The sequence below is a fragment of the Rhodococcus sp. USK13 genome, assembly GCF_018343855.1.
GTDB classification, from domain to species: Bacteria; Actinomycetota; Actinomycetes; order Mycobacteriales; family Mycobacteriaceae; genus Rhodococcus_F; species Rhodococcus_F oxybenzonivorans.
Genome location: NZ_CP069242.1, coordinates 3,104,426 through 3,219,768, shown reverse-complemented (window position 1 = coordinate 3,219,768; position 115,343 = coordinate 3,104,426). Strand labels below are relative to the sequence as shown.

The 115,343-nt window shown below is 66.5% G+C and carries 101 protein-coding genes (2 of these 101 running past the window's edge); 44 read left to right on the top strand and 57 right to left on the bottom strand.

Annotated elements, in window-relative coordinates; genetic code table 11:
• The 5 genes from JQT59_RS17290 to mdo form a co-directional block, all read right to left on the bottom strand.
• Positions 1-483, bottom strand: the start of a protein-coding gene (locus tag JQT59_RS17290) for an iron-containing alcohol dehydrogenase (RefSeq protein ID WP_213577119.1). 705 nt of this gene lie to the left of the window's left edge; 483 of the gene's 1,188 nt are visible here — the first part of the coding sequence; it begins with the start codon at positions 481-483; the stop codon falls past the left edge of the window.
• A 142-nt stretch (positions 484-625) separates the two neighbouring features.
• Positions 626-3,889 carry a protein kinase domain-containing protein gene (locus JQT59_RS17285; protein ID WP_213577118.1) on the bottom strand — a complete coding sequence of 1,088 codons (3,264 nt, stop codon included), beginning with the start codon at positions 3,887-3,889 and terminating at the stop codon, positions 626-628.
• A 74-nt stretch (positions 3,890-3,963) separates the two neighbouring features.
• On the bottom strand, positions 3,964-5,493 hold the full coding sequence (gene madC / locus JQT59_RS17280; RefSeq protein ID WP_213577117.1) for a MadC family VWA domain-containing protein: 1,530 nt from the start codon (positions 5,491-5,493) through the stop codon (positions 3,964-3,966).
• Positions 5,494-5,495: 2 nt separating this feature from the next.
• Complete coding sequence (locus JQT59_RS17275) at positions 5,496-6,608, bottom strand: MadB family AAA-type ATPase (protein WP_213577116.1); 1,113 nt, start codon at positions 6,606-6,608, stop codon at positions 5,496-5,498.
• A 119-nt stretch (positions 6,609-6,727) separates the two neighbouring features.
• Positions 6,728-7,999 (bottom strand): NDMA-dependent methanol dehydrogenase, encoded by a 1,272-nt coding sequence (gene mdo, locus JQT59_RS17270; RefSeq protein ID WP_213577115.1) that lies wholly within the window; start codon positions 7,997-7,999, stop codon positions 6,728-6,730.
• Between the two features lie 314 nt (positions 8,000-8,313).
• On the opposite strand from mdo, the gene JQT59_RS17265 reads away from it, so the two are divergent.
• Positions 8,314-9,369: a ferredoxin--NADP reductase gene (locus JQT59_RS17265; RefSeq protein WP_213577114.1), complete on the top strand. Its 1,056-nt coding sequence runs from the start codon at positions 8,314-8,316 to the stop codon at positions 9,367-9,369.
• 19 nt (positions 9,370-9,388) lie between these two features.
• Here JQT59_RS17265 and JQT59_RS17260 read toward each other — a convergent pair whose 3' ends face one another.
• Positions 9,389-9,985, bottom strand: a complete 597-nt coding sequence (locus JQT59_RS17260; RefSeq protein WP_213577113.1) for a CHAP domain-containing protein — start codon at positions 9,983-9,985, stop codon at positions 9,389-9,391.
• Between the two features lie 34 nt (positions 9,986-10,019).
• Positions 10,020-10,751: a DNA alkylation repair protein gene (locus JQT59_RS17255; protein ID WP_213577814.1), complete on the bottom strand. Its 732-nt coding sequence runs from the start codon at positions 10,749-10,751 to the stop codon at positions 10,020-10,022.
• 157 nt (positions 10,752-10,908) lie between these two features.
• Between JQT59_RS17255 and JQT59_RS17250 the strand changes: the two genes are divergently transcribed.
• Together JQT59_RS17250 and JQT59_RS17245 are read left to right on the top strand one after the other, a co-directional pair.
• Positions 10,909-11,274 (top strand): SPW repeat domain-containing protein, encoded by a 366-nt coding sequence (locus tag JQT59_RS17250; protein ID WP_213577112.1) that lies wholly within the window; start codon positions 10,909-10,911, stop codon positions 11,272-11,274.
• A 111-nt stretch (positions 11,275-11,385) separates the two neighbouring features.
• A complete protein-coding gene (locus JQT59_RS17245; RefSeq protein ID WP_208961152.1) occupies positions 11,386-12,039 on the top strand; it encodes a TetR/AcrR family transcriptional regulator in 654 nt (217 codons plus the stop codon).
• Here JQT59_RS17245 and JQT59_RS17240 read toward each other — a convergent pair.
• The 4 genes from JQT59_RS17240 to JQT59_RS17225 form a co-directional block, all read right to left on the bottom strand.
• The gene (locus JQT59_RS17240) at positions 12,027-12,821 is read right to left on the bottom strand and encodes a glutamate racemase (protein WP_213577111.1); all 795 of its coding nucleotides are present in this window, start codon (positions 12,819-12,821) and stop codon (positions 12,027-12,029) included. The two genes, JQT59_RS17245 and JQT59_RS17240, sit on opposite strands and share 13 nt — an antisense overlap.
• Positions 12,822-12,853: 32 nt before the next feature.
• On the bottom strand, positions 12,854-14,035 hold the full coding sequence (locus JQT59_RS17235) for an NAD(P)/FAD-dependent oxidoreductase (protein WP_213577110.1): 1,182 nt from the start codon (positions 14,033-14,035) through the stop codon (positions 12,854-12,856).
• 83 nt (positions 14,036-14,118) lie between these two features.
• Positions 14,119-16,650 carry an ABC transporter permease gene (locus JQT59_RS17230; protein WP_213577109.1) on the bottom strand — a complete coding sequence of 844 codons (2,532 nt, stop codon included), beginning with the start codon at positions 16,648-16,650 and terminating at the stop codon, positions 14,119-14,121.
• Positions 16,651-16,654: 4 nt separating this feature from the next.
• The gene (locus JQT59_RS17225; RefSeq protein WP_109331726.1) at positions 16,655-17,446 is read right to left on the bottom strand and encodes an ABC transporter ATP-binding protein; all 792 of its coding nucleotides are present in this window, start codon (positions 17,444-17,446) and stop codon (positions 16,655-16,657) included.
• Positions 17,447-17,667: 221 nt separating this feature from the next.
• Between JQT59_RS17225 and JQT59_RS17220 the strand changes: the two genes are divergently transcribed.
• The 5 genes from JQT59_RS17220 to JQT59_RS17200 all read left to right on the top strand — a co-directional run bounded on the left by JQT59_RS17220 (position 17,668) and on the right by JQT59_RS17200 (position 23,187).
• On the top strand, positions 17,668-18,492 hold the full coding sequence (locus JQT59_RS17220) for a DUF3159 domain-containing protein (RefSeq protein ID WP_213577108.1): 825 nt from the start codon (positions 17,668-17,670) through the stop codon (positions 18,490-18,492).
• Between the two features lie 71 nt (positions 18,493-18,563).
• Positions 18,564-20,126, top strand: a complete 1,563-nt coding sequence (locus JQT59_RS17215; protein ID WP_213577107.1) for a long-chain-fatty-acid--CoA ligase — start codon at positions 18,564-18,566, stop codon at positions 20,124-20,126.
• Positions 20,123-20,551 (top strand): YchJ family protein, encoded by a 429-nt coding sequence (locus JQT59_RS17210; protein WP_213577106.1) that lies wholly within the window; start codon positions 20,123-20,125, stop codon positions 20,549-20,551. The genes JQT59_RS17215 and JQT59_RS17210 overlap by 4 nt, the downstream gene beginning before the upstream one ends.
• A gap of 24 nt (positions 20,552-20,575) precedes the next feature.
• On the top strand, positions 20,576-21,178 hold the full coding sequence (locus tag JQT59_RS17205) for an AMIN-like domain-containing (lipo)protein (protein ID WP_213577105.1): 603 nt from the start codon (positions 20,576-20,578) through the stop codon (positions 21,176-21,178).
• Between the two features lie 104 nt (positions 21,179-21,282).
• Positions 21,283-23,187 (top strand): ABC transporter ATP-binding protein, encoded by a 1,905-nt coding sequence (locus tag JQT59_RS17200; RefSeq protein WP_213577104.1) that lies wholly within the window; start codon positions 21,283-21,285, stop codon positions 23,185-23,187.
• Here the strand turns inward: JQT59_RS17200 and JQT59_RS17195 are convergent.
• Positions 23,171-24,565, bottom strand: coding sequence for a maltokinase N-terminal cap-like domain-containing protein (locus tag JQT59_RS17195; RefSeq protein ID WP_213577103.1), 1,395 nt, complete (start codon positions 24,563-24,565; stop codon positions 23,171-23,173). The genes JQT59_RS17200 and JQT59_RS17195 overlap by 17 nt on opposite strands.
• Complete coding sequence (gene treS, locus JQT59_RS17190; RefSeq protein WP_213577102.1) at positions 24,562-26,397, bottom strand: maltose alpha-D-glucosyltransferase; 1,836 nt, start codon at positions 26,395-26,397, stop codon at positions 24,562-24,564. Before treS ends, JQT59_RS17195 begins: the two co-directional genes overlap by 4 nt.
• Before the next feature lie 191 nt (positions 26,398-26,588).
• Here treS and JQT59_RS17185 point away from each other — a divergent pair, with 191 nt between their 5' ends.
• Together JQT59_RS17185 and JQT59_RS17180 are read left to right on the top strand one after the other, a co-directional pair.
• Positions 26,589-27,134, top strand: coding sequence for a mycothiol transferase (locus tag JQT59_RS17185; RefSeq protein ID WP_213577101.1), 546 nt, complete (start codon positions 26,589-26,591; stop codon positions 27,132-27,134).
• Positions 27,135-27,213: 79 nt separating this feature from the next.
• Positions 27,214-27,840 (top strand): hypothetical protein, encoded by a 627-nt coding sequence (locus JQT59_RS17180; RefSeq protein WP_213577100.1) that lies wholly within the window; start codon positions 27,214-27,216, stop codon positions 27,838-27,840.
• 46 nt (positions 27,841-27,886) lie between these two features.
• Here JQT59_RS17180 and JQT59_RS17175 read toward each other — a convergent pair whose 3' ends face one another.
• Entirely contained in the window at positions 27,887-29,623 is a 1,737-nt protein-coding gene (locus tag JQT59_RS17175; protein WP_213577099.1) for a DEAD/DEAH box helicase, read from the bottom strand.
• Positions 29,624-29,731: 108 nt separating this feature from the next.
• On the opposite strand from JQT59_RS17175, the gene JQT59_RS17170 reads away from it, so the two are divergent.
• From JQT59_RS17170 to JQT59_RS17155, 4 genes are all read left to right on the top strand, one after another.
• The gene (locus JQT59_RS17170) at positions 29,732-30,529 is read left to right on the top strand and encodes a carbon-nitrogen hydrolase family protein (RefSeq protein WP_213577098.1); all 798 of its coding nucleotides are present in this window, start codon (positions 29,732-29,734) and stop codon (positions 30,527-30,529) included.
• A 69-nt stretch (positions 30,530-30,598) separates the two neighbouring features.
• Positions 30,599-31,228 carry a phosphoribosyltransferase gene (locus JQT59_RS17165; protein WP_208961142.1) on the top strand — a complete coding sequence of 210 codons (630 nt, stop codon included), beginning with the start codon at positions 30,599-30,601 and terminating at the stop codon, positions 31,226-31,228.
• Positions 31,229-31,327: 99 nt separating this feature from the next.
• A complete protein-coding gene (locus tag JQT59_RS17160) occupies positions 31,328-32,032 on the top strand; it encodes a DUF8548 family protein (protein ID WP_213577097.1) in 705 nt (234 codons plus the stop codon).
• Positions 32,033-32,170: 138 nt separating this feature from the next.
• On the top strand, positions 32,171-33,988 hold the full coding sequence (locus JQT59_RS17155) for an AMP-dependent synthetase/ligase (protein WP_213577096.1): 1,818 nt from the start codon (positions 32,171-32,173) through the stop codon (positions 33,986-33,988).
• A 50-nt stretch (positions 33,989-34,038) separates the two neighbouring features.
• Here the strand turns inward: JQT59_RS17155 and JQT59_RS17150 are convergent, their stop codons facing one another.
• Positions 34,039-34,662 (bottom strand): alpha/beta hydrolase, encoded by a 624-nt coding sequence (locus tag JQT59_RS17150; RefSeq protein WP_213577095.1) that lies wholly within the window; start codon positions 34,660-34,662, stop codon positions 34,039-34,041.
• Positions 34,663-34,740: 78 nt separating this feature from the next.
• On the opposite strand from JQT59_RS17150, the gene JQT59_RS17145 reads away from it, so the two are divergent.
• Positions 34,741-38,223: a TM0106 family RecB-like putative nuclease gene (locus JQT59_RS17145; protein WP_213577094.1), complete on the top strand. Its 3,483-nt coding sequence runs from the start codon at positions 34,741-34,743 to the stop codon at positions 38,221-38,223.
• Here the strand turns inward: JQT59_RS17145 and JQT59_RS17140 are convergent.
• Both JQT59_RS17140 and JQT59_RS17135 read right to left on the bottom strand, forming a co-directional pair.
• Positions 38,208-39,386: an amino acid deaminase/aldolase gene (locus tag JQT59_RS17140; protein WP_213577093.1), complete on the bottom strand. Its 1,179-nt coding sequence runs from the start codon at positions 39,384-39,386 to the stop codon at positions 38,208-38,210. The two genes, JQT59_RS17145 and JQT59_RS17140, sit on opposite strands and share 16 nt — an antisense overlap.
• A 100-nt stretch (positions 39,387-39,486) precedes the next feature.
• Positions 39,487-40,131, bottom strand: a complete 645-nt coding sequence (locus tag JQT59_RS17135; RefSeq protein ID WP_213577092.1) for a TetR/AcrR family transcriptional regulator — start codon at positions 40,129-40,131, stop codon at positions 39,487-39,489.
• Positions 40,132-40,231: 100 nt separating this feature from the next.
• Here JQT59_RS17135 and JQT59_RS17130 point away from each other — a divergent pair, with 100 nt between their 5' ends.
• Positions 40,232-41,548: a D-arabinono-1,4-lactone oxidase gene (locus JQT59_RS17130; protein WP_213577091.1), complete on the top strand. Its 1,317-nt coding sequence runs from the start codon at positions 40,232-40,234 to the stop codon at positions 41,546-41,548.
• A gap of 10 nt (positions 41,549-41,558) precedes the next feature.
• A complete protein-coding gene (locus tag JQT59_RS17125; RefSeq protein WP_213577090.1) occupies positions 41,559-42,923 on the top strand; it encodes an amidase family protein in 1,365 nt (454 codons plus the stop codon).
• A gap of 3 nt (positions 42,924-42,926) precedes the next feature.
• On the opposite strand, the gene JQT59_RS17120 is transcribed toward JQT59_RS17125, so the two are convergent.
• From JQT59_RS17120 to JQT59_RS17100, 5 genes are all read right to left on the bottom strand, one after another.
• Complete coding sequence (locus JQT59_RS17120) at positions 42,927-43,892, bottom strand: adenosine deaminase (protein ID WP_213577089.1); 966 nt, start codon at positions 43,890-43,892, stop codon at positions 42,927-42,929.
• Positions 43,893-43,918: 26 nt separating this feature from the next.
• Complete coding sequence (locus JQT59_RS17115) at positions 43,919-45,109, bottom strand: class I adenylate-forming enzyme family protein (protein WP_213577088.1); 1,191 nt, start codon at positions 45,107-45,109, stop codon at positions 43,919-43,921.
• A 79-nt stretch (positions 45,110-45,188) separates the two neighbouring features.
• Positions 45,189-45,995 (bottom strand): enoyl-CoA hydratase/isomerase family protein, encoded by an 807-nt coding sequence (locus JQT59_RS17110; protein ID WP_213577087.1) that lies wholly within the window; start codon positions 45,993-45,995, stop codon positions 45,189-45,191.
• 26 nt (positions 45,996-46,021) lie between these two features.
• The gene (locus JQT59_RS17105) at positions 46,022-47,536 is read right to left on the bottom strand and encodes an MFS transporter (protein WP_213577086.1); all 1,515 of its coding nucleotides are present in this window, start codon (positions 47,534-47,536) and stop codon (positions 46,022-46,024) included.
• A gap of 2 nt (positions 47,537-47,538) precedes the next feature.
• Positions 47,539-48,141, bottom strand: a complete 603-nt coding sequence (locus JQT59_RS17100; protein WP_213577085.1) for a PadR family transcriptional regulator — start codon at positions 48,139-48,141, stop codon at positions 47,539-47,541.
• Positions 48,142-48,221: 80 nt separating this feature from the next.
• Between JQT59_RS17100 and JQT59_RS17095 the strand changes: the two genes are divergently transcribed.
• Both JQT59_RS17095 and JQT59_RS17090 read left to right on the top strand, forming a co-directional pair.
• On the top strand, positions 48,222-48,926 hold the full coding sequence (locus tag JQT59_RS17095; RefSeq protein ID WP_213577084.1) for a GNAT family N-acetyltransferase: 705 nt from the start codon (positions 48,222-48,224) through the stop codon (positions 48,924-48,926).
• A 31-nt stretch (positions 48,927-48,957) separates the two neighbouring features.
• On the top strand, positions 48,958-49,992 hold the full coding sequence (locus JQT59_RS17090; protein ID WP_213577083.1) for a glutathione S-transferase family protein: 1,035 nt from the start codon (positions 48,958-48,960) through the stop codon (positions 49,990-49,992).
• Positions 49,993-50,006: 14 nt separating this feature from the next.
• On the opposite strand, the gene JQT59_RS17085 is transcribed toward JQT59_RS17090, so the two are convergent.
• Positions 50,007-50,402: a VOC family protein gene (locus JQT59_RS17085; RefSeq protein ID WP_213577082.1), complete on the bottom strand. Its 396-nt coding sequence runs from the start codon at positions 50,400-50,402 to the stop codon at positions 50,007-50,009.
• A gap of 4 nt (positions 50,403-50,406) precedes the next feature.
• Positions 50,407-51,270, bottom strand: coding sequence for an AraC family transcriptional regulator (locus JQT59_RS17080; RefSeq protein ID WP_213577081.1), 864 nt, complete (start codon positions 51,268-51,270; stop codon positions 50,407-50,409).
• A 100-nt stretch (positions 51,271-51,370) separates the two neighbouring features.
• On the opposite strand from JQT59_RS17080, the gene JQT59_RS17075 reads away from it, so the two are divergent.
• Positions 51,371-52,057 (top strand): hypothetical protein, encoded by a 687-nt coding sequence (locus JQT59_RS17075; RefSeq protein WP_213577080.1) that lies wholly within the window; start codon positions 51,371-51,373, stop codon positions 52,055-52,057.
• Between the two features lie 16 nt (positions 52,058-52,073).
• Here JQT59_RS17075 and gad read toward each other — a convergent pair whose 3' ends face one another.
• Positions 52,074-53,456, bottom strand: a complete 1,383-nt coding sequence (gene gad / locus JQT59_RS17070) for a glutamate decarboxylase (RefSeq protein ID WP_213577079.1) — start codon at positions 53,454-53,456, stop codon at positions 52,074-52,076.
• A gap of 130 nt (positions 53,457-53,586) precedes the next feature.
• On the opposite strand from gad, the gene JQT59_RS17065 reads away from it, so the two are divergent.
• The 4 genes from JQT59_RS17065 to JQT59_RS17050 all read left to right on the top strand — a co-directional run bounded on the left by JQT59_RS17065 (position 53,587) and on the right by JQT59_RS17050 (position 63,298).
• Positions 53,587-54,684: an ABC transporter ATP-binding protein gene (locus JQT59_RS17065; RefSeq protein WP_213577078.1), complete on the top strand. Its 1,098-nt coding sequence runs from the start codon at positions 53,587-53,589 to the stop codon at positions 54,682-54,684.
• Entirely contained in the window at positions 54,681-55,460 is a 780-nt protein-coding gene (locus JQT59_RS17060; protein WP_213577077.1) for an ABC transporter permease, read from the top strand. The genes JQT59_RS17065 and JQT59_RS17060 overlap by 4 nt, the downstream gene beginning before the upstream one ends.
• 92 nt (positions 55,461-55,552) lie before the next feature.
• Positions 55,553-59,407 (top strand): ABC transporter ATP-binding protein, encoded by a 3,855-nt coding sequence (locus JQT59_RS17055; protein ID WP_249354629.1) that lies wholly within the window; start codon positions 55,553-55,555, stop codon positions 59,405-59,407.
• A 111-nt stretch (positions 59,408-59,518) separates the two neighbouring features.
• Positions 59,519-63,298: a multifunctional oxoglutarate decarboxylase/oxoglutarate dehydrogenase thiamine pyrophosphate-binding subunit/dihydrolipoyllysine-residue succinyltransferase subunit gene (locus JQT59_RS17050; RefSeq protein WP_213577075.1), complete on the top strand. Its 3,780-nt coding sequence runs from the start codon at positions 59,519-59,521 to the stop codon at positions 63,296-63,298.
• A gap of 85 nt (positions 63,299-63,383) precedes the next feature.
• On the opposite strand, the gene JQT59_RS17045 is transcribed toward JQT59_RS17050, so the two are convergent.
• Complete coding sequence (locus JQT59_RS17045; RefSeq protein ID WP_213577074.1) at positions 63,384-64,028, bottom strand: TetR/AcrR family transcriptional regulator; 645 nt, start codon at positions 64,026-64,028, stop codon at positions 63,384-63,386.
• 69 nt (positions 64,029-64,097) lie between these two features.
• On the opposite strand from JQT59_RS17045, the gene JQT59_RS17040 reads away from it, so the two are divergent.
• The 3 genes from JQT59_RS17040 to JQT59_RS17030 are packed head-to-tail and all read left to right on the top strand — an operon-like array spanning position 64,098 to position 67,454.
• Positions 64,098-65,699: a flavin-containing monooxygenase gene (locus JQT59_RS17040; RefSeq protein WP_213577073.1), complete on the top strand. Its 1,602-nt coding sequence runs from the start codon at positions 64,098-64,100 to the stop codon at positions 65,697-65,699.
• Positions 65,696-66,526, top strand: a complete 831-nt coding sequence (locus JQT59_RS17035; RefSeq protein WP_213577072.1) for an SDR family NAD(P)-dependent oxidoreductase — start codon at positions 65,696-65,698, stop codon at positions 66,524-66,526. Before JQT59_RS17040 ends, JQT59_RS17035 begins: the two co-directional genes overlap by 4 nt.
• A 7-nt stretch (positions 66,527-66,533) precedes the next feature.
• Positions 66,534-67,454, top strand: coding sequence for an alpha/beta hydrolase fold domain-containing protein (locus JQT59_RS17030; RefSeq protein ID WP_213577071.1), 921 nt, complete (start codon positions 66,534-66,536; stop codon positions 67,452-67,454).
• Here the strand turns inward: JQT59_RS17030 and JQT59_RS17025 are convergent.
• On the bottom strand, positions 67,413-68,360 hold the full coding sequence (locus tag JQT59_RS17025; RefSeq protein ID WP_249354504.1) for an ABC transporter substrate-binding protein: 948 nt from the start codon (positions 68,358-68,360) through the stop codon (positions 67,413-67,415). The genes JQT59_RS17030 and JQT59_RS17025 overlap by 42 nt on opposite strands.
• 144 nt (positions 68,361-68,504) lie before the next feature.
• Here JQT59_RS17025 and JQT59_RS17020 point away from each other — a divergent pair, with 144 nt between their 5' ends.
• The 4 genes from JQT59_RS17020 to JQT59_RS17005 are packed head-to-tail and all read left to right on the top strand — an operon-like array spanning position 68,505 to position 72,024.
• Positions 68,505-69,482 (top strand): ABC transporter substrate-binding protein, encoded by a 978-nt coding sequence (locus JQT59_RS17020; RefSeq protein ID WP_213577069.1) that lies wholly within the window; start codon positions 68,505-68,507, stop codon positions 69,480-69,482.
• Positions 69,483-69,492: 10 nt separating this feature from the next.
• Complete coding sequence (locus JQT59_RS17015; protein ID WP_213577068.1) at positions 69,493-70,650, top strand: ABC transporter ATP-binding protein; 1,158 nt, start codon at positions 69,493-69,495, stop codon at positions 70,648-70,650.
• A 4-nt stretch (positions 70,651-70,654) separates the two neighbouring features.
• A complete protein-coding gene (locus JQT59_RS17010) occupies positions 70,655-71,308 on the top strand; it encodes an ABC transporter permease (protein WP_213577067.1) in 654 nt (217 codons plus the stop codon).
• Positions 71,305-72,024 carry an ABC transporter permease gene (locus tag JQT59_RS17005; RefSeq protein WP_213577066.1) on the top strand — a complete coding sequence of 240 codons (720 nt, stop codon included), beginning with the start codon at positions 71,305-71,307 and terminating at the stop codon, positions 72,022-72,024. The genes JQT59_RS17010 and JQT59_RS17005 overlap by 4 nt, the downstream gene beginning before the upstream one ends.
• Before the next feature lie 66 nt (positions 72,025-72,090).
• Here JQT59_RS17005 and JQT59_RS17000 read toward each other — a convergent pair whose 3' ends face one another.
• The 3 genes from JQT59_RS17000 to JQT59_RS16990 form a co-directional block, all read right to left on the bottom strand.
• On the bottom strand, positions 72,091-73,284 hold the full coding sequence (locus JQT59_RS17000; protein ID WP_109331810.1) for an NAD(P)-dependent malic enzyme: 1,194 nt from the start codon (positions 73,282-73,284) through the stop codon (positions 72,091-72,093).
• 376 nt (positions 73,285-73,660) lie between these two features.
• Complete coding sequence (locus tag JQT59_RS16995; protein WP_213577065.1) at positions 73,661-74,068, bottom strand: hypothetical protein; 408 nt, start codon at positions 74,066-74,068, stop codon at positions 73,661-73,663.
• The gene (locus tag JQT59_RS16990; RefSeq protein ID WP_213577064.1) at positions 74,065-74,919 is read right to left on the bottom strand and encodes a PHP domain-containing protein; all 855 of its coding nucleotides are present in this window, start codon (positions 74,917-74,919) and stop codon (positions 74,065-74,067) included. Before JQT59_RS16990 ends, JQT59_RS16995 begins: the two co-directional genes overlap by 4 nt.
• Positions 74,920-75,077: 158 nt before the next feature.
• On the opposite strand from JQT59_RS16990, the gene corA reads away from it, so the two are divergent.
• Positions 75,078-76,139, top strand: coding sequence for a magnesium/cobalt transporter CorA (corA, locus tag JQT59_RS16985; RefSeq protein WP_109335247.1), 1,062 nt, complete (start codon positions 75,078-75,080; stop codon positions 76,137-76,139).
• Here the strand turns inward: corA and JQT59_RS16980 are convergent.
• Positions 76,136-76,723, bottom strand: a complete 588-nt coding sequence (locus JQT59_RS16980; protein ID WP_201453445.1) for a suppressor of fused domain protein — start codon at positions 76,721-76,723, stop codon at positions 76,136-76,138. The genes corA and JQT59_RS16980 overlap by 4 nt on opposite strands.
• Positions 76,724-76,788: 65 nt before the next feature.
• Here JQT59_RS16980 and JQT59_RS16975 point away from each other — a divergent pair, with 65 nt between their 5' ends.
• Positions 76,789-77,484 (top strand): metallophosphoesterase family protein, encoded by a 696-nt coding sequence (locus JQT59_RS16975; protein ID WP_109331819.1) that lies wholly within the window; start codon positions 76,789-76,791, stop codon positions 77,482-77,484.
• Entirely contained in the window at positions 77,474-78,340 is an 867-nt protein-coding gene (locus JQT59_RS16970; protein WP_213577063.1) for a chromosome partitioning protein ParB, read from the top strand. Before JQT59_RS16975 ends, JQT59_RS16970 begins: the two co-directional genes overlap by 11 nt.
• Here the strand turns inward: JQT59_RS16970 and JQT59_RS16965 are convergent.
• On the bottom strand, positions 78,327-79,436 hold the full coding sequence (locus JQT59_RS16965) for a winged helix DNA-binding domain-containing protein (RefSeq protein ID WP_249354502.1): 1,110 nt from the start codon (positions 79,434-79,436) through the stop codon (positions 78,327-78,329). The genes JQT59_RS16970 and JQT59_RS16965 overlap by 14 nt on opposite strands.
• A 79-nt stretch (positions 79,437-79,515) precedes the next feature.
• On the opposite strand from JQT59_RS16965, the gene JQT59_RS16960 reads away from it, so the two are divergent.
• Positions 79,516-81,027: an MFS transporter gene (locus JQT59_RS16960; protein WP_249354500.1), complete on the top strand. Its 1,512-nt coding sequence runs from the start codon at positions 79,516-79,518 to the stop codon at positions 81,025-81,027.
• A gap of 16 nt (positions 81,028-81,043) precedes the next feature.
• Here JQT59_RS16960 and JQT59_RS16955 read toward each other — a convergent pair whose 3' ends face one another.
• From JQT59_RS16955 to JQT59_RS16930, 6 genes are all read right to left on the bottom strand, one after another.
• Positions 81,044-82,213 carry an ABC transporter ATP-binding protein gene (locus JQT59_RS16955; RefSeq protein WP_213577062.1) on the bottom strand — a complete coding sequence of 390 codons (1,170 nt, stop codon included), beginning with the start codon at positions 82,211-82,213 and terminating at the stop codon, positions 81,044-81,046.
• 4 nt (positions 82,214-82,217) lie between these two features.
• Positions 82,218-83,048, bottom strand: a complete 831-nt coding sequence (locus JQT59_RS16950) for a carbohydrate ABC transporter permease (protein WP_159925433.1) — start codon at positions 83,046-83,048, stop codon at positions 82,218-82,220.
• A gap of 2 nt (positions 83,049-83,050) precedes the next feature.
• A complete protein-coding gene (locus JQT59_RS16945; RefSeq protein ID WP_109331838.1) occupies positions 83,051-83,998 on the bottom strand; it encodes a carbohydrate ABC transporter permease in 948 nt (315 codons plus the stop codon).
• Positions 83,995-85,314, bottom strand: coding sequence for an ABC transporter substrate-binding protein (locus tag JQT59_RS16940; RefSeq protein WP_213577809.1), 1,320 nt, complete (start codon positions 85,312-85,314; stop codon positions 83,995-83,997). The genes JQT59_RS16945 and JQT59_RS16940 overlap by 4 nt, the downstream gene beginning before the upstream one ends.
• A gap of 297 nt (positions 85,315-85,611) precedes the next feature.
• Positions 85,612-86,103: a general stress protein gene (locus JQT59_RS16935; RefSeq protein ID WP_109331840.1), complete on the bottom strand. Its 492-nt coding sequence runs from the start codon at positions 86,101-86,103 to the stop codon at positions 85,612-85,614.
• Positions 86,104-86,170: 67 nt separating this feature from the next.
• Positions 86,171-87,133 carry an HpcH/HpaI aldolase/citrate lyase family protein gene (locus JQT59_RS16930; RefSeq protein WP_213577061.1) on the bottom strand — a complete coding sequence of 321 codons (963 nt, stop codon included), beginning with the start codon at positions 87,131-87,133 and terminating at the stop codon, positions 86,171-86,173.
• Positions 87,134-87,205: 72 nt separating this feature from the next.
• Here JQT59_RS16930 and JQT59_RS16925 point away from each other — a divergent pair, with 72 nt between their 5' ends.
• The 5 genes from JQT59_RS16925 (at position 87,206) to JQT59_RS16905 (ending at position 92,586) form a co-directional block, all read left to right on the top strand.
• Entirely contained in the window at positions 87,206-88,477 is a 1,272-nt protein-coding gene (locus JQT59_RS16925; protein ID WP_213577060.1) for a magnesium transporter MgtE N-terminal domain-containing protein, read from the top strand.
• Positions 88,474-88,995 carry a DUF1003 domain-containing protein gene (locus tag JQT59_RS16920; protein ID WP_109331843.1) on the top strand — a complete coding sequence of 174 codons (522 nt, stop codon included), beginning with the start codon at positions 88,474-88,476 and terminating at the stop codon, positions 88,993-88,995. Before JQT59_RS16925 ends, JQT59_RS16920 begins: the two co-directional genes overlap by 4 nt.
• 133 nt (positions 88,996-89,128) lie before the next feature.
• Positions 89,129-90,268, top strand: coding sequence for a lytic transglycosylase domain-containing protein (locus JQT59_RS16915; RefSeq protein ID WP_502939831.1), 1,140 nt, complete (start codon positions 89,129-89,131; stop codon positions 90,266-90,268).
• A 285-nt stretch (positions 90,269-90,553) separates the two neighbouring features.
• A complete protein-coding gene (locus tag JQT59_RS16910) occupies positions 90,554-91,426 on the top strand; it encodes a lytic murein transglycosylase (RefSeq protein ID WP_213577058.1) in 873 nt (290 codons plus the stop codon).
• Between the two features lie 23 nt (positions 91,427-91,449).
• The gene (locus tag JQT59_RS16905; RefSeq protein WP_208961115.1) at positions 91,450-92,586 is read left to right on the top strand and encodes an Mrp/NBP35 family ATP-binding protein; all 1,137 of its coding nucleotides are present in this window, start codon (positions 91,450-91,452) and stop codon (positions 92,584-92,586) included.
• Between the two features lie 59 nt (positions 92,587-92,645).
• On the opposite strand, the gene tatB is transcribed toward JQT59_RS16905, so the two are convergent.
• The 4 genes from tatB to sigE form a co-directional block, all read right to left on the bottom strand.
• A complete protein-coding gene (gene tatB / locus JQT59_RS16900) occupies positions 92,646-93,071 on the bottom strand; it encodes a Sec-independent protein translocase protein TatB (protein ID WP_213577057.1) in 426 nt (141 codons plus the stop codon).
• Positions 93,072-93,139: 68 nt separating this feature from the next.
• Positions 93,140-94,660, bottom strand: a complete 1,521-nt coding sequence (locus JQT59_RS16895; RefSeq protein WP_213577056.1) for a S1C family serine protease — start codon at positions 94,658-94,660, stop codon at positions 93,140-93,142.
• A gap of 112 nt (positions 94,661-94,772) precedes the next feature.
• Entirely contained in the window at positions 94,773-95,117 is a 345-nt protein-coding gene (locus JQT59_RS16890) for an RNA polymerase subunit sigma-70 (protein ID WP_213577055.1), read from the bottom strand.
• 16 nt (positions 95,118-95,133) lie between these two features.
• Positions 95,134-95,799, bottom strand: a complete 666-nt coding sequence (sigE, locus tag JQT59_RS16885) for an RNA polymerase sigma factor SigE (RefSeq protein WP_374433207.1) — start codon at positions 95,797-95,799, stop codon at positions 95,134-95,136.
• A gap of 299 nt (positions 95,800-96,098) precedes the next feature.
• Here sigE and JQT59_RS16880 point away from each other — a divergent pair, with 299 nt between their 5' ends.
• A complete protein-coding gene (locus JQT59_RS16880) occupies positions 96,099-96,737 on the top strand; it encodes an O-methyltransferase (protein WP_213577054.1) in 639 nt (212 codons plus the stop codon).
• A 1-nt stretch (position 96,738) separates the two neighbouring features.
• On the opposite strand, the gene glgC is transcribed toward JQT59_RS16880, so the two are convergent.
• Positions 96,739-97,953 (bottom strand): glucose-1-phosphate adenylyltransferase, encoded by a 1,215-nt coding sequence (glgC, locus tag JQT59_RS16875; RefSeq protein ID WP_213577053.1) that lies wholly within the window; start codon positions 97,951-97,953, stop codon positions 96,739-96,741.
• A 122-nt stretch (positions 97,954-98,075) separates the two neighbouring features.
• Between glgC and glgA the strand changes: the two genes are divergently transcribed.
• Positions 98,076-99,245: a glycogen synthase gene (glgA, locus tag JQT59_RS16870; protein WP_213577052.1), complete on the top strand. Its 1,170-nt coding sequence runs from the start codon at positions 98,076-98,078 to the stop codon at positions 99,243-99,245.
• Positions 99,246-99,268: 23 nt separating this feature from the next.
• Here glgA and JQT59_RS16865 read toward each other — a convergent pair whose 3' ends face one another.
• From JQT59_RS16865 to dapE, 10 genes are all read right to left on the bottom strand, one after another.
• Positions 99,269-100,147: a putative RNA methyltransferase gene (locus JQT59_RS16865; protein WP_213577805.1), complete on the bottom strand. Its 879-nt coding sequence runs from the start codon at positions 100,145-100,147 to the stop codon at positions 99,269-99,271.
• Between the two features lie 92 nt (positions 100,148-100,239).
• Positions 100,240-100,407, bottom strand: coding sequence for a DUF3117 domain-containing protein (locus JQT59_RS16860; protein WP_003936084.1), 168 nt, complete (start codon positions 100,405-100,407; stop codon positions 100,240-100,242).
• Positions 100,408-100,559: 152 nt separating this feature from the next.
• Positions 100,560-101,135, bottom strand: coding sequence for a DNA-3-methyladenine glycosylase I (locus tag JQT59_RS16855; protein ID WP_213577051.1), 576 nt, complete (start codon positions 101,133-101,135; stop codon positions 100,560-100,562).
• Positions 101,132-101,443, bottom strand: a complete 312-nt coding sequence (locus JQT59_RS16850) for a DivIVA domain-containing protein (RefSeq protein WP_213577050.1) — start codon at positions 101,441-101,443, stop codon at positions 101,132-101,134. The genes JQT59_RS16855 and JQT59_RS16850 overlap by 4 nt, the downstream gene beginning before the upstream one ends.
• A gap of 50 nt (positions 101,444-101,493) precedes the next feature.
• Entirely contained in the window at positions 101,494-102,450 is a 957-nt protein-coding gene (locus JQT59_RS16845) for a glucosyl-3-phosphoglycerate synthase (RefSeq protein WP_109331878.1), read from the bottom strand.
• Positions 102,447-103,346: a dihydropteroate synthase gene (gene folP / locus JQT59_RS16840; RefSeq protein WP_109335250.1), complete on the bottom strand. Its 900-nt coding sequence runs from the start codon at positions 103,344-103,346 to the stop codon at positions 102,447-102,449. The genes JQT59_RS16845 and folP overlap by 4 nt, the downstream gene beginning before the upstream one ends.
• 96 nt (positions 103,347-103,442) lie before the next feature.
• Positions 103,443-105,218, bottom strand: coding sequence for a long-chain-acyl-CoA synthetase (locus JQT59_RS16835; protein ID WP_213577049.1), 1,776 nt, complete (start codon positions 105,216-105,218; stop codon positions 103,443-103,445).
• An 84-nt stretch (positions 105,219-105,302) separates the two neighbouring features.
• Complete coding sequence (log, locus tag JQT59_RS16830) at positions 105,303-105,860, bottom strand: cytokinin riboside 5'-monophosphate phosphoribohydrolase (protein ID WP_213577048.1); 558 nt, start codon at positions 105,858-105,860, stop codon at positions 105,303-105,305.
• Positions 105,860-106,660, bottom strand: coding sequence for an LOG family protein (locus JQT59_RS16825; RefSeq protein WP_159925414.1), 801 nt, complete (start codon positions 106,658-106,660; stop codon positions 105,860-105,862). The genes log and JQT59_RS16825 overlap by 1 nt, the downstream gene beginning before the upstream one ends.
• A gap of 42 nt (positions 106,661-106,702) precedes the next feature.
• Positions 106,703-107,776 (bottom strand): succinyl-diaminopimelate desuccinylase, encoded by a 1,074-nt coding sequence (gene dapE, locus JQT59_RS16820; RefSeq protein WP_109331881.1) that lies wholly within the window; start codon positions 107,774-107,776, stop codon positions 106,703-106,705.
• Positions 107,777-107,943: 167 nt separating this feature from the next.
• On the opposite strand from dapE, the gene dapD reads away from it, so the two are divergent.
• Together dapD and JQT59_RS16810 are read left to right on the top strand one after the other, a co-directional pair.
• Positions 107,944-108,897, top strand: a complete 954-nt coding sequence (gene dapD / locus JQT59_RS16815; RefSeq protein WP_213577047.1) for a 2,3,4,5-tetrahydropyridine-2,6-dicarboxylate N-succinyltransferase — start codon at positions 107,944-107,946, stop codon at positions 108,895-108,897.
• A 31-nt stretch (positions 108,898-108,928) separates the two neighbouring features.
• Positions 108,929-110,314, top strand: coding sequence for an amino acid permease (locus tag JQT59_RS16810; protein WP_213577046.1), 1,386 nt, complete (start codon positions 108,929-108,931; stop codon positions 110,312-110,314).
• Here JQT59_RS16810 and JQT59_RS16805 read toward each other — a convergent pair.
• From JQT59_RS16805 to JQT59_RS16790, 4 genes are all read right to left on the bottom strand, one after another.
• Positions 110,286-111,926 (bottom strand): substrate-binding and VWA domain-containing protein, encoded by a 1,641-nt coding sequence (locus tag JQT59_RS16805; RefSeq protein ID WP_213577045.1) that lies wholly within the window; start codon positions 111,924-111,926, stop codon positions 110,286-110,288. The two genes, JQT59_RS16810 and JQT59_RS16805, sit on opposite strands and share 29 nt — an antisense overlap.
• 113 nt (positions 111,927-112,039) lie before the next feature.
• Positions 112,040-113,278: a PucR family transcriptional regulator gene (locus JQT59_RS16800; protein WP_213577044.1), complete on the bottom strand. Its 1,239-nt coding sequence runs from the start codon at positions 113,276-113,278 to the stop codon at positions 112,040-112,042.
• Positions 113,279-113,460: 182 nt separating this feature from the next.
• Complete coding sequence (gene curA / locus JQT59_RS16795) at positions 113,461-114,501, bottom strand: NADPH-dependent curcumin/dihydrocurcumin reductase (RefSeq protein ID WP_283254077.1); 1,041 nt, start codon at positions 114,499-114,501, stop codon at positions 113,461-113,463.
• Between the two features lie 52 nt (positions 114,502-114,553).
• Positions 114,554-115,343: the 3' portion of an acyl-CoA synthetase gene (locus JQT59_RS16790; protein WP_213577043.1), read on the bottom strand. It continues 611 nt past the right edge of the window; the window shows 790 of its 1,401 coding nt (coding positions 612-1,401); the start codon falls outside the window, past its right edge; its stop codon occupies positions 114,554-114,556.

Genomic DNA, 115,343 nt, shown 5'->3' with positions numbered 1-115,343 from the left:
GAATTGCGACACGTCAGCACCGGTGCCGGACGTGGACGGGACCATGACCAGAGGAGGGATGGGACTGGTCGCCTGATCCACCCCTTCGTAGTCGAGAATGTTGCCCCCGTTCGCGGCGAGAACCGCGATGCCTTTGGTGGCATCGATCACCGAACCGCCTCCCAGCGCGATCAAGACATCGCATCCACCTTCCTGGTAGGCCTCGTGACCGGCCGCGACCTCGTGATCCTTCGGATTGGGCGTCAACGCACTCCACACAACGGGCGTCAGTCCCTGTTCCCGGAGCTGGTCCTGCAGTTCAGCGGCCCAGCCGGCGTCGATCAACCCGGGGTCGGTGACGAGCATCGGCCGCGAGCCGCCCAGGCGGAGGACGGCGTGCGCGGCCTCGACCATCGACCCGACACCGAAGACGATTTCCGGTGCATGGAATTTGACCAGCCGGTCCGTAGCGGTGGTTCGGGTGACTGGATACGACACAGACAAGACGACACTCCTCCCACGCCCGCATGATGTGATCCAGGTTACAAGCGCTGAACCTCGACTCTACGGGCAGGGACGGACGCGCACACTGACCGAAGGGCAGGTCCGGCACCTACCCGATCGGGTAGGTAGGCAGCAGCAGTGATCAGGTCCGACCATGCTCCACGACCCAGGCGGCGATCTGAGTCCGAGAGGCGAAGCCGAGCTTGGCGAGGAGATGTTCGACGTGCCCCTGCGCGGTGCGAGGTGAAATAACGAGCCGGGCAGCGATCTGCTTGTTGGTCAAGCCCTCGGCCACCAGGTCGGCAACCTCTCGCTCTCGTTTCGTCAGGTCGGCCGTCCCGCGTGAGGAGGAAGGACGCTTCGGCGACTGCTCGCCGAGCGCGAACGCCACAGCGTCGTCGACGACCAGCGTCCTGCCCTCGTCCCACGCCGACTCGTATTCCTTCCTTCCGAGGGCACTGCGCGCGCGCTGTTCGCACTCCTCGTGATAGACGAGCAAATCGGGGAACAGCACCGTGGAGCTTCTCCTGGATTTCGCCAGCGACTCCGCCGCTCCCATGAGGACCGCGGCGCGTCGTGGATCGCCGTCACCCGCGATCCACGCCAACGTTTCCAGGCAGGTTGCCACGGTGACCGCGCTGTCGACCCGCCTGGCCAATGCGAGCCCGTCCTCGATATACCGGGACGCCCGCCGAACATCGCCCTGACGCCACAGGGCTACGCCCATCGCCCACATCGTGTGCGACCGGTACATCGACTCGCCGGTCGATTCCGTGATCTCGAGGACACTCTCGTAGTGTTCGATCGCCCCAGCTGAGTCTCCGAGCAGTGCCCTCACGGTTCCGAGGGAGTCCAGGTTTTCGATGTGCACGGCGGGCTCGCCACAGTCCCCGCACACTTCGAGGGCCGATTCCAAACACTCGAGCGCGCCGGGCAGATCACCCCTGAACAACTTCAGCACACCCTCGGAATGAGAGATGTGCGCGCGGATCGCGACGTTGTCCGTCTGCGCCGCGAGCGTCTTCCCTTCCGCTACCAGCGACGCTCCGGCAGCCACGTCGCCCTGGGCCTCGGCCAGCACACTGTTTCCGTACAGCGCTGCGACCCGTTCCTCGCTGACCTCGACCGGCGACATCTCCAGGAAGCGGTCGAGCCAGTGCCGGCCCTCGCTGAACATGCCTCGGGCGAGCCAGAACCGAAACAATGCGGTCGCGATTCGCAACCCCGACGCCGAATGCGCCTCGGCCAGACAGAACTTCATCGCCTCCCGCAGGTTCGGCTGCTCGCGGGCGAGGCGGCGCATCCATGCCACCTGCTCGCGGCTGATCCACTCCGCCCTCGCATCCTCGGCCAACTGCAGGTACCAATCCCGGTGCCGCCTCCTCAGCCGGTCGGCTTCGCCGGCTTCCGTCAACTTCTCGCTGCCGTAGTCACGAAGCGTCTCGAGCATGCGGAACCGGACCACCGAGGCCGACTCCTCACGGATGAGGATCGACTTGTCCACCAGCGAGGTGACCGTATCGAGCAGGTCTTCGGCAGAAGGAGCTTCTGCGCACACGCCTTCGGCCGCGTCGAGTTCGAAGCTCCCGGCGAACACCGACAGCCACGCCCACAACTGCTGTTCCTGCTGCGTGCAGAGCTCGTAACTCCAATCGATCGACAGACGCAGAGTCTGCTGCCGTGTGGGTGCGCCCCTGCTGCCGAGGGTCAGCAGAGCGTAACGGTCCGTCAGGCGACGCAGAATCTGCTCGGTCGACATGGCACGCAGCCGCGCCGCCGCCAGTTCGATCGGGAGTGGCAAGCCGTCCAGTCGCTGACAGATCCGCGCCACCGTGTCCGTGTTCTCCTCGGTGAGCTCGAAGCCCGGCACCGCGGCGGCGGCGCGGTCGGCGAACAACGTGACTGCGTCGTACCGGGGCATTGTCTGAAGGGACGAGGGACGGGCCGGGTCGGGGACGGTCAGCGGGGGAACCCGAAGCACGACTTCTCCGCCGATCCCGAGAGGTTCCCTGCTCGTGGCCAGGATCCGCACATCCGGACAGCTACGAAGCAAGCTCTCGGACAGTTTTGCGACCGCGCCGACCACCTGTTCACAGTTGTCGAATACGAGCAGGATCCGGCGCGCGGCCAGGAAATCGACGAGGGTGTCTTTCAACAAACTCGCCGGCCCGTCCCGCAGGCCCAGTGCCGCCGCGACGACGTCGACCAGAAGAGATTCGTCGTGCAATTCACCGAGTTCCACCAACCACGCACCGTCGGCGAATCCACGTCGAACGTCGGCGGCGACACGGAGCGCGAGACGCGTCTTCCCGACACCGCCGATGCCCGTCAGTGTCACCAGGCGCGCATCGGACAGTTTCGCCTTCGCCTCCGTCAGCTCATGTCGCCGACCGATGAAGCTGGTCAGTTCCAGTGGCAGGTTACCGTCGGCGCCGATCAGCGAATGCGCCATGGGCTGCGCTGGGAGACGGGACTTCGCCTGCGATCGGCCGGGCGCACCGTGCCGGGCGGCCATATCGTCGACCGGGAGCCCGTTGTCTGCTTGCATCTGCCGCAGCGCGTCACCGAGTTCCGCGGCAGTCGCGGGTCGATCACCGGGGTTCGCTGCCATCGCGCGCGCGACCACCGCGCTCACGTCCGCGGGAATGCCCTTCTCCCGCAGATCCGGTACGGGTTGCGAGGTGATCCGGAGGAACTGTGCGATGACCTGCTCCCCGCTTCGGCGTTCGAACGCCGCGTGACCGGTGACCGCACAGAACAGCGTGGCGCCGAGGCCATAGATGTCCGAGGCCGGGCTCGGCGGATCGCCCCGCAGAACTTCGGGTGCCGTGAACGCCGGCGATCCCGTCACCGTTCCGGTCGCCGTTTCGAATCCCCCGGAGATGTGCGCGATCCCGAAGTCGGTCAACGCGGGTTCGCCGTAGTCGGTGAGGAGGATGTTGGCGGGTTTGACGTCGCGATGGAGGATGCCGAGGCGGTGCCCCGTCTCCAGAGCCCCCGCGATCTTCACACCGAGCCGAAGGACCTCGCCCAGTGGAAGCGGACCGCTCTTCCGGATCCGGGCGTCGAGTGAATCCTGCGGGTGGTAGGGCATCACGATGTAAGGACGACCGCTTCCGGTGACACCGACCTGGAGGACATTGACGATGTTGGGGTGTCCGGTCAGCCTGCCCATGGCCCGCTGCTCACGGAAGAACCGCGCCGTGTTCTCCTCGTCGAGTTCGGCGGTCAGGACCTTGACCGCCACCGTGCGGTCGAGCTCCGGCTGAACACACCGGTAGACGACCCCGAAGCCGCCGTGCCCGATCTCGTGCGCCTCCTCGAATCCAGCCGCTGTCAACTCCGAGGCGACGTTCGACGCCACATCGCGCTGGGTCTCGAGGGGATCTTCAGCCGTCGGCACCATGCACTCACTTCTCGATGACGTGCCCTCAGGATATCCCCAGCCACGGTATCGGAAGCACACTCGGCGGGGGCCGTTCATCGCAACGCGTGACCCAGTTCGGCGGCGCGGGCCAACAGCTGGACCGCGTCCCGCGCGACTACCACTCGGTCGCAGACTTCGGCGTACTCAGGCATCGCGCACGACGCCTGATCCCAGTACCGCTCGGGCTCCGGCGTAATCCACGCGAGGCGGTGCACCTTCCTCCGCAGAGCGGCGAACTCGTCCAGGCCCGGTGGCAATCCGTTGCCCCTTCCGTCACCCACTACGAGCACCGAGGTGCGCGAGTGAACCTCGTTGCCGAACGCGGTGAGGACCTCGGAGAACACCCGGCCGTAGTCGCTGCTCGCCTCGAGATCGATGCGGGGATCGGCGAGCACGGCAGCGAGTGCGTCGTCGTCTCCGCCCGCGAGGAGTGTGTCCGTGACATCGACGGGCCTGTCCACGAATGCCAGGACTCGGCATCGGCTCGCGCGGCGGTGCATCGCCTGCGCCAACCTCAGGGTGAAGGCCGTGACCGGTCGGACGGACAGCGAGACGTCGGCGAGAACGAGCACACGTACCCGGTCAGGACGCGGCGCCTTCACCATCAAGCGGAAGGGCACGCCCTCGGTCCGCAGGCTCGCACGGACCGTGCGCCGCATGTCCAGCCGTCCCGCGGTCAGCTCCCTCGGACGGAGACGCGCGGGGCCACGCATCCGCCGAAGGATCTCGTGGCATGCCTGATTGACCTCGGCGCGTGAGACGGCCGATCCTTGGCCGTCCGCCATCGGAACATCCGGAGCGGTCTGCCCGGCGGCGTCCCGGGCGTCGGCCAGCGCTCCGACGAACGCCTCGACTGCTTCTGCCAGACGATTCAACTGGGCAGCGGTCAGCGGCTCGTCGACACCGGAGTCCGAGTACACCGCGCTGGGGTCGTAGGCGTCGAGCCACGCGAGAATCGACGCCGGATCGTCCCAGGACAGCGATCCCACGACGGCGCCGCTCGTCGACGTCGCCAGGTCACCGACGGCAGTACTCGCCGCCCGCGAGACATCGACGGTGTAGGTGACGCCGCGTCGGCCCGAATCGGCCTCGGAGTCGACGGACAGTTCGGCATCGCTCGACGTCATGCTGACATCGTCGTCATCCTTGTGAGGATTGAAACCCTTCTCGGCCTCCGGCGTATCGAAGTGGTCGCCGACTTCCGCGGCGCGCTCGTTGTATTCGGCATAGCGGGCCGTATCGACGTTGTCGGCAACCTCGAGGGCAGTGGGAAGCCCCTCCGCGAACTCGGTTCGGGACGGTGCGCGGAGATCGGGGGCGGCCGCGGCGACAGCACCGAAGAACACGTCGAAGGCCCGGTCGAATCCTGACTGCTCGTAACGGTACTTGGCGCACACCGCGCGCAGCGCGGCCCGCGTGGTGTCCGGCTGCCGTGCGCCGACGAGCCCCAGCACGCGACGGACGTCGATCACCTCCGCCGCAGACGCTGCCACTCCGTACCGGCGCAGCAGTGCGCCGAACGACGCCGCCAGCACATCGAGGAGCTGCGACTCGGGCGTCGGCGCGCCTCGGACCGCGGACATCGTCATCGCCTCGCAGGACGGCCGTTGCCGACACCGATGCCACCGCGGTCGCGGCCGCCGTGTCCGCGGAACACCGCTGTGGTCGTGTTGGCCGGACGGGATGCGACGGTGACCCGCTCTCTACTGTCTGCCCCCGCCTCCGGCGCCGGCGCGGGGGGCGGGCTCGCCACGCCGTCGAGTCGGCCGCGAGCAAGATCGACATCGCTGGTGTACTTGAGCAGCGCGGCGAGGAGGATGTCGCGGATCGCCGACTGCGAAGTGACCGCAACGCCGGTCGCCTTCAGCACCACCGCGGCGCGGGCGGCGTCGATGACCTCGGCGATGGACGGGCTCTTGCGTAACGGTAGTGCGCGCAGAGTCCGCGCCAGTTCGACGACATCCGCCGCGACTGCCGATTCCACCTCGGGCGCACGGGCGGTCACGATGTCCCGCTCACGTTCGGGGGTCGGGTAGTCGAGGTGGTAGTGGAGGCAGCGCCGTTTCAGGGCGGGCGAGAGCTCGCGAGTGTCGTTGGAGGTCAGGATGACCCACGGCGCCGAGCGGGCGGTGAACGTGCCGATCTCGGGAATGGTGACCTGTCCCTCGGCGAGAACTTCGAGCAGCAGCGCTTCCATCGATTCCTCGGTGCGGTCCACCTCGTCGACGAGCAGCACCACAGGTTCCGGCGACAGGATCGCCTCGAGTAGGGGCCGTACCGACAGGAATGCTTCCGAGTACAGACCGAAATCCTGCGCCGCCAGAAACCTCGACGCGTCGGCGACATCGTCGAACGCGGCCACCTGCTCACTGAGCCGGTCGCGCAGCATCTGCACGTGCAGTAGTTGTTTGGCGTAATCCCACTCGTACAGTGCACGGTTGTCGTCGAGACCTTCGTAGCACTGCAACCGGACGAGCCTGCGGCCCGCGGCCTCCGCCAGGGACTTCGCCAGCTCCGTCTTCCCGACACCGGCGGGGCCCTCGAGGAGGAGAGGCCGGTCGAGCGCGGTCGCCAGGTGTACGACGACCGAGAACTCGTCGTCGGCGATGTAGTCGACTTCACGCAGGGCTGCTTTCAGTTCGATTCCATCGGCGAAGCGGACATCCGCCAGGGATGGAGCGGTGTGCGGTGCGGTCATGGTGCGGCTTCCGTCCTTCGTCAGCAGTGTCGGTCGTGGGAACGCGTCCGGGGCGGGGCCAGGCTGAGACACGGGGCAAAGGCTGGGACACGCCCGCCCCGGACGCGAGTTCGGTGGAGCTAGTACGCGCTGTTGATCGCGTGGTCGACGACGGGAAGCATCGACTCGACCGTCACCTCACGGGGATTTCCGGGCGTGCACCAGTCACCCTGGATGTGCTCGGAGATGGCGCGGATGGTCTTCTCGTCGCCCCGGATGGTGTCGCCGCGGCCCTCGTACTTCTTGGTGTTCATCTGGTTCTTCTCGTACGAGTCGGTGCGGACCTGCCCGAAGTTGTCGGGGATACCGACGTCCTTGGCCAGCCGGATCGCGGCCTCGACGGCGGCGTCCGCGGCCTGCACCGTGGTGAGGTTCCGGGTGTCGACACCCAACGCCCCTGCCAACTGCGCGTAGCGCTCGTACCGCGAGGGAAGGTTGTACTCCCACACACGGGGAAGCGCGATCGCGTTGTTCAAACCGTGGTGGCTGTCGAAGAACGCACTGACCGCGTGCGAGATGGAGTGCACGATGCCGAGACCACCGGAGTTGAATGCCTGCCCGGCGATGTACTGCGCGTTCATCATTCCCTCACGGGCCTTCAGATTGCGCGGCTCGAACACCGCCTCCCGCAGGTTCTTCGCCACCAGCTCGACGGAGTAGAGCGCGTTGCCCAGAGACGGTGCGAAATCGAGACGGGACACGTAAGGCTCACTGCCGTGGGCGAGTACGTCGAATCCGCAGTAGGCCGTGAAGTGCTGGGGGCAGGTGTAGTACAGCAGCGGGTCGTCGATCGCCAGCGTCACGATGGTCGCCTCGTCGAAGCCGACCCACTTGTGCGGGTTGTTCATGTCGGACGTGTCGGTGATGACGTACGCCCACGAGGTTTCCGAACCGGTACCGGCAGTGGTGGAGACGGCGATGTGCGGCGGGTTCTCCTTGTTGGTGGACTTCGCGAATCCCTCGAACTCGTTGATGTTGCGCCCGTCGTGCGCGACCACCACTCGAGCACCCTTGGCCGCGTCGTGGCTGGAGCCACCTCCGACCGAGATGATCGAGTCGCACTTCTCCTTCTGATAGAGGGCCGCGGCCTCCATCACGTTGTAGTCCTTGGGATTCGACTCCACCTTGTCGTACAGCACCACCTCGACGCCCTGGTACTCGATCTTGCCGACCAGTTCCTCGATGATTCCCGAACCGCGCAGACCGGTGGTCATGAGCAGCGTCCTCTTGAACCCGAGGTTCTTCGCCTCCACTCCGATGATGTCGTGCGCGCCCACTCCCATCAGTGCCCGCGGGAAGGGGTGGAACTCCTTGATGGGGAAGTCCCAGATCTGGTTGAGCTCGATGGCCATGGCCGTCTCCTCGAAGTTGTCGGTGTCGAAACTGAGCTGCCGGTGGAAGGAAAACCGTCTGCCGGTGTGATCGGCGTCTCAGCTGAGATTCACTGTGACTCACTTCGGGCACTCGTCACAGACCTGCGGGCCCGAACCGTCCGACTGCGGCGCACGAACTCTCCGATCGGCCAGGTGGGCACGGGCCGAACCGGCCAGGACGGCGCTCGTTACGCTGGAGCGACCCGCTAGGCAAAAACTAGAACCTGTTCTATATTTGAGGCAGATGCAGGGGCGTTTCGACGCTGCGAATCATGGAGAGGACTACACACGCGATGACGACTGTCGAGGTGCCGCACAGCTCACGATCAGCGGTGCTCACGGTGTCCGAAGTGGTCGAGGAAACGTCCGACTCCCGGTCGCTGGTCTTCGACGTCCCCGCCGACCTCGCGGCCAAGTTCGCCTACAAACCCGGTCAATTCCTCACCCTGCGCATACCCAGTGACCGCACCGGCTCGGTCGCGCGGTGCTACTCGCTGGCCAGCTCACCGTTCAGCGACGACGCACCCAAGGTGACGGTCAAGCGCACCTCCGACGGGTACGGGTCCAACTGGCTCTGCGACCACGTCGCCGTCGGTGACACCCTCGAGGTGCTGCCGCCGTCGGGTGTGTTCACCCCGAAGTCACTCGACCACGACTTCCTGCTGTTTGCCGCAGGCAGCGGCATCACGCCGGTGATCTCGATACTCAAGGCCGCCCTCACGGAAGGGTCCGGCAAGGTCGTACTCTTCTACGCCAACCGGGACGAGAAGTCCGTCATCTTCGCCGAAGAGTTGCGGGAACTCGCCGGCCGGTACCCGAGCCGCCTCGTGTCGATCCACTGGCTCGAGACCGTCCAGGGCCTCCCCTGCGTCGATCAGCTCGCCTCCGCTGTCGCACCCTACGTCGGGCACGAGGCGTTCATGTGCGGACCGACTCCGTTCATGGACACCATCCACAAGGCACTTGCCGACGCCGGGATGCCGCGCACCCAGGTGCACGCCGAGGTGTTCAACTCACTCGCCGGTGACCCCTTCCGCGATGCCGATGTCGTCGAGGTCACCGACGACGAAGCAGCCGACGCCGCCACCGTGGAGGTCGAACTCGACGGGGAGGTGCACAATCTCAGCTGGCCCCGCAAGCAGACGCTGGTGGAAATCATGCTCGCCAAAGGTATCGACGTGCCCTATTCCTGCCAGGAGGGCGAGTGCGGATCGTGTGCCTGCACGGTACTCGAAGGTGAGGTCGAGATGGAGAACAGCGAGATCCTCGACCCGGAAGACATCGAGAGCGGCTACATCCTCGGCTGCCAGGCCCGGCCCGTCACGGACCATCTGAAGATCGAATTCTGAGACCCGTCGGCCGCGACCCTCACTCCAGCCGGCCGAATCCGACCACTGCGGAGTCGCTCGACCAGTCGACGGTGTGCACGCGCACCCGACCGAACTCGTTGCCTCCCACCGTCGTTGCGGTGTCACCGTCCACCGCGACGACGAAGTTGGTGTGCTGACCGACCCAACTGGTGTTGTCGTAGAGCACCACGTCGCCGACCGAGGGCCGGTATCCGCTACCGACCTCCTCGAACCGGGACTGCGATTCGTAGTACTCCTGCAGCGTGTACACCCCAGGAATGCGCCAATGTCCCGAATTGGGGTTCGACAGGGGCCGACCGGACTCTCGCATGATCCAGCTGACGAAGTCGGCACACCAGGGTTCCTCCACTCCCTCGGAGTAGAAGGTGCCCGGTCGCTGCCCGCTGTGTTCGGTTTCGAGCAGGTCGATGATCGTCGCCTGCTGCGGCGACAACGCGGACCTGTCCACGGCAGGGAAGTCTGCGGTGTCCCAGGGCAGGTAGCGCGTCGGCGCCCACCACCACACCCCGACTGCCAGCACGGCGGCGAGGGCAAGGACGCCGACGAGGATCGGCCCCGTACGTCGGCGGCGACGAGGGGGATCGGCGAGGGTCATGCCACCGAATGTAGCGGTATCGCGTGCGGCACGGTCAGCGCTGCGCCCGGTAGGCGGCTCGCTCTTCGGCCGTCAGGTGCTCGCAGGCATAGCTGAGCGCGGTCCGGCCCATCACGGCGGCGTTGCGGTCGAGAAAATCGGTGAGCAGAGCGCGGTCGACCCGCTTCCCCACCTCCCGCAGCATCCATCCCGTCGCCTTCTGGGTCAGATCCCGTCGGTCACCGAGCACCTGCTGCGCCACCTCCAGCGTGGTCGACGCGTCCCCTCGCCGGATGAACGCAAAGGTGCTGAGTAGAGCCACGCGTCGTCGCCACAGGTCGTCATCCGCCGCGAGCCGGAATATCAGGTCCCGTGGTTTCTCGACAAGCCAGGTGCCGAGGATGTGGTCGGCGGAGGAATCGACGAGGTCCCAATTGTTGACGCGTCCGCGTAACACGAGGTCGAGGTAGAAGCGGGCCACCTTCTCGACCACGGCGTCCTCGCCGACGCGGGCTGCAGCCGTGCACTGGTACACCAGAATCAGCAGGCCGGCCAGACGGTGCTCGTGCACGGGGCTGTCGAGCAGGGTCTCGACCTCGGGCGGCTCGAGATCGCGGTGCCGGCGCACCACCCCCCGGGTAGCCGGAACCCGCACACCGATGAATACGTCGCCCTCCCCGTATTCACCCGGTCCGGTCTTGAAAAAGCGCGCAGATCCCACAGCGACTTTCTCGTCTGCCAGTTCAGCGAGTGCCTGGATCACGTCGCGCGCAGTGGAGGTCACCAGCGCACTGTCCCACACGCCACCGACATCCTCGAGAATGGTTACGAAATGGCTTTGACCAGCGGCTGACGTTACTGGACTGCAACGACGCAGATATTGATCGGGCGGTCAATCAGGCGTGTACTCGAGGTGGACACAATCCGTTCCGAGGAGGCTGGACATGAAGTCGTGGAGTCGCATGCAAGATCTAGCGGCCATCGTGATCGGAGTCTTCGCGGCGCTCTCGCCGCTGTGGCTCGACACGAATAATGCCGCCCGGTGGTCCCTGATCGTGCTGGGCGCTCTCATCGCGCTGTCCGGTCTGGTCCATATGTTCCGTCCGGATTTCACGATGGCCGAATACGCCATGGGCATCTTCGGTGTTCTGCTGTTCCTCTCCCCCTGGGTGATGAACTTCGACGGACTCCGGGGAGCGTCGTGGACCGCGTGGGTGGTCGGCGTGCTCGCGGTAGTCGTGGCTGTCACAGCAATGCCGGTGATGAGTTCCCGGATGCACGGACACGGAGGGCTTGCCACCCATCACTGATCCGTGCCGCATACCGAGAACACCGATTCGAGCGGGGCGAAGGAACGTGGATCCGGCGATAGTCATCGCCGCCCCGGCCTTCGCCCCGCCGTTCACGTCCGGAAAAGGCTCATGCACGCACCTCATCTCGGAATACCCGGCGTTCCCCCACCCCGCAAAGGACGGCGACGGCGTAGCGCGAAGATCGATGGCGATGCCCGGGAGCTGATCCTCGACGCCGCCGAATCCCTCATTGCGACACACGGATTCGACGCCACATCCACCGCCTCCATCGCCTCGGCCGCCCACGTCCCGAAAGGCTTGGTGTTCTACTATTTCCCGGCCAAGACCGACATCCTCCTGGCGTTGCTGTCCGAGCGGCTGCCCACCGAACCGTTTCGTGACGTCAGTCCCCTCGTGAGTCCTGGTGATCCGGCGGCGAGCCTGGTGAACCTCGATACCGCGTTGAATCTGCGCGACCACCACTCGTCGGTGATGCGGGTGATCATCTGGCGCGAGGCCGAGACCCACCCGGATGTTCGCGCTCATCTGCGGCGGTTCCGCGATTACCTCAGAGATATCACCGAACGGCTCCTGCAGGCGAGTTCGCCGTATCCGGTGCAACCGGGCACGTTGCGTGCGTGCGCAACGGCCTGGGTGGCTGCCATGTTCTCGATGGCGGGCAATGACCGTCTCCACGACCTCGACGACCTACCACGTAGGTACGGCGACGAATTGGACAATGTGGCGCGCGTGGTGGCCGCCGGGATGGTTCAGCTGGGCTGAGACGCGCCCGCTGTGAGCAGTCGGCCGACCGGAAACGCACGCGCGCTCTCGGGGAGGCTGCCGGGTCGACCACTCAGGTAGACCTCGACGGAGCCGGTACGAGCGTGGAGTGCACCTCGAGCGTCACCCGCCTCACCGAGTGCATCGATGCGGCGAATGGTCTGCGCCGCTACCGCTTCCGCGCTGTCGAACAAGTGCACTCCCGCGGGGAGACTTGCCGCGATCTCGTCCGCCACCAGTGGGTAGTGCGTGCATCCCAGCACCACCGCCCCCACATCGTCGGGGGTGCGTGCTGCGGCCGAAGCGATGGCTGCAGTGGCCGCCTCGCGCTCGCCCCGGTCGATGGCCTCGGCCAGCCCGTGACAGGCAATGCTCACCACGGAACTTCCGTTGCCGAAACGCTCGATCAGATCGGCCTGGTACCGGCTCGACGTGGTGGCCGCTGTCGCCCAGATCGCAACCGAGTCACACGCAGCGGCCGCGGGCTTGATCGCCGGTACCGTACCGATCACCGGGACACCCGGTCCGACCAACTCCCGCACGTGCTCGAGTGCGGTGACACTCGCCGTGTTGCACGGCAGCACGATCACCTCTGCACCGCGGTCGAGGCAGCACTGCGCGGTCTCGAGGACCCGATCGATCACCCACTGTTCCGGTTTGGGGCCCCACGGCGCTCCATCCGGATCGAGGGCGAGCATCAGGTTCAGCTCCGGCCGCTTCGTGCGTAGCCACAACGCAGTGGGCAGCATCCCCAGGCCCGAGTCGATGAGCGCAACAATCACCGGTCGAATCTATCGCGTCCTCGCGAACCGCCCTACGCCGACGCGGCCTCGAGAACCTCACCAATCGGCGTACCGGCGGCGATCTTGGCTCGCATTTTCATCACCGCTCCTGCCATCCCGGCGCCGACGACTCCCGACAGGATGCCGTCACGCTCGTAGTACGCGAGGAACTTACGTCCGTCGTCCTTGACCACGTGCACCACGTCGGTGCCCGCCACGGCGCCCAATGCCTGGATCTTGAGGTCGTACTGGTCGCTCCAGAAGTACGGCACGTGCGCCGCGGGACTTCCACTCCCCGTCCCGGTTAGCGCACCGGCGAGAAGCTTGGCCTGCTCGCCGGCGTTGCTCCAGTGCTCGACGCGCTTGCGGCCGCCCACCTGCAGCTGCCACGCGGCCACGTCGCCGACGGCCCACACGTGCGGAACCGCCGTCCGGCCGACATCGTCGCAGACCACGCCGTTGTCCAGTTCGACGCCGGACCCCTCGAGCCAACCGGTGACCGGCACCGAGCCGACCCCGATCGCGACGACGTCGGCGGCCACCTCGCTGCCGTCACCGAGCACAGCCCCGGTGACCCGATCTGTCCCGGTCAACGACTGCAGGCCGACCCCGGCCCGGAGATCGACGCCCTCGTCCACGTGCAGTCGCGCCACCAGGCCACCGATCTTCTCGCCCAGGATCGACGCGAGCGGTGTCGGTTGCGGCTCCACGAGCACCACCTCCAGCCCGCCGGCCCGCATGCTGGCCGCGAGTTCGCAACCGATGAAACCGGCGCCCACGATCAGCGCACGCCGGGCATCGGCCATGTCCGATCGCAGCGCGAGGCACTCGTCGATGGAACGGAGAACGTGGATGCCGGCCAGTTCCGGTAGACCGGGGATGCGGCGTGGCACGAGGCCGGTGGCGATCACCAGTTCGTCGTAGGCCACCTCGGCGCCGTCCGCGAGTCTCAGGATGCGGGATTCCGGATCGAGAGAGGCCGCCTCGACACCGAGCCGCAGTTCGATGTTCTTCTCGTCGAAGAATTCCCGCGACCTGAGCGTGGTGTCGCTCTTCTCGCCGCGCACCACCTCCTTCGACAGCGGCGGCCGGTCGTAGGGCAGGTGTGGCTCACCGCCCAGAAGTACCAGGTCACCCGCGTAGCCCGCCCGCCGGAGTTCCTCAGCTGTGCGCAGGCCTGCCAGACCCGCTCCTACGATGACGATCTTCTGCACTGTCCCGTACCGCCCAATCTGCCGACGCGACCCACATGATCGCCATCACATTCCGTGCACCAGTCATATCAAATGCTCACGGGTCAGAGGTCGGCGATGGCCTCGAGCGGGCGGGTGCGTGCTGCCCGGCTCGCGGGCCACAACGCTGCCAGCACCCCGACCACGCCGGATCCGAGGAGCATGGCGGTGACCTGCCCCCACGGCACCGTCACCTGCTCGAGCCCCTGATCCTTCAACGTGCTCACGAAGCCCCACCCGAAAGCGATTCCGAGCAACACCCCGACTGCGGCACCGAACACCGCGATGAGCATCGACTCCAGATAGATGGTGCGACGCATCTGCGCACGCTGCATTCCGACGGCCCGGAGCATGCCGATCTCACGGCGTCGTTCCACCACGGACAGGGCGAGCGTGTTGATGATTCCCAGGATCGCGATCACGACGGCCAGGGCGAGCAGCCCGTAGAGGATGGCGAGGAGGGTGTCGATCTGTGCACCCTGTGTTCCCTTGAACTGCTCGCGGTCCTGCACCTGAACCACGACGAACTGTTTGGTCGCGGCCTCGAGGTCGGACCGTAGTTGCGTCAGGTCTGTTCCCGGCTTCGCGTCGATCAGCACCGTGAAGGCCGGCAGGGTTGCGGCGGGCATCACCTGGCGATACACGTCGTCGGACACCACCCACTCCCCGATCAGCTGGTTGTCCTCGAACACTCCCGCCACCTCCGCGTCGACGACCTTGCCGTCGGCGCTCTTCATCGGAACCGTCGAACCGAGGGTCCAGCCCTTGTCCGTGGCCGCTGTCTGGGAGACCAGCAGGTGATTGGCCGTGAGGTCGGCGGCGCCCTCGACGAGGGTGTAGTCGAGCACCCCGTCGATAGGACCTTCGAGTGAGGCGCCCTGCTCTGCTTCGTCGTCGACCGTGACGGACACGGGGTGCAGAGCGGTGGCACTCTGGACGCTGTCGAGGTTCCGGACGGCACGCGCCGCGCCGGACGGGACACCGATCTGGTTGGGCCCGGTGAGGATGTAGTCGGCGGTCACTCCCACGTCGACGAGCTGATTGACGCCCGTTTTGGCCGAAGATCCGAATACGCCGATCACCGAAACGAGCATCAGTCCCAGCGTGAGGGCGAACGCGGTGGCGGCCGTGCGCCGGGGATTGCGGACGGCGTTGGTGCGGGCGAGCCTGCCGATCGGCCCGAACGGTTTCGCGAGGACGGCGCCCAGTGCACCGACCACCGGCCGGGACAGTGCAGGCGCGGCGAACAGCACGGCGAGGATCAGGCCCAGGGCACCGATACCCACCACTGCGGCCGCACCGCCTCCCGTCCCTCGCGAACCGACGACGAGGCCCACCACACCGACCGCGCCGAGCACCGCACCGCCGATCGTCCGGATCCGCAGCGAATCCCCGGTGGACGCGAATTCCTCACGCATCGCCGCCACGGGCGGAACCTTGGCCGCTCGACGGGCCGGTGCGTACGCACTGACCGTCGTGACGACGACACCGATCACCAGGGCGACGAGGATCGTCCGTGGTCCGACCTGGAGCGGTCCCTCGGGCAGGCCGAGGTCGAACGCGTTGAGCAATGTGCGCAGACCGTACGCCAGGCCGATCCCGGCGGCGATTCCGATCGCACTGCCGATTACTCCCACGACGAGTGCTTCGAAGACAACCGACCGGCCGACCTGCTGACGGCTGGCTCCGATTGCACGAAGCAGAGCCAGCTCGCGCAGTCGCTGAGCGACGATCATCGAGAACGTGTTGTAGATGATGAAGGTGCCCACCAGAAGGGCGATTGCACCGAATGCCAATAGGAAATAGTTGACGAAACTCAGTGCCTCGGAGATTTCGGCCTTGGTCTCCTCGCGCACCTCGTCGCCCGTCTGCACCTGGGCATCGGGGAGGGCCGCGGCGATCCGGTCCCGCAGATCAGTCTGCGACAGACCGGTTCCGGCGACATCGAGGTACTCGACGTGCTCTCCGTCGGTGAACAGCTCACGCGCCTGGGAGTCCACGAACGTGGCGCTGAGGAAGCCACCGGTGTCGTTGCCCGTGGAATAGATGCCGGACACCGTCACGTCCACCATGCCGCGGGCAGGGACCAGGACCTTCGTGGTGTCGCCGACGGTGAGACCGGCGCGTTCGGCGGCACTCGCGTTGACCGCGATCTGGCCCACCTCGGCCGGCGGAGTGCCCTCGAGGTACTCGTCGGCCTCACCGAGTGCCTGGCCGGGCGGCAGGTAGGACTCCCCGACGCTCGGCGCTCCCCCGGTCTGCACGGCAGCACCGTCGGAGCCGATGAGCACGATTTGTCCGCTGACCGAGGGCGCCACCTTGCGGACTCCGTCGACCGCGAGGACCGTGTCCACGTCCGCCAGTGGAATACCGCGCGAGTTCTCCTCGGCGCTCGACACCCGGACGTCGACGCCCTGGGCGGTGTTCTCGAAAATCGAATCGAAGGTCTTCTGGAGTGTGTCGGTGAAGACGAAAGACCCGGCGACGAAGGCGGTGCCGAGGACGACGGAAAGGACGGTCAGCGCGAGCCGCACCTTGTGGGCGGCGAGATTGCGCAGAGAAACCTTGCGCATGGGAGCGCGAGAGGTGGACGCCATACCGTCAGACCACCGCGTCCGTAGCGAGTGCATGGGCGCCGCCGGATACCGATGCCGGCTCGTCGAGCCGCTTCATCGTGTCGAGGACCGAATCGGCGGTCGGATCTCTCAACTCGTCGACGATCTTGCCGTCGGCGAGGAACACCACCCGGTCGGCGTACGCTGCCGCGCGCGGATCGTGCGTGACGATCACGACCGTCTGGTGGAACTCGTCGACCGCCGCACGGAGGATGGACAGCACCTCCCCCGAAGACTTCGAGTCGAGGTTTCCGGTGGGCTCGTCACCGAAGATGATCTCCGGCTGTCCGGCGAGCGCCCTGGCACACGCCACGCGCTGCTGCTGTCCGCCGGACAACTCGCCGGGGCGATGCCCGAGGCGGTCCTGCAGACCCAGTTTGTCCAGCACGTTGTTCAACCACACCGCGTCGGGTGCACGGCCCGCGATGTCGAGCGGAAGCGTGATGTTTTCGAGAGCGGTGAGGGTCGGCACCAGGTTGAACGCCTGGAAGACGAACCCGATACGGTCGCGGCGCAGCTGCGTCATCTGCTTGTCCGACAGCGTCGTCAGCTCGGTGTCGCCGATGAGCACCGAACCCGAACTGGCCGAGTCCAACCCGGCGAGGCAATGCATCAACGTCGACTTACCGGACCCGGAGGGGCCCATGATCGCAGTGAACTCACCACGGGCGAACTCCGCGGACACCGCGCTGAGCGCGTGGACCTGGGTGTCGCCGGTGCCGTAGGTCTTCGACAGCTCGACAGCACGGGCAGCGACAGCGGGGGCATGCGTGCTCATGATCGCCTTTCGTTTCTTCTGTGACGGCCCCACCCCGTGGTGACGGGTCAGGCCGGCGCGCGGGGCGCACTCCACCATCTTGTCGAGAGGTGGGTCGGGCCGCCATCGGGGACCACCCTGATCTTTCGCGGACGACGATCGTGGACCGGCACCGCGGAAACCTGAGCAGCGCGAGAGGCGGCCTGAGAGAATTCGGACACACCGGCGCGAAGGAGAAGCTCATGACCACCGAGTCCCCGAAGCCGAGAGCAGGCGCGCGATTCGTCGACGCATTCCTCCAGTCGCCCTTCGCCGGACTGACTCCGTGGATCGTGATGTCGCTGCTGTCGGGTCCGGGACGATTCGAGGAATCGGTCGCCGCCGCTCTCGCGTTGTCGATCCTGTTCCTGTTTCTCAGCCATCGCCGGGGTGGAGCCCTCAAACCCCTCGAAGTGTTCGACATCGTCTACTTCGGCTGCCTCGCCGCTATCGGACTGTTCGCCTCCGACACCGTGATCACGTGGCTGGAGACGTGGTCGGGTGAAATGTCGAGCCTTGCGTTGGTCGTTTTCGCGTTCGGCTCACTGCTGCTGCGCAACCCGTTCACCCTGCCGTACGCGAAAGAGACCACGCCTGAGGAGTATTGGAGCTCACCGCTCTTCCTGGCGATCAACCAGCGCATCACACTGGTGTGGGCCCTGTCGTTCACGGTATCGGCAGCGGCCGGGCTGTTCGGCGACGCGGTGCTGGGGCAGCCGGACAACTTCTGGACGGGCTGGATCATTCCGATCGGGGCGTTGCTGTTCGCGCTGTCCTTCACCGAGTGGTATCCGGATGTGGCGACTGCGCGGGCGCCGCGGGAACCCGGAGAACCGGAAGAAGTGGCACCACCGCTCCTGAAACTGTTCGAGTTCCTGCCACCGTTCGTGATGGGCGTGGGCATCGCCATGCTCGTCACCGACAATGACCCGGACTGGCTGGCGATCGCGCTCGTCGTGGTCGGAATAGTCGCCGGCGCCGCGTTTCGCCGCACCGGCGCACGCAGGCCGGCCGCTCCCGCCGGGTGAGGGCAAAACCGTCCTGAGCCGTCCCCCGGCCACTAACCTTGTGACTGATGTCACACAGGAGAGGTGGGCGCATGTCGGACGCCGCGAACGGAATCATCTTCGACCGGCTCGCGCACTGGGCGCAGTTCCGACCGAACGCCATCGCCGTGCAGTTCCAGGATCGCGCGTACACGTGGTCCGAATGGCGCGACCGCATTCTGCAGATCGCCGGAGCTCTGGCGGAAGAAGGAATACGGCAGGGAGACACGGTCGCCTTTCTCGACAAAAATCACCTCTCCTGCCTGGAGGTGACCTACGCGGCGGGTGTGCTCGGGGCGGCCATCGCGGTTCCCAACTGGCGGCTCGCCGGCGAGGAACTCGACTACGTGATCAACGACTGCCGTGCCCGAATCCTCTTCGTCGGGAACGAGTTTCTGCAACAGGTCATGGCGCTGCGCGATCGGATGACCGGTATCGAGCAATTCATCACCGTCGGTGGTGAGCACGACGAATTCGAGCCGTGGTTGACGGAGGCGTCCCCGTTGTGGCGGCCGCCCGTCGTGGATCCCGAGTCGACGACGTTGATTCTCTACAGCTCCGGAACCACCGGTAGGCCGAAGGGGGTGCAGCTGACGCACCGCAACCTGAACGCCCACAACGTCGACGCGCTCGCCGTGCTTCCCGCCCGGGAGGACGACTGCTTCCTCGTCGCGATGCCGCTCTTCCACGTCGGTGGTAGTTGCTACGCGATCATGGGAATCCACGCCGGCGCTCGATGCCATGTCGCGCGGGATGCCGATGCCCCGTCACTGTTTGCAGGTCTTGCCGCCGGAGCCACTGTCGCGTTCCTCGTTCCGCCGGTGATCGCGGGCGTCCTGGCCGCAGGCGAACAGGCCGTCGCCGCGTTCGGCGCGCTCCGCCGCATCACATACGGAGCGGCGCCGATGCCACTGCCGCTACTCCGGAGCGCGTTGGCTGCTTGGCCCAGGACGGAATTCGTCCAGGTGTACGGGATGACCGAATGCGCCGGTGTCGTCACAGCCCTCCTCCCCGGGGTGCACCGCGACGAAACGCAGGTCGAACGCATGGCGTCGGCGGGACAGCCTATCCCCGGCGTGGAGATGCGCATCGTGGACCCGGTCACCACCCGGGACGTCGCTCCCGGGGAGACCGGCGAATTATGGTGGCGCACGGAGCAGCGGACGCCGGGCTATCTCGGCAAACCCGAGGCGACGGCCGAGGCGATCACCGCCGACGGGTGGCTCCGCAGCGGCGACATGGGACGCGTGGACGCGGACGGATTCGTCTACATCGAGGACCGTCTCAAGGACATGATCATCACCGGCGGCGAAAACGTCTACTCGCCCGAGATCGAGCGGGTGCTGGTCGAACACCCGGCGGTGGCGGAGGTGGCGGTGATCGGTGTGCCCGACGAGCATTGGGGCGAAACTGTGAAGGCGATCGTCGTCCCCGTCGAGGGAACCGTCGCCGACCCGGACGCGCTGATCCACTACACCCACCAGCGTCTGGCAAAGTTCAAATGCCCGACCAGCATCGACGTCGTCGAGATGCTGCCGCGCAATCCGACGGGGAAAATCCTCAAACGGGAACTACGTGCACCGTACTGGAAGGACCGCAGCCACAAGCTGGTGTGAGCACCGTCCATACTGGAGTCGTGACCGGTCGATGCCCCTGCCTGTTCGGTGAGCCGTACGACGACTGCTGCGGACGGTTCCACCGCGGCGAGGCCACCGCCCCGACCGCCGAGCGGCTCATGCGGTCCCGTTTCAGCGCCTTCGCCGTCCTCGACGCCGACTATCTCCTGGCAACCTGGCATCCGAGCACCCGGCCTGACGACCTCGACCTCGATCCCGCGCAGCGGTGGACCCGGCTCGACATCCTCGGGTCGAGCGGCGGCGGACTCCTCGACACCGCCGGCACCGTCGAGTTCCGGGCCCATTTCGTGTTGGACGGCGAGCGCGGCTCGCTCCACGAGAACAGCCGTTTCGTCCGCGTCGACGGTCGCTGGCTGTATCTCGACGCACGTGCGGCGCCGGGGCGGCGGCTCCCACGTGTCTGATCGCACCCGGCTTACGATCGAAACATGAACAACCACCGGATCGGCCCCGTCGCCGTCTTCGCCGCCTGCGCGCTGGCCCTGACACTCACCGGATGTTCGGAGTCGAACTCCGCCAGCAGTGTCGCGGCGACGTCACCCGCCGCCGCGGCGACGACGAGCACCGCACTCGAACCCGACGCATCGACGGTCCCGACCGACGCGTCGCCGAAGTCTTCCGAGACGTCCGGTCCGGCGAAACTGACGGTGACCGACATCCGGATCGGTCGGCACGAGGGCTTCGATCGAGTGGTCTACGAACTCGGCGGAACGGGCACGCCGGGCTGGCGGGTCGAGTACGTCGACGAGGCCGTTCAGGACGGCAGCGGCAGGTCGATCCCGGTGTCGGGCAACGGAATTCTCCAAGTGCTGATCGACGGCTCCGCATATCCCTTCGACAGCGGCGTGGAAGGGTATGCCGGTCCGAACCCATTGCCCGGGGAGCCCGGCGGGGTAGTGACCGAGGTCAACGGTGCCCTCGTCTTCGAAGGTGTCACCCAATCGTTCATCGGCGTGACGCGCCCCGACAGGCCGTTCACGGTGTCGAGTTTGTCGGGACCGACGAGGGTGGTCGTCGACATCGCGAGGTAGGAGGCCCGCTGGCATACCAGCGCTTGACCTCGAGTTCGGTTCAGGTTCTACCGTCGTGTCATACCCACGCTCTACCGTGTGGGTAGCGACAGGAGGCCGCCGGCATGAGCATGGAAGTCACAGCGTGGAACGCGATGTACAACGCGATGCACGCCCAGGAGGATCGTCGACCGTTCTCGCGCACCACCTTGCGGCGGATCGCCCGCTTCGCCGCGCCGCACCGACGGAGCCTGGCGTGGTACCTCCTGCTCAGCGTGATCACCGCGGCGCTGGCCGTGGCCACACCGGTGCTCGCCGGCCGAGTGGTGGAGGCGATCATCGACGGCGACGCCGTGTCCGCAGTGGTCCGTCTGGCCGGGCTCATCGCGGTCATCGCCGTCCTCGAGGCCGCTCTGGGACTGTGGACGCGATGGTTGTCGGCGAGCATCGGCGAGAACCTGATTCTCGATCTGCGAACCGCGGTGTTCGACCACGTGCAGCGCATGCCCATCGCGTTCTTCACCCGCACCCGCACAGGTGCCCTCGTGAGCCGCCTCAACAACGACGTGATCGGAGCGCAGCGCGCGTTCAGTGACACGCTCTCCGGTGTCGCCGCCAACCTCGTGACGCTCGGTATCACCCTCATCGTCATGATCGGAATCTCCTGGCAGATCACCCTCCTCGCACTGCTGCTGCTACCCATCTTCGTGCTGCCCGCCCGCCGGATGGGTGCCCGGCTCGCGCAGCTCAACCGGGAGGCCGCCAACTACAACTCGGTCATGAGCACCCAGATGACCGAACGCTTCTCGGCACCGGGAGCCACCCTCGTGAAGCTGTTCGGCCGCCCGTCGGAAGAGTCCGCCGAATTCGCGGTCCGAGCCCGGCGGGTCCGCAACATCGGGGTCCGGACGGCGATGTTGCAGTCGGTGTTCGTCACCGCGCTCACCCTGGTGTCGGCGTTGGCGCTGGCCCTCGTCTACGGTCTCGGCGGGTTCTACGCATTGCGCGGTCAGCTCGACGCCGGCGCCGTCGTCGCCATGGCGATGCTCCTCACCCGGTTGTACTCACCGCTCACCGCGCTCGCCAGTGCCCGCGTCGACGTGATGAGCGCGCTCGTCAGCTTCGAGCGCGTCTTCGAGGTTCTGGATCTGCAGCCGCTGATCCAAGAAAAACCCGGCGCCACGGTAGTGCCCGACGGCCCCGTGTCGGTGGAATTCCGGACTGTGGAGTTCGCCTATCCGGCCGCCGACAAGGTGTCGCTGGCGTCCCTCGAGGAGGTCGCGACCCTCGACACCAGGGAGGGCGTCGAGGTACTCCACGGAGTGTCGTTCCGCGCCGAACCCGGCCAGATGGTCGCCTTGGTGGGATCTTCGGGAGCGGGGAAGTCCACCATTGCCCAGCTCGTCCCACGGCTCTACGACGTGGATGCCGGCGTGGTCGAACTCGGCGGCGTCGATGTCCGGGATCTCACCGCCGATTCCGTCCGCGCTACCGTCGGCATGGTGACGCAGGACGGGCACCTCTTCCATGACACCGTCCGCGCCAACCTCCTGCTCGCCCGCCCGGGCGCCTCCGCCGCCGAACTGGACGAGGTGCTGGAACGGGCCAGGCTCACCGAACTGGTCGCAGCACTGCCCGACGGCCTCGACACGGTGGTCGGGGAACGTGGCTATCGGCTCTCCGGCGGTGAGCGTCAACGACTGACCATCGCCCGACTGCTGCTCGCCCATCCGCGCGTCGTCATACTCGACGAGGCCACCGCACATCTCGATTCGACGTCGGAGGCCGCGGTGCAGGAGGCATTGGGCGAGGCACTGGCCGGACGAACCGCCGTGGTGATCGCACACCGGCTCTCCACCGTCCGCGCCGCCGACCTGATTCTCGTGATCGAGGCCGGACGCGTCGTCGAACGCGGCACCCACAGCGAACTCCTCGCCCTGGGTGGCCGCTACCAGGAGCTGTACCGCACCCAGTTCGACACGGGTACCCAGTCGTCGCCCACCCTGACGGAGGTCATCTCGGCGACGTAAGCCGGCGGATCGCGCCGAGGGGCAACGACATCCACCGCGGGCGGTTCCGGGCCTCGTACACCACTTCGTACACGGCCTTGTCCAGTTCGTAGGCGCGAAGCAGGACTGATGAAGACCGAGGGTCGTCACCGGCGACCGAGGTATATCCCTCGCAGAAGGCCGTTCCGTTGCGGTGGGCCCACTCACGAGCGCGGAACTCGCGCTGCGACGCTGCCGCTTCCGTCACGGAGTCGGCGAGCAGGTGATGGGCGGCGTAATCGAAGGAACGCAGCATGCCCGCGACGTCGCGCAGGCGGCTGTCCGGTTCCCGCCGCTCGGTCAGCGTCTTGGCGGGTTCTCCCTCGAAGTCGATGAGCAACCACCGTTCGGGGGTTCGGAGCACCTGGCCGAGGTGGAGGTCGCCGTGGATCCGCTGCACCGTGATGCTCCCCAGCGACTCGGCCTCCGCATACCGTTCCCGAATGGCGGGTGCCACTTCCGCCAACTCGGGAACGACCTCGGTAGCCGCCTCCAGACGGCGCAGCATTGCCGCCACCGTCGTGGACGTGACTGCCTTGTCCTCGGTGCCGAGCGCCCGCGCGAGGGTGGCGTGCACCTCGGCGACCGCAGCCCCCATGCGATACGACTCCCCCGCGAAGTCCGTCCCGACCTCGTCTGCGCGGAGGTCCGCCTCCATCAGAAGGTCGCGCACGCTCCCGAGTGCCATGGTCCACCCGTCCGCGGAATTGGCGGCGAAGTCCTGGACCATCGCCAGGGTCGTTTCGATGCCTTCCACGTCGGATTCGATCCACGCGCGCAAGGTGGCCACGTACTCGCTGCCTGCCTCGCCGAGTACCCGGTGCATCTCCACGTCCGGGTTCGTCCCCGGGGTCACGAGGCGGAAGATCTTCATCAGCAACTTGTCGCCGAGCACCACGGACGTATTCGATTGTTCAGCGCCGAGGGTCCGCCCCTTCAGGCCGGGTTCGATGACGCTTCCGGGAGCGGTCCGCAGCCGGATCGGCCCCGAGGCCTGCGGCGACGCGAGCCGTTCCGCGTAGAGATCGATCACTTCGGCGTCGTGCAGGCCGTCGTAGGCGAACCATTCCGAACCGACATCTCCGTCGGGCGCAGGTAGCGCCCAGGGCACCAGGTCTTCGGGAAGGTGACTGCGGAAACCGAGCGGCACCTGATAGACCTGCGGTGGCCCGGTCTCGAAGTCCACCGAGACCAGGAGGTGATCGACCGCGAACCCCGGCACACCGGCGAGAGGTTGGCGCAGCAAAATCCGGACACCGGAAATGGTGTTCCCCTTGGCAGCGAACCAGCGGCGCTCGGGTAGCCATCGAGCGAGCTGAGGCTCGAGAATGTGGTCGGGGATTGTCGTCGGTTGATTCACGGCTGTACCGCCTGTTCTGCCTCGCTGCTCACCGGGTGACCGTCTGTCACTCCGCCGTCCCGTGGATCCGGTTGCAGGGCAAACCAGAAGAAGCCGTGCCCCGGCAATGTGACCATGTATCCGTCATCCGTGATCGGCGGGAACGGAACCGATCCGGTGAGTTCCACCGGGATGCGACCGGCGTATTGCGACAAGTCGAGGATCACCGCCTGCGGATACCTCGACAGGTTGTTGACACACAGAATGACATCCGCGGGTGCGCCTTCCGAGCTGGGCGGTGTTTCCCGCACATAGGACAGCACGGCCGGGTTGGCGCTGCCCAGTTCGGTGAACGAGGCGGTACCGAACGCCGGATGCTGTTTCCGCACCTGGATCATTCGCCGCGTCCAGTGGAGCAGGCTATTGGTCGAGTTCATCTGCGCTTCGACGTTCACCGACTGATATCCGTACGTGGGATCCATGATGACCGGCAGATACATTCGGGCCGGATCCGCCCGGGAGAACCCGGCGTTGCGGTCGGGCGTCCACTGCATGGGGGTACGGACGGAATCCCGATCACCCAGCCAGATGTTGTCGCCCATACCGATCTCGTCGCCGTAGTACAGGACGGGAGAGCCGGGCAGGCTCAGCAGCAGTGCAGTGAAAAGCTCGAGCTGGTTGCGATCGTTCTCGAGCAGCGGCGCGAGACGACGGCGAATACCGATGTTCGCCTTCATCCTCGGGTCCTGTGCGTATTCGGCATACATGTAGTCGCGCTCCTCGTCGGACACCATCTCGAGCGTCAACTCGTCATGATTTCGCAAGAAGATTCCCCACTGGCACGAACTGGGAATCGGTGGTGTCTGCGCGAGAATCTCCGAAATCGGGAAGCGGTTCTGTCGCCGCACGGCCATGAAGATCCGCGGCATCAGCGGGAAGTGAAATGCCATGTGGCACTCGTCGCCGACGTCCGGTTCGCCGAAGTACTCGACCACATCGGAGGGCCACTGGTTCGCCTCGGCAAGCAGCGCGCGGCCCGGGTACTCGGCGTCCATCACGGCCCGGCACTTCTTCAGGAATGCGTGCGTCTCGGGCAGGTTCTCGCAGTTGGTGCCTTCACGCTCGAACAAGTACGGGACGGCATCCAACCGGAATCCGTCGATACCGAGGTCCAGCCAGAACCGGAGCACGTCGATCATGGCGTCCTGAACTTCGGGATTGTCATAGTTCAGGTCCGGCTGGTGGGAGAAGAAGCGATGCCAGTAGTACTGCTTGCGCACCGGATCCCACGTCCAGTTGGATGTCTCGGTGTCGACGAAAATGATTCGCGCGTCCGGATATCCTTCGTCGGTGTCGGACCACACATAGAAGTCGCCGTACGGGCCGTCGGGGTCGCTGCGTGACTCCTGGAACCAGGCGTGCGTGTCGGACGTGTGATTCATGACGAGATCGGTGATCACCCGGATCCCGCGCCGGTGCGCCTCGTCGAAAAGGTGAACGAAGTCCTCGACTGTACCGAATTCCGGTAGTACAGCACGGAAGTCACGGATGTCGTAGCCGCCGTCACGCAATGGGGAGTCATAGAAGGGCGGCAACCACAGGCAGTCGACACCGAGCCAGGACAGATAGTCGAGCTTGGCGGTCAACCCCTCGAGGTCGCCGGTGCCGTCTCCGGAAGAGTCGTAGAAGGCGCGGACCAGAACCTCGTAGAACACTGCGGTCTTGAACCACTCGTGGTCGACCGTCAGTTCCCGGGCATGGGAGAAATCTTCGGACCGCGCCTCGACGATATGGCCCTCCAGGTCGTGTTCCGGCTCGGCGTTGACGGAGGGCGACGGTTCTTCCAGGGGCATTAGCACCTCGGTATGCGACTCGATCACAGGAACCGCGAGGTTCCTCGGACACTTCCTCGATCGTAGGGCGGGTCAGCCTGAAGCGCTCGGAACGCGGACCGCGGAGCGTCCCCGAAGGAGGCCGGCAACTTTCCTGACTTCGACGGTAAACGCGGACAGAAGGTGTCCTCTATCAGCGCGAGACTGTGTTCATGAACGAGACGACGCACAACGACATTTCCGACGAACGCAGCCTGCTGCTGCTCCTACTCGAGCATCAGCGCACCGCGTTTCGCAACGCCATGTCGGGTCTGACCGAGGAGCAGGCGCGCAGCGTGCCCAGCGCGAGTGAGATGAGTCTGTCCTCCCTCCTCAAACACGTGATCGACGGGGAGGAATCGATGACGGCCCGCGTTCTGGGAACACCGCGCGCCGAGGGGTCCGACCCGGTTGCCGCATGGATGGCGGCCTGGAATGTCGCCGAGGACGAAACCGTCGACGTACTCCTCGCCCGGCTCGATCGAGCCGGGCGAGCCACGGAGGCCGCGATCACCGCGGAACCCGATCTCGGCAGGGACGTTCACCTCCCCGCCGACGTGGCGAAATGGATGACGCCGGGTGTTGTTTTCACTGTCCGCTTCATGCTGGTCCACCAGCTCGAGGAGATGGCCCGCCATGCCGGGCATGCCGACATCATCCGACAGTCCATCGACGGCGCACGGGCCGATACCCTGGCCGGCGGCACCGCCTGGCCCTGACGGGCGCGCAGTGCTCGGGTAGATTCACCGCTCGGACGGCGCTGCAGGGCCGCCCGAAGAGCGACGACGAGGAGTTCAGGTGGACGGTGTGAGCGGAACGCGGCGCGTGGTCGCCGCAGCAGCGGTCGGCATTGTGGCGACTTTCGGTCTGTCAGGAACGGCGTCGGCTCAGCCCTCGGCACCGAGTGTTCCCGGACTCGCGGAATTGCGCGCCCAGGCGGACAGGCCCGGTGAGCAGGTCGCGGTCGAGGCCCTGGCCTCCTCAACGGCGCTTCGGGACGTGGCCGGGACGCACACGCCGTTCCTGTATACGGCACCGACAGTGGGCTGCGGCACCGTCGCCCCGGTCACGCTCACCCTGGCCTCGGGAACCACCGACCCTGCCGCCGGGGCGATCAGCTTCCAGGCGCTCTCCGCCTACCCCGGCGTCGTCCAGTCGTCCGGGCTCACCGTCGCGTGGATCAACACCAATACCGGCGCCAGCGGCATCCTGCCGCTCGACGGCGTCACCGAGGGCGGCTACCCGTCGCTGTCGAAGGTAGTGGCCACCGGACCGGGCACCGTCGTTGCGTCGATCTTCGGCACCGTCGGCTACACCGGCGCCACCTGTTATGTACTGCCCACCGTGGGGACGTTCCTCGTTCCCACCGAGGGTCCTCTACCGGCCGACGCGGCCGGTCAGCCGGCTCCCGCTCCCCCGGCGTAATGACCGGGGGCTCGGCAGGGCCTCTTCTCGGCGAGCCGCGCGGGTACTACTCGCGCGGCTTTCTTCTACTGTCGCGGTCTCCCCGGCCGGGCCTTCCCGACGGTGGGCCGAAGTCGGGCTGAAGCTGGATCAGCACACCGGAGATGCGGGTGCGCCGCAGGGCCTCGAGCGTCTCGCGGGACAGGTCTGCGGGTAGTTCCACCAGGCTGTGATCGGGACGGATGCTGATGTGCCCGAAATCGCTGCGCCGCAGCCCGCCCTCGTTGGCGATGGCACCCACGATGGCGCCGGGCACCACGCGATGCCGCTTCCCCACCGCGATGCGATAGGTGGCGAGTTCCTGACCCTCCGGGCCCCGCGACCGGGTGGGCGGGCCGTCGTCGAATCGACGGGCCGGACGTTCCCGGGGTTCCCGCGGTTCACGCTCGCGACGCGGCGGAGGCGGCGGTTCGGGTGACATCAGGAATGCGTCACCGTCGCGCGACTGCACCGCGAGCGCTGCTGCGATGTCGGCGAGCGGCACGTCGTGCTCCTGCTCGTAGTCCTCGATCATCTTGCGGAACAACGCAAGGTTGTCGGAGGTGAGGCTCTCGGTGATGGAGTCGCCGAACTTCGCGACGCGTTGCGCGTTGACGTCGTCGACGCTCGGAAGCTGCATCTCTGCCAGCGGCTGGCGTGTCGCCTTCTCGATCGCTTTGAGGAGGTGCCGTTCCCGGGGCGCGACGAACAGCAGAGCCTCGCCCGCGCGTCCTGCTCGACCGGTACGGCCGATGCGGTGCACGTAGGACTCCGTATCGTGCGGGATGTCGTAGTTGACCACGTGGGAGATGCGGTCGACGTCGAGACCGCGCGCAGCGACGTCGGTGGCGACGAGGATGTCGAGAGCACCACTCTTCAGCTGGCCGATGGTTCGTTCACGCTGCGCCTGCACGATGTCGCCGTTGATCGCGGCAGCGGAGAACCCGCGGGCGCGCAGGCGTTCGGCAAGATCCTCCGTGGCCTGCTTGGTGCGCACGAAGATGATCATGGCCTCGAACGACTCCACCTCGAGGACACGGGTGAGGGCGTCGAGCTTGCGCTGATGCGCCACCTGCACGTACCGCTGCGAGATGTTGGACGCGGTGGACGTCTTCGACTTCACCGTGATCTCGATGGGATCGTGCAGGTACTGCTTGGAAATCTTGCGGATCGCGCCCGGCATGGTGGCCGAGAACAACGCCACCTGTTTCTGTTCCGGCGTATCGGACAGGATGCGTTCGACGTCTTCCTGGAAGCCCATCTTCAGCATCTCGTCGGCCTCGTCGAGGACGAGGTACGACAGCTTGGACAGGTCGAGCGTGCCCTTTTCCAGGTGGTCGATGACCCGGCCGGGCGTGCCGACGACGACGTGGGCGCCGCGGCGCAGCCCGGACAACTGGACGCCGTAGCTCTGGCCGCCGTAGATCGGCAGCACATGGAGACCCGGAATATGGGTGGCGTACTTACCGAACGCCTCCGCGACCTGCAGAGCCAGCTCACGCGTCGGTGCGAGCACCAGGGCCTGCGGCGACTTCTGGGTGAGGTCGATCCGGGAGAGGATCGGAACCGCGAACGCGGCAGTTTTGCCGGTACCGGTCTGGGCCAGTCCGACGACGTCGTTACCTGCGAGCAGAGGCGGGATGGTGGCTGCCTGGATCGGCGAGGGCGACTCGTAGCCCACATCGGACAGTGCCTTCAAGACCCGATCATCGATGTCGAGGTCGGCAAAAGTGGGCGGTTCGGGTTCACGTTCGATATCACTCATTGACCAGCAGTTTAGTGCACGACTCGGCGCCGCAGCGCCATGCCGGGTAAATACGCGGCCACCGGCACGGGAGACACCTGTGCCGGGTCGTCGCCTAGCGTGGACGGCATGGTCGATGTCGCCGTCATTCAGTTCGCCCCCGGTCAGGACAAGCAGGAGAACGCGAGCACCCTTCGCAGGCTGGCCACCGAGGCGTCGGATCGCGGCGCGCAGGTGGTCGTGGCCCCCGAGTACGCGATGTTCACGGCTCCGCGGACGGACCACCGACTCGTGGAGTCGGCGGAGGGACTGGACGGCACGTTCGTGACAGCGCTGGCCGAGACCGCCGCCCAGCTGCAGATACACCTGGTGGCCGGAGTCAACGAGTTGCTGCCCGGCGACGACCACATCTCCAACACATTGGTGGCCGTCGGCCCGACGGGAGAGATCGTTGCCACGTACCGCAAGCTGCACCTCTACGACGCCTTCGGATACAAGGAGTCGGAGGTGATCCGCGCGGGCGAGATCGGAACCCCCGAGACGTTCGCCGTCGACGGTCTCACCTTCGGGATGCAGACTTGCTACGACCTTCGGTTCCCGGAGGTCACCCGCCGCATCGTCGACGCAGGCACCGACGTCCTACTCCTCCCTGCGCAATGGGTGCCGGGACCGCTCAAGGAGGACCACTGGTCCACGCTCGTGCGGGCACGCGCGATCGAGAACACCATCTACGTGGCCGCGGCCGACCAGAGCGCGCGCACGGGGGCCGGAGCCAGCATGATCGTCGACCCCATGGGTGTGACCGTCGCTGCGCTCGGCGAACGGGTGGGCACCGCCATCGCCACCGTCACCGCAGAACGCATCACCGAGGTGCGTGAGAAGAACCCCGCGCTCGCGTTGCGGAGATTCACCGTCACAGAGATCTGAGCTGTATTTCCGCGCCCGGAAGTGGAGTAGTTTCGAAGACGAACCGTTGTTCCCGATTCGGAGCGTTCGATGCAGTACACCAGTCGGGCGGACGCCGGTCGTCGGCTGGCCGCCTCACTCGAGCATCTACGCGGAAACGACCTGGTGGTCCTGGGCCTGCCCCGCGGCGGCGTCCCTGTCGCCTTCGAGGTCGCCGCGGCGCTCGCCGCCCCCCTCGATGTGGTTCTCGTACGCAAACTCGGCGTCCCCTGGCAGCCCGAACTCGCGATGGGCGCGATCGGTGAAGGAGACGCCCGCGTCGTCAACGACGACGTCCTTCGGATCGCGCGGGTCAGCAAGACAGCCCTCGCCATGGTCGAGGCCAAGGAGCGCCGGGAACTCGAGCGTCGAGCGCAGGTGTTGCGCGGCGGCAGGAACCGCGTGCCGATACGAGGACGCACCGCCGTCATCGTCGACGACGGCATGGCCACCGGTGCGACGGCGGCAGTGGCCTGCCAGTTCGTCAAGAAGTCGGGGGCGTCGCGCATCGTCGTCGCGGTTCCGGTGGCCGCGCCCGAGGCCGTCTCCCGTCTGCGCGTCACAGCCGACGAGGTGGTCTGCCCGTACACCCCCCTCGACCTCGGTGGCGTAGGCAACGCCTACGACGACTTCCATCAACTTGCAGACAGCGAGGTCACAGACCTGCTCGCCACCATATGACAGTCGTTCTCGAGTAGATCTCAGCGAGAGTGCAACGTTCCTGGAGTGACGGTCGATACACCGGACAGAGCACAGAACAGACTGCCTTTGGAGGATCTCGTGAGCGTCTCTGCCGATACCGTCGAAACTGTGGTGGCCGCTTGTCGCGACCGGCTGGGTGATCCGTCCGGCTGGGTCACCTCGGATGTCTATCGGCACAGCCTCGCCCTGTGCATCATCGAGTCCGTGCAGTCGAGCGCGGGACACAGCGAGGTCGCCGTCGTCGACCGGTATCTGGCGTACCGCCGGGCGGATGCCGGACGGCCGCTCACCGACGGTGCCCGCGACCTGCTCCGCACGTTCGAGGAGGCAGGCAGTTCGGATCAGTGGGCCGGCAAGGTCGGCTCGTACAAGCGCCGCTACACCGCGACGGGTGTGCCGATCGAGGCACGCCACATCCAGCAGGCAGCCGAGCGACTACACCAGCTCCGCGTCAACAGCATCGACGACCTCCTCGAGGCCGCTCGAGACGAGGCGGCACTGGAGCAGATCCACCAGGCCTGGGTCGACGTGTGCGGTGAGCACAGCGACGTCACGTGGGCGCACTTCCTGATGCTCGCGGGAATCCCCGGGGTCCGACCCAACCGGGTGGCGGAGGTCTTCGTCAACGGCGCCCTCGGCATCTCGGAGGCGACCGATGCCGGTGCCGCGGACGAAATCCTCGAGGCCACCGCGACCGAGCTCGGGGTCGACCCCGAGCAGCTCGACTACGCGATCCGGCGGTGGCTTGCGGCCAATTCCCGCCGCCTCGACGACGTCGCGTAGTTACCAGTTTACGTCTGGTTACACATATTCTCGCAGGTCAGAAGCAACTTACCCAAAACGGACATCGGCGCTAGTGCGAAACCCGGACAATTGTGATCGAATGCACATCCGTCATGTTGTTTCAGTGGAGGGGTCATAGTGCGAGAGTTTTCGGTACCGCAGTCGTTCTCAATTCCGGAGGACGCCTCTATGGCCGACTCGGTCTTCCGTCATGCCGAGGAGGATCCGACGTTCGTACCGTTCAAGCGTCCGAGTAACGGCGGCTGGACGGACGTCACCGCCGCCGAGTTCGCGAAGCAGGTCTCGGCAGTCGCGAAGGGTCTGATCGCGTCCGGCATCGAACTCGGTGATCGTGTCGCGATCCTGTCCGCGACCCGGTACGAGTGGGTTGTCATCGACTACGCGATCTGGACGGCCGGCGGTTGCACCGTCGCCATCTACGAGACGTCCGCGCCCGATCAGGCCAAGTGGATCCTCGAGGATTCCGGCACATCGCTGCTCGTGGTCGAGAACGCCAAGCACGCGCAGGCCTTGCGGGTCGTCACCGACGAGGCGACGGATCTGCGGGAGGTGCTGCAGATCGAAGGCGGGGCGAGCGAAGCGACGGGGGAATCATCCGGGGCTATCGAGGAACTGACGAAGCGTGGGCAGAGCGTCACGGACGAGCAGTTGCACGAACGTCGTCACCAGGTGCGCGCATCGTCGCCCGCCACCCTCATCTACACCTCCGGCACCACAGGCCGGCCCAAGGGCGTGCAGTTGACGCACGCCAACTTCTACGCCGAGTCCGCTGCCGTGAAGCTGGCGCTCTCCGATGCGATGTACGCGGGCCGCCGCACCCTGATGTTCCTGCCGCTCGCGCACGTCTTCGCCCGCGCCATCTCGTTCGGCGCCTTCGATGCGAAGGTCACCGTTGCACACACCGCGGATCTGACGACGCTGCTCGACCAGTTCGCCGCGTTCAAGCCGCACTTCATCCTGTCGGTTCCCCGCGTGTTCGAGAAGGTCTACAACTCCGCGAAGCAGAAGGCGTACGACGGCGGCAAGGGCAGCATCTTCGAGAAGGCATCCGCCACCGCCATCGCGTACAGCGAGGCTCAGGACAAGGGTGGCGCCGGCCTCGGGCTCAAGCTCAAGCACGCGCTGTTCGACAAGCTGGTGTACTCGAAGCTGCGCACCGCGCTCGGTGGCGAATGCGACCGTGCCGTCTCCGGTGGTGCGGCTCTCGGTGCCCGGCTCGGCCACTTCTTCCGTGGCGTCGGCATTCCCGTGTACGAGGGTTACGGTCTCACCGAGACCAGCGCCGCCATCTCCGTGAACACCACGTCCGCGCAGAAGATCGGCACGGTCGGCAAGCCGATCGACGGCCATGCCGCGAAGATCGGGGAGGACGGTGAGCTGCTCGTCAAGGGACCCGTCGTCTTCAGTGGGTACTGGCACAACGACCAGGCCACCGCCGACTCGATCCGCGACGGCTGGTTCCACACAGGTGACCTCGGGTCGATCGACGAAGAGGGATTCATCTCGATCACCGGCCGCAAGAAGGAAATCATCGTCACCGCGGGCGGCAAGAACGTGGCGCCGGCGGTCCTCGAGGACGCCCTGCGCGCACATCCGCTGATCAGCCAGTGCCTCGTGGTCGGCGACGGTAAGCCGTTCATCGGGGCGCTCATCACCCTCGACGCCGAGACCCTCCCCGGCTGGAAAGAACGTCACGGGCTGGCCGCCGACACACCGGTGTCCGAACTGGTCAAGAACCCGGACCTGGTCGCGGAGATCGACGAGGCCGTGGCCGAGGGCAACAAGAAGGTGTCCAACCCGGAACGGATCAAGAAGTACCGGATCCTCGAGGTCGATTTCTCGCAGGAAACCGGCGAACTCACCCCCACGCTGAAGCTCAAGCGCAACGTCATCCACAAGGAACACGGCGCGGCCATCGAGGCCATCTACGCGTAACCGGCTCGCCGCCCGTGAGTGGCCGAGGAGTGCATCGACTCCTCGGCCGCTCACGGGCGCACAGCGGCGTCCAGGATGAAGTCGCGTACCACCGCGGTGACAGCGGGGTGAACCTTCTCGTGCAGTAGGTCGTGGCCGGCGTCGTCGAACTCCCGAAACTCGAGGCCGGCGATTCCCGTCGCCCATGACCGGATCGGGTCGATGGGTGCGATGCGGTCGTCCACGCCGTGCACGACGAGCAGCGGCATCTCGAGAAGGCCCAACATGTCCGCCGTCTGCGCCGCGGCGGCGGACTTCGGTGTTCCGCACAGAATCGCGCACCGGAAGCCCGCGTTGCCACGCGCGAGGAGTTCCATCGAGACGGCGGCACCGAGCGAATGTCCCATCAACGCCGTCGGGACGTGTGGTGCGCTTTCTTCGGCGAGGGCGGTGAGGAGCGCGCCGTCCTCGGCCAGTTCCGCGACGGATCCCGGCTGGTCGCCTTCGGACAGGCCGTGTCCTGCCTGGTCGATGCCCCACACGCCGATACCTGCCGACGTCAGGGCGCGCGCGAAGCGATGGTAGTGACCCGTGTGCTGACCCATCCCGTGAAAGAACACGAGCTGGGCGACCGGATTGTCGGCCGGCCAATGCCGGTAGTGCACTCGCCCGGAGTGGCCGTCGAAGAATGGCATGGCTGCCATTCTGGGGCTGTCACACCCCGATGGCACAATCGGGCGCGTGAACTCACCGGCAGAACTGGGGACATAGCTGTGTTCCTCCTCGACGACACGATCGTCTACAGCGCGAGTGATCTCGCCGCGGCTGCCACGTGCGAGTTCGCCTTGCTGCGTCGACTGGACGCCACCCTCGGGTTCGCGGCGGCCGGCGCGGCCTGTTCCCCTTCCGACGACCCCATGCTGCGGCGCACCTCCAGCCTCGGTGACGCACACGAACACCGCAGGCTCGAGCAGTTCCGCGCTGTCTTCGGTGACGGAGTGGTCACGATCGATCGCCCCGACTACACCGCGCTCGGCTTGTTCGAGGCCAATTCCGCTACCGTCGAGGCGATCCGGGCCGGTGCCGACGTCGTGTACCAGGGAACGTTCTTCGACGGCCGCTTCCTGGGTTTCTGCGACTTTCTCGTCCGCGACGGTGACACGTACGCCGTCTACGACACGAAGCTCTCCCGACACGCCAAGGTGTCAGCCCTCCTGCAACTCGCCGCGTACGCGGAAGCCTTGCAGCGCAACGGCATTCCCACCTCCCCGGAGGTGCACCTGCTGCTGGGCGACGACAGCGACTCGTCGCACTCCCTCGGTGACATCGCGCCGGTGTATTCCGCCCGCCGGTCCGCCCTCGAACGGGTACTCGACGAACACCGCGACGAGCAGTCGCTCACCGAGTGGGGTGATCCCCGGTACACGGCGTGCGGCCGGTGCGACACCTGCGGGCCGGAGGTAGAGGGGCACCGCGACCTCCTGCTCGTGGCCGGGATGCGTTCGACGCAGCGGAGTCGGCTGATCGCGGGCGGTATCGACACCATCGATGCGCTTGCAGCGCACACGGGTAACGTCGACGGTCTCGCCGAGCGCAGTCTCGACTCGCTCCGCGCCCAGGCCGCGCTGCAGCTACGGCAGGAGGCATCGGGAACACCCGAATTCGAGGTGTACTCGCCCGGCGCACTCGGCGGGTTGCCCGCACCGGACGACGGGGACATTTTCTTCGACTTCGAGGGAGACCCGCTGTGGGCCGAGGACGGCTCGTCCGACTGGGGTCTCGAGTACCTTTTCGGTGTCGTCGAGGGGCCGACGGCGGGCGAGAAGTCCGCCGCCCCGGTGTTCCGGCCCTTCTGGGCACACAGCCGCGCCGAGGAGCGTCAGGCCCTCGTCGACTTCCTCGACTACGTCATGGACCGCCGCGCCCGCTACCCCGACATGCACATCTACCATTACGCCGCGTACGAGAAGTCGGCGCTGCTACGGCTGGCGGGGCGCCACGGAGTCGGTGAGGAGTGCGTCGACAATCTGTTGCGCGACAACGTTCTCGTCGACCTGTATCCCGTGGTCCGCTCAGCCCTGCGCATCGGCGAACGTTCCTACAGCATCAAGAAACTCGAACCGCTGTACATGCCCGAGCAGCCGCGCGACGGAGACGTCACCAATGCCGCGGCGTCCGTGGTCGCCTACGCCGATTATTGCGATCACCGTGACAACGGCCGCCTCGACGAGGCCCGCGACCTGCTGCAAGGCATCGCCGACTACAACGAGTACGACTGCGATTCCACACTGAGATTGCGGAACTGGTTGCTGTCCCAGGCCGAGAAGTATGGTGTCGCTCTCCGGCCGCCGGGCGCGGCATCCTCTCCCGCCGCGGACGAGTCGACGCCCACGGAATCGGCTCTACGACAGTTCGCCGGCTCCGGAACCGGCGACACCCGCGGGCACGATCAGCAGGCGGCCGCCCTCATGGCGGCCGCGGTCGGATATCACCGCCGGGAGCGGAAGCCCTTCTGGTGGGCGCACTTCGACCGTCTCGTCGTCCCTGCCGACGAGCTGTCGGACATTCGGGACGTTCTGGTGGTCGCCACGGCCGCCGTCGAGGAGACCTGGCACAAGAGCACACCGCGGCAACGCAAGCTTCGTCGGCGCCTGACACTCACCGGACGCTTCGGAACGGGCAGCACCGTCGGCCCCAAGACCACGATGTACGCGCTGTACGACACTCCCGCACCCGAGGCGGTCGCGGGTGACAACCCTCAGCAGAGGGGGACGTCCACCGTCAGCGTGCTCGAGGTCGCCAAGGACGAGCGTCGCCGCGACGTCGTGACGGTCGAGGAGCTTCTCGGCGGCGAGGAGTATGCCGAGCTGCCGGTGGCCGTCACCCCCGGTCCGCCGATCACGACGGACCGCATCGAATCGGCTGTTGCGTCCGCAGCCGACACAATGTGCGAAGTCCTGCCCGACCTTCCCCTGTGCGCGTCGGCAGACATCCTGCGGCGCTTCGACCCTCGGACCCGGAGCGGACGAGCGCTTCCATCGATTCAGGGCACCGACTACGCGGCGGCCATCACCGCCGCCCTCCTCGACCTCGACAGTTCCTACGTCGCCGTTCAGGGGCCGCCCGGCACCGGCAAGACCTACACCGGCGCCCGCGTGATCAAGACTCTCGTCGAGCAACACCACTGGCGGGTGGGAGTTGTGGCGCAATCACATTCGGTCATCGAGAACATGCTCGGCGGTATCGTCAAAGCCGGCGTGCCCGCGGAGTTGGTGGCGAAAAAGGACGGACGGCACCGCGCTGCAACGTGGACGGAGATCGGCTCCAACGACTATCCCGGATTCATCGCCGAGGCGGAGACCACCGGATGCGTGATCGGGGGTACGGCCTGGGATTTCGCGAATACCGATCGGGTGCCACCCGAAAGTCTCGATCTTCTGGTGATCGACGAGGCCGGACAGTTCGCGCTGGCCAACACCATCGCGGTCGGCGGCGCTGCCCGTAACCTCCTGCTACTCGGTGACCCGCAGCAGCTTCCGCAGGTCAGTCAAGGCACTCATCCCGAACCCGTGGACACGTCCGCGCTGGGCTGGCTCGCCGAGGGGCACGGTGCGCTACCCCCGAGCCGGGGCTACTTCCTCGAACGCACCTGGCGGATGCACCCGCAGCTGTGCGCACCGGTGTCGGTGCTGTCGTATGACGGGAAGCTTCGGTCTCAGGAAACGGCAAGCACCGCGAGAAGACTGGACGGCATGGAACCAGGAGTGCACACGGTCGTCGTCGATCATCAGGGCAATGCCACCCAATCACCCGAGGAATCGCGGGAAGTGGTCAATCGGATCACCAAGCTGCTCGGGGCCGGGTGGACCGACCCCAGCGAGTTCGACGGCACGCGCCCACTGGGCGAATCCGACATTCTGGTGGTGGCGCCGTACAACGCCCAGGTGGCGCTCATCGAGCGGGATCTCGCGGCGGTCGGACTCGACAAGGTAGAGGTGGGAACGGTCGACAAGTTCCAGGGACGCGAGGCGGCCGTCGCTATCGTGTCGATGACGGCGTCCGCGATCGAGGATGTGCCCCGCGGTATGTCGTTCCTGCTGTCCCGTAACCGGATGAATGTGGCCGTCTCCCGCGGCAAGTGGGCTGCCGTCATCGTCCGATCGGAATCCCTGACGCGGTACATGCCGAGCACACCGGAAGGGTTGACCGAACTCGGCGCCTTCATGCGCCTGTGCACGGATCAACCGAAGCACTGACCTTCGCCGCGATAGGTAGGTACCACGGTGCGGGAGCCGTCCGACTCGACAAGATGCAGCTCGGTGAATCGTTCGCACAGCTCACCCGCCTTCGCGTGCCGAAACGACACGCGGTCGCCGACCGCGAGTGACCGTGCCGCCCTCCCGGTCACGGGTGTCTGTACCTCCCCGGCACCTTCGTTGCGCAGCAGAGCCAGGCCGGTGGGCCACACGGGCCTGGGCACGCGGGCGGAGCCTGCAGGTCCGGAAGCGATGTAGCCGCCGCCGAGCAAGGTGGCGATTGCGGGCGCAGGTCGGCGGACCGCAGGCAGTGCGAAGTACAGGGCGGGATGCGGACGGAAGGACCGGTACCGGTCGAACAAGGTGGGAACGTACAGACCCGATCCGGCGGTCACCTCGGTGACCACCGGGTCTGCCGAGCTCACCTCCAGGGAGCCGGTGCCTCCGCTGTTCACGATGGAGAGGGTCCCCACAGCCGTCTGCACCGCATCCACGACGGCGCTGCGACGGGTGGCGAGTTCCTTCGCCGACGCGCGTTTGACCCATCTCACCGGCAGGCTGGAGTCGGGTAACCCGGCGATCTGGGCCTCGTAGAACATCACCCCGACGACGGCGAATCCGCGCTTCTCGGCGCGCGTGGCGAGACCGGCGACCTGCGACGGTAGGCGCAGCGGTGAACGGCGTACTCCCACATGCACGGGCCCGAGGCGCAGCGACGCGTCCACGTCGATGCACAGCCTGGCGGGGACGGATTCGGTGCCTGCTGCGGCGGCGATGAGGTCGAGGTGCTCGTCGCTGTCGACCATCAGCGTGATTCGGTCGAGAAGAACGGGGTCGGACGCCAGTTCGGCGAGCGCGCCGCGGTCCGCGGTGGGATATCCCATGAGAATGTCCTGGGCGCCGGAGCGGGCGAGCCACATGGCTTCGCGCAGCGAGTACGTCATGATGCCGCGAAACCCGTTGTCGGCCGTAAGACTTCGGCCGAGCGCGACCTCGAGGACCGCGCGGCAGCGTACCGACTTGCTGGCGACGCGGACCGGTGTACCCCCGGCTCGTCGCACGAGATCCTGCGCGTTGGCGCGCAGGGTCGGTAGGTCGACCGCGGCCAACGGTGGATCGACCTCCGCCGTGGAGGCGATGAGGCGGTCGAGCGTGGGGGTCACGGTTCGTCCAATCGTTGCCGCGGGAGGCTGACTCGAACCGTCAGTGAACCACCGTGTTGGACGATTGTCCAGATTGTCTCGGTCGGTCGAGTCCCCAGGATCAGGAGTGCTCGACGGCCTTCGACGCGATGATGTGCACCAGGTCGTCGAGCGCCGCGATCATGGCCTCGCTGTCGCGGTCGACGAGCCACCGCAGCACCAACCCGTCCAGCATGGCCAGGCCGAAACGCGCGATGGACTCGACGGGCGTGCTCCAGCCGACGTCGGCAATCCGCGCACACTCCGCGAGGAACTCGATGGCCTCATGGTCCATGGTGCGGTATTGCCGCCCGGCGATGTCGCCCGCCCGTTCACTACCGGAGGCGCGATGCCGGAGCGCCTGGGCGGTGATTTCGTAGGTGAGTAGCTGCTGGTCCGGGGTGGCCTCGATAATCGGCCACATCCCGCTGATCCCGATGTGGAGAAGTTCACGCAATCCCGCGGCCCCCCGCAGGTCCGACGCGTGCCGCACCTGCCCGAAAGCCAGCCTCATCGATTCGCTGAGCTGCAATATCAGGCTCTCCCCCATTGCGGCGAGCAACTCTTCCTTGCTCTCGAAGCAGTAATGCACCACCCCGAGCGACACGCCGGCCTCCTCGGCTACGGCTCGAACCGTGACCGAAGCGACGCCGCGTTGCTCCGCGATGGAGAGGGCCGATTCGACGAGTTGAGCGCGACGTTCGTCCGCGGGGAGCCTGTTCAGCATTCTCCGATCGTAGGACCTGAGGCCGTACCGGCACGGGACAACACGGGGTTGCGCAGGAGCCGTCATTGCCTGGACGAGCGTCCAGGTTCATGATGAGCCCATGGGACAGGACACGTGGCACAACTGGGCGGGCACCGAAACGGCAAGCCCGTACCGTTATGCGACGCCCCGTTCCGTCGACGAGCTGAGCGCCCTGGTATCCGAGGCCGCGGAGCGAGGGCTTCGCGTGAAGGCGGTGGGAGCTGCGCATTCGTTCACCGGGGTCGCAGTCACGGACGGGATTCTCGTCAGCCTCGACAATCTGTCCGGAATCGAATCCGTGACGCTCGACGACCGTGCAGGCGCTCTCGTCACCGTATTCGCGGGCACCCGGTTGTACGAGCTGAACGAACAACTGTGGCACCGCGGATTGGCCATGATCAATCTCGGCGACATCGATGTGCAATCGGTGGCGGGCGCCCTCTCGACCGGCACCCACGGCACCGGAGGGCGTTTCGGTGGCCTCGCCACTCAGGTCCGCGCATTGCAGGTGGTGCTGGCCGACGGTTCGATCGTCGAATGTTCGCCGGCCGAGAATCCCGACTTGTTCGAGGCTGCGCGTCTGGGCCTCGGCGCTGTGGGAATCATCTCCAAGGTCACGTTGCAGTGCGTCGCGCACTTCGTGATACACGCTGTGGAGGCGCCCGGGTCATTGGACTCGACGCTCGATCGGCTCGACCACGACCGCACCGGGGTGGACCATTTCGAGTTCTACTGGTTTCCCCACACTCGGCGGGTGCTCACCAAGCGCAATACCCGGCTGCCCGGCGACACTCCGATCTCGCCCCTTCACCCGCTCCGCGCCTACGTCGACGACGAGGTGCTCGCGAATGTCGTCTTCGAGGGCATCAATCGGGTGGCTACCCTTGCGCCGTCGGCGATCCCGAAGATCAACCAGCTCTCCTGTCGCGTTCTGGGCACACGCGAGTACACGGATCGGAGTTATCGCGTCTTCGCGTCGCAGCGGCGGGTGAAGTTCCGCGAGATGGAGTACGCGGTACCCGTCGAGGCACTCCCCGATGCCCTCGCCGCCATCGATTCGTGGGTCGAGAATTCCGGTTTCACGGTGGCGTTCCCCGTAGAGGTGCGGTTTGCCGCCGCGGACGACGTGTGGTTGTCGACGGCGAACGGCCGGAACACGGCATACATCGCGGTCCATCAGTACTACCGCCGCGACCACGAGCCCTACTTCACGGCGGTCGAAGCCATAGCCCGCGCGGTGGACGGCCGTCCGCATTGGGGAAAGATGCACGGCCGCACGGCCGACGACCTGCGCACCACCTACCCCGACTTCGACAGGTTCGTCTCCGCACGCGACAAGTACGATTCCGCGCGAATGTTCGGCAACGCGTACCTGCAGCAGGTCCTCGGTCGCTAACGTGGTCTAGGTGCCCCCCAGTCGATCTTTCGATCGTCGCGCATTTCTCCGCGTTGCCGGAATCTCCGGAGCGGCAGCGCTCGGCGTCACCGTGCTCGGCGCCTGCGGCGAACGCCTCCACGACCCGGAAGTCCCCCCGTTGCCCGACGGCAGCCTGTTCGACCCGAACGCAGGCACCTCCGAGTTCGTGCCCACCGACAAGGCGACGTGGCGTCTGCAGGGCGCTCCGCTCGTCGCGCCGACCGGTGACGGCGCGCTTGCCGGACTACGGGTTGCAGTCACCGACCTGTATGCCGTGGCCGGCAGGCAGATCGGGGCAGGCAGTGGGCGGTGGCTGGCCGGGGCGCCCGTCGAAACCACCACCGCCATAGCGGTGGCACGTCTTCTCGAGCACGGCGCCGAGGTCGTGGGTATTGCTCAGACCGACGACCTCGGTTACGGCCATTCGGGTGTCAATCAGCAGTTCGGGACGCCGCCGAATCCACGGGCGGAGGACCGCTTACCGGGCGGAGCAACGTCGGGGGCGGCGAGTGCGGTCGCTCAGGGCGAGGCCGACATCGGACTCGGAATCGACACCACCGGGTCCGTCCGCATCCCCGCGTCGTATCAAGGCCTGTACGGGTTCTCGCCGTCGCGCAGTGCCGTGTCCAGTGAAGGCCTCCTTCCCCTCTGCCCGACCTTCGACACTCCAGCGTGGGTGTGCAGCGACATCGACACTCTCGCAGCCGTGTCGGGCGTGCTGCTTCCGCTCACAGCGGAGCGCCCCTTCGCCACGGCGCTGAGTTCGGACGGAATCAATGCCGTCGCCGACGCCGGTGTCCTCGCTGCGGTGCGGCGCGCACTCACCGCCTGGGAGAAGAGCAGCCTGCCGCGACTCGTGCGCACCGACACGGACATCGGCCGGTTACCCGACTGGTACGACGCCGTCAGCGACGTGCAGGGGTACGAGGCGTGGCGGCTGCACGGCGAGTGGATCGGGCAGGCGATCACCTCGCTCAGTGACGAACCGCGCCGCAATTTCGCCGCCGCAGGGCGGATCTGGGACTCGACGTACGCCCGCCAGATGAGAGTGCTGGCCGAGGCCTCCGACACAATCACCCGTTTCATCGGGAACAGTCTGCTCGTGCTGCCTGCGACCTCCTCGGCTGCGCCGCCGAGGCAGAACGACCCGAGCGGCGAACGCTTCCGGAACATCATGCGCACCACCGGAATGCTCACCTCGCTGGCGACCATCTCCGGCCTTCCCAGTGCAACGGTGCCCCTACGCACGGACGACGGAATCCCGGTCGGGCTCTGCGTGGTGGGCCCTTTCGGGCGCGATCGCGACGTGCTGGCGGCCGTCACCAGTGTCGGCGACGCCGGGCTGACCGACTGAACCTCAGCGCCGGAGAAGTTCCGCTTTGCGTGCCTCGGTCGCGAACGAGGCCTTGATGGAGTTGCGCGCCAACGTGTCTTGTTCGGCGTCCGTGAGCCCGAGCTGATCACGCAGCTGAGCGAAATTGTCGTCGACGTATCCACCGAAATAGGCGGGATCGTCGGAGTTCACGGTGACCACCAGTCCGGCGTCGAGCATGGTCCGCAGAGGATGCTCGGCGAGGGAGTCGACAACGCACAAGCGCACGTTGGACAGCGGGCACACGGTGAGGGGAATCTCCTCGTCCACCAGTCGTTCGACGAGCGCCGGGTCCTCGAGGGCTCGCACGCCGTGGTCGATGCGCTCGGCACCGAGGAGGTCGAGCGCCTGCCAGATGTACTCCGGCGGACCCTCTTCGCCGGCGTGCGCCACCACGTGCAATCCTTCCGCGCGGGCGCGGGCGAAGACGTCCTCGAACAGTGACGGCGGATTGCCCTTCTCCGCCGAATCGAGTCCCAGCCCGATGATCGGAGACTGCAACCGAAGAATCTCCGAGAACATCTCCTCCGCTTCGCTGACCGGACGGTCACGCAGAATTGCAGCGATAGCCGCACTACTGAGCCCGAACTCGCGCTCGCTGCCGGCGACAGCGTCCATGATTCCGTCGAGAACTTCGGTCAGCGGCACACCACGATTGATGTGCGCCTGCGGATTGAAGAAGAACTCGACGTGCGCCACACCGGCCGCCGATGCCCGGGCGAAGTAGGCGCGGGTCAGGTCGGCGAAATCCTGGGCGGTCCGCAGAACCTGCATGTTGGCGAAGTAGAGATCGAGGAAGGACTGCAGGTCGGTGAATTCGTACCGCGAACGCAGATCGTCCAGGTCCGCGTACGGCAGTGGCACCGCGTTGCGTTCGGCGAGCCCGAAGATCAGCTCGGGTTCGAGCGACCCCTCGATGTGCATGTGCAACTCGGCGACGGGGAGGTTCACGGGAATGGTGCCTGCTTTCTCGGCGCCTAGGCGGCGACGTCGCGTTCGACGATACGGACGAAGCCGTCGCCGTCGATACTCGCGGTGTCGCCGGTGTGAAACCAGCCACCCATGAAGCTCCGTGCGGTGGCCTCCGGGCGGTTCCAGTAGCCACGTGTCACACCCGGTCCCCGACAGCACAATTCACCGAATCCGTGCTGCGCTTCCGGGCCGAACAGCGCCACCTCCATTCCACCGAACGCGATTCCCACACTTCCGGCGTGGGTCAATGCACATTCGTCGGGAAGGGCCAGTCCGGCGCCGCACGTTTCGGTCATCCCCCACCCCAGGAAGTGCTTGGCGGCCGGGAATGTTCTGCGCAGGAACTGGGCCTGCTCGACGGACAGGCCGGCGCCGCTGTAGTCGATCCACCGCACTGCCCGACGACCGAAGTTGGTCACCGGGGACTCCTCGACCGCACGCAGGAGGGTGGCCGGCGCCGCAGTCAGAACGTCGGCGCCCGTTCCACGCCACGACGCGGAATCCGTGCTCGTCGTCAACAGGGCGGTGCCGCCCACCACGAGTGTCGACAATAATTCGACGAGCGATCCGACGGTGTGCAGTTCGGGGTCGACCAGCAAGTTACGCAGTCCCTCCGAGCTGAACCGCCGCGCGTGGATCACCGATTCGAGGGTGGACAGGACGTTCTCGTTGCTCAGTTCGACACCCTTGGGCGAGCCGTCACCGGTGTACGACAGCAGCACCAGTTCCTCCGGACCGGCGCCGTCGTCGATGAACGAGATTCCGTCGGGAAGCTCCCCGTCGAGGACCATCACCGACTCGCTGTCGGCGAGGACCGTGTCGGTGGCGGACCGGTCCAGTTCCGGACCCACCCCGACCGGTACCCCGCCTGCGAGGAGGACGCCGAGGAAGGCTTCGACCCATCGCACTCCCACCGGTTGCCGGACGGCCACCCGGTCGCCGATCTCGACTCCCCTCGTTTTCAGGCCGCCGGCCACCCGGGCCGCCGACGTCCACAACTGCGAGAAGGTGAGCGTCCGGCCACTGTCCTCCTCGACCGCCACCCTGCCCGCGTAACGGTGCACGGCGATGTCGAGCAGTTCGGTGAGTGACGGCGTGAGAGCGCCGTACCGGAGGAGGCCGTCGCGTCCGCGGGCCATCCGGTCGTCGTGGAAGAAGGCGGAACTGCACGGGTACTCGACGAGGGACGACGGCATGTGGACCTCCGCTGACTGACCGGAACGCTGCCCCGACTATATGACGCCGGTCACAATCGTGTGCACAGTCCGGGCGACTCTAGCGGCCTCGGTACGAGGCCTTGCCCGGCCCGTCGGTAAGAAAACTGCGGACCGCACCCGACAGATCTTCGGTCTCGAAGAGCGCGCCGGACACTTCCGGTGTGATCGAGTCGGCGTGCGCCACTCCACCGGATCGCCATGCGGAAATGATCTGTTTCGTCGCATCGTGGGCGCGGGTCGGTCCGTCCGCAAGGCGCGTGGTCAGTGCCCGGGCCTCGGTGTCGACGTCGTCGTGGACCGCGTTCACCACACCCCAACCCTGCAGTGTCGCGGCGTCGTACAGATCTCCGGTCATCACCAGTTCGCGGGCACGGCCGGAACCGGCACGCTCGGCCAGTCGCTGAGGTCCCCCCATCGACGGAGTCAGACCCACCACTGTCTCGACCAAACCGAACTTCGCCTTCGGTGCGGCCAGAATGATGTCGCAGGCGAGGGCGATCTCGAATGCCGCAGTCAGGGTCAGTCCATGGGCGGCGTAGACCACCGGGCACGGCAGTGCCTCGATCGGATGACAGATGTCCGCGAACAGCTGCTGCCACAAATCCGCAGCCTGCTCGGCGCTGAGCCCGTCGAAGAGATGGACGTCGACGCCCGCCGACACCACTTTGCCCTCCGCACGCAGCAGCACGGCACGCGGCGGGTCTTCGGTGAGAGTCGGGACATCGGCCTGGACGGCGTCGAACATGGCCTGGTCGAAAAGGTTCAGCGGGCCGTGGGCGAACGTGAGGGTCGCGAACTCGGCACCCGCATCGGTGCGGACGCGTTCGAGTCGGGTGGGGTGCGATGCGACAGCGGGATCGGTCATGCCGCCACACTGCCACACCGGCAACGTCAGTCCTGTAGCGACGATTCGCTGCTCGTCTCGACGTCGACGGTGTCGTCGGAATCCTTCTCCCGCAGCGGGCGGGCGAAGCAGACGGACGCAACGAAGCCGACCAGCAGAATCGCGGCGGGTAGCCACACCGATTGGGACATGGCCGTGGCGAACGGGTCTTTCATGACCTCGGGCAGCTCGCCGACACCGGCGTCCTGGCTACCGCCTGCCATCCCCTGCGCGGACAGCCGCGCAGTAATGAGCGCGCCGATGGCGGCGCTGCCGAGCACGGCCCCGACCTGGCGGGTGGTGTTGTACACGCCGGCCCCTGCGCCCGCCTGATGCGGCGGCAGATTGTGGGTGGCGGTGGCAGCGAGCGGGGACCAGATACACGAATTGGCCAGGCCGATCAGACCGATGGGGAGCAGCAGCTGCCAGATGGCGACACCGGGCGACATGACCATCGCCAGCCAGCCCAGCGCGATCGCGAACAGCAGGAAGCCCGTACCGGCGATGTACCGCGGGTGGGTACGGTCCACCAGCCTCCCGACGAACGGGGCGAACACACCGGTGAAGACAGCCATCGGCACCAGCAACAAGGCCGACTCCGTAGGCGACAGGCCGCGCACGCCTTGCGTGTAGAACATCAGTGGCAGAACCATGGCCGTGACCGCGAACCCCATCGCGGTGATCCCGACGTTGGCGAGGGCGAAGTTGCGATCCCGGAACAAGCTCAACGGCAGCAACGGTTCCTTGCGATTCCACGACTGATACCAGACGAAGATCCCGATGAGGACCACCCCGGCGCCGATCGACAGCCACACGATTCTCGACCAGTCGTACGAACTGCCCTCCTGGATGCCGAACACGAGCAGGAACATGCCCGACGCACTGAGCACGACACCCGGGATGTCGAACTTGTGCGCGTGGGTTTCGAGCGCGGGAACGAGCCGCCATGCGAGCACGAACGCGATCACGCCGACCGGCACGTTGACGATGAAGATCCATTCCCAGCCCAGGTTGTCCACGAGCACACCGCCTGCGAGGGGACCGACCAACGTCGCGACGCCCGCCACCGCGCCCCACAGGCCCATCGCCCTGCCGCGCCCGTCAGGCGGGAAGGTACGGGTGATGACGGCCATCGTCTGCGGTGTCATCAGCGCGGCACCGAGTCCCTGGAACACCCGGGCGACGATCAGCATCGTGACGGTTCCGGACAGGCCGCACCACAGCGATGCGCCGGTGAACAGCACGAGGCCGATCAGGTAGACGTTCTTGGGTCCGAATCGGTCACCGAGCCGGCCGGTGACGAGGAGGGGAACCGCGTACGCCAGCAGGTAGGCGCTGGTGACCCACACCACGCTGGTGATGTCGGTACGCAGGTCTGTCAGGATCGCCGGGTTGGCCACCGCCACGATGGTGCTGTCGACGAGGATCATGAAGAACCCGATGACCAGCGCCCACAGAGCGGGCCAGGGGTTGCCCTGTTCGGGCGGGGCGGCGGCAAGTCGTGCGGTGCTCTCGGTATCCATCGTCAATCCTTTGCTGAACCGGAATGGTCCGGGCGTGCGAATGTCAGGCCTTCGAGGAATTCCAGCCAGGACAGCGTTCCGGAGTCGATATCGCTCACGAGCGCGCGGAGCCAGTCGCGTTCCGCGCGGGCGACAGTGAGCAGATACTCGTTCCCCAGGTTGAAGATGCGCGGCGGTGCCTCGTTGCCGTCGGCGGAGGCCACGAGTTCGTCGATCTCCTGATCGAGGCGGCCGAGACGCTCGCGCAGCAGGTCTACTACCGCACCAGACTCGAGGTTGTGCGCCTCCGCGAGCGCGAGCGGAAACTGCGGGTACTCCCGGGCGGGGGCGGCGAGCATGTCGCTCACCCGGCGGCCGAGGGCGTCCCGCCCGGAGTCCGTGATCTCGTACATCGTGCGCTCGGGCCGGTTGCCCGCCCTATCGGTGCCCGTGGTGCGCACCAGGCGTTCGGCCTCGAGCCTGTTGACGGTGTGGTAGAGCGATCCCGGCCTGATCTTCACCAGGCGTCCGCGACGGGTGTCGGCGAGTTGGTACATCTCGTACGGGTGCATCGTTCGCTCGTTGAGTAAACCGAGAATGGTGACGGCGAGCGGCGTCAGCACCATCCGCATCGCCTTCCGCCATCGAATACTCCACACGGAATATACCGGACCGGCCACACGGGATCAGCGGTTACCGTTGCTGCGTGGATCCGCATCATCTCGACATCGTTCGACTCGCCTGGTCGCGTGAACTCGGACTCCCCGACGACACGCTCACGGACAGGCCCGGCCGGGCCACCCGTGCCGATCCCGAGGCGGACACCCTCCGTTTCCTCGACCTGGGGGGCACCTCGGCCATGGTGGGTCCCGACTGGATACTCCGGCGCGCGGAACGACTCTCGGACCGGGACCTGACCGAACCCGCAACTCTGCTCGGCCTCGTCCAGGATCGTTCGGGCCGCTGCTCCGGACCGCTCACGCTCTGGTTCACCAGCGACTATCAGGAACCGGTGACCGGGCGACCGCCTGTGGTGTCGGACGACCGCGGGCACGTGCGGGAACTGGAGACCGTCTGCCCACCGGACGACGTGACCGAAGCCCACCTGAGCACTCGAGACCGGTGGTTCACGATCCTGGACGACGCGCAGCAGCCGGTCAGTTCCGCCGGGTACAGCGAATTCCAGGGATTCGTCGCCGATGTCGCGGTCCTCACCGCTCCCCTCTTCCGGTGCCGGGGGCTCGGCACCCAGGCCGCCGGAATCGCCACCGACGATGCGCTCGACAGCGGACTGATCGCCCAGTTCCGCGCACCGCGCGACGCCCCGGCCTCCCGTCGGCTCGCTGCCCGCTCGGGTTACCGCGAACTCGGAACGTACATCGAGGTCACCGTCGCGCGAAGTACGCTGTGAGACACCATCGACGGACGAGGACGGGTCGATCATGACTGAGCAGAAACAGGACGAATCGGGTTCGGCCGGCTATGTCGATCCCGGTTCCGAGTTCACTCGGGACACTCACTACATCGCCACGCGGATCACCGCTGACGGACGAGACGGGTACCCGGTCGAGCCGGGCCGCTATCGACTCGTGGCCGCGCGAGCGTGTCCTTGGGCGAATCGGGCGATCATCGTGCGGCGGCTGCTCGGACTCGAGGACGTGCTGTCGATGGGCCTGTGCGGCCCGACCCACGACAAGCGGAGCTGGACCTTCGACCTCGACCCGGGCGAGGTCGACCCCGTGCTGAAGATCCCGCGCCTGCAGGACGCCTACTTCGCGCGTTTCCCGGACTACGAGCGCGGCATCACCGTTCCCGCGATCGTCGACGTGCCCACCGGGCAGGTGGTCACCAACGACTATCCGCACATCACCCTCGATCTGTCCACCGAGTGGACGCAGTACCACCGCGAGGGAGCGCCCGAGCTCTACCCGGCGGAGCTTCGCGACGAGATCGACGAGGTGGCCGAGCTCGTCTTCCGTGATGTCAACAACGGCGTGTACCGCTGCGGTTTCGCCGGTTCACAAAGCGCCTACGAATCCGCATACGACCGCCTGTTCGCGCGCCTCGACTGGCTCGAGGAGCGGCTGACCACCCGCCGGTACCTCGTGGGCGACACCATCACCGAGGCGGATGTGCGGTTGTTCACCACATTGGCCCGATTCGACGCCGTCTACCACGGGCATTTCAAGTGCAATCGCAACAAGCTCAGTGAGATGTCTGCCTTGTGGGGCTACGCGCGTGACCTGTTCCAGACCCCGGGATTCGGGGACACCATCGACTTCGTTCAGATCAAGCAGCACTACTACATGGTGCACACCGACATCAATCCCACCGGCATCGTCCCGAAAGGCCCGGACCTGTCGGGCTGGTTGCAGCCGCACGGACGCGCGCAGCTCGGTGGCAGGCCGTTCGGGACCGGCACACCGCCGCCCCCGCCGCGGACCGGGGAGGAAGTGCCCGCGGGCCACGGCGCCTGAGCGGGTGGGGCCGTCTACGCGCCGGTGTACGTGCCGAAGCTCCAGAACACGCCCTCGGGATCACGGCAGGTGAATCCGCGCGATCCGTAGTCTTCGTCCCGCAGTCCGCGAACGATCGTGGCGCCTGCAGCGACCGCGCGCTGGTGGAGGGCGTCGGGATCGTCTACGACGAGGTACACCGAGCCCGTCCCTGGTGGCAGGTCGCTGATGACCGAGTCCTCACTGGGCGAGCCGAGCATGATCCCGCCGCCCTTCGGCCAGCCGAGTTCGGCGTGATCCACCCGGTCGCCCTCGCCGTACACCGCCTTCTCGACGAATCCGAAGGTGTCGACGAGGAAGCGGATCGCGGCGCGCGCGTCGCGGTAGACGAGGGTGGGCCATACACACGTAATTTGCGTCGAAGTAGTCATGTCGTCACTCTGCGCCGTCGTCGTGGTCGGAGTCTTGGACAAATGAGAACGGTTCGTTCTCGCGCCACCGCGACGGTGCGACACCCGCGAGGTCACGCCAGTCGCGGGCCATGTGCGCCTGGTCGTAATAGCCGCACCGTGCGGAGACCTCGGCGAGCGTGACGCAGTGGGCCCGCTTCAGCATCCGGTGCGAGCGGTGAAAGCGCGACAAACGCGCCACATCTTTGGGCGTGACGCCGTACTCCGCAACGAATCGATTCACCAGATGCCTTCTGCTCCAACCTATGTCGCGAGCAACCGCATTCACTCGCACCGCCCCGTCACCGGCGAGCAACGTCCAGGCCCGCACGAGATGGGGGTCGATCTCCGCGTCGGCGATGCGCCGCCCGAGTACCTCGTCGAGAATGCGGAACCTCTCCTCCCACATCGGTTCGAGGGACAGCCGTTCGACCAGTTCCGTCGCATCGGCACCGAGGAGGTCGTCGAGTCCGACCACCCAGGCACCGAGGGCCGACGCGGGCACGCCCAGCAGAGCCCGCGCACCGCGGGGACTCAACGCCAGCTGGATCCCGTGCTGATTGCCGTCGTGCCGAATCGTCACCGGCGCCGTCGCGATGCCACTGGCAAGCGTGTCGTAGAAGCCGGGCGCCTGCTCCGCCGCGGCCTGCTCGGCGATCTCGAGGGGCGCATCGAGCGACACGACGACGGTGAGCGACGGCGAGGGCAGACCGAGGTGAAGTCCGGGCTCGAATCCCGTCAGGCGATAGCCTTCGTACCCCGACACCAGGGCGCGCAGCGGCGGGGCCGGTCGACGGCGCGCACCGTCGGACACGCCCCGAACCGGAGAAACGCTGCCCGCGACAGTCACGACAACAGCGTAAGCACCGCCACCGCCGTCGGCCACCGTCTTTTTCCCACCTACAGTCGTATCCGGCACACTCGAAGTACACGGCGAGACGGGAGCCCCGATGGCTGACAATGGTGGACGGATCGAGAAGGCTCTGGTCTCGGTTCTGGACAACGGGAGCAGATTGCAGGCACCCGCTGTGGCCAAGTACGTCGAGTGGGTCCGCCGCTCACATCCCGACGAATCGCCCGCCCAGATCATCGAGCGCATGGAAAAGATGTTCCTGCTGGCAGTGACGGGTAGCGGCAGCGCAGTGGGCGCCGCGGCCGCGGTCCCCGGTGTCGGGACGGTGGCATCGATTGCGGCCGTCGGCGCCGAGTCCGCGTTCTTCCTCGAATCAGCGGCGTTGCTGACGCTCGCCGTGGCGTCGGTGCACGGCATCTCCGCCACCGACCATCAACAGCGCCGGGCGCTCGTCCTGGCCGTCGCACTCGGTGAATCGGGCATGGAGATCGTCCAGAAGGCGACGGGCGTGACCGCGAAGAACTGGGGGACGGCAATCACCAGCCGCATCCCGGGCCCCACGATGAGAGGCATGAACAGCCGCCTGCTGCGCAAGTTCGTCACCAAGTACGCGGCCCGGCGCAGCGCGCTGATTCTCGGCAAGCTCGTGCCTGCCGGGATCGGCGCAGCGATCGGCGGCGCCGGAAACCGGGCCATCGGCAAGGGCGTCGTGAAGAATGCGCGCCAAGCTTTCGGTCCCGCACCTGCCCGCTGGCCGGATCAGCTGCGAGTCGTCGAGGCCTGACCGGTTGTCGAGCGGATCAGTGCGCGAAGTGCTGCGCCGCCGAACGTCCGCCGCCCTTCTCGCGTAGTTCGGCGCAGACTTCCTCGATCGCCTCGGAGACCAGCGATCCCAGGTCTGCGCTGAACCCCTCGCGGACGACGATGCGCAGCACCGCCACCTCTTCTGCGTCGGCAGGCATCGTGTAGGCAGGTACTTGCCAACCCCGCGCCCGGAGTTCGTGCGACACGTCGAAGACCGTGAATCCGGGGTCCCCGACGAGTTCGAAGGCGATCACGGGGATGTCACTGCCGTCGCTGATCAACGTGAAGTGCTCGATTTCGGCGATGCGCTTACCCACACGAACAGCGGTGTCGCGCAACGTCTCCATGATCGCCCGGTACCCGGCTCGGCCGAGGCGCAGGAAGTTGTAGTACTGCCCCACCACCTGATTGCCGGGACGCGAGAAGTTCAGCGTGAACGTCGGCATATCGCCGCCGAGGTAGTTGACCCGGAACACCAGCCCCTCGGGCAGATACTCACCGGCGCGCCACACGACAAACCCGATACCCGGATACGTCAGCCCGTACTTGTGGCCGCTGACATTGATCGAGACGACTCGTGGGACCCGGAAGTCCCACAACAGTTCCGGTTGCAGGAACGGGATCACGAAACCCCCGCTGGCCGCGTCGACATGAATCGGGACGTCGGGACCCCCCGACGCCGCCAGCTGCTCGAGTGTGTCGGCGATCTCGGCCACCGGTTCGAGCTCACCGGTGTAGGTAGTGCCGATGATCGCCACCACCCCGATGGTGTTCTCGTCGACCGCACCCCGTACCTGCTCCGGCGTGATGATGTACCGGCCCTTCTCCATCGGCAGGTAGACCGGCTCGACGTCGAAATACCGGCAGAACTTCTCCCACACCACCTGAACATTGCTGCCCAGAACGAGATTCGGCCGGGTGGCGTCCTTGCCTGCCTCGTGACGCTGCGCGCGCCATCGCCACTTCAGTGCGAGACCAGCGAGCATCACCGCCTCGCTCGACCCGATCGTGGAGACACCCGTAGCGCTGGCCGGGTCGGTGGTGGAGAGATCCGGCGCGTGAAAGAGATCAGCGACCATCGACACGCACCGGGACTCGATCGCGGCCGTCGCCGGATACTCGTCCTTGTCGATCATGTTCTTGTCGAACGTCTCCGCCATCAGCTTGTCGGCCTCGGGATCCATCCACGTGGTCACGAACGTAGCGAGGTTCAGCCGCGAGCTACCGTCGAGCATCAACTCGTCGTGAATGAAGCGGTAGGCCGCCTGCGGATCGGTTTCCTCGTCCGGCAACCGCAGCGCCGGGAACGGTTCCACCGACATTCGCCCCGTGTACGCCGGCGCCAGAACATCTCGGTGATGGTGGTGGTGCTTGCTCATGTATGCCCCCAATCGACTTCATACAGAATGCGCTGCGCCGAAGAGCCCTGTACGCCAGTTGGTGAATATCGGGACGGCAGCCCAGTAGGGTCGAGTCGATTCCACACGATCGTGTTCAGGGGAGGACGGCTTGACCACTGCAATGCCGGCAAGTGTCGCGGCGCCGATCGAGGTGCGCGGGCTGTCGAAGAGCTTCAAGAACGTCACCGCCGTCTCCGACCTCAGTTTCTCCGTTCCGCACGGTTCGATCACCGGTTTCCTCGGCCCCAACGGCTCGGGTAAGACGACGACGCTGCGGATGATCCTCGGACTCGTCCGGCCCAGCGCCGGAACCTCCGCAGTCGAGGGCGTCCCGATTCGGGCCCTGCGAGATCCTGCCCGCACGGTCGGCGCCGTGCTCGACTCCCAGAGCCTGCACCCTGCGCGCACCGCGCTCGATCACTTGAAGGTGTACGCCTCGGCCATCGGGGTGCCGGACGCGCGGGCCCGCCAGGTACTCGCGCTGGTCGGGCTCGAAGACGTGGCGGGGCGGAAGTCCGGCGGATTCTCGCTGGGCATGCGGCAGCGCCTCTCGCTCGCCACCGCCCTGCTGGGCGATCCGCGCATCCTTGTCCTCGACGAACCGGCCAACGGACTCGATCCCGAGGGGATCGCGTGGCTGCGGGAGTTCCTGAAAGGCTTCGCCGCCTCCGGGCGGACCGTCCTCGTCTCGAGCCACATCCTCCGGGAAGTCGAGCAGACGGTCGACACACTGGTCATCGTCAGTCGGGGCGCTCTTGTCTATCAGGGAAGGATGGAGGACCTGCGGAAGTCGCAGCAGAGCCGCCTACTGGTCGCCTCCTCGAGTCCCGCTGCGCTGGCGACCGCTCTGGCCGCGCAAGGCATCGTCGATGCCCGGTCCCTGGCCGACGGCCGTCTCGCTGTGACGGGTGCGGCACTCGACGTCGTGCAGTCCGTGGCCACCCGAGCCGGAGTGACGATCTTCGGCGCCGTGGCCGAGCACATCGACCTCGAGCAACTCTTCCTGTCGATGACGACCGGCCAGTACGTTGCCGGTGCGAGCGCGGGCGCGCCCTCCGGGTACGGCCCGCCTCCCGCCTACCCCCAGCAGCCCCACTACCCCGGCCGACCGGGTGCCGGCCCGCCTCCGGGGTACGGCCCGCCGGCCGGGTATCCGCCCGCGTATGCCCCGCACCCTCAGGGTCCGATGTCCGGAGGTCCGCGATGACCGCACTGCTCACCGCGGAATTCCGCAAGGTCACCACGCTGCGGTTCTGGTGGATGCTCGGGCTGACCCCGCTCGTCGTCGGGATGTTCTCGAGCGCCATCTCCCTGCCGGTACTACGCGCCTTCACCGACGCGTTCGACGCCGATCCGGCAGACGCCAACCTCGCTGCCACGGTGTTCGGGCTGGCCGTCGCCCTGTCGCTCGTCGTGCTCTTCGCCGCCCTCTTCGGAGCAGTGAATGCCGGTACCGAGTTCCGCTACAAGACACTGACCACCACTTTCCTCACCGCACGTGGCCGAGACGGGGTGATCGGCGCGAAACTGGCCGTCACTGCCGCGTTCGGATTCTTCTACTGCCTCGTCGTCGAGATGGTCAGCGTCGCCCTGCTGCTGACGTTCGGCGGGGAGAACTTCGCACTGCGAGGTTCCCTCTTCGCGATGTTGGCCGCTGCCTTGGTTGCTGCCGCATGCTGGGCGCTGATCGGTGGCGGGATGTCGATGCTGACCGGCTCCTCCGTAGGCAGTTGTATCTCACTTGTCGTGTGGTACACCCTCGGCGAGATGATCCTGCGATCGATCCTCAGCGGCATCGGCATCGGCGCGGTGGGCGACGTCCTCCCCGTGTCTGCCACCCTGGGATCCGTCGCCAACGCGGCCGCGGGCAACGACATCGACTGGTTGCCGTTGTGGCCCGCCGCACCGATCGCGGTGGTGGTGTGGACGGCACTCTTCACCCTCGCCGGATGGGCCCTGACCCGCAGTCGCGACATCACCTGAGGAACGCCCCGACTGGGGTGTCGGAGCGCAGCGCTAACGTGGACACAGTGGCTAACGTGGACACAGCGGCAGGTGAGAGTACATCCGGCTCAGTGATCGAGCGGGAGCCCACGCGCGTACGCGACACGGCACGGCCCGGCTGGATACGCCGGCTCAGCGCCGAGTGCTGGGCACATCGCCGCGCGACCGTCGGGGCACTGACCGTGACGGTCGTCGCGGCGGGCATCGACATCTCGTTCCCGCTGCTCACCAAGTACGCGGTCGACGCCGCAGGTACGGATCGCGCCACCGAGGTCATCGGCATTGCAGCACTCCTGATCGCGCTCCTCGCCTGTGTGCGCTTCGCGTGTCAGTACGGCCGGCGGATGCTGGCGGGCAAGCTGTCGCTCGACGTCCAGCACGACCTCAGGCTGGGTCTGCTCGGTGCCCTGCAACGCCTCGACGGACGTGGTCAGGACCAGATTCGCACCGGCCAGGTGGTGTCGCGGTCCATCACCGATCTGCAACTGGTGCAGGGACTCCTCGCGATGGTCCCGTTGTCGGCGGGCGCGTTGCTTCAATTCGTCCTCGCCCTCGGCATCATGGTGTGGCTTTCCCCGTTGCTGACGGTGGTCGCGCTGGTGATCGTCCCGCTCGTCTGTCTCGTCGTCTACGCGATGCGCCCCACGCTGTTCGCCGCCACGTGGTCCGCCCAGCAGCGGGCAGCCGACCTCGCACAACACGTCGAGGAGACGGTCACCGGGGTGCGCGTCGTGAAGGGCTTCGGGCAGGAACGGCGGGCCGTCGATCAGCTCGAACACCACAGTCGGGCGCTGTATGCGGAACGTCTGCGGGCCGCACGCATCAACTCCCGCTTCACGCCCACCATGGCCGCACTCCCCCAGCTGGGGCTCGTCGGTGTCATCGCGGTCGGCGGCTACCTGGCCCTGCACGGCTCCATCACGATCGGCACCTTCCTCGCCTTCGCCACCTACGTCACGACGATGACGGCGGTGACCCGCACCCTGTCGTCCGTGGTGATCATGGCGCAACTGTCCCGGGCGGCCGTGGAACGGGTGTACGAGGTGATCGACACCGAACCGGAGGTCGCGGATCCGCCGCACCCCACCCCGCTGCCGGGCGGACCGCTCGGCGTCGATCTGCGGTCGGTCACCTTCGGGTTCGAGCCGGGCCGCGACATCCTTCGTGGGCTCGACCTGCAGATCGCCCCCGGTGAGACGGTCGCGGTGGTGGGAATGGCGGGTTCCGGGAAGACGGCGCTATCGCTGCTGCTTCCCCGGTTCTACGCGCCCTCCTCGGGCACCGTTGCGCTGACATCCGGCGAGGACGTGTTCGACGTCGCCCAGCTCAGCGCCGAGCACCTTCGTGAAGCCGTAAGCCTCGTCTTCGACGAACCGTTCCTCTTCTCCGACACCATCGCCGCCAACATCGCACTCGGCAGGCCCGATGCCAGCGCCGAGGAAATCCGTGAAGCGGCGACGATGGCGGCGGCCGACGAGTTCGTCTCCGCCCTACCCGACGGCTACGACACCGTGGTCGGGGAACGCGGTCTCACACTGTCGGGGGGACAACGCCAGCGGATCGCCCTGGCCCGCGCGCTGCTCACCGACCCGCGGATCCTGATTCTCGACGATGCGACGTCCGCCGTGGATGCGACCACCGAGGCGTCCATCTTCGAGTCGCTCCGGGCGGGCCGCGGCCGCACCGCGCTCGTCCTCGCGCACCGACGTTCCACCCTGTCCCTCGCCGATCGGGTGGCCGTCCTCGACGGCGGAACGATCATCGACAGCGGCACGGTGGCCGAACTCGACGAACGGTGCGCCCTGTTCCGTGCACTGTTCGCGTCCCCCGAGGAGGGAAACGGTTCGGAAGCAGGCCCGCGCGCGGCCGATCCGATGTCGAGCCAGCGCATCCCTTCAGCAACGGAACTGTGGCCCGAGAGCCCCCGAGAGGTGCCGGACGCCACTCTCGCCGCCACCACGGCCGGGAGCACCCCGGCGCCCGCCACCGGACCCGGCGGCGGAGGTCGTGGCGGCGGCGGACCGATGGCCGGCGCCCTGGGAAACATCGCGGCCACCCCCGAACTGCAGGCTGCAGTCGACGCTCTGCCTCCCGCTCTAGAGAGTCCGGGCCTCGACACCCGCACCCTGCGGCTACCCGAACCCAACTTCCACCTGTCGCGCATCCTGCGACCGGTCCGCGGCCTACTGTTCGCCGTCGTCGCCTGCCTCGCGCTCGATTCCCTCGCCGGGATCGCCTTCCCCTCCATCGTGCGATTCGCCATCGACAGCGGGGTGCTCCCGCAGGACTCGGCGACACTGTGGACCGCCACCGCGGTCGGAATCGCCCTCGTCGCCGCCGACTGGCTGGTGGTCGCGGCGATGACGGTGCTCACCGCCCGCGCAGGTGAACGCGTCCTCTTCGGACTCCGGGTGCGCAGCTACGCGCACCTGCAGCGGCTCGGCCTCGACTACTACGAGCGGGAGCTCTCGGGCCGGATCATGACCCGCATGACCACCGACGTCGACGCGTTGTCGTCGTTCATCCAGACCGGGATGTCCACCGCGGTGGTCAGTGTGCTCACCGTCGTGGGGATCTCGGTCGCACTCGTCGTCACCGACCTCACTCTCGCCGTCGTCGCCCTCGCCGTCATCCCGCCCCTCGTGATCGCGACGCTGATCTTTCGCCGGATCTCGTCGGTGGCCTACACGGTGTCCCGGGAACGGATTTCCCTCGTCAACGCCGAGTTCCAGGAAAACATCGCGGGTTTGCGCGCCGCGCAGGCCTACCGCCGCGAAGAGTTCGCCGCCCGCAGGTTCGCCGAACGCGCCGACAGTTACCGCCGCAGCCGCATGCAGTCCCAGCGCGCGATCTCGCTGTACTTCCCGTTCATCGCGTTCCTCTCGGATCTGGCGCTGGCCGCCGTCGTGTTCGTCGGTGCCCGGCAGGTCGCGGGCGGCGAGACGTCGTCGGGAACGCTCGTCGCCTTCGTGCTGTACCTCGGCCTGCTGTTCGGGCCCATCCAGCAGCTGTCGCAGGTGTTCGACGGATACCAGCAGGCCAGTGTCGGCCTACTCCGAATCGGCGATCTGCTCCGCACGCCGAGCTCCATAGAGCGTGCCGCCGGCGACCATCGCACTCGGATCGACGGGCACCTGAGAGGCGAGGTGCGTCTGCGCGACGTCGGCTTCCGCTATTCCGGCGCGGAGAGTGACGCGCTGACCGACATCGACCTCCACATTCCGGCGGGCGCCACGGTGGCGCTGGTCGGCAAGACCGGCGCGGGCAAATCCACCATCGTGAAACTGCTCGCCCGCTTCTACGACCCGACGTTCGGCTCCGTACTCGTCGACGACGTCGACCTGCGTCGCTATTCGCTCGGTGAGTACCGCGGGCGACTGGGCGTGGTCCCGCAGGAGGCGCATCTGTTCACCGGCACGGTCGCTACCAACATCGCGTACGGCAGGCCCGACGCGAGCCGCGAGGAGATCGAGAATGCCGCCCGCGCGGTGGGAGCGCTCGGCACGATCGGCCGGCTGCGGGGTGGGATGCGTCACCCCATCGGCGAGCGAGGACAGGGGTTGTCGGCCGGTCAGCGCCAGTTGATCGCCCTTGCTCGTGCCGAACTGGTCGACCCCGACCTCCTGCTCCTGGACGAGGCCACCGCGACCCTCGATCCGGCCACAGAGCAGCTGGTTCTCGAGGCCGGCAGCCGCGTGACCCGGCGCCGGACGTCGGTCGTGGTAGCCCACCGACTGGCCACCGCAGCGCGCGCCGACGTGATCCTCGTCATCGACGGAGGCAGGATCGTGGAGACCGGATCGCACGCCACCCTGCGCTCGGCAGGTGGCCACTATGCGGGACTGTGGGATGCGGCCGAGAGCGGTGCAGGGAATAATCGCGGGGCGAGAACCGTCATCGATGGTGACCCCATCCGATGGCCGTGAGACAGCTCACACGTGCAGGCCTGGCGATTCGCACGTCACACGCGAGGGCTACTCTCATGTATATAGGCGCTCTGATCGGGTACCGAAATAGAAACGAGGCGAACACCTGCCGTGAGCAGCAGCTCTACATCCCAGTTCGGACAGAACCAGTGGTTGGTCGACGAAATGTACCAGCGTTTCCAGGACGATCCGTCGTCCGTGGACGCGAGTTGGCATGAATTTCTGACGGATTACTCCCCCGATGCCGCCGCCAAGGCCGGCGTAGCCAACGGACGCGGCACGAACGGCACCACCACCGCCGCATCTGCTGCCGCTCCCCCCGGCAAGACGTCGCCGCCCCCGGCCGCCAAGGCCGAGACCGCACCCACGTCGGCGACCAAGACGGGCGACGGCGCCCCGGCGAAGTCCGCTGCCAACGGTGCAGCTCCCAAGGCCGCGGCGCCCAAAACGGCCGCACCGAAGGCCGCGCCGGCCAAGACCGCACCGGCCAAGGAGTCGCCCGCGAAGGCGTCCGCTCCCGAGACCGCTGCCGAAGAAACGAAGGTTCTGCGCGGCGCCGCTGCTGCCGTCGCGAAGAACATGTCGGCCTCGCTGGCCATTCCGACCGCCACCAGTGTTCGCGCCATCCCTGCGAAGCTGATGTTCGACAACCGGATCGTCATCAACAACCACCTCGCCCGTACCCGCGGCGGCAAGATTTCCTTCACCCACCTGCTGGGTTACGCGATCGTGCAGGCGGTCAAGGCGTTCCCCAACATGAACCGGCACTTCGCGGAGATCGACGGCAAGCCGCACTCCGTCACGCCCGCGCACACCAACCTCGGCCTGGCAATCGACTTGCCGGGCAAGGACGGCAGCCGGTCCCTCGTCGTCGCCGCCATCAAGAACACCGAAACGCACAACTTCACGCAGTTCTACAGCGCCTACGAGGACATCGTCCGGCGCGCGCGTGACGGCAAGCTCACCGGTGAGGACTTCTCGGGCGTCACCATCTCCCTCACCAATCCCGGTGGCATCGGCACCGTGCACTCCGTGCCGCGTCTGATGCAGGGACAGGGCGCCATCATCGGTGCCGGTGCCATGGAGTACCCCGCCGAATTCCAGGGCGCGAGCGACGAGCGCATTGCCGACATGGGCGTCGGCAAGCTGATGACGCTCACCTCGACGTACGACCACCGCATCATCCAGGGTGCCGAGTCCGGCGACTTCCTCCGGACCATTCACAACCTTCTGATCAGCGACGAGTTCTACGACGAGATCTTCCACGCGCTGCACATCCCGTACGAGCCGGTCCGCTGGCGTCAGGATGTGCCCGAAGGCGCGGTCGACAAGAACACGCGCGTCCTCGAGTTGATCGCCGCGTACCGCAACCGCGGTCACCTGATGGCCGACACCGATCCGCTGCAGTTCGTCAAGGACAAGTTCCGCAGCCACCCGGACCTCGACGTCATCACGCACGACCTGACCCTGTGGGATCTCGACCGTGAGTTCAAGGTCGGTGGCTTCCACGGCCAGGAGAAGATGAAGCTCCGCGACGTGCTCAGCGTGCTGCGCGACGCGTACTGCCGCCACGTCGGCGTCGAATACACGCACATCCTCGAGCCGGAACAGCAGCAGTGGCTGCAGGACCGCGTCGAGGCGCATCACGTCAAGCCGACGGTCGCTCAGCAGAAGTACATCCTGAGCAAGCTGAATGCCGCCGAGGCATTCGAGACCTTCCTGCAGACCAAGTACGTCGGCCAGAAGCGCTTCTCCCTCGAGGGCGCCGAGTCCGTCATCCCGATGATGGACGCCGTCATCGACCAGGCCGCCGAGCACCAGCTCGACGAGGTCGTCATCGGCATGCCTCACCGTGGTCGTCTGAACGTGCTGGCGAACATCGTGGGTAAGCCGTACTCCAAGATCTTCACGGAGTTCGAGGGCAACATGAACCCGGCTGCCGCGCACGGCTCCGGTGACGTGAAGTACCACCTCGGTGCCGAGGGCACGTACATCCAGATGTTCGGCGACAACGACATCACGGTGTCGCTCACCGCCAACCCGTCCCACCTCGAGGCCGTCGACCCGGTCCTGGAGGGACTGGTCCGCGCCAAGCAGGACATCCTCGACAAGGGTGAGGACGGCTTCACCGTCCTGCCGTTGATGCTGCACGGTGACGCCGCATTCGCGGGTCAGGGCGTGGTGGCGGAGACGCTCAACCTCGCGCTGCTGCGCGGGTACCGCACCGGCGGCACCGTCCACATCGTGGTCAACAACCAGGTCGGCTTCACCACCGCCCCGGAGCACTCACGTTCCTCCGAGTACTGCACCGATGTCGCGAAGATGATCGGCGCGCCGATCTTCCACGTCAACGGTGACGACCCCGAGGCCTGCGTGTGGGTTGCCCAGCTCGCTGTCGACTTCCGGGAGAAGTTCCAGAAGGACGTCGTCATCGACATGATCTGCTACCGCCGTCGCGGTCACAACGAGGGCGACGACCCGTCGATGACCCAGCCGGCGATGTACGACGTGATCGACACCAAGCGCAGCGTTCGTAAGAGCTACACCGAATCGCTGATCGGCCGTGGTGACATCTCGCTGAAGGAAGCCGAAGACGCTCTCCGCGACTACCAGGGACAGCTGGAGCGGGTGTTCAACGAGGTTCGCGAGCTGGAGAAGTACAAGCCCGAGCCGAGTGAGTCGGTCGAGCTCGACCAGCCGCTGCCCACCAAGCTGACCACCGCGGTCGATCGTTCGGTCCTCGAACGGATCGGTGACGCGTTCGTCAACGTGCCCGAGGGTTTCTCGGTGCACCCGCGTGTCAAGCCGGTCATCGAGAAGCGACGCGAAATGTCTCGCGAAGGCAAGATCGACTGGGCGTTCGCGGAACTGCTCGCCTTCGGCTCGCTGGTCGACCAGGGCAAGATGGTTCGCCTCTCGGGTCAGGACTCCCGCCGCGGTACGTTCACGCAGCGTCACTCGGTGCTCATCGACCGCAAGACGGGCGAGGAGTACACGCCGCTGCAGAACCTCGGCAGCGAGAACCCGGGCAAGTTCCTGGTCTACGACTCCGCACTGAGCGAGTTCGCCGCCGTCGGTTTCGAGTACGGCTACTCCGTGGGCAACCCGGACGCCCTCGTGCTCTGGGAAGCCCAGTTCGGTGACTTCGTCAACGGTGCGCAGTCCATCATCGACGAGTTCATCTCCTCCGGTGAGGCCAAGTGGGGTCAGCTGTCCGACGTCGTGCTGCTCCTTCCGCACGGTCACGAGGGTCAGGGTCCGGACCACACGTCCGGCCGTATCGAGCGCTTCCTCCAGCTGTGCGCCGAGGGATCGATGACGGTGGCCGTGCCGTCCACGCCGGCCAGCTACTTCCACCTGCTGCGTCGCCACTCGCTCGACGGAATCCGCCGCCCGCTGGTGGTGTTCACGCCGAAGTCGATGCTGCGCAACAAGGCCGCCGTGTCCGATATCGAGGACTTCACCACCGGCAAGTTCCGGTCCGTCTTCGAAGAGCCGGTTTACGAGACCGGGGACGGCGACCGCAGCAAGGTAACCCGGGTGCTCCTCGTCAGCGGCAAGCTGTACTGGGAACTGCTCGCGAAGAAGCACAAGGACAACCGCGACGACATCGCGATCGTCCGTATCGAGCAGCTGTACCCGGTGCCGAGCCGTCGCCTGCGTGAGACGCTCGATCGCTACCCGAACGCCGCCGAATTCCGGTGGGTTCAGGAGGAGCCGGCCAACCAGGGTGCATGGCCGTTCTTCGGTCTTTCTCTGCCCGAGTTGCTCCCGGAGAAACTCGCCGGGATCAAGCGGATTTCGCGCCGTTCGATGTCGGCACCGTCCTCGGGTTCGAGCAAGGTCCACGCTGTCGAACAGCAGGAGATTATCGACGAAGCCTTCGGCTGACATCGACTGAACCACCACTGAGCCGGGCCGAGTTCGCTGTACGAAGCGAACTCGGCCCGGTTTTGTGGTATCCGGACCTGCCCGGTTAGGGGCTTGCGCTGGTGGCCGCGACCAGTGCTGCGGCGATCTCGGGCGCCGCCGCGACCGCGAGGGCGGGCAGCGCTTGTACGTTGAGTTCTATCAATTGCTCGCGGGTGAGCTGCGGATCGCGCAACCAGCTGATCGTGACCTCCTCGACGTATGCGATCCAGCCACGGACGGTCAGTTCCACCGCGGGTGTCCGCTCGACGCCGAGGATCGGGAGCTGCTCGAGGGTGCGCTCGGACATCATTGCCCGCGTCTCCTCGAAGACAGCCCGCATGTCGGGGTCACCACTGGCTGTGCCTCGAAGCAGCGAGACGTAGGTGCCACGGTTCTCCGACACGTAGTCGACGTATGCGGCCAATACGGACCGCAGAATCTGCAACGGATCCCGGGCGTCGTCCACGTAGGGGTCGGGCGCGGTCCTGGCCAGCATCTCGCTGCTGGAGTGGCGCACGATGGCGAGATGGAAGTCGTGCTTCGAGGCGAAGTAATGGAAGAGCAGTCCCCGCGAGACTCCGGCCTGGTCGGCGATCTCCTCGACCGAGATCTGCTCGAGCGGCCGTTGCGCCAGCATCTTCACACCGAGGTCGATCAATTGCGCCCGTCGTTGCTCCGGGCTGAGACGGGTCCGCTTCACGACGTCCATGACAGCATCTTACTGAACGGAGGTCAATAGCTATTGACTACCCCTCAATAGCGCCCTATTGTCTCTTGCATGAGTCTTCCCGTCACAGACACTTACGACACGACCGCGGGTGCCCGACACGTCGACACCTTGATCATCGGCAGCGGGTTCGCCGGGTTGGGCGCGGCCATCAAGCTCACCCAGGCAGGCAAGACCGACTTCCTCGTGCTCGAACGCGGCGCGGAGGTCGGCGGCACCTGGCGCGACAACACGTACCCGGGCGCAGCATGCGACGTGCCCTCGCACCTGTACTCCTACTCGTTCGCGCTGAACCCGGAGTGGACACGCTCGTTCTCGACCCAGCCCGAGATCCAGAAGTACATCCAGTCGGTGGCGGACAAGTACAAGGTGCGCGACCGCCATGTTTTCGGTTGTGACGTGACATCCGCGCACTGGAACGAGCAGACCACCCGGTGGGAAGTCACTACCACCAAGGGGAACTTCGTCGCGAAGATCGTCGTCTCGGCGGTCGGTGCACTGTGCGAGCCGGCGCTTCCCGACATCAAGGGCATCGAAGAGTTCGAGGGCGAGATCTTCCACTCCGCCCGCTGGAACCACGACGCCGACCTGACGGGAAAGCGGGTTGCCGTCATCGGCACCGGCGCCTCGGCCATCCAGATCGTCCCGGCGATCGGCAAGAAGGTGTCACACCTCGACGTCTACCAGCGCACGGCCCCGTGGATCCTGCCTCGCGCCGACCGCGAGTACACGAAGGCCGAGCACGCCGCGTTCAAGTACCTGCCCGGTTTCCAGAAGCTGTGCCGTAGCGGGATCTACTGGATGCGTGAGAGCCAGGTCGTCGGGCTCGCGAAGGCGCCGGTGTTCATGAAGCCGCTGCAGTTCGCGGCCGAGCGCCACCTGCGCCGCCAGATCAAGGACAAGGACCTGCGCAAGAAGGTCACCCCGAATTTCCAGATCGGCTGCAAGCGCATGCTGATCTCGAACAACTACTACCCGACGCTCGCGCAGGACAACGTCGACCTGGTGACCGAGGGCATCGCCGAGGTCAAGGGCAACGCAGTCGTCTCGAAGACCGGCACGGTCCGCGAGGTCGACGCCATCGTGGTCGCCACCGGTTTCCACGTCACCGACTCCCCCACCTTCCAGGGAATCTTCGGCAAGGACGGCCGCTCGCTCGCCGAGGTTTTCGACGAGGGCGGGCAGCAGGGTTACAAGGGCGCGGCGATCGCGAACTTCCCCAACATGTTCTTCCTCGTGGGTCCTAACACAGGACTGGGCCACACCTCGATGGTCTTCATGATCGAGTCGCAGCTCAATTACCTGGTCGACGCACTCGACACCCTCGACAAGTTCGGCATCGGCAAAATCGAGGTCCGGCAGGACGCGCAGGACCGCTACAACGCCGACCTCCAGGAGAAGCTGTCGCACAGCGTGTGGAACAACGGCGGGTGCGCCAGCTGGTACCTCGACAAGCACGGCAACAACACGACACTGTGGCCGGGGTTCACGTTCCAGTTCCGGAATCAGACACGGCGTTTCGACCTCGCGGCGTACGACAGTGTGGCCGCCGCCGACCTCCCCTCACCGGTGCAGGTGAACGGTCAGGCCTCGGACCCGTTCACCATCTCGGCACAGATCGACCTCGACGACGACAAGGTGGCAGCACAGTGAGCACATTCGCAGGCAAGGTGGTCGTGATCACCGGCGCCGGTTCGGGCATCGGCAGGGCTCTCGCCGTCAACCTGGCAGGGCAGGGCGCCAAACTGGCGATCTCCGACATGGACACCGTCGGTCTCGCCGAGACGGCGCGACAGGTTGCCGCCCTCGGCGCCGAGGTGAAGTCAGACCATCTGGATGTCACCGAGCGCGAAGCGGTACTCGCGTACGCCGACGCCGTGCATGCCCATTTCGGCAAGATCAACCAGGTCTACAACAACGCCGGTATCGCATATCACGGCGAGTTCGAGAAGTCCGAGTTCAAGGACATCGAGCGGATCATGGATGTGGACTTCTGGGGAGTCGTCAACGGCACCAAGGCATTCCTGCCGCACCTCATTGCCTCGGGCGACGGCCACCTGGTGAACATCTCGAGCCTCTTCGGTCTGTTGTCCATGCCGGGACAGACCGCCTACAACTCCGCGAAGTTCGCGGTCCGCGGCTTCACCGAGTCGCTGCGACAGGAAATGCTGATTGCGAAGCATCCCGTCAAGGTGACCTGTGTGCATCCGGGAGGCATCAAGACAGCCATTGCCCGCAATGCCACCGCAGGCCCCGGCGAAGACTTGGACACGTTCGCCCAGTTCTTCGACAAGAAGCTCGCCCGAACCTCCCCGGAAGATGCTGCTGCCACCATCGTCAAGGGTGTGCGCAAGAGTAAGGCGCGGGTACTGATCGGCGCCGACGCGAAGTTCCTGGACGCCTGGGTGCGCGTGGTCGGCCCGAGCTACCAGCGAGTGGTCGCCGCCGTCGCCGCGCGCGTCCTCCCCAAGCCGAACTGAGGTCGCCGTGAGCTTCTCTTTGCCGCTCCCGGTAGTCGCCGCCGCGCTGCGGCCGTTCTACCGGCTGAGCCTCAACTCGCGGCTGCCGTATCCGGTGCAGAGGGCGCTGCTCGAAATGGCCGCACCGCTGCAGCAGATGCCGGAGGGGGCGGCCTGCCGCCCGGCCACCCTGGCCGGCCGGCCCGCCGAGCGGATCACGGTGGGCGCCACCGAGCGCCGGACCGCCGTGCTCTATCTCCACGGTGGCGCGTACACCATCGGCTCGCCCGCGACCCATCGGTCGCTGGCCGCGCATCTGGCACGTGAATCCGGAAGCGTGGTCTACACACTCGACTACCGCCTGGCTCCCGAACATCCGTTTCCTGCCGGACTGGAGGATGCCGTGGCGGCGTTCCTCGAGCTGACCACGGAACACGGGTACGAGACAGGTCGACTGGCCATCGCCGGCGACTCCGCGGGCGGTGGTCTGGCGGCGGCCACGGCGCGGCGCCTGATCGACCGGCACGGGGTCACCCCGGCCGCGTTGGGACTCATCTCACCGTGGGTCGATCCGGGTCGGCGCGACACGATCCGGGACCGCGACCTCGTGGTGAATACCGCGTGGTCGTTCCACGCCGCGGAGAAGTACCTGGGAAGCGGAGACAAGTTCGATCCCGGTTATGCCCCGCTGCACGGAGATTTGAAGGGGTTTCCGCCCACTGTCGTTCACGTCGGACTCGACGAGGTTCTGTATCCACAGATCTTGGAGTTCGTCGACAAGCTCGAGAAGTCGGGCGTCGACGTGACGCTCACCGAATACGCCCGACTCTGGCACGTTGCGCACCTCCAGGCCTCGTTGGTACGCGAGGCTGCGGACGCCGTCGCCGAACTCGGGGCTTACCTGAAATCACACATGTGCATCCAGCCAGACACGAGCGACGTCGGCTGAATCGGCACCACCGCGGACCTGGCCGATCATGTCGGCCAGGTCCGCTGTCGTCAGCTCCCCCGCCACCACGTTCAGTGCCTTGATCTGGGGCTCACCGAGCGCCCCGACCCGGTAGAGCGGCACCACGTTCTGGGCTGTGAAGATCGGCTCGTCGTCGTCCAGCAGAACGAGGCCCGAGCTCGCGACTTCCGGGGTCGCGGTGGTCACTCCTGCCACCACGACGCCATCCACCTGTGCGGGGACGGAGAGTTCCGCGACCGCCGCAGCTCCGTCCGGAACCGCGCGCGTCTGCGCGAACGTGCAACCGGTCAGATCGGCGAGTGAGCCGGCCTCGAAATCGGGGGTGAGCACCGCGGAGCTACGACTGCACGCGGGAATGAGCTCGTCGAGCGTCGTCACCGCCATCCGGGTAGACGCGTCCGCAGACACCGCCAACGCGGACCGATCCTCCGCCGCCGCATAGTCTGAGATCGAAAGACCTTGCGGCAGCGCCTGACTCAGCGCCTCGAATACCTCGTCCTGTTCTCTTTCGGTCGACTCCGGATCGTAGTAGCGCAGCAGCCGGCCAGTGAACTCGGGCACCAACGTCACTTCGCCCGCATCGAGCCGCCGAAGATAGGAGGTGCGGTCACCCAGGCCCGTCTCGGTGGATGCCGGCGCACCCGTCGAACGGAGAGCGCCCGCGTAGATTTCGGCCAGGACCCGGCTTTCCGCCGTGTCTCCCGACCCCACCACCACCTCACCCGAGGTCTGTCCCGCGGAACCGTCGAGAGCAGTGTTGTCGACATCGCAGGCCGACAGCGCGCCGGGAACCACAATCAGCACCGACGCTGCCGCCCACGCCCCGAGACGAGCGGACTTCCGGGAACTCCCGATCCCCGATCCGCCCTTACCTGTCTGTGCCACCTCGCACGCCTTCCCTCGCATCACGCTGAGCCGAAACCAGTGTTGCCCACCTGCCTATCGTTACACTGACGCCACATCGGCCCGGCGGTGTGCCCACCGGATCTCCCGATCATGCGGCAGTAGTGAACAAACGGAAGGACGCGCATGCGCACCTCGAACACATCCTCGGGTCGCGGGTTCGCCCGCCGCACTCTGGGCGGCCTCGCAGTCGCCACGGTTGCCGTGGTCTCCCTCGCCGCGTGCGGGGGCGGTTCCGATCCGTTGTCGGCCGAGGGCGAAGGGTCCGGTGACGACGCAAACGCCGTCATCGTGGGTTCGGCGAACTTCCCGGAGTCCGAGACGGTGGCCAATATCTACACCGAGGTCCTCCGCGCCAATGGTTTCGACGTGACCACGAAGTTCGACATCGGAAGCCGCGAGGCCTACATTCCCGCGCTGAAGGACGCGTCGATCGACGTCATTCCGGACTACACGGGCAACCTGCTGCAGTACCTCGACCCGCAGTCGACCGCCACCAGCGCAGCGGACGTCAACGCGGCACTCCCGGGTGCACTCGGATCGGAGTTGACGATCACCACCGCCGCTCCAGCCGAGGACAAGGACGCCGTCGTCGTTACCGCGGAGACCGCACAGAAGTGGAATCTGACCTCGATCGCGGACTTGGCAGCGCATTCGGCGGAGGTCAAGTTCGGTGCACCCGCCGAGTTCCAAGAGCGCCGGGCCGGACTGCCCGGACTGAAGGAGAACTACGGACTCGATATTGCACCCGCCAACTTCGTCCCCATCGCGGACGGCGGCGGCCCCGCCACGGTCGAGGCTCTGGCATCGGGGCAGATCACCGCGGCGAACATCTTCACCACCTCGCCGGCAATCGAGAAGAACAACTTTGTGGTGCTCACGGACCCGAAGAACAACTTTGCGGCTCAAAACGTCGTTCCGGTGGTGCGCGCAGCCAAGTCGACGGCAGAGCTGACTCGAGCGCTCGACGCACTGTCCGCGAAGCTGACGACGGAGGAGCTGGTGAAGTTGAACGATGCCGTGTCCGGTGACGCCAAGACGGAGCCGGCCGCAGCCGCGAAGCAGTGGGTCGTAGACCAGGGGCTCGACAAGCCGGTCTCCTGAGGAGTCGACGGTGATCACATTTTCGGGCGTCACCAAGCGGTACCCGGACGGCACCACGGCGGTCGACAACCTCGATCTGCATATCGACGCGGAGTCGTTCACAGTCTTCGTCGGGCCTTCCGGCTGCGGCAAGACCACATCGATGCGCATGATCAACCGGATGATCACTCCGACGGCCGGAACCATCTCGGTCGACGGCCGGGACATCGCCTCCACCGATGCAGTGAAGCTTCGCCTCGGGATCGGTTACGTGATCCAAAGCGCTGGACTGCTACCGCATCGCACCGTGATCGACAACGTCGCCACCGTACCGGTCCTGCGCGGTGACTCCCGCCGTGCGACCCGTATGGCTGCGCTGTCGGTGCTCGAACGGGTCGGTCTCGACCCCGCGCTGGCGGGCCGTTATCCCGGCCAGCTGTCGGGTGGGCAGCAGCAGCGTGTGGGCGTGGCCAGGGCGCTGGCTGCCGACCCGCCCATTCTGCTGATGGACGAACCGTTCAGCGCGGTGGACCCCGTGGTCCGCGAGGATTTGCAGGCGGAGATGCAACGATTGCAGGCCGACCTGCGCAAGACCATTGTGTTCGTGACGCACGATATCGACGAGGCGGTCAAGCTCGGTGACCGGCTGGCAGTCTTCGGACCGGGCGGCCGATTGCAGCAATACGATGCGCCCGACACGGTGCTGTCCGCGCCGACCACTGATTTCGTCGCCGGATTCGTCGGCCGCGACCGCGGCTATCGCGGCCTGTCGTTCCGCACGGCAGACGAGGTTTCCCTTCATCCCCTCCGGACGGCCACCGAACGGGAGGTGCGCACACTGCGGCTCGACCGCGGTGATTGGGCGCTCGTGGTGACCGATTCCGGTGTTCCGCGGGGCTGGATCGACGTCACGGGCGTCGAAGGGTTGCGCTCGGGCCGCCCGCTGTCGGAATGTACCGCCGCAGGCGGCTCACTGTTCCCGCCGGGCGGAGACCTGCGGCAAGCGTTGGATGCGGCCATCTCGTCGCCGTCGGGGATAGGTGTGGCCATCGACAGGGACGGTGCCGCCCGCGGCGGCATCCTCGGGTCCGAGGTCATCGAGAAGCTGACGCAGCAGCGGGCCGCGGAGGATCGCGCGCGAAACGAGCAGTTCTTCGCGCCCGCGTCCACTTCTCCCGACAGGCCGTGATCCTGTGCGGTGGCTCATCGACAATTTCTCCGTAGTCGTCGACCTGACGAAGACCCACCTGTACCTGGCGCTGATGCCACTTCTACTCGGCCTGGTCATCGCCGTCCCGGTGGGCACCGCGATCCGGGGTGCATCGGTGCTGCGCAAGGTCACCACGACCATCGCCGGCGTCGCGTTCACGATTCCTTCGCTGGCCCTCTTCGTCACCATCCCGTCCGTCGTCGGACTGCAGATCCTCGATCCGCTCAATGTGGTGATCGCCCTGACCATCTATTCCACCGCCCTGCTCGTTCGCGCCGTCCCGGAGGCCCTCGACTCGGTTCCCGCCGACGTCGTCGACTCCGCGAATGCGATGGGTTTCACACCCTTGCGTCGGGCATTGACAGTCGAGTTGCCTTTGGCGCTACCGGTTCTCGCGGCAAGTGTGCGCGTGGTGGCGGTCACCAACATTTCGCTGGTCTCGGTCGGTTCGCTGATCGGGATCGGCGGTCTCGGGACCCTCTTCACCCGCGGCTACCAGCGTGACTATCCCGATCAGATTCTCGCGGGGATCATCGCCATCGTCGTCCTCGCACTGGTCTTCGATTTGGCGCTGTTCCTCCTCGCCCGTGCGCTCACACCATGGACGCGGCAGAAGAAGGAGGCGGCGGCGGCATGAGCATCTTCGGCGGGGCGTGGGACTACATTGTGGATCCGGCCAACTGGGAGGGCAGGGCCGGAATCGGGGCGCGCATCCTCGAGCACCTCTGGTACAGCCTTCTCGCCGTCGCCCTCTCGGCCGCCGTCGCGGTTCCGCTCGGTGCGGTCATCGGCCATCTGCGCAGAGGCGAGGTGCTGGTGGTGGGCCTTGTCAACGCGCTACGTTCACTGCCCACGTTGGGCCTGCTGACCTTCCTCGTGCTGCTCCTCGGGCTCGGTCTCATCCCGCCGATCCTCGCCCTGGTGGTACTCGGCATTCCGCCGCTACTGGCCGGCACCTACTCCGGTGTCGCGAACGTCGACCGGACGGTGGTAGACGCCGCCCGCGCGATGGGCATGACCGAGTGGCAGGTCCTCAGTCGCGTGGAGGCACCGAATGCGCTGCCGCTCATGCTCGGCGGACTGCGCAACGCCACATTGCAGATCATTGCAACCGCAGCGGTGGCCGCGTACGTCAACCTCGGCGGGCTCGGACGGTACATCTTCGACGGACTCGCCTTGCGTCAGTACGACCGGGTACTGGTCGGTGCGCTCCTCGTGACGATCCTGGCCCTCGTCGTCGACGGGCTTCTCGCGCTCGCGGTGTGGGCATCCGTCCCGGGCACCGGCCGGCTACGTCGTGGAACCAGCGCCCAGGAGTGGGCCGACCTGGCCGCCGCCGCGAAGTCCCGCTAGAACGGCAAACACCCCGGGCGGGAACCTTGGTGCGGGCTCCGGTCCGGGGTGTTCAACGGATTCTCGCTAGTCGGTGACGCCTTCTGCGCGAGCAGCGGCGGCGACTGCCTCCGCAACAGCGGGGGCGACGCGAGGATCGAGCGGGCTGGGAACGATCTTGTCTACAGCCAGCTCGTCACCGACGACCGAGAGGATTGCCTCGGCGGCGGCAAGCTTCATGCCTTCGGTGATCCGGCGGGCGCCGGCGTCGAGGGCACCGCGGAACACACCGGGGAAGGCGAGCACATTGTTGATCTGGTTCGGGAAGTCGCTACGCCCGGTGGCCACGATCGCCGCGTGCTTCTTCGCGACCTCGGGGTGGATTTCCGGGTCCGGGTTCGACAGCGCGAAGACGATGGCGTCGTCCGCCATGGTCGCGATGAGTTCTTCGGGAACGGTGCCCGCGGACACTCCGAGGAACACGTCCGCGCCGTCGAGGGCTTCGACGATCCCGCCGTGCCGTCCGGTGGGGTTGGTGCGGGCCGCGAGGTCGACCTTGACCTCGTTCAGGTCCTTGCGGTCGGCCGAGACGATGCCCTTGGAATCGAGAACCGTCACGTCGGCGATGCCGGCGGCGAGCAGGATGTTCGCGCAGGCGACACCGGCGGCGCCGGCGCCGGAGATGACGACGCGCAGCGAGGAGATGTCCCGCTTCTGCACCTTCACCGCACCCTTGAGGGCGGCGAGGACCACGATCGCGGTGCCGTGCTGATCGTCATGCATGACGGGGCAGTCCAGGGCCTCGATCACGCGCTTCTCGATCTCGAAGCAGCGCGGTGCGGAGATGTCCTCGAGGTTGACCGCGCCGAAACTCGGGCGCAACCGGATGAGGGTTTCGACGATTTCGTCGGGGTCCTTGGTGTCGAGCACCAGCGGAATGGAATTGAGGCCCGCGAAGTTCTTGAACAGTGCGGACTTGCCTTCCATCACCGGAAGGGAGGCGCGGGGACCGATGTCGCCGAGGCCGAGTACCGCGGAGCCGTCGGAGACGACGACCACGAGGCGGCTGGTCCAGGTGTAGCGGTCGGCGAGGGTCTCGTCGGCGTGGATCGCGCGGGAAACCTGCGCGACGCCGGGCGTGTAGGCAATGGACAGGGCGCGCTGGGTATCGAGGGCGGTCGTGGTCTCTACCGAGAGCTTCCCCCCGATGTGGCCGGCGAAGATCTCCTCGTCGGTCAGCTCGACCTTCTGCGGTGTGGTGGGTTCGGACACGATGGACACGATGACACTCCTGCTAAGTCCAGGCTCACTCGGGGCCGGGTTACTGTGAAGTAACCATGCGGATCGGCGCTGATCTACGTAGTTACTCCGCGAACGACAACTGGTGAAGCTTCCGGTGCGCGCGATCACTGTGGCCGCAGAACTTCCGAAGCGTGGATGGCGCTGGGCGGGTGAGCCCTTGGCAACGCTGCCATAAATCCCCGCCGAAGGGCGGTGGCGCCGACGTCGGAGTGATGCTAAGTCAAGCACGAAGATCGCTGCACAATCAAATCGCCACGGGAGTCAGACGTCTCACGTTTTCCGGCTTCTACCTGTGAGAACAAGTTACCGACGGGTCACCGTGAGAGCCGGTTTCACATAACTCTCCGAGGGTCGGTCAACCCCACCATTGGGTGGCCAGCAGAAGCGCTGCCGCCGCGAGGACGGCGACAGATGCGAGCACCGCTGCGAGACCGTCGCGGCGGTCGGCGATCCGCTGGGCCACGACCACGACCACGGACGCGACGATGTGCGCGGTGATCGAGACCGCTCCCGGCCCCGGGAATCCCCTGCCGCCGCCAACGTAGGCGGACCCGATCACGACGAGACACAGGATCACCACACCGGCCGCGACGGCGCCACTGAACGCGCGCGACGCCCTGACGACAAGTGAGCTGCGACGTGGCTCGCGCGCGGGCACGGACCTCGGCGTCGTCGGGCCGTAGGGGTCGTCACGGTCAGCGTCGTAGCCGTGAGGGTCGTAGCGGTCGCGGTTGCCGTAGCGGTCCGAATCGCGGGCAGTCATGCCGAAATCACCTGTATACCTGAGGCTTTGGAGGCGAGCTTGTCGAACTCGTCGGGGTCCGTGCCGAACTCGCCCAGCCGGATCGTCTTGTTCGTCCCGTGGTAATCGGAAGATCCGGTGACGACGAGCCCCAATTCGTCGGCCAGTCCCTGAAGGACCGCGACATCGGCCGACGAATGGTCGGGATGATGCACCTCGAGCCCGTGTAGACCCTCACCGGCCAGCTCCCGGACGTGATCGAGCGACAGCAGCCGTCCCCGCGCCCGCGCCCGCCCGTGGGCGAGAACGCTCACCCCTCCGGCCTCGGCCACCAGTTGAACCGCCTCGTCCAAAGGGGTGTCGGATTTGTCGACGAAGTACCGGCCCCGCGGCGCCAAGAGGTCGACGAACGCCTCATTGACGCTGCTCACCACTCCGGCCCGCATCAGCGCCCTCGCCAGATGTGGGCGACCCGCGGCGGGACCCGCTGCCGCCAGGACCTCGTCGGCGTCGATGGGCAGGCCGTCCTCCATCATCAGCTCGGCCATGGCCCGGATCCTGACGACCCGCTCGGTTCGCAACCGCTCACGTTCCCGCGCGAACGCGGCGTGCGCGGGATCGAAGAGGTAGGCCAGCAGGTGAACCGCGACGGGACGACCGTCCTCACCCCGGCCCGCGCAGGACATCTCCATGCCCCGGACCAGGGTCAACCCGGCAGGCATCGCCGCAACCGCCTCTGCCCACCCCGCCGTGGTGTCGTGATCGGTGATGGCCACGACGTCCAGACCCGCGGCCCCGGCCGCGCGCACGAGGTCTGCCGGACTGTCGGTACCGTCCGACGCCGTCGAGTGAGTGTGGAGATCGATGCGCACCTCCCCAGTGTGTCAGGTGCGCTCGGGAAGGGTCCGGGCGTGCGTACGTCGAGCGGTGTCGTGTCGTCCGATCGTCGGGGATTCGGGACTCCGGTGCTCACGTAGGATTGCGCGACACGAAGTCCTCGGTCTCGACGCTGAAGGGAGTGCTCGCACCCATGCCCTCACTTCCCGCACAAGGCCGCGACAAATCCGCGGGTCCCCGGATCCGCATCCCCACCGCCCGCGCCGTGGTGGACTGCGGCGTGTACGTGGACGGCATCCGTCTGCCCGGTAAGTACACCCATCAGGCTGCCCTCGCCGAGGTTCGGCGGCGTGGCCGGGGATTCGTGTGGGTCGGACTCCTCGCACCCGACGAAGGTCAGATGGAGAGCGTGGCCGAGACGTTCGGCCTGCACGAACTCATGGTCGAGGACGCTGTCCACGCGCACCAGCGGCCCAAACTCGAACGCTACGACGACATCCTGTTCCTGGTGCTGCGGACCGTCAACTATGTGCCACACGATTCGGTGGCGACCGCCAGTGAGATCGTGGAGACCGGCGAGATCATGGCCTTCGTGGGCGCCGACTACGTCGTGACCGTGCGGCACGGCGATCATTCCGGGCTCGCGAACGTCCGGCGCTCCCTCGAGGAGAACCAGGAGCGGCTTGCGCTCGGCCCCTATGCCGTCCTGCACGCGGTGGCCGACCATGTCGTCGATACGTACCTCGAGGTCACCCAGGCCATCGAACACGACGTCGACGGCATGGAGGAGGCGGTGTTCAGCCCGCGGAACACCGTCGCGGTCGAGCACATCTACCTGCTCAAGAGGGAGATCGTCGAACTCCGCAAGTCGGTGAACCCGCTGTCGAACCCGCTGCTGCGGTTGACGCAGTCGCCCGGCAATCCGGTGCCGAAGGAAGTGCGGCGCTACTTTCGCGACGTGCTCGACCACCACACCACCGTCGCGGAGCGGATCGCCGAGTACGACGAGGTGCTCAGCTCACTCGTCGACGCGGCTCTCGCCAAGATCGCCGTCCAGCAGAACACCGACATGCGCAAGATTTCGGCATGGGTGGCCATCGCCGCCGTGCCCACCATGATCGCAGGAATCTACGGCATGAATTTCGACAACATGCCCGAATTACATTGGCAATACGGGTATCACCTCGTGGTGGCCTTCATTGTGTCGGTCACGGTGGGGCTGTTCGTCACCTTCCGCCGAAACAACTGGCTCTAGAGGGACGCCGCGCCGCGGTTCGGGTCGCGCACGTCGATGCCCGCCTCGGTCCACGCTTCCCGTAACGCCTCGGCGCCGCGCAGTCGCACCCACGCTGCCTCGGTTCCGGTGAGGGGCACAGCGGCGAGAAACTGCACCGCGTCGGCGGGTTCGGGAAGGGCCAGGTCCGGAATCGAGGACTTGCCCAGGAGCACCGCCGTGAACGGCGTGTCCTTCCACAACGGCTCGCCGAGGTCGAGGAGCGCGTCCTCGACGAGGACCACCCCCTCCACCGACGGCGCCGCCGCGAGCACCGCGAGCGTGCGCGCGACACCCGAGCTCACCCCGGCTCCCCCGCGCAGCGTGAGCACGAGTTCCGCGCGCGGACCCCGCATCGGGTCGGCCACCAATTCCCCGGGATCACCCATCGGGTGCCGGGAGCAACCCAGAGTCACGTACCGGACGAGGTCGTCCTCGGCGGGCGGGAACCGCAGCACGTCGAGAGGCTCGACCCCCAGAAACGTCACCGAGGCGGCGGTCGGCTCGGGACCGCCGATCTGTTCGAGCAGGTGCGCACGAACGGCTGCCACAACGCTGTCAGTCACCCTGCCATCAAACCACCGCCCGCGCTCACTCGTCCCCCGGCCTCTCGAGCCGGTAGCGTCGGGCCATGGTCTCGGTACTCGCGGTCTCCGACGAGACGATCGAGTCGTTGTGGACCCCGCAGGGGCGCACCATGAAGGTCGACCTCGTCCTCGGTGCCGGTGATCTGCCCTTCGACTATCTCGAGTATCTGATGGACGCACTCGATGCACCGTGCGTGTTCGTGCCCGGCAACCACGACCCCGACCTTTCCGGCTATTCCGCGGGCCGTGTCGGATGGATGCGTTCCGGCATGCCGTCGACCTGGCCCGGCCCGTGCGGCGCCGTCAACGCCGACGGACGGATCGTCCGCATCGCCGGACTGCGGATCGCCGGCCTGGGCGGATCGATTCGGTACAACGACGGCCCCAATCAGTGGACCGAACGGCAGCAGCGCCGGCGTGCCCGCAACTTGGCCATGACGAGTGCGTGGCATGCGCGCCGATCCGGAGTAGCCGGTGTCGACGTGCTCCTCACGCACAGCCCGCCGCGCGGAGTCGGTGATCTCGAGGACCCGCCGCACCGCGGTTTCGAGTGTTTCGAGCAGCTGGCCGCACGGTTGCAGGCTCGGACACTCGTTCACGGCCACGTGCACCCGTACGGGACGACGCCCGTGGACAGAGTGCTCGGCTCCACGACGGTGATCAACACGGTCGGGTTCACTCTCATGGAGATGTCTTCGGGTACCGAACCGACGATCGTGAGGCGACGGCATGGCACGTGACACCGGTTTCCCCTCCGCCGACGCGGAAAACGACTTCACCCGTCAGCGCCGCCGCGCCGAGCTTTCCCGGCTGGTCAGCTGGTTACGCAGGGAACCGGACGACGTCAACGAGATCCTGCCGTTCGACGAAGTGGTGGCCGCGCTCGGGAGGATCGGCGAGCGGTCACTGGGGTTGCAGGTGATCCCCGTCAACTCGATCGTCGGGAGCGTCGACCGCACCAGTGACTTCGACCGGTACTTCCGTCCTACGTCCGCCCGGATACGCGAACGCTGGCAGCGGCTGGCCGCAGCGCAGCGCCGCGGCGAGTCGGTTCCGCCGATCCAGGTGTACAGAATCGGGTCGATGCACTTCGTCAGCGACGGCCACCACCGTGTGTCCATCGCCTACGCGATGCACTGGAGCACCATCGATGCGTACGTGACGGAGATCCTGACCCGGATCTCGCCGGACGGCATCACGCAGCGCGGCGATCTGCTGATCAAGGACCATCGCCGGCTGTTCCTGAGCCGGGTACCCCTCACCGGCGCCCAGCGCAAGGCGGTGACGGTCACCGATCCGTGGGAGTACGCGGAAATCAGCGAGTGCGTCGAGGCCTGGGGGTTCCGTCTCATGCAGGAGATGGGCGAGTTCGTGGGTCGCGACACCGTGGCGCGTCGGTGGTTCGGCGAGGAATTCCTCCCGGTCGTGCGCATGGTCCGGGCCGCCGACATGCTGCCCGACCACACCGATGCCGAAGCCTACCTGTGGGTGGCTCGAGAACGGTATCGCCTGGTGCGCCAACATGTCTGGAACGACGAGATCATCGCCGAACTGAGCCAGCGGGCGCCCCGCAAGCACCGGTCTACGAGTCCGTGAACCGCACCTCCCGAGTGACGGCCTCGGGGTGTGCGAACTTCAGCAATCGGCGACCCTCCGCTTCGATGGCCGGCCGATGAGACTTGGCGATCGTGGTCAACGGCTCCACCTCGAGAATCACCCCGTCCTTCCCCACGGTCGTGGTCGTGAAGCCCGCGACCCTGCCGCCCACCAGCACAGCAGGCTTGATGATCCCGTTCTGAGTGAAGACCCGCTTCCGCACCTCGTCGTCGAGAATCCGCCTGCGATCCGCATGGGAAAGAAGCACATTGTCGAAGGGCGCGAGGATGCGCACCGGCGCAGGCACCCCAGCCTCCGGCCGCGGCGCGTCCGGAAGGTCGAAAAGTTCCGTTCCCGATTCCGCGGTGAACACCCGCAACTGCGGGCGCAGCTCGTCCAGGATCTCGCCGAGCCGGGTCAAGCCTGACCACGCCTGTGAATCCAGGGCACTCGCCGGGCCGAACGCGGCGAGGTAACGCAGGACCATCGTCCGTAGTGACGGCGCCGGGTCGAGTGGTTGCCCCACCCACGACTCGAGTGTCGCCAGCGCGGGCTGTCCCGACCTGCCCCACAACCCCCGCGGTGGCACCTGGACCATCGGCACGAGCCCGCGCACCCCGTGCGCGAGCGCCGCGCCGTCGCGTCCGGGAAATTGCGCCTCGAGTAGCGGCCGCATCTGCAGTTGCGTGCGCGGCCGATCCCGGACGAGGTCGCGGCCTGCGGCGGCGAGGGCGGCGACATCGATCCCGTCGAGGTGTGCACGGTACTGCGTGTTGGTGCGCAGATCCCGATCGAGGAGCGGCTGGACCAGCGGGCGGAATGTCAGGGCGTCGGCCGCCGACAACGCGAACACGGTTCCACGCATGGCGACGATGCGCACCACTTCTCGTCGCTCGATGAGTTCGGAGAGGGCATCGGGCCGGAACTTCTCGATGCGTGCCCACAGGGCGAAATACGGCGGCATCGGGGCCTGAGCCTGCAGCCCGCACAAGTGCTCGATCATCTCGAGAGCCGGCGTTCCAGTTCGGCGTAGCAATCCCTGGCGGGCCAGCGTGGCCCGTCCCAGCGCCCGATCCGACATGCGTTCGGAACCCACCGCGTCGACCCCCTTTGTTAGTTAGCCCCAGTACCGTGTTTATCTGTCACTGTCGACAGGACGACGCACGGAGGACCACATGAGCGCAGAACCCGGGCCCACGCCGAGGATGCTGCTGCCGGTCATGTGCTTCATCGTCATGATTCTGGCGGTTCTCCAGACCTTGGTGGTACCGATCGTCGGCACGATCGGTACCCAACTCGAGGTCGGGCCCACCGCCGTCGGGTGGCTCCTCACCGCCAACCTGCTCGCAGCAGCCACTGCGACGCCCCTACTCGGCCGGCTCGCCGATCTTCGCGGCACACGCCCGGTGCTGCTCGGTGTGCTCTTGGTCGTGCTTCTGGGCTCGTTGCTCGGCGCGGTCGCCACGTCGATCGGTGTGCTCATCGTTGCCCGAGTGCTGCAAGGCGTCTCGTTCGCACTCTTCCCCATCGGAATTGCAGTCCTGCGCGACGAGCTGCCCCCCGAGAAGCTGACCGGGGCGATGGGCATTCTCTCGGGAACTCTGGGTTTCGGCGGATGTTTCGGGATCGTCCTGACCGGGGTGCTGGTCGCCGACGGCGCCGACTTCCACCGGATCTTCTGGCTCTCCTCTGCGATCACGCTCGCGGGTCTCGTCCTGGCGTGGTTCGCGATTCCCCGGCGCGCGCGGACGGGATCGGGATCCATGGACTGGGTCGGTGCAGTGGGTCTCGCCGCCGGGCTCGTCCTCGTCCTGCTCCCGCTGTCCGAGGGAAGCACCTGGGGATGGGGTTCGCCCGCCACCATCATCAGCGGTGCTGCCGGACTGCTCGTCCTGACCGGGTGGTTCCTGTACGAGCGCAGAATCGACCATCCGCTGGTGGCACCCCGGTTGCTCACCGATCCGCCGGTCCTCGTCACACACCTGTCCGCCCTCGTGGTGGGAATGTCGATGTTCGTGATGTTCCTGGGCAGTTCGTACTTCGTGCAGACGTCTCGTTCGGTCGCCGGGTACGGCTTCGGCGCCACCGTGCTCGAGGCCAGCACCGTGTACCTGTTACCCGGCGCGGTCAGCGGAGTCCTCGCCTCGATCCTCAGTGGCACGATGATCCGCCACGTCGGCGCGCGTGTCGTGCTCATCGGCGCCAGCGTCGTCGGCGTCGCAGGCTTCATCCTGTTCATCGTCGCCCACGACCACACCTGGCAGGTGATCACCGCCATCCTGCTGATCAACACCTACATCAGCCTTGCCTACGCGGCGCTGCCCTCGTTGTTGGTCGCCGAGGTCCGGCAGGACGAGACCGGCGTGGCCAACAGCATCAACTCGATCGCGCGGTCGGTGGGCAGCTCGTTCGCCAGCGCCCTCATCGCGACCCTGCTGGCCGAAATCACTCTCTCCGGCACCGACCTCCCGGCCGAATCCGCCTACCTCATCGCGTTCGTCACCGGCGCCGTTGCCGCCGCTCTCGCCGGGCTGCTGCCCTTCTTCGGTATCACCCGCGTGATCCGCATACCCTCCGACGCGGAAGAGGACGAGATCCATGCCACCGCGCTCGCCGCCGAATGGGGCACGGTGGGCGGCCTCGGTGGCGCGAACACCGGCCCCGGCGAACGGCAGAGGACATCGTGACTCCTTGTCCCCTCGGTCAGCGAGTGATATTGGCCCCGGAATCCTGATCGAACACCGCAACTTTCGCGGGGTCGAACCACAACTCCACCGGGCTGCCCTGCGCCGCAGACGACTCGGTCGACAACCGGGCCACCAGATGTCCCCCGCCCGCGACCTCGGTGCCCGAATCGGCAGCGAGCTCCTCGAGTTCCCGCGAACTCACCTGTGGTCCTTCGGCGGAGAAGTAGACATACTTGTCCGAGCCCATCGACTCGAGCACCTCGACCTGAGCGGTGAACGTGGCACCAGCGGCTTTTTGATCCGCGTCGATCAACCCGGCGTCCTCGAAGTGCTCCGGGCGGATACCGACCACGACGTCCTTCGACGCCCCGGAGGAGGTGACCTTCTCACGCGAGCGCGGAGGCAGCACGAAGTTCCCGAGGGGAGTCGAAATCCCTTCCGCTGTCAGCTGTCCGGGGAAGAAGTTCATCGACGGCGATCCGATGAACCCGGCAACGAACAGATTGTTGGGATGGTCGTACAACTCCTGCGGTGCCCCGATCTGCTGGACGAGTCCCCCGCGCAGCACCACCACCCGGTCGCCGAGAGTCATCGCCTCGGTCTGATCGTGGGTCACATATACCGTGGTCGTTCCCAGACGTTGCTGGAGACGGGAAATCTCGGTGCGCATCTGCACACGAAGCTTGGCGTCGAGGTTGGACAGCGGCTCGTCCATCAAAAACGCCTTGGGACTGCGGACGATTGCCCGCCCCATCGCGACCCGCTGTCGCTGTCCGCCCGACAGATTGGACGGCTTGCGGTCGAGGTGCTGGGTGAGATCGAGGATCTTCGCGGCATCGTCCACCTTGGCCGCGATCTCCGACTTCGACATCTTCGCCAGCGTCAACGGGAACGCAATGTTCTGGCGCACCGTCATGTGCGGATACAACGCGTACGACTGGAACACCATGGCGATGTCCCGGTCCTTCGGCGCCTTCTCGTTCACCCTCTCGCCGGCGATGCGCAGCTCACCGGACGAAATGTCCTCGAGGCCCGCGATCATGTTGAGAGTCGTCGATTTGCCGCAACCCGACGGGCCGACCAGAATGATGAATTCGCCGTCAGCGATCGTAATGTCGACATCGCTCACCGCCCGCGCACCGTCCGGGTAGAGCTTGGTTACCTTGTCCAGCACAATCTCGGCCACAGGTTTATCCCTTCACTGCGCCGGACGTCAGACCGGCCACGATGCGTCGTTGGAAGAAGAGCACGAAGACGATGATCGGAATGGTGATCACCATCGCAGCGGCGGCGATCGACCCCGTCGGCTCTTCGAACTGCGAAGCGCCGGTGAAGTTGGCGATCGCCGCCGGTGCGGTGATCGAGCGCTCCGTGGAGGTCAGCGAAATCGCGAACAACAGGTCGTTCCAGCAGAAGATGAACACGAGGATTGCCGCGGTGACGATACCGGGCGCCGCAAGCGGTGCGACCACTTTCCGGAACGCTTGCGCCGGTGTAGCGCCGTCCATCTTGGCCGCTTTCTCCAGCTCCCAGGGGATCTCCTTGAAGAAGGCCGACAACGTGTAGATCGCCAAGGGAAGCGCGAACGTGATGTACGGCAGGATCAATCCGGCCCAGGTGTCGAACAATCCGAGTCGGCGCTCGATGTCGAACAGCGGGCTCACGAGGGAGATCTGCGGGAACATCGCGATCAACAGCGCCACCCCCACCAGGAGCTTCTTGCCCGGAAAGTCGAGGCGGGCAATCGCGTAGGCAGCCATCGTCCCGATCACCACTGCGATCACCGTGGCGATCAGCCCGATGCCGATGGAATTGATCAGCGCGCTGGTGAACGCGTCGGTCGAGAAGATTCCGCGGTAGTTGTCGAGCGTCCACTTCTCCGGGATGAGCTTGCCGTCCTTGATGGTGCCCGCGGGCTTGAACGACAAGCTGGCTATCCAGAGCACAGGAACGAGCGCATACAGCAGGACCAGCAAGTTGACCGCCGACCAGCTCAGCCTGCGTTGCCTTGTTTCGACCATGGTTATCGCTTTCCTTCCGTGTCGGACCCGGGAGCCGAGGCACCGAAGAGCTTGATGAAGACGAATGCGAGGACGGCCACGCAGAGAAAGATGAGAACGCTGATGGCCGAACCGATTCCGAGATTGAAGGCCTTGAACAGGTTGTCGTAGCCGAGGATCGACAGGGAGCCGGTGTCGTTGGCGCCCTTGGTGAGCACGTAGATATTGTCGAAGATCCGGAACGCGTCGAGGGTGCGGAACAACAACGCCACCAGGATGGCCGGTTTCATGAGCGGGAGAATGATGCGCACCAGCCGGGTCCAGGCCCCGGCGCCGTCGACCTGTGCCGCCTTGAGCAGATCGTCGGGTACCAGAGCGAGACCGGCCAGCAGCAGCAGGGCCATGAACGGCGTGGTCTTCCAGACCTCGGCGAGGACGATGATCGCGAGCGACGGAATCTGCTGCGTGAGGGGAGCACTGCCGTCGGGTAGCAGATTCGCGAGGTACCCGGTTCCCGGCGTCCACGCGTAGTACCAGCTGTAGGCGGCGGCCACGGTGACGATGCCGTAGGGAATGAGCACCACGGTCCGCACGAGCCCCTTGCCCACGATCGTGCGGTGCATGACCAGGGCGAGGATCAGACCCAGCACGAATTCGATCACCACCGACACGGCAGTGATGCCCACCGTGACCACGAACGCCTGCCACCAGTACCCGTCCGACAACACCGACACGTAATTGGCGAGGCCGACGAACTTGCGGTCGTCGGGGAACCGGAGGTCGTAGCGCTGCAGGCTCAACCACACCGCGTAGACCACCGGATAGGCCGTCACGGCAATCATGAGAATCGCAGCCGGTGCCACCAGCCACAGTCCCAGCCGGCGCTCGGCCTTCTTCCCCTCGGACACCTGTCTCTTCGTCGGCGCTGCCGGCTCGTCGGTCCGGTCCACCGGCACGGCTTCGGTCGTCACGGAATCAGTCCTTCCGAGTTGACCGCCTTACGCACCTGCTCGGCGAGTTCGTCGACGGTACGCGGCGGATCGATGTCACCGACCGGGTTCAACGTGGCGGTGATCAGGGTCGAGATGCTCTGGTAGGCGGGCGAGACCGGACGCACCGCCGCCGTATCGAGGCCGTCACGCACCTGCTGCCAGGCGGGATACGCCTCCTGGAACGCCGGATCGTCGTACAGCCTCGCCAACGTGGGCGGCACACCACCGTTGACGGCGTTGTTGCGCTGGTTCTCCTCGTTACGCAGGCAGGACACCGCTTCGAACGCGAGGTCGGGGTGCCGGCTGGTCTTCGCGACCGCGATGTTGAATCCACCGATCGTGACCTCGGCCGGCCGGCCGGGAATCACCGCGGGGTACGGAGCGGCGAGGAAGTTCTGCTGCCCGTCGACCGTGAGCACCGTGTTGCCGGTATCGACGGAGGTGGTGTTGCCCTTGTCGTCGACGAACGGCAGGTCACCCTTCTCCGCGTTCTCGATCATGCCGGGAAGCACGAAAGGCCAGTTGACCTCGAAGGCCGCGCGTCCGCTTTCCATGCCGAGACGGGACGACGCCTCGTCGCCCTGTGAAATGGACGGGTCGGCGCCCTGTGCGGTGGCTACTCGCTTCATCACCTCGAGGGCTTTCAGCGCACCGTCACCGTCCGCGACGGTCACGGTGGTTCCGTCCTCGCCGACGACGGAACCGCCCGCGCTGGCCAACAGGGTGTTGAACCACACCATCAAACCCTCGTACTGCTTACCCTGCACCCCGATCCAGCTGGGCCGGCCCTCGCTCGCCAGCCTCTCGGAGATATCGATCATCTGATCCCACGTCTGCGGCGGTTGCCCACCAGGCATGAGGTCCTTGCGGTACCAGAGCAACTGCGTGTTGGTGTTCAGCGGCGCGGCGTACAGCTGATCCTGCCACCGGGCCGACTCGAGGGGGCCTTCGAGCGTGCCCTCGGTGACCTCGGCCGCCACATCGTCGGGCAACGGCAATGCCCACCCCGCCTCGGCGAACTCGGCCGTCCACACGACGTCGAGCGTCATGATGTCGAGCGAGGTGTCGTTTCCGGTGAGGCGCCGGGCCAACTGCAGTCGCTGATCGTCTGCCCCCTTCGGAAGGGTGCGTTGCTCGATCGTGTATCGGCCACCGGCCGCGGCCGTGCAGTTGGCCGCGGCCTCGGCATACTGTTCAGCACCGTCGGCCGCCGTGTAGAAGCTGAGCACGGTGCCGTTGTCCGGTGCACCGCACGCCGCCAGCAGCGGAACCGTCAGGACCGTGGCCGCGCCGATGAGACCCCATCTGACTGCGAGTCCGGGCCTGCCCGGACGACCGGATTCTGTCGATGTACGCCGCACAGCCGCCTCCTCGAGCGGTCCTCACGAACCCAGTCGCGGTACGGCTGGCACGCAGGCCCGCACAGTGGTTCCTGCCGGATCGTGCAGTCCGCCAGGTCACGGTTTCACCGAGGGGAAGACCCCTCGCATTGCGCCGTAAACCTATCCGAGATCGACCTGAAACTGGCGGAAATCACCGCGAACGGGACGAAAAGCGCGCAATCCGTAATACGAGCCCGCCCACGTCCCGGTTCAGAGCGCCAGCTTGGCCAGCATGTCGCGCGCCGCCTCCGCGGTCTTCGGCTCACACAGCACGTCGTATCGCCCGGCGACCAATTGCATGGTGGACGCGAAGTCACGGGTACCGCGAGTGGCCGCATACGGGATGGTGGTGGAGATCAGCCCGAAGATGATGCCGCCGACGATGCCCACCACGAGCGGTGCGAGGAATCCACCCGTGACGATACCCAGCAGAAGGCCGAAGAAGACACCGAGCCAGGCACCTGAAACGATGCCGCCGCCAATGACTTTGGCCCACGTCAACCGGCCGAGTACTCGCTCGACCTGCATGAGGTTCACTCCGACGATGGTGACGTCCTCGACCGAGAACTCCTGATCCGACAGGTAGTCGACGGCACGCTGCGCCTCCGCGTACGTCGGGTACGAACCGATGGGCCAGCCCGTGGGAGGTTCCGGCAGAGCCCCTCGCCGCGCCCCGTTGGACTGTCCGAGTGGATTCGTCATCGTCAGCTGGTCTCCTCGTGTAGTTCTCTCAGGATCGATCCTGTGAGAACCATTCTGCCTGTTTACGCTAACCCTCGTCGGGCGGCGTGAACTCGGAGGTCCGCGTCATTCCCGCGGCCCGGCCCTTGGCCGAGATCACGAGGGCCATCTTCCGACTGGCCTCGTCGATCATCTCGTCACCGAGCATCACTGCGCCACGTCCTCCGCCGGCCGCCGACGTGTGGAACTCGTAGGCGTCGAGGATCAGTTCGGCGCGGTCGAAATCGCTCTGTCGGGGGCTGAACACTTCGTTGGCCGCATCGATCTGCGTGGGATGCAGCACCCATTTCCCGTCGAAACCCAGAGCTGCAGTGCGCTGGGCAGAACGCCGGAACGCCTCCACGTCGCGGATCTGAAGATACGGCCCGTCGATGGCCTGGATGCCGTGTGCCCGTGCGGCCATGAGGATCGTCATCAGTATGTGATGGTAGGCGTCACCGCGGTCGTAGCCGTCCGGCTGTTCCCCGACCACCAGCGTGCGCATGTTGATACTCGCCATGAAATCCGCCGGCCCGAACACCAGCGTCTGCACCCGGGGACTGGCCGTTGCGATGGCGTTGATGTTGGTGAGTCCGATGGCGTTCTCGATCTGCGGTTCGATCCCGATCCGCCCGACCTCCAACCCGTTGGCCTTCTCGATCTGGGTCAGCAGTAGGTCGAGGGCCTGAACGTGGCTGGCGTCGGGCACTTTCGGCAGCAGAATGGCATCGAGGTGCGCGCCCGCACGCCCGACGACCTCGGCGACGTCGCCATGTGTCCACTCGGTGGTGCAGTCGTTGACCCGCACGACCTTGATCTGATCTCCCCATCCGTCCTCGGCAAGGGCGTCCGCGACGGTGATGCGGGCTTCCTGCTTCGCCAACGGCGCCACGGCGTCCTCGAGGTCGAGGAACACCTCGTCCGCGGGAAGCCCCTTGGCCTTGTCGATCATCTTGCGACTGCTGCCCGGAACAGCCAGAACCGATCGGCGTGGCCTGAAGACGGAACTCATGACGGACGATCCTCCACTTTCCGCAGGTGTTCGATTCCCTGGATCCCCATCCGAGGATCTAGCCTGGCAATCATGGCAGCTGCGAACAAGGTTTTTGCAGCCAGGCTGGCCGGCCTGGTGGTACTCGGGCCCGACGGTGAGTCGATCGGCCGGGTGCGGGACGTGGTCATCACCGTTCGCATCGGGCGCCAGCAACCGCGGGTGCTGGGGCTGGTCATCGAATTGTTCACGCGCAAGCGCATCTTCGTGCCCATGCTGCGGGTCACGGCGATCGAGCCGGGTTCGGTGACACTGACCACGGGGAACGTCAGTCTGCGCCGGTTCACGCAGCGTCCGGGCGAGGTTCTCGCGCTCGCGCAGGTTCTCGATTCTCGCGTGCGGGTGGACGACCCGGAACTCGAGGAACTGCACGGAGTCGACACGGTGGTGGTCGATCTCGGCATCGAACTGACCCGTAGTCGTGACTGGGTGGTGTCGAAGGTCGCGGTGCGCGGCCATCGCGGCCGGCTCGGCCGGCGTACCGCCATTCACATCGTCGAGTGGCAGCACGTGCAGGGGCTGACGCATTCCGATCTGTCGATGCCGGGCCAGGGGGTGTCCGCACTCCTGATGCAATACGAGGGCATGCGTCCCGCCGACGTGGCCAACGCCATGCGTGAGCTCCCGGACAAACGTCGGCACGAGCTCGCACTCGCTCTCGACGACGAGCGCCTGGCCGACGTCGTGCAGGAGTTGCCGTCCGATGATCAGACCGACCTTCTGATGCACCTCGAGGTGGAGCGGGCCGCCGACATCCTCGAGGCAATGGATCCGGACGACGCCGCCGACCTTCTCGGCGAACTGCCCGAGACGGAAGCAGAATCACTGCTTCAACTGATGGACCCGCAGGACTCGGAACCGGTCCGAAGGCTGCTCGAGCACTCGCCGGACACGGCCGGCGGTCTGATGACTCCCGAACCGGTGGTGCTGACGGCGTCCACAACGGTGGCGGAGGCATTGGCCCGCGCGCGCAACGAGGATGTGACGCCCGCGCTCGCGAGCATGATCTTCGTCGTCAGGCCCCCGACAGCCACGCCGACCGGCCGCTATCTGGGATGCGTACACCTGCAGAAGCTGCTGCGGGAACCACCCGCAAGCCTCGTGGGTGGTCTGCTCGACACCGGTCTCCCACGTCTCGCGGCCGACGACTCCCTGGCTGCCGTCACGCGGTACTTTGCCAGCTACAACCTCGTGTGCGGTCCCGTGGTGGACGACGAGAATCACCTGATCGGCGCGGTCACCGTCGACGACGTCCTGGACCATCTCCTTCCGGAGGACTGGCGTGAAGAGGAGATCGACGGATGAGCGAGAAGGTCCCCAGCGTGTCGGCCCGTGGACTGTCGGATCGGCAAAGGCTCGACACCCCTCGCGGCGCCCGGCGCTTCCGCTTCACCTACGACGTGGAAGCCGTCGGCCGTGCAAGTGAGAACTTCGCTCGTTTCCTAGGGACCGGCCGGTATCTGGTGATCCAGACCGTGGTCGTGATCATCTGGATCGTCCTCAACATCTTCGCCGTCGAGCTGAAGTGGGATCCGTACCCCTTCATCCTCCTCAACCTCGCGTTCTCCACCCAGGCCGCCTATGCGGCCCCGCTGATCCTGCTGGCCCAGAACCGACAGGAGAATCGGGACCGCGTCTCGCTCGAGGAGGACCGGTCGCGGGCGGAACAGACCAAGGCGGATACCGAGTTCCTGGCGCGCGAACTCGCCGCCCTGCGCATCGCGATCGGCGAGGTTGCCACCCGTGACTACCTCCGCCGTGAACTCGAGGAGATCAAGACCCTGCTCGGCGACGAGGAAGAGGCCCGGCCCCGACGTAAATGATCGCCGGTCATTCGCGCATTCCTCGGCACACGCAGTCACGAATATGTAACGTCGATCACAACTTCTCAGATGTACGCGGTGTGCGACAAGCAAGAGCACCGCAGGGGGTGGTGGAGTGCGGATACGTGGACTGGTGACGGTTGCTGCCCTGACGGTGGGCGCCGCCGCAACGCTCGGATCCTCGACGGGTAGTTCCGGCCCTGTCTCGGCCGTCGACACCCGTCAGAACCCGGCGGTCGAGACGGCCGCGCTGGCGTCGGCCACGCGCCTGTCTCCGGTGAGTGAACCGCAGGACGCCTACCTACCGCCCGCAGGCTTCGTGGCGCCTGCGCCGCGGGTCGCGAGGTCGCAGCGCGCGGCGCCTCCGCCTCCCCCGCCCGCGGTGATAAATCCCACATCGCCCGCGTCTCCCACCGGAACAGGGTTGATCGCCGCACCGGTGATTCTCAGTTCGCTCGGCATCCCGGAAATCGTGCTCAACGCCTACCGCTCGGCGGAACTCACGTTGATGGTGGAGGCACCCAAGTGCGGGGTGCCCTGGCATTTGCTGGCGGGTATCGGGCGCATCGAATCGGGGCATGCCGGTGGAGGCCGGACAGACTCGTCCGGCACCACGGTCACCCCGATCCTGGGCCCCGTTCTGGACGGCCGGCTGGCCGGCAACGAGGTGATCCGCGATACCGACCGCGGCGCCACCGACGGCGACGCCGGACACGATCGGGCGGTGGGGCCGATGCAGTTCATTCCGTCCACGTGGGCGAAATATGCGTCGGACGGCAACGCGGACGGCGCTGCAGATCCCAACAACGTATTCGACGCAACCCTGGCCGCCGCCCGGTACCTCTGCTCGGGCGGACTCGACCTCCGTGATCCCCTCCAGGAGACCCGCGCGGTTCTTCGCTACAACAATTCGGGAACCTACGCCGCCAACGTCATTACGTGGTCGAACGCCTACCGGAACGGCGGCACGCCCACCCCGAGTCAGCTGTCCGACTCGAGCACTCCGCCGCCCGGTGGCCTCACCGACGCTGCAGCGAACGGATCCGACCTCGCCCGTGAGCTCGCGGCTCCACCGGAGCTCCCGCCCGACGCGACGCCGACCCCGACCACTCCGCCGCCTGCACCGCTGATCCCCGGCTTGCCTGCGCTACCCGCACTCCCGTGTGTGTTCTTCTGCCCACCTGCCGACCCGGCCGCTCCGGCACCCGCGCCGGCGCCTGCGGAACCGGCCGCTCCCCCGCCGGCAATCGCCCCGGCCGTGGGAGTTCGCTAGAAGTTTCCTCGATCGCCGTCGTCGCCCGGCCGAAGCCGGGCGGCGGCGGCGTTTTCGTATGCCTTCCGGGTTCTGGCGCCGCGGCGCGCTGCCTTCCGCGCTGAGCCGCATGCGGGCGTGACCTTTCCGTGTTCGTTACCCTTTCTGAACGGGTCCTTCAGGTAACAGACCCGCGCGTCTCACCCGTATTGATCACGGTTGCGTAACGGAAATGTCTCGAATCGGGTAGCCTCGTGCCGTCCAGTTCACAGGCACATCCCGAACGGGGTCGCAGGAGGCAATCGAGTGGGTCGGCACAACAAGAAGACGGATTCCCATATCCGCCGCAATTCGGTCATCGCGCTCACCGGACTGATTCCTATCGGTCTGGTCACCGCAGCCAACACGGCCGGCGCCACCCCCAAGGTCCCGTTCTTCAGCTCGGAAGCCGCCGCGGACGTCGCGGACGTTGCCCAGGAAGCGACCGCAGCACCGAACGCCGAGGCCGTCACCCCTGTCGCCGACACCGCCGCCGTGGAGGCCGCGCCCGCAGTCGAGCAGGCCCCCGCACCCGCCTTGGCCCCCGTTCAGGCCACGCCGCCGCTTCCGGCCAGCATCGCCCAGGGCGCCCTCGGCATACCTGCCATCAACGTGTCGGCCTACCAGAACGCCGAGCGCATTCTCGCTGTCGAGCAGCCCGGGTGCGGCATGTACTGGACGCTCATCGCCGGCATCGGCCGCGTGGAGTCGACTCACGCCTACGACGGCAAGGCCGACGACAAGGGCAACATGCTCGACGCCGTTCTCGGCCCGGTCCTCGACGGTCACCTCGCCGGCAATGCCGTGATTCGCGACACCGACGGTGGACGGCTGGACGGCGACAGCAACTACGACCGCGCGGTCGGGCCCACGCAGTTCCTTCCGGAGACGTGGAACCGCTACGCAGGCGACGGCAACGGAGACGGCGCCGCCGATCCGCAGAACCTCTTCGACTCCGCGCTCACCACCGGAAAGTATCTGTGTGACGGCGGTTTGGATGTCCGCGACCCGATCCAGGCGGCCAAGGCGGTCCACCGTTACAACAACTCGGCCGCCTACGTCGCCAATGTCTTGGCCTGGTCCGCGGGCTACGCCAGCGGTATCGTCCCGGCTGCGTCCGACCTGCCGCGCATCCACTGAGGACACATCCCTACCATTGAGTTATGTCAGTCCTGAGCGAGTCCGCTGTTCGTAGCGCCTTGGCGCGCGTCCAAGATCCCGAGATCCGGAAACCGATCACCGAACTCGGGATGGTCAAGAGCGTCGACATCGCCGACGACGACAGCGTCGACATCGCCATCTACCTCACCACCGCCGGCTGCCCGATGCGGACCGAGATCAGCGACCGCGTCACCAAGGCCGTGGCCGATGTGCCGGGTGTGGGCGCGATCCGCGTCGAACTCGACGTGATGAGCGACGAGCAGCGCACCGAACTGCGTAAGTCGTTGCGCGGCGACTCTGCCGAGCCGGTCATTCCCTTCGCACAGCCGGGTTCACTCACCCGCGTGTATGCGGTCGCCTCCGGCAAGGGTGGCGTCGGCAAATCGAGTGTGACCGTCAACCTGGCCGCGTCGCTGGCCGCTCGAGGTCTGTCCGTCGGTGTCCTCGACGCCGATATCTACGGTCACTCCGTTCCCCGCATGCTCGGCACCGACGCCAAGCCCACCCAGGTCGAGCGCATGATCATGCCGCCCGTCGCACACGACGTGAAGATGATCTCGATCGCCCAGTTCACTCAGGGCAACACTCCGGTGGTGTGGCGTGGCCCGATGCTGCACCGCGCGCTGCAGCAGTTCCTCGCCGACGTCTTCTGGGGCGACCTCGACGTCCTGCTCCTCGACCTTCCGCCCGGGACCGGTGACGTCGCCATTTCCGTGGCCCAGCTCATTCCGGGGGCAGAGATCCTCGTGGTCACGACACCGCAACAGGCGGCTGCCGAGGTGGCCGAGCGGGCGGGGGCGATCGCCTTGCAGACCCGTCAGCGCATCGTCGGTGTGGTGGAGAACATGTCGTGGATGGACCTGCCCGACGGCACCCGGATGGACGTATTCGGTTCGGGTGGCGGTCAGGCCGTTGCAGACCGGCTGACGAGGGCCGTGGGCGCCTCGGTTCCGTTGCTGGGGCAAATCCCCCTCGAGCAGGCGGTGCGTGAGGGCGGCGACGGCGGTGTGCCCATCGTGCTCGGTCATCCCGATTCGCCGGCGGCAATCGCCCTCCGCGAGGTTGCCGACAAGCTGGCGGTGCGCAAGCGGGGGCTCGCGGGAATGTCGCTGGGGATCGACACCACCCGCCACCTCTGAGGCGCTTCGCGCCTTTCTGGTAGCAGGAGCAACCGGAAGGGCGCACGTGCCCGGAGGGCCTAGGTTGCGTCGGTGTCGATGGGGGGACGTTCGCCTGCCGCGAGCGGCTTGTTCTGCGGCGGGGTGGGCGTCGACGGATCGGCGCTGACCGCCTTCGTTCCCGACTTGTCGAACGACACCGCATTCGGCTTGTCGAAATTGCCGGTGAGAATCGAATCGTCGCCGTCGAGCAGGTGTTTGGTGATCACGGCGCGGGGGGTCATACCGCGCAGCTGATTGAGGTCGGCCAGCGGCTTGCGGAGATCATCGAACTCCGGTCCGAGTTCATCCTTCAGTTGCTGGCTGGCGCCGCTCGCGTACTCGCGGACCTGCCGCAAGGATCGCGTGACCCAACTGACCGCTCCCGGAAGCCGCTCGGGTCCCAGAATGACCAGAGCTGCGACGAGGAGGACCATGAACTCGCCCCAACCAATGTTGCCGAACACGTGGTCAGCCTACTGTGCGGTGCGGGCCGACGCCCAGGCGGAAGGGGGAACTCACAGCGAATCGGGAGTCAGTCCGAGGCCGGGGTCACGTCGACGTCGACGAGCCGCCCCTCACGGATCAGCTGGACCCTCACCGGCTGGCCGATCTTCTGGAGGTTGACCGCGACGACGAGTTCATCTGCGCTGGTCACCGTCCGATCCCCCACCTTCACGATCACGTCCCTCTCCACGATGCCGGCCTGCGCCGCAGGACTGTCCGACTGGACGTTGGCCACCTCTGCGCCGCTGGTGTTGTCGTTGACCACGGTGCGCGCATTGACCCCGATTTCGGGGTGGTGCATCTCCCCGTCGCGAATGAGGGTTTGTGCCACCGTCGTGACGTCGTCGATCGGGATTGCGAAGCCGAGGCCCACCGATCCGCCGGACTCACTGAGCATGGCGGTGTTGATGCCGATGACGCGTCCGGTGTCGTCGACGAGCGCGCCGCCCGAGTTGCCGTGGTTGATCGCGGCGTCCGTTTGAACCGCGTCGATGACGGCGTTGGTGTCGGAGCCCTCGCCCGACAGCCGCATCGGCCTGTGCAGGGCGCTGACGATTCCGCGTGTGACGGTCTTGCTGAGGCCGAGCGGCGAACCGACGGCCACGACGTCCTCGCCTACCTGCACGTCCTCGGACCGGCCCAGCTCCGCCACGGTGAGGTTGTCGGCCGCCACCTTGAGTACGGCGAGGTCCGTCTTGATGTCGCGCCCGACGATCTGTGCCTCGGTTTTGGTGCCGTCCGCGAAGATCACCTGGATCTTGCCGCCGTCCGGCGCGGTGGCCGCGGCGGAGATGACGTGGTTATTGGTGACGATGTAGCCGGCACCGTCGATGACGACTCCAGAACCGGTGCTTCCCTGATCACCGACCGCCACCTGGATCGACACGACGGCGGGGAGCACGGCGTCGGCGACCTGCGCCACCTGCGACTGTCCGAGGTCTTCGTCTCCGCCGTTCTGCGCGAGCGTGACCCGCTGGCTGGTGAGGGAGCTGCGGTCGGCGGTGATGACCGCAGCGAGGAGCCCGCCGATCAGGCCGATCGCCAGTGCGAGTGCGCCCAATGCCGCGAGTGCGCGGGGTGCGACCTTGCCGCCGAAGAGGACTTCGCGGGCCGTGAGGGCCGGGGCAGGGGGCTCCGTACGTTCCCGGGCGTGCAGGGCGGGCGATCCCAGTTCGACTCCCGCTTCGGGGTTCCGCCAGGGGTCGGCAGGGGGCGCCTCGTCGGGCGCTGCTTCCGGTGTGGTGTGGGGATCGCGCTGGATGGTCTCCGTCTCACCGGGCGGTCGGCCGAAAGCCTCCGCGAGGACGGGGTCGGGGGCGCGAACCTTGACGGCCGGATCGCTCTCACGCTGAGCGCCGGACGGAGCGAAGGAGCCGGTGACCCCACCGGGACGGCCGAACGCACGACTGGACCCTGCGTCGATCTGCGGCCGGTAGACCGGTCGGGGGTCGAGTCTCGGAGCGTCGGCGGGCCGCAGGGCCCCGTCCTCCGACGCGCGAGCATCGGATTCCGCGGCGTCGGTACCCGGGGTCTTGTAATCCGCCGTCACGCTGTCGTGTCCCCCTCGTAAGAGTCAGTTCCGGGCCCCAGTATCACCGATGACTCCAGTATCACCGATGACTGCAGGCGCACGGACACCGCCGTCCCCGGTACCGAGAGGGTCAACGGCGCCAGCGCCGCGACCACAGCCGATTGCTCACCGTCGAGTCCGCAGTGGGTCCGGCAAACGGGGCCTTGTCCGCGGGTTCGCCCGAATTGCAGCTGGGGATCTGGCTGAGCAGACCGAGAAGCCCCGACGGCATCGCCACGTCGGCACTGCGACGGAGAGCCCGCCGTGCCTGCTGCTGTGCGTCCACCTCGAACGCGCACTCGGGGCAGATCGACAGGTGGTGGGCCGCCCGCAGGTAGGCGGACATACGGAGTTCACCGTCGACGAAGGCGGCGATCGCCTCACTCGCCAAATGCTCCGTCGAGCCAAATTGGCGAGGTACACGCCCCTGCGTCATTCGTCCCTCCTGATAACTACCCGACACCGATCTGATCGGAGTCAACCTTTCCGTTCACAGCCAGATGCTCACGCAGAGCCTGACGGCCGCGGTGGATGCGACTGCGCACGGTTCCGAGTTTCACACCCAGTGTGGCACCGATCTCCTCGTATGACAGACCTTCGATGTCACAGAGCACGACGGCGGCGCGAAACTCCGGTGCCAGCGAGTCGAGCGCTGCCTGCAGATCGGCGTCGAGCCGGGCGTCGTGGTAGATCTCCTCGGGGTTGGGCCCGTCGGCCGGGACCCGGTCGTAGTCCTCGGGCAACGCTTCCATGCGGATGCGGTTGCGGCGGCGGACCATGTCGAGGAAGAGATTGGTGGTGATGCGGTGCAACCAGCCTTCGAAGGTGCCGGGCTGATAGTCGGACAAGGAGCGGAACACGCGAATGAACGTGTCCTGGGTGAGGTCTTCGGCGTCTTGCGCGTCGCCCGACAACCGGTAGGCCAGACGGTAGACACGGTCGCCGTGTTCCCGGACGAGTTCATCCCAGGACGGCATGGCCGACTTTTCGCCGGTGGCGTCGAACACAGCGGTGCCCGTCAGCTCGGGTTCAGAGACGGCGTCACCACCGACCAGCACGGGCTCGACACCCGGCTGCTCGGTTCTGTCACCGTCTCGCGCCATTGTGTGGTTACTCATCGAGTTAAGTGGATCCTCCTGGTCAGGACCGCGGATCACGTCACGTGGTATTAGGGGACAACTCCCGACGGTCCGGAATTGTTCCCGGGCCCCCGCCTGTACTTCACCTCGTTGCAATCTGCCCGCCGTGCGGTCTTCGGATCTGGCGATGGTCATACTCTCTCCCACCGCGATATGTGTGTGGTGTGAGCAAGCTGAGCTAATCCTGAGAATCTCGTTGTTCACCGGGAACTGGCACACGCCGATCGGGCGGCATCGAGCGCGCCTCGCAGCGGCGATGACGAGACCCCGATAGCCTCATGTGCGTGCAGACTAACGCCGAACGGATACTCACCCACGCGGAAGGGGCTGTCCGTGAGGACGAGGCCCTCGGTGCGGCCAGGGAGCGGGCGGACGACCTCGGTGCCGCACCGGTACCGCCCGCGGTCGGTGCTGCTCTCGCTCTGTTCGCCCGCATGCTCGACGCCAAGACAGTAGTCGAGGTCGGCACGGGCGCAGGTGTGAGCAGCCTGTGGCTGCTCCGCGGCATGCGTGAAGACGGCGTTCTCACCACCATCGACAGTGAACCCGAGCACCAGCGCGCCGCCAAGCTGTCCTTCCGGAGCAACGACATCGCGCCCGCACGCACGCGGCTCATCAACGGACGCGCCCTCGATGTGCTCCCCCGCCTCGCCGACGGCGCGTACGACCTCGTCTTCGTCGACAGTGCACCCGTCGACCACCCGCATTACGTGCGTGAGGGCGTCCGGCTCCTGCGTCCCGGCGGCGCCATCGTCCTGCACAACGCGCTCCACGGGGGACGTGTGGTCGATCCGAGCCAGCGTGATGCCGCCACAGTCGCTGTGCGTGAGGCCGCCAAGGTTCTCGCCGAGGACGATCAGCTGATCCGGGTGTTCCTGCCGATCGGCGACGGCCTGCTGTGCGCGTCCAAGCTGTGAGCTAGATCCACACGCCCTTGCCGATGGCGACGACCCCGCCGTTGCTCACCGCGAAGCGCTGCTTGTCCCGTTCGAGGTCGACGCCGATGATCTCGCCGTCTCCGACCACCACGTTCTTGTCGAGGATGGCGCGGCGCACCACAGCGCCCTTGCCGATGCGCACGCCGGGCATGAGCACACTGCCCTCGACGGTGGCGCCGTCGTCGATCATCACGTTCGAACTGAGAACGGAGTTGCGGACCGTCGCTGCGGAGAGGATGCACCCGGCGCCCACCACCGACTCCTGAGCCAGCCCACCCTTCACGAATTTTGCGGGCGCCAAGTTCTCCGTCGCACCGCGAATCGGCCATCGACGGTTGTAGAGGTTGAAGATGGGGTGGACCGACACCAGGTCCATGTGTGCGTCGTAGAAGGCGTCGAGTGTTCCGACGTCCCGCCAGTAACCACGGTCGCGGTCGGTGGCGCCGGGAACGATGTTGTCCTTGAAGTCGTAGACCGACGCCTCACCGGCCTCCACGAGCGCCGGGATGATGTCGCCGCCCATGTCGTGGTCGGAGTCGGAGTTCTCGGAGTCGGCGCGGATGGCGTCGACGAGCACCTTGGTGGTGAAGACGTAGTTCCCCATCGAGGCGAACGTCATGTTGGGGTCGTCCGGTGTGCCGGGCGGATGCGCGGGCTTTTCGAGGAACTGCACGATGCGGCCGGATTCGTCGCTGTCGATGCACCCGAACGCGAAGGCCTCGCTGCGCGGCACCCGAATTCCGGCGACCGTCACGCCGGCACCGGAATCGATGTGATGCTGCACCATCTGTTCGGGGTCCATGCGGTACACGTGGTCGGCGCCGAACACGACGATGTACTCGGGATCCTCGTCGTAGACGAGGTTCAGTGACTGCAGAATCGCATCCGCGCTGCCCGTGTACCAGCGTGGACCCAGACGTTGCTGCGCGGGCACCGGAGTGATGTACTCCCCGGCAAATCCCGACAACCGCCACGTCTGAGAGATGTGGCGGTCCAACGAGTGCGACTTGTACTGCGTCAGTACACACAGGCGGAGATATCCCGCATTGACCAAATTGCTGAGCACGAAATCGATCAGCCGGTAGGCACCGCCGAACGGTACGGCTGGCTTCGCCCTGTCCGCTGTGAGCGGATAGAGACGTTTGCCCTCGCCGCCGGCGAGCACGATTCCAAGCACATGTGGCTGGCTCCTCACCCTGTCAACCTATCGGGCGGCCCCTCCCCCCGCCAGCGAAGCGCCGAGTCACCATTCGTCCGATATCCGAATGTGTCCGACATCGGTTGGCCCGAACAGGCCCGGACGGTTACGTTAGGCGCGTGCGGGTGGCGATGATGACCAAGGAGTATCCACCGGAGATCTATGGCGGTGCCGGTGTACACGTCACCGAGCTGGTTGCTCAGTTGAAGCAGCTGTGCGAGGTGGACGTGCATTGTATGGGTGCTCCGCGCGTCGGGGCCTTCGTGCACAATCCCGACCCGGCACTGACTGGGGCCAACGCCGCACTGGCGACGTTGTCTGCCGAATTGCGCATGGCGGACGCCGCAACCGGCGCCGACGTCGTGCACTCGCACACCTGGTATACCGGGCTGGCAGGACATCTGGCGGCCGCACTGTACGACGTCCCGCACATCCTCACCGCCCACTCACTCGAACCTCGCAGGCCGTGGAAGGCGGAGCAACTCGGTGGTGGCTACCGTGTCTCCTCCTGGTCCGAGCGCAACGCCGTCGAGCACGCAGACGCCGTGATCGCCGTCAGCGCCGGGATGCGACTCGACGTGCTCGACGCGTATGCGTCGGTCGATCCCGCCCGGGTCCACGTGGTACGCAACGGGATCGACACTTCGGTGTGGCATGCCGGGCCGACCGGTCCGAGACGGTCCGCGCTCACCACGATCGGCGTCGACCCCGACAAGCCGATGGTCGCCTTCGTCGGTCGCATCACGAGGCAGAAAGGTGTCGGGCACCTCATCGCAGCCGCACACCATTTCGCGCCGGACATCCAGTTGGTGCTCTGCGCGGGCGCCCCGGACACACCGGAGATCGCCGCGGAAACCGAGCAGGCCGTTGCCGCCCTCGCCGCTCACCGGGGCAACGTGTTCTGGGTACGCGAAATGTTACCGACCGAGCAGGTGCGAGAAATTCTCGCAGCGGCAACAGTATTCGTATGTCCGTCCGTGTACGAGCCGCTCGGCATCGTCAATCTCGAGGCGATGGCCTGCGAGACGGCGGTAGTGGCATCCGACGTCGGTGGCATCCCCGAGGTTGTGGAAGACGGCGTCACCGGTCGTCTCGTGCACTACAACTCGTACGAGCCGGACAGTTTCGAACATGCGCTGGCAGAGACGGTCAACGAGGTCGCTTCCGATACCGCCGCGGCCGCCGCGATGGGTAAGGCGGGACGAGCCCGTGCCATCGCCGAATTCTCCTGGGCCGCCATCGCACAGCAGACCCTCGACGTGTACCAGGACGCCCTCTCCCGGCGTTGAACCGACTGCCGGGGACGGCCTTTTCAGCGGCGCCGGTATGTGGAGACCGTCACGGAGGCCGTCACCGGATACGCGCGGGGCAAGTCGGCGATCGAGGTCGCGAGCCGCTCGGGTGTGAGGTGGCGAGCCGAGGGCCCCATGCCGACCAGGCGCGTGAGGTCGTCGTGCGTCAGGGACATCGGGTACTCGACGTCCCTGAGGTCGGTGCGGTCGAAGCGCCCGGACATGGCCGCACCGAGCCGCTCGACCTTACGGTCGTCGACACGCACCATGCCGAGGAGGTCGACGAGTTCGGCCAGGTGTCGCTCGGTTGGGGTGAGGACCACCAGTGCGCCGCCGTCGCCGAGCACTCGATGCGCCTCCTCTGCATTTCGCGGCGCGAATACGCACAACACGTGGCTCAGGACTCCGTCGCGCACCGGCAGGTGGTGCCAGACGTCGGCGACGACCGCCCCCGCCCGCGGATGGGCCTTTGCGATGCGGCGGGCCGCGTATTTGGAGACGTCGAGCCCGATGCCTCGGGCAGTCGGAACCGCGTCGAGGACACGGGCAAGGTAGTGACCTGTGCCTGCGCCGATCTCGAGGATCGCCGGCTCGGGATCGTCAGCAGCTCTGACGGCGTCCGCAGTAACTCTGACCGCGTCCGCAGTAACTCTGACCGCGTCCGCGACGGCGTCCATCAACGGGTCGAAGCTCCCACCCGCCAGGAAATCGGCCCGTGCGGCAATCATGTCGGGACTGTCACCGTCGAACTTGCCGCCGGCGCCGGTCATCAGGCTCACGTAACCCTGGCGGGCCACGTCGAAGCTGTGGCCCGCGTCGCACAAAAGCGTATTTTCGTCGAGTTCGAGGCCGGCCCCGCATTGCGGACAGGCAAGCAGGTCCACCACATCAGACAACACGAGCGCGCGCCCCGTTTCCTTCCGGACAGGGAACAGGCCCCGCACCGACAACGGCGACGGGGCCTGACCCATGAGGTTCTCTCTGCACCCGACTAACTGGTGACGCCCTTGAGCTCTTCACCGAGTGCAGCAGCTTCCTCCGGGGTGAGCTCGACGACCAGACGTCCACCACCCTCGAGCGGAACCCGCATGACGATTCCTCGTCCCTCTTTGGTTGCTTCGAGGGGACCGTCCCCGGTCCGGGGCTTCATGGCCGCCATCCTCTGCTCCCTCCAGATCTGCGCTGCCTGCGTGCGCCTCGACAACTTGTGGTGCCTCGCCGAATCACTCGGCGAGGCTCGTGACAACCATTCTTCCCTATGGACACGAGTACCGGGAACCTGAGTTCCAAATAGGCGCGTTCACCGGCGGCTCAGGCGGCCGGTGGAACCCAGCACCCGGCGACATGGTCGTCGACCATCCCGGTAGCCTGCATCAGCGCATACGCCGTGGTAGGGCCCACAAACTTGAATCCGCGGCGCTTGAGTTCCTTGGCCATTGCGGTGGACTCGGCGGTGACGGCCGGAACGTCGTTCACGGTGGCCGGCCGGCTCGGGCGCGGCGGCGGGGCGAACGACCAGAGCAGGGTGTCGAGGTCGGTGTCCTGCAGCTCCAGAATCGCCCGCGCATTGCTCACCGAAGCCTCGATCTTGGCACGGTTGCGCACGATCGACGCGTCCACCAGCAGGCGTTCGACATCCCGTTCCGTGAACCTCCCGACCACCTCCGGGTCGAACCCGGAGAACGCAGCACGGAATGCGTCACGTTTACGCAGGATCGTGATCCATGACAGTCCCGACTGGAAGGCTTCGAGGCACAGCCGCTCGTACAACTCGTTCCGCCCGTGCAGCGGCCGACCCCATTCCTCGTCGTGGTAATCCCGGTACAGCCGGGAGCCATTCGTGTCGACCGCCCACGCACACCGCACTCGATCGTCGGGCTCGGTCACGACGACTCCGCCGGACGGTCGCGCGCCGACTCAGCCTCCGCCAATTGTTCACGCAGCGAATCGATTTCGCGAGCCAGCCGCGCCAGCGCCCAGTCCACCTCGCTCGCTTTGTATCCCCGCAACGTCTGCTGAAAACGCAAGGCCTCCACGTCCGCCCCGGTTATGCCCCGGGCCGGCAAGACGGTCAGGGTGGTGCCCGGAGGCAGCGGCTCCAGTTCCTCGGAACGGCCGAACACCGCACTGGCGGCGAGGAACAACATCGCACCGACGAAGGCCATGACGAGCAGATAGAGCAGGGCTGTCACCATGCTTCGATCCTGTCACGGACCTCCGACAGCAGCCACAGGCCGGGCTTCCGTCAGGGGCACACGGTGTTCATCGGAGGACGATCCGTCAGAGCCACTTCCGTCGTCGTCGGGACGAACGAATCACCGTCGACGAGGAACTGGGTGAGACCGGCCCCCGAATCCTCCACTCCACACCTTCGCATCATCGTGCCGATGATCTGCCTGCTCATGACACCGAGTTCGGACAGCGGGCGGTTGCGGTGCTTACGCACCCCCAGATTGACCTGGCCGATGGCACCGAGGCCGAGGCGGTCGTACGTGTCGAGCAGCAGCCCGATCTCGACGCCGTACCCGGGCGCGAAAGGCACCGCCGACAGCAGTTCGCGGGTGCCCGCGTATTCACCACCGAGCGGTTGCAGCACACTCGTCAATTCCGGCCGCAGAGCCGCCAGCAGCGGACGCGCCACCAGTTCGGTGACACGACCCCCTCCGTTGGCATCCTCCGTCCCGCTGAGCCGTAACGGACGACGGTAGTAGCCCTTCACGAGATGGATGCCGTCGACGGTCAGCAGCGGTCCCAGTAATTTCGGTACGAAGGCGGGGTCCGGGTTGATCAGATCGGAGTCGACGAAGGCGATGAGGTCGCCGGTGCTGGCAGCGACGGACCGCCACAACACCTCACCCTTGCCCGCCACCGGCGGGTACGCGGGCACAGCCTCTTCGCGGCTGATCACGGTGGCGCCGGCCGACCGGGCGCGTTCGACCGTCAGATCCGTCGACCCGGAGTCGAGCACGATCAGCTCGTCGACCAGCCCGCCCAGTAAGGGGTGGATCGTGTCGACCACGGCCGCGACGGTCTCTTCCTCGTTGAGCGCAGGCAGGACCACCGACACGGTCCTGCCTGCCTTGGCTCGTTCGAGTTCGGCGATACTCCACGACGGCTGATCCCAGCTGTTCGCCTCCGCCCAGGTGCGAGGGGTGTCGACCGCCAGCATCGAGCGGGGCACGCCCGCCCCGACCGCGCTCATGCCAGCCCCCGCACCGTGCGGGCGGGTGCGCGTCTGCCCTGAATCGCGGCCACCATGTCCACCACTCGTCGAGTGGGGGCAACTTCGTGAACGCGGAAGACGCGTGCGCCTCCCGCTGCGGCCATCGCTGTCGCTGCCAATGTTCCCTCCAACCGCTCGGCGAGATCTACCCCTAGAGTCTCCCCGACGAAGTCCTTGTTGCTGAGCGCCATGAGCACTGGCCACCCCGTATTTACAAGATCTTCCACTCGCCGCAACAACTCGAGCCCGTGATAAGTGTTCTTCCCGAAATCGTGGGTCGGATCGATGAGGATGGAGTCGGTGGGCACGCCCAGCCGAGCGGCTCTCTCGGCGGCAGTGACCACCTCCCGCAGGACGTCGGCCACGATGTCCGCATAGCGAACCCGGAACGGCCGGGTCCTCGGTACCGCTCCCCCCGTGTGCGAGCAGACGATGCCGGCTCCGGTCTCCGCGGCCACCTCCACGAGCGCCGGATCCGCGCCCGCCCAGGTGTCGTTGATGAGGTCGGCCCCCTCGGCGCGGGCCAGTCGCGCTACCTCGCTGCGCCAGGTATCGACACTGACGAGCAGCTCCGGGAAGCGTTCGCGGATGGCGGCGACGAACGGCACCACCCGCCGCGTCTCCTCGGCGGCATCGACGACGTCACCCGGCCCTGCCTTCACACCCCCGATGTCGACGAGGTCCGCGCCCTCGTCCACGGCGCGCTCGACCGCCGCCATCGCCGCCGAGTCGGTGAAGGTGGACCCGCGGTCGTAGAACGAATCGGGTGTCCGGTTGACGATGGCCATCACCAGCGCGCGGTCGGTGGCGACCGGTCGCCCGCAGAGCGTGGACGACGGGCAGTCCGGGGCGGGCGGTGTGTCTTCGTCGGCCATGTCACCCATATTGGCACGCAGCGGAATCGAACCACCCGTGAGCACTTCTCAACAGTGGGGTGTTAACAAGTACTCACGGGCGCCGGAGGCGCATCGTCACCCCTTGGGGAGCGCGCCCTTCGCGATTTCGTCGACGTAACCCTCGTAGGACGGGCAGTATCCCTTGCTGCGTCCGGTCAGAACGAAGAGCCGGGCGGTGTCCTCGACGTCGTACCCTTCCTTGCGCAGTTCCACCTTGCGGCTCTTGAACGTCGACGTCTGTTCGAGGGAGTCGACGACGCGGACGAACAAGGGCACGGCGTACGACGGCAGCCGCTCGAAGAGGAGGGACGCCACCTCCCGGCCGTCGAACTTCTCGCCGTCACACAACGTCACGGCCGCCATACCCGCGCGCCCGTCCGTTCCCGGGATCTCGACCCCGTAGACGACGGCATGCTCGACCGCGGGGTGCGCGAGGATCGCCCCCTCGACCTCGGTGGTCGCCACGTTCTCGCCCTTCCAGCGGAAGGTGTCACCGAGCCGGTCGACGAATGCGACGTGCGACCACCCCTGGCGGCGCACCAGGTCGCCGGTGTCGAACCAGCAGTCGCCGTCGTCGAAGCCGTCGCGAATCAATTTCTTGTCGGTCGCCTTTTCGTCGGTGTATCCGTCGAACGGCGCCCTGTCGGTGACCTTCGACAGCAGCAGCCCGACCTCACCGGTGCGGACCTTCCGCAGCCGGCCGTCGGAGTGGCGTTTCGGCGATCCGCTGTCCTCGTCGTACTCGACCACCGCGTGGGGAAGGGGACAGATTCCCGCGGTCTTGTCGAGGTTGAGGGCGTTGACGAAGGCGATGTTGCATTCGCTGGCCCCATAGAACTCGGCCACCCGCGTGATGCCGAACCTCTTCGTGAACTCCGACCAGATTTCGGGGCGAAGGCCGTTGCCCACCATCAGCCGGATGGAGTTGTGCCGATCCTGCGGATCGGCGGGCTGGTTGAGCAGATACCGGCACAGTTCGCCGATGTAGGTGAACGCCGTGGCACCGTTCAGTTCGACGTCTGCCCAGAAGTTCGACACGGAGAACTGTTTGCCCAGGGCAAGGGTGGCGCCCGACCCCAGCACCGAGGAGAGGGAGACTGTGAGCGCATTGTTGTGATAGAGCGGCAGGCAGCAATAGAGCGTGTCGCTGCTGCGCAGACGCACACCCATGTTGCCGAGTCCGGACATGCTTTTGAGCCAGCGGAAGTGGCTCATCAAGCTGGCCTTGGGAAGGCCCGTCGTGCCCGAGGTGAAGATATAGAAGGCCTTTTCCTTCGCCTGGATCTCCTCGCACACATCCGGGTCGTCCTTTTCGGCCGATTCCGCGAGCTGATCGAGGTCGTCGTAATACAAGACCGAGGACACCGCGGGTGGTTCGTCGAGGGAGTCCATGGCCTCACCGCAGGCCTCGGACACCACCAGCAACCGGCTGTTCAACAGCGCGATGCTGTGGGCGAGTACCTCACCGCGCTGGTTGTGGTTGAGCATGCCGGCGGTGGCACCGAGTTTCACCACCGCCAGTGCGATCAGCAGCGTCTCGGGCAGGTTCTTGCCGAGGATCCCGACGACGTCTCCGCGCGCGACGCCGAGGTCCGCGAGGGCGTGTGCGTAACGGTTGACGCGCGCATTGGCGGACGCGTAGCTGAGCGATTCACCCTCGAATTTCAGGAAGGCGCGACCCGGGTGTGCCGCTGCCACCCGTTGGAAGACGAGACCGATCGATTCCTTCGCTTCCGGGGTGCGCATCAGGCCCCGGACACCCTTGGCCATGATCGGCAGTTCCGGAATCATCGCCGGCAGCCGCCAGGCAAGGTCGACCACACTGATCGTCGAACGTGCTTCAGAACGCATGACATCCCCTCAGGCCTGCAATATGAATCAGGTCACCTTACTGCACGGTAACAACCAGCGCCACGATGCCGGGGGTTGCGGATCTCAGACCACGCAGGCGTCGAGCGCAGCCTCGACGTCGGTCCGGACGAGCAGTCGGTCGAGGGCACGTTGGGCCACGAATCCGCCGCCGCGCAGGCTGTCCAGCCATTCCAGCAGCCCGGTGTAGTGCCCGACCGGGTCGAGCAGGACCACGGGTTTGTCGTGCATGCCGAGGTAGCCCGCTGTCCACGTTTCGAAGAGTTCCTCGAGCGTGCCGATTCCGCCCGGCAGCGTGATGAAGGCGTCCGCTCTGTCCTCCATCACCTGTTTGCGCTGCCGCATGGTGTCGGTCACGACGAGTTCGTCGGCGTCGACATCGGCGACCTCCCGGTGCACCAACGCTTTGGGGATGACACCCACCGTGTTGGCGCCCGCAGCCCTCGCCGCTTCGGCCACCGCGCCCATCATCGACACATTTCCGCCACCCGAGACGAGTTGCCATCCGCGGGCGCCGATGTGGGTGCCGATCTGGCGGGCGAGTTCGAGGTAGTGTTCGCCGACCGGCCCGGACGCACAGTAGACGCACACCGACAACGGCTCGGCTACAATACCTTTCGGCATCACCACTGGTCCTCCGTGCCGGCCAGTGCGCCGTCGTCGACGCCCTGTTGCGCCTTGACGACGATCTGCACGGCCTCCTCGACACTGTCGGTCACGTGCAGCAGGTTCACGTCTCCTTCGGAGATTTTGCCGGTCCGCTCGAGCGTGTTCCGAAGCCAGTCGACGAGCCCCGACCAGTACTCGGTGCCGAACAAGACGATCGGGAAGCGGGTGACCTTCCGCGTCTGGACCAACGTCAGCGCCTCGAAGAGTTCGTCGAGAGTCCCGAACCCTCCGGGCAGGCAGATGAAGGCCTGCGAGTACTTCACGAACATCGTCTTGCGCGCGAAGAAGTACCGAAAATTGATCCCCAGGTCGACCCACTCGTTGAGTCCCTGCTCGAAGGGCAGTTCGATGCCCAGGCCGATGGAGTAGCCCCCGGATTCGCTGGCGCCCCGATTGGCCGCTTCCATCACACCGGGGCCCCCGCCGGTGATGACGGCGAACCCTGCCTCCGCCAAGCCCGCCCCCAGCGCCCGGCCCGCCTCGTACTCCGCATGGTCGACCGACGTCCGGGCGGAGCCGAACACCGTGACCGCCCGGGGCACCTCGGCAAGGGCACCGAAACCTTCGACGAATTCACTCTGGATCCGCAGCACCCGCCACGGGTCGGTGTGCACCCAGTCGGTCGATCCCCGCTCGTCCAGCAACCGCTCGTCGGTGGTCGTGGCCTCGTCCTTGCGGGCGCGCCTCAACTGGATCGGGCCGCGGTGCTTCACGGACGACGACTTGCGACCGTGATTGTTCTTCTCGGGTGCCATGCGCCCCAGGCTAACGGGTGGCCCGAGCCTCCGATCGAGCAGTCAGGACGCCGTCAAGTACGCCCGCAGGACGGTCGTGACGTCGGTAATCTGCTGCACGGGCACGTGCTCGTCCCGCTTGTGCGCAAGATTCGGGTCGCCCGGACCGTAGTTGACGGCCGGGATACCGAGGGCCGAGAACCGGGATACGTCCGTCCACCCGTACTTCGCCCGGAACCGGCCGCCCGCGGCCTCGATGAGGGCGGCCGCCGCAGGATCGCTCAGCCCGGGTAGGGCGCCCGGCGAGAGGTCGGTGACCTCGAAACCGAGTTCGAGCCCGTCGAAAACCTCTCGGACGTGCTCGACGGCCTGCTCGGCACTGCGGTCGGGCGCGAAGCGGAAGTTCACATCCACCTCTGCGGCATCGGGGACCACGTTCCCGGCTACTCCGCCCGCGACCCGCACCGCGGACAGGCCTTCGCGGTACACGCAGCCGTCGATGTCGACCGATCGCGCGGTGTAGTCGGCGAGGCGCTGCAGGACGGGTGCGAATCGGTGGATGGCATTGTCACCGAGCCATGACCGCGCCGAGTGCGCCCTCGTCCCGCGGGTCGTGAGGGTGACACGCAACGTTCCCTGGCACCCGGCCTCGATCTGTCCGGCCGTCGGCTCTCCCAGGATCGCCACGTCCGCCTGCAGCCATTCGGGCATCTCACGTTCGATCCGTCCGAGCCCGTTGTGGACGGCGGCAATCTCCTCGCAGTCGTAGAACACCAGTGTGAGGTCGTGCACCGGGTTCTCGATGGTGGCCGCCAGATGCAGGAACACCGCGTCACCCGACTTCATGTCGACGGTGCCGCACCCGTGCAGCAGGTCACCCTCCCGCCGCGACGGCACGTTGTCCGCGATCGGCACCGTGTCCAGGTGTCCGGCGAGCATCACCCGACTCGGAAGCCCCCGGTTGGTCCGGGCCAGCACGGCGTTTCCGTTGCGGACGATCTCGAATCCGTTCGTCTGGGTGCGCAGCGCGGACTCGACGGCCTCGGCGATCACCGACTCGTCGTGCGAGACACTCGGGATATCCACCAGCGCGGCGGTGAGGTCGATGGGATCGGCATGCAGGTCCAGTGTGCTCACCCGTCCACCCTAAGCCGCGGCCGCACACGGCGTGCCTTGCCGCCAGCCGGCACGCGTTGTCGTGCACGGTGCCGTTGCCGGCGCAGACCTGCAGGGTTTGCCGGGGACGACCCGTTGCCACGACCGCGGAGGGGCACCCCCCTGACCACCCAGTAACCTCTAGTGCCGTGAGCACACAGGGAGCATCAGCAGTAGGCATCGCCAACGTGACGGTCGGCGGCACGGTTCTCGACACCTGGTTCCCGGTGCCCGAGCTGGGCACCTTCGAGGAAGCGGGCACCGTCCGGGTCGAGGGTGGCGACATCCCGTCCGATCTGGCACTCCTCGCCGGACCCGATGAGGCGCGTGAGGTGGACCAGATCGTGGTCCGCACCACGATCACCGACCTCTCGGCGCCGCCCGTGGACGCCCACGACGCCTACCTCCGCCTGCATCTTCTCTCGCATCGTCTGGTCGCACCCCACGGTGTGAACCTCGACGGCCTGTTCGGGTTGCTGTCCAACGTGGTGTGGACCAACTTCGGTCCGTGTGCCGTCGAAGGATTCGAGAAGGTGCGTTCCCGTCTGCGGATCCGCGGCGTCGTCACCGTCTTCGGTGTCGACAAGTTCCCGCGCATGGTCGACTACGTGGTGCCCTCCGGTGTCCGCATCGCCGACGCCGATCGGGTACGCCTCGGCGCGCACCTCGCCAGCGGCACCACCGTCATGCACGAGGGATTCGTCAACTTCAACGCGGGCACTCTCGGTAACTCGATGGTCGAAGGCCGCATCTCCGCGGGTGTCGTCGTCGACGACGGATCCGATGTGGGCGGCGGCGCTTCCATCATGGGCACCCTGTCCGGTGGCGGCAAGGAAACCATCTCGGTCGGCAAGCGGTGTCTGCTCGGTGCCAACGCCGGCCTCGGTATCTCGCTGGGCGACGACTGCGTGCTCGAAGCCGGTCTCTACGTCACCGCAGGCACCAAGGTCACCGGCCCCGACGGCACCGTCGTCAAGGCAAAGGAACTGAACGGCAAGTCGAACCTGCTGTTCCGCCGCAACTCGGTGTCGGGTGCCGTCGAGGTCGTGCCGTGGAAGGGCACCGGTGTCGAACTGAACGCCGCACTGCACGCAAACGACTGACTCTGTGAGCGGCACGCGACCACCCGACACCATGACCGACTCGGACACCCTGGGCCGCGGTCTGAAGGTCCGCCATCTCACGATGATGGGTCTCGGCTCGGCCATCGGTGCCGGACTGTTTCTCGGTACCGGTGTCGGAATCGCCACGGCCGGTCCCGCCGTGCTCGTCTCCTACCTTCTCGCCGGCCTGATCGTGGTCTTCGTGATGCGCATGCTCGGCGAGATGGGGGCAGCGATCCCGACCAGCGGGTCCTTCTCGCACTACGCCCGGATCGGCATCGGCGAGTGGGCCGGGTTCGTGATGGGCTGGCTCTACTGGTTCATGCTGATCATGGTTCTCGGAGCCGAGATCACCGGCGCCTCGGGCATCGTCAGCGGCTGGCTGCCCGGGGTCCCGCAGTGGGTGGTCGCGCTGGTGTTCGTGATCTTCTTCGCGGCCGTCAACCTTGCCAAGGTCAGCAACTTCGGTGAGTTCGAATTCTGGTTCGCCGCTATCAAAGTCACCGTCATCATCGCCTTCCTCGCAATCGGTGTGTTGCTCGTGTTGGGGCTGCTCCCCGATACCGAGCCGGTCGGTACCACCAACCTCCTCGGACACGGCGGCTTCATGCCCGAAGGGTTCGCCGGTGTCGCCGCCGGTCTACTGGTAGTGGCCTTCGCCTTCGGCGGTATCGAGATCGTGACCATCGCCGCGGCCGAGTCCGAGAACCCCGAACGGTCGATCGCCGTCGCGGTACGCAGCGTCGTCTGGCGTATCAGCGTCTTCTACATCGGCTCGATCTCGATCATGGTGCTCGTGCTCCCGTGGGACTCGTCGGACCTGAAGAGCGGACCCTTCGTGGCCGTGTTGAATCAGGCGCACCTTCCCTACGTGGCCGGATTCATGGAACTGGTCGTGGTGATCGCGTTACTCTCGGCGTTCAACGCCAATATCTACGGCACCTCCCGGATGGCGTACTCGTTGTCCCGCCGCGGCGACGGTCCGGCGTTCATGGCCCGGATCTCTCACTCGGGGGTGCCGCTCAACGCGGTGTTGCTGTCCGTGTTCTTCGGTTTCGTCAGCGTGCTCCTCAATTGGTGGCTGCCCGACGACCTGCTCGGGTTGCTTCTCAATGCCGTCGGTTCGGCGCTCCTGGTGATCTGGATCTTCATCGTCGTCTCCCACCTGAGACTGCGTCCGCGACTCGAACGTGAGGGCAAGCTGACGGTGCGGATGTGGCTGTTCCCCTGGCTGAGCTACGCCACGCTTGCGCTTCTCGGCGGGTTCGTCGTGCTCATGCTCTTCGACTCCGACGCCCGCACCCAGCTGTTCTCGACGTGCGTGCTGTTCCTCGGCGTCACCGCGCTCGCCTTCCTGAACGCGCGATACCGCAGGAAGGCCGTTCCCGCTACCGACCCCGGGCAGCGAGCGCGTTGACGAACACGTTGGAAATATCCGCCGGATCCTTCGCGACGTAACTCGACCCACCCGTCACCCGCGAGATCTCGGCGAGGGTAGCCGCGTCTGCGTCGTCGGTGATACCGATCGTCACGATGATGACGGGACGCGCCGGGTCCTGCTCCCGCTCGAGGATGCTCAGCAGCTGCTCCTTGGTGATGGAGTCCGGGTCTTCGTTGGCACCATCCGTCAGGATGATCACGCTGTTGACGGCGCGTGGGTCGTACGAGTCCTGCACGGTCCGAAATGCGGCCAGCGCCGTGTCGTACAGCCCCGTGGCGCCGCCGACGAGACCGTCCACCTTCTCCGCTTGCTCGGCCATGATCTGCCGTTGTGTGAGGCCGTCTACCACCGTGTCGTAGCGCCGGATCGGCACCATCTCCCGGTAGTCCTGCGGTCCCCCACCGAGCCCCTGCGAGAAGGCCCACAATCCCGCCGACACGCTGTCCGGGAACATGGCGTTCCCAGCGAGCGCGGCGTCCACCGTGAGGTCCATCCGAGACCGGTTTCCTGCCGGCGTCTCCATCGACCCCGACACATCGATGGCGACGAGGGTGCGGATGGGCAGCGCCATCAGCGCCCATGCACCGAGTGCGTCCTGCAACACCGTCTCGTCCACCGGGCCCAGCTCGGGGACCTCACCGACCCCGCGCCCGTCAGGCAATGGGCTGCCATCCGGGCCACGAAAACCACTGTTCTGCAGGACGGTTCGAGCGGAGTCACCCCCGAGAACTTCCGCGACGGCGCGCGCGACCTGGGTGGCCTTGTAGTGGCGGTCCGGTGCCGGCGACGTGACGACCAGCGGATAATTCACGAAGGTGCTGCCCGTCGGAGGCACCGTCGCAGCGAGCGCCTGACCGGTATCGGCGTTGTAGTCCACTACTGCCTGTTCGGTGGCGACGGCGACGCCGCCGTTGTCGGCTACCCCGCGCAGCATTTCTTCGCCGATGGGTTCGTCTGCGGTGCGCGCACTCTCCTCCTGCGCGAGGGGCACCAGGGCGGCCCGCACGGTGCCCGCGGACACCGGGTCCGATCGGCCTTCCGCGAGGGCTGCGTCGATCGGCCCCTGTGCGACGCCGGTGACGAGCGGATTACCGAGCTGCAGGTCCTTCAACTGCAGCGCAGCAAGCCAGGTCTCGGCCGCCGGCGCCTCACCTTCGCGGGACACCAGGACGATGGGCGAAGACGCGACCGACCCCGTCATCACTTCCACCGGACCGGCGGCGGTGAGTGCCGCTTTCCCTACCCACGCCCCGGTGTCGGGGATCCACAGGTCGGGGGCGTCGGCGCCCTTGCCCAACCGTCCGGCTACCTCACCCGAGGTGGCAGCGCTGACGGCGATGGTGGCGCAACCGGTGTCGGTGTCCTTCGCCGCGCTCAGAATGTCGGTGACCGCCGGCGCGATACTCGGGTCCGCCGCAAGGGTGTAATCGACCAGGTGGTCGCAACCACCGGTCCAGGAACGCACCGCTTGCACGATGACGACGACGGACACCACCAGACCGATGACCACAGCGGCACAGACGAGGTAGAAACCGAGGGAACGGCCGCCGCGCTCGTCGTGCGTACTCGAATGACGACCTCCGGCCATCGCCTGCCTCCCTGACTTTTCGGTCACGATCTGCCGAAGCGTCTACGCTTTGCTGCACTGCAGGTTCGATACCGACACTCGTGGTCAGGTGATCGTATCGGCCGACCCGAGGGTCAGCCTTCGCGTTGGGCCACCTCGAGTTTCCGGGCCACCAATGCGGCCTGTATCTGACGCAAGCCGGAAGGTCGCGTCGGGTCGCACCCCGTCAACTGCGCTATTCGCTTCAACCGATAGTCGACCGTATTGGTGTGCAGGTGCATCTTCTTGGCGGTGCGCTGACGGTTCAGGTCGTGGCTGATGTGCACTTCCAAGGTTTCGACCAGCTCCGGTGAGTTCTGCAACGGATCGAGAAGGCGTGCGAGATGGGTGCGGCCCGGACCGGGACGGGTGAGCTGATACTCGAGTGCCAGATCATTCATTTCGTACAGGCCTGGAGCCAGCGACAGCTGATGTGCGAGGTCGAGAAGTTCGTGTACCTGCTCGGCCGCCGTCGGGATGTCCGCCGTACGGACCCGGCTCACCGTCGCGGTCAGGGGTACTTCCGCGGCCGCGCCGACGCGATCGAGCAGCGACACGATCCACGCCCGTTCCGGCGAGCCGGGAAGCAGAATGGTGCCGCCATCGGGACTCAGCGAGCACAGGGCTGCCCCGCCGGAGGCCTCGGCAAGTTCGATCTGCAGTCGCCGCAACTTCTGCCGCGCCACCACCGCCTTCCGCCGGTGCGCGATTGCCTCTGTCGGATGCGGCGGTACGGCAAGGCCCATGACGACATAGTTCTCCGCCGGCTCCACCCCGGCGTGCCGGGCGGCCGACGCCGCCTTCCGGCCGCTGAGGAGGGCGGTGACGAGGTTGACGGCGGCGCCGTCGCGCTCACTGTTGACCGCCTCGAGTTCGTTGACGTAGCTGGTTGTGGCCGCGACCGTCACGCACTCGAGAAGCGCGAACATCACCTTCTGGATGACCAGAAGGCCCGGCAGGTCTTCTTCGCGGGCGTTGGCCGCCGCAAGGTCGCCGGCCTTGGTGATTCCCTCGTGGAGGATGCGCAGAACCAGCGTCAAGGGGAAGCCCTCGCGGGCCCACCGAGCCGAGGCGTCCCGCACTTCGGCGAGATCTTCGTCGGTGGGCGAAGTTCCCCCATCGAGCATCTGGATGCCGAGGCGCAGGCACACGACCGTGAAATCGGTGACGTCGCTCTGGAGTTGCTCACCGGGCAGAGAACCGCACGGCGTCACGTTGTCCGCGAAATGCCGTACGAGTTTTCGGGCGACTGCGTGCGTGTCGCGTAAGGGGGCAGACGCCGGCCTACCGTCGACGAGAATCTGCAAACCCGCCCCAGCACTGTGACCTGTCATAGATCTCATCACTCCAATATGTGGATGACACCGAACTCCGCGCACCATCGACATCACGTGCACATAACGAGGGTTCGCTTCTATAACTGTTTTATCACGACAACGCTCTGTGCAGGGGGAATACGGCGATGTGCAGACCACAAGTCGGTCGGGAGCAGACCCGGCACCGGCCGGGCAGAACCTCAGTCCTCCTCGGCGACCCGGACCACCAGCTTGCCGAAATTTCTTCCTTCGAGAAGGCCGATGAATGCTGACGGAGCGTTCTCGATGCCCTCGACGAAGTCTTCCCGGTAGGCGAAGCGTCCCTCCGCGATCCACGCCGCAACGTCCCGCTGGAAATCGGCGAACATCTCCGGCACGAACTCGCTCTGAATGAAACCGCGGATGGTGAGACTCTTCACCAGGACACGAGTGAAGAAGCCGGGCAACCGATCCGGCCCCTCGGGAGCCGCCGTGTCGTTGTACTGGGCGATCAAACCGCACACGGGAACGCGAGCATAGAGGTTGAGGAGCGGGAGCACCGCGGCGGCGACAGCGCCGCCGACGTTCTCGAAGTAGACGTCGATACCGTCCGGCACCGCGGTGCGGAGTTGTTCGGCGAAATCAGGAGCCCGATGGTCGACCACGGCATCGAAACCCAGCTTCTCCAACACATAGGCACATTTCTCGGGACCGCCTGCGATGCCGACTGCCCTGGCGCCCTTCGCTTTCGCGATCTGGCCGACCGCGGAACCGACCGGTCCGCTCGCCGCCGCGACGACGACGGTCTCGCCTGCCTTCGGTTGCCCGATCTTCAGTAATCCGGAGTAGGCAGTGAACCCGGGCATTCCGAGAACGCCGACCGCGGTCGACAGCGGCGCCGCGGCGGGGTCGAGCTTGCGCAGGTGGCGACCGTCGACCACCGCGTGCGACTGCCACCCCGCGTAGGCGAGGACATAGTCACCGGCAGAAAATTGAGGATGGCGCGATTCGACCACCTGGCCGACAGTGCCACCCACCATCACCTCGTCGATCTCGACCGGATCGGCATACGATTCGGCGGTACTCATTCGCCCCCGCATGTACGGGTCGAGCGAGAGGTAGATGACGCGGATCAGCACCTGCCCCTCGGAAAGTTCGGGCAAACTGACCACCTCGAGACGGAAGTTGTCCGTCGTGGGCGCGCCGTCCGGCCGGGACGCCAGGACGATCCGGGTGCTCTGAACAATGCTGTCGACACTCACTGTGCGCCTGCCCATCCGTAGTGGTGCGGTTCCGAACGCCACACTACCGACGTCAGAAGAGTTGGTTCTTCTGCACCTTTCCCATGGCGTTGCGGGGCAGGGAGTCGACCACCCTGATTTCGCGGGGTCGCTTGTGCACCGACAGTTCAGCGGCGACGTGGTCGATCAACTCGGTCTCCGAGACGTTCTCCCCCACCACGAAGGCGACCAGTCGCTGGCCGAGGTCGGGGTCGGGAACGCCGACCACCGCCGCTTCCCGCACACTCGGGTGACCGAGCAGAGATGTCTCCACCTCGCCCGCCCCGACCCGGAAACCGCCCGACTTGATGAGGTCCGTGGATTCGCGTCCGACGATACGATGAAACCCCCCTGGATCGATGACGGCGACGTCGCCGGTCTTGAACCAACCGTCCTCGGTCCACGATTGGGCGGTCGCCTCCGGACGGCCCAGATATCCGTCGAACAGCATCGGACCTCGCACCTGCAGTCCGCCTATCGATACACCGTCGCGCGGAACGTCACCGCCCCGCTCGTCCCGCAGTCGAGTTTCGACGCCGCGAAGGGGGACGCCGACCCAGCCGGGGCGACGCTCCCCGTCCGCGCGCGTACTGAGGGTCAGCATCGTCTCGCTCATCCCGTAGCGCTCGATCAGTGCGAGGCCGGTCAGCTCGCGAATCTTGTCGAATACGGGCACCGGAAGGGGCGCACTGCCCGACACCAGCAACCGCGCACTCGACAGCGCACGGGCCGACTCGGGGTCGTCGGCGATGCGGCTCCACACCGTCGGAACGCCGAAGTACATCGTTCCGCGGGCGGCGGCGTACGCCTTGGGGACCGGTTTG

Bases quoted from the DNA above. Each gene is read 5' to 3' on its own strand.
- JQT59_RS16970 (WP_213577063.1), top strand. From the start codon at position 77,474: ATGGCACGTGACACCGGTTTCCCCTCCGCCGACGCGGAAAACGACTTC.
- madC (WP_213577117.1), bottom strand. From the start codon at position 5,493: ATGTCCGCGGTCCGAGGCGCGCCGACGCCCGAGTCGCAGCTCCTCGAT.
- JQT59_RS16935 (WP_109331840.1), bottom strand. From the start codon at position 86,103: ATGACGAATCCACTCGGACAGTCCAACGGGGCGCGGCGAGGGGCTCTG.
- JQT59_RS16890 (WP_213577055.1), bottom strand. From the start codon at position 95,117: ATGACGCAGGGGCGTGTACCTCGCCAATTTGGCTCGACGGAGCATTTG.
- JQT59_RS16810 (WP_213577046.1), top strand. From the start codon at position 108,929: ATGACCGACTCGGACACCCTGGGCCGCGGTCTGAAGGTCCGCCATCTC.
- JQT59_RS17045 (WP_213577074.1), bottom strand. From the start codon at position 64,028: ATGGACGTCGTGAAGCGGACCCGTCTCAGCCCGGAGCAACGACGGGCG.
- JQT59_RS17245 (WP_208961152.1), top strand. From the start codon at position 11,386: ATGCACGCACCTCATCTCGGAATACCCGGCGTTCCCCCACCCCGCAAA.
- JQT59_RS16930 (WP_213577061.1), bottom strand. From the start codon at position 87,133: ATGAGTTCCGTCTTCAGGCCACGCCGATCGGTTCTGGCTGTTCCGGGC.
- mdo (WP_213577115.1), bottom strand. From the start codon at position 7,999: ATGGCCATCGAGCTCAACCAGATCTGGGACTTCCCCATCAAGGAGTTC.
- JQT59_RS16905 (WP_208961115.1), top strand. From the start codon at position 91,450: ATGTCAGTCCTGAGCGAGTCCGCTGTTCGTAGCGCCTTGGCGCGCGTC.
- JQT59_RS17100 (WP_213577085.1), bottom strand. From the start codon at position 48,141: ATGGTGCTGACGCCGCTCGCCGTCACCATTCTCGGTTTACTCAACGAG.
- JQT59_RS16805 (WP_213577045.1), bottom strand. From the start codon at position 111,926: ATGGCCGGAGGTCGTCATTCGAGTACGCACGACGAGCGCGGCGGCCGT.
- JQT59_RS17170 (WP_213577098.1), top strand. From the start codon at position 29,732: ATGGTCGATGTCGCCGTCATTCAGTTCGCCCCCGGTCAGGACAAGCAG.
- JQT59_RS17115 (WP_213577088.1), bottom strand. From the start codon at position 45,109: ATGCCGTCGTCCCTCGTCGAGTACCCGTGCAGTTCCGCCTTCTTCCAC.
- JQT59_RS17020 (WP_213577069.1), top strand. From the start codon at position 68,505: ATGCGCACCTCGAACACATCCTCGGGTCGCGGGTTCGCCCGCCGCACT.
- JQT59_RS17110 (WP_213577087.1), bottom strand. From the start codon at position 45,995: ATGACCGATCCCGCTGTCGCATCGCACCCCACCCGACTCGAACGCGTC.
- JQT59_RS17150 (WP_213577095.1), bottom strand. From the start codon at position 34,662: ATGCCATTCTTCGACGGCCACTCCGGGCGAGTGCACTACCGGCATTGG.
- JQT59_RS16825 (WP_159925414.1), bottom strand. From the start codon at position 106,660: ATGGCACCCGAGAAGAACAATCACGGTCGCAAGTCGTCGTCCGTGAAG.
- JQT59_RS16850 (WP_213577050.1), bottom strand. From the start codon at position 101,443: ATGGTGACAGCCCTGCTCTATCTGCTCGTCATGGCCTTCGTCGGTGCG.
- JQT59_RS16920 (WP_109331843.1), top strand. From the start codon at position 88,474: ATGAGCGAGAAGGTCCCCAGCGTGTCGGCCCGTGGACTGTCGGATCGG.
- JQT59_RS17175 (WP_213577099.1), bottom strand. From the start codon at position 29,623: ATGAGTGATATCGAACGTGAACCCGAACCGCCCACTTTTGCCGACCTC.
- JQT59_RS17260 (WP_213577113.1), bottom strand. From the start codon at position 9,985: ATGACCCTCGCCGATCCCCCTCGTCGCCGCCGACGTACGGGGCCGATC.
- JQT59_RS16860 (WP_003936084.1), bottom strand. From the start codon at position 100,407: ATGGCGGCCATGAAGCCCCGGACCGGGGACGGTCCCCTCGAAGCAACC.
- JQT59_RS16845 (WP_109331878.1), bottom strand. From the start codon at position 102,450: ATGAGCGCGGTCGGGGCGGGCGTGCCCCGCTCGATGCTGGCGGTCGAC.
- sigE (WP_374433207.1), bottom strand. From the start codon at position 95,799: ATGAGTAACCACACAATGGCGCGAGACGGTGACAGAACCGAGCAGCCG.
- JQT59_RS17060 (WP_213577077.1), top strand. From the start codon at position 54,681: ATGACCGCACTGCTCACCGCGGAATTCCGCAAGGTCACCACGCTGCGG.
- JQT59_RS16975 (WP_109331819.1), top strand. From the start codon at position 76,789: ATGGTCTCGGTACTCGCGGTCTCCGACGAGACGATCGAGTCGTTGTGG.
- JQT59_RS16960 (WP_249354500.1), top strand. From the start codon at position 79,516: ATGAGCGCAGAACCCGGGCCCACGCCGAGGATGCTGCTGCCGGTCATG.
- JQT59_RS16880 (WP_213577054.1), top strand. From the start codon at position 96,099: ATGTGCGTGCAGACTAACGCCGAACGGATACTCACCCACGCGGAAGGG.
- JQT59_RS17185 (WP_213577101.1), top strand. From the start codon at position 26,589: ATGAACGAGACGACGCACAACGACATTTCCGACGAACGCAGCCTGCTG.
- corA (WP_109335247.1), top strand. From the start codon at position 75,078: ATGCCCTCACTTCCCGCACAAGGCCGCGACAAATCCGCGGGTCCCCGG.
- JQT59_RS16995 (WP_213577065.1), bottom strand. From the start codon at position 74,068: ATGACTGCCCGCGATTCGGACCGCTACGGCAACCGCGACCGCTACGAC.
- JQT59_RS17105 (WP_213577086.1), bottom strand. From the start codon at position 47,536: ATGGATACCGAGAGCACCGCACGACTTGCCGCCGCCCCGCCCGAACAG.
- JQT59_RS17220 (WP_213577108.1), top strand. From the start codon at position 17,668: ATGACCACCGAGTCCCCGAAGCCGAGAGCAGGCGCGCGATTCGTCGAC.
- JQT59_RS17165 (WP_208961142.1), top strand. From the start codon at position 30,599: ATGCAGTACACCAGTCGGGCGGACGCCGGTCGTCGGCTGGCCGCCTCA.
- JQT59_RS16950 (WP_159925433.1), bottom strand. From the start codon at position 83,048: ATGGTCGAAACAAGGCAACGCAGGCTGAGCTGGTCGGCGGTCAACTTG.
- JQT59_RS17005 (WP_213577066.1), top strand. From the start codon at position 71,305: ATGAGCATCTTCGGCGGGGCGTGGGACTACATTGTGGATCCGGCCAAC.
- JQT59_RS17040 (WP_213577073.1), top strand. From the start codon at position 64,098: ATGAGTCTTCCCGTCACAGACACTTACGACACGACCGCGGGTGCCCGA.
- treS (WP_213577102.1), bottom strand. From the start codon at position 26,397: ATGCCCCTGGAAGAACCGTCGCCCTCCGTCAACGCCGAGCCGGAACAC.
- JQT59_RS17225 (WP_109331726.1), bottom strand. From the start codon at position 17,446: ATGAGCACGCATGCCCCCGCTGTCGCTGCCCGTGCTGTCGAGCTGTCG.
- JQT59_RS17285 (WP_213577118.1), bottom strand. From the start codon at position 3,889: ATGGTGCCGACGGCTGAAGATCCCCTCGAGACCCAGCGCGATGTGGCG.
- JQT59_RS17250 (WP_213577112.1), top strand. From the start codon at position 10,909: ATGAAGTCGTGGAGTCGCATGCAAGATCTAGCGGCCATCGTGATCGGA.
- JQT59_RS17205 (WP_213577105.1), top strand. From the start codon at position 20,576: ATGAACAACCACCGGATCGGCCCCGTCGCCGTCTTCGCCGCCTGCGCG.
- folP (WP_109335250.1), bottom strand. From the start codon at position 103,346: ATGGCCGACGAAGACACACCGCCCGCCCCGGACTGCCCGTCGTCCACG.
- JQT59_RS17215 (WP_213577107.1), top strand. From the start codon at position 18,564: ATGTCGGACGCCGCGAACGGAATCATCTTCGACCGGCTCGCGCACTGG.
- JQT59_RS17085 (WP_213577082.1), bottom strand. From the start codon at position 50,402: ATGACTACTTCGACGCAAATTACGTGTGTATGGCCCACCCTCGTCTAC.
- JQT59_RS17265 (WP_213577114.1), top strand. From the start codon at position 8,314: ATGACGACTGTCGAGGTGCCGCACAGCTCACGATCAGCGGTGCTCACG.
- log (WP_213577048.1), bottom strand. From the start codon at position 105,860: ATGCCGAAAGGTATTGTAGCCGAGCCGTTGTCGGTGTGCGTCTACTGT.
- JQT59_RS16800 (WP_213577044.1), bottom strand. From the start codon at position 113,278: ATGACAGGTCACAGTGCTGGGGCGGGTTTGCAGATTCTCGTCGACGGT.
- JQT59_RS17200 (WP_213577104.1), top strand. From the start codon at position 21,283: ATGAGCATGGAAGTCACAGCGTGGAACGCGATGTACAACGCGATGCAC.
- JQT59_RS17090 (WP_213577083.1), top strand. From the start codon at position 48,958: ATGACTGAGCAGAAACAGGACGAATCGGGTTCGGCCGGCTATGTCGAT.
- JQT59_RS17135 (WP_213577092.1), bottom strand. From the start codon at position 40,131: ATGCTGAACAGGCTCCCCGCGGACGAACGTCGCGCTCAACTCGTCGAA.
- gad (WP_213577079.1), bottom strand. From the start codon at position 53,456: ATGAGCAAGCACCACCACCATCACCGAGATGTTCTGGCGCCGGCGTAC.
- JQT59_RS16925 (WP_213577060.1), top strand. From the start codon at position 87,206: ATGGCAGCTGCGAACAAGGTTTTTGCAGCCAGGCTGGCCGGCCTGGTG.
- JQT59_RS17275 (WP_213577116.1), bottom strand. From the start codon at position 6,608: ATGACCGCACCGCACACCGCTCCATCCCTGGCGGATGTCCGCTTCGCC.
- JQT59_RS16835 (WP_213577049.1), bottom strand. From the start codon at position 105,218: ATGCGTTCTGAAGCACGTTCGACGATCAGTGTGGTCGACCTTGCCTGG.
- JQT59_RS17130 (WP_213577091.1), top strand. From the start codon at position 40,232: ATGGGACAGGACACGTGGCACAACTGGGCGGGCACCGAAACGGCAAGC.
- JQT59_RS17075 (WP_213577080.1), top strand. From the start codon at position 51,371: ATGGCTGACAATGGTGGACGGATCGAGAAGGCTCTGGTCTCGGTTCTG.
- JQT59_RS17230 (WP_213577109.1), bottom strand. From the start codon at position 16,650: ATGGCGTCCACCTCTCGCGCTCCCATGCGCAAGGTTTCTCTGCGCAAT.